The sequence below is a fragment of the Streptomyces sp. NPDC050423 genome, assembly GCF_040655445.1.
Lineage (GTDB): Bacteria > Actinomycetota > Actinomycetes > Streptomycetales > Streptomycetaceae > Streptomyces.
Map to the genome: position 1 here is coordinate 1 of NZ_JBFAJY010000018.1, position 113736 is coordinate 113736.

A 113736-nucleotide genomic window follows, 5' to 3' on the forward strand; every position below is an offset into this window, starting at 1 on the left:
CGCCACTCCCGGTCCTGCCCCGGGCCCGGGGCAGGACCGGGAGTGGCGGCCCCGAGCCAGGGCCTGTACCCATACCCAGCTCCCAGACCCGGCCTGCCCCGCCCCTCAGGGATCAGCGGGACTGCGCTCGTCCCACCAGTTCCCGGAGCACGTCCTCCATCGTCACCATTCCCGCCAGCCGGTCGTCCTCGTCGACGACCGCCGCAAGGTGCGTACGGCTGCGCCGCAGCGCGGTCAGTACGTCGTCGAGAGGCGTGGACGCCCGCACCCGGGCGATCGGCCGCATCGCCGTCACCGGGAACGGCACATCGCGGGGTGTGACATCAAGGGCGTCCTTCACATGGAGATAGCCCAGGATCCGCTGTTCGCTGTCCATCACCGGGAAACGTGAGAACCCGGTCTCGGACGAGAGCCGCTCCAACTCCTCGGGGGTCGTACCGACCCTCGTGTACATCACCCGGTCCACCGGCAGCACCACATCGCGTACTGGGCGGCGGCCCAGCTCCAGCGCGTGGTGCAGGCGCTCCGCCGCCCGGTCGTCGACCAGTCCCGCATCCCCGGCATCCTTGACCAGGCGGGCCAGCTCGTCGTCCGAGAAGGTGGCCGAGACCTCGTCCTTCGTCTCCACCCGCAGGAGTTTCAGCAGCGCGTTGGCGAAGGCGTTGATCGCGAAGATCACCGGACGCAGTGCTCGGGCCAGTGCCACCAGCGGCGGACCCAGCAGCAGCGCGGTCCGCACGGGCTCGGCGAGCGCGATGTTCTTGGGCACCATCTCGCCCAGCAGCATGTGCAGATACGTCGCCACGGACAGTGCGATCACGAACGAGATCGGATGGACCAGTCCGTGCGGCATGCCCACGGCATCGAAGACCGGCTCCAGCAGATGGGCGATGGCGGGTTCCGCGACGATACCGAGGATCAGGGTGCAGAGGGTGATGCCCAGCTGCGCCGCGGCGAGCAGCGCGGAGACGTGCTCCAGGCCCCAGATGACACTGCGGGCGCGCCGGTTCCCCTCCTCCGCCTGCGGCTCGATCTGACTGCGCCGTACGGAGATGAGGGCGAACTCCGCACCGACGAAGAAGGCGTTCACGACCAGCGTCATGAGGCCGATGAAGAGCTGTACGGCGGTCATCGTTCGTCCTCCGACGGCTCGTCGGAGCCGGGCAGCGGCGCGTGCAGCAGCGCCCGCGCGGCGCGGCGCCCGGAGGCGTCCACGACGTCGAGCCGCCAGCCGGCGAGCTCGACCGAATCACCCACGGCGGGGATCCGGCCCACTTCCGAGGCGATCAGCCCGGCAAGGGTCTCGTACGGTCCGTCCGGCACTCTCAGTCCGATCCTCTCCAACTGGTCGGTCCGGGCAGCACCGTCGGCCGACCACAGGGTGCGTCCGTCGGCGTCCTCGCCGGCCGGTGCGAGGTCCGGCGTCTCGTGCGGGTCGTGCTCGTCCCGCACCTCGCCCACCACCTCCTCGACGATGTCCTCCAGTGTCACGACCCCGGCCGTGCCGCCGTACTCATCGATGACGACCGCCATGGCGAGCTTGCCGGAGAGCCGGTCCAGCAACCGGTCCACGGTCAGCGTCTCCGGTACGAGCAGTGGCTCGCGCAGCATGTCGGCGACCCGCTTACGGGGCCGCTGCTCGGCGGGGATCGCCAGCACGTCCTTGATGTGGGCGACGCCGACCACGGTGTCGAGGCTGCCCCGGTACACGGGGAACCGGGACAGTCCGGTCGCCCGGGTGGCGTTGGCGACGTCCTCCGCCGTGGCCCGCACATCCAGTGCGGTGACCTGGACCCGCGGAGTCATCACGTTCTCCGCGGTGAGCGCCGACAGATTGAGGGTTCGGACGAAGAGTTCGGCGGTGTCCGCCTCCAGGGCACCGGCTTTTGCGGAGTGCCGGGCCAGTGCCACCAGCTCCTGAGGGCTGCGAGCCGTCGCCAGCTCCTCGGCGGGTTCGAGCCCGAAACGGCGCACGATCCGGTTGGCCGTGTTGTTGAGGTGGCTGATGAAGGGCCGGAAGAGGGCGGTGAAGACGCGCTGCGGAGTGGCCACGGCCTTCGCGACCGCCAGCGGCGAGGAGATCGCCCAGTTCTTCGGGACGAGCTCGCCGACGACCATCAGGAACACGGTGGACAGGGCCGTACCGATGACGAGTGCCACGGACGACGACACGCCGGCCGACAGCCCGACGGCCTCGATCGGTCCACGGATCAGTTTCGCGATCGAGGATTCGGAGAGCATGCCGACCACCAGATTGGTGACGGTGATGCCCAGCTGGGCCCCGGAGAGCTGGAAGGTGAGGCTGCGTACCGCCTTCATGGCGCTCGATGCGCCACGTTCACCCTGCTCCACGGCCTGTTCGAGCTGGCCGCGTTCGACCGTGGTCAGGGAGAACTCCGCCGCGACGAAGGCGCCGCAGGCAAGGGAGAGCAGTACCGCCACGAGCAGCAGAAGCACTTCGATCATCGGTTCACCTCCGTCCCATGATCGGGCAGGGACAGGGGGATCGCTCGGTATCGGCGATGTCGGCTGCTGGGAGGCTCGCCCATGGGCGGACGCTCACACCTTTCGTAAGGATCGACAGAGGAGCACCCATAGTAAAGGATCGGCAAAGTTGCTTGTGGAAGCTGGAGTCGCGCCGACGGATCCCGCGCGTGAGCAGCCCTCGGCCCTCATCCCCGCAGGCGTTTCACCCAGCGTCGCCAGTGGTCCTCGCGGTGGTAGCCGGCCGCGCCCCAGGCACGGTGCGCGCGCTCGTTGGCCTCCAGGACCATGGCGTCGACGCGTCGGCCGCCGAGTGCGGCGAACCGCTGTTCCGCCGCTTCCATCAGAGTGGTGGCGATGCCTTGCCGACGGTAGTCGGGGGCCACGGCCAGCCGGTAGGCGGAGCACCGCCACCCGTCGAAACCGGCGATGACGGTTCCGACCAGCACTCCGTCACGCTCCGCGAGGAGCAGGGCTTCGGGGTCGCGTGCGACGAGTCGTCCCACCCCGTCGCGGTCGTCGCTGATGCTCGTGCCTTCTGCCGCCGCACGCCAGAAGCGCAGCACGGCGTCGATGTCCGTGGCGGCGGCGCAACGTATGTGGAGATCACTCATCGGGTGAGCCAAGCAGAACGCCGCTCCGCACGTCGAACGAATTCCCACCCGATCACGCGCCGCGGGCGGGCCCCGCACCGGCCTCAGCGCAGGTGCACCGGCAGCGACTCGATGCCGTACACGATCGACAGCTTGCGGAACGCGAGATCCTCCGGTGGCGCGGCGAGCCGCATACCGGGAAACCGCCGGGCCATAGCCGGATACGCCGAGCGCAGTTCCATCCGTGCCAGTTCGGCGCCGATACAGCGGTGGATGCCGTGGCCGAAGGCGAGATGCCCCGCGGGGGTGGCGCGGTGCGGGTCGAACCCGCCGTCGTCCAGGACGTACGACTCGTCCCGGTTGGCGCCGCTCAGGGAGCAGAGCACCATGTCCCCGCGCGGAATGACGACCCCGGCTATCTCGATGTCCTGCCGGGCGAACCGGGGGAAGGCGATCTGTACGGCGGAGAGGTAGCGCAGCACCTCTTCGACGAACGGCACGGTCATGGTGTCGTCCGTACGCAGCCGGGTAAGGACATCCTCGTTCTGGAGCAGTACGAGGGAGCCGAGCGCGATCGTGCTGGCCGTCGTCTCGAACCCGCCGGTGAGTACGCCGTCGGCGAGGCCGGCGAGTTCCTCGTCGTCGACGCTGTCGCCGTGCTCCCGCACGATCATGCCGAGCAGGCCGTCGCCAGGCTTCGCCCGTTGCGCCCTGACGACCTCCCTGAAGTAGTCCAGTGATGCGGACATGGCGCCGAAGGGGGCGGTCGTTCCTTCGAAGAGGTCGAAGCGGTCCATGGCCAGCTGCTGGAAGTCGTCGCGGTCCTTGTACGGCACGCCGAGCAGTTCGCAGATGGTGAGGGAGGGGATGGGCAGCGCGAACTCGTGCACCAGGTCGACCGGGCCCCGCACGGCCTCCATCGCGTCGAGGCGCTCCTCGACGATGGCGTCGATCCTGGGAGCCAGGCGGCGGAGGCGGCGCATCGTGAACTCAGGGGTGAGGATGCGGCGCAGCCGCGTGTGCACGGGCGGATCGCTGAACCCGAGTCCGCCAGGGCTCTGCGCGGCGGCGATTCCGGCATTCGTTGCCAGGTGGGCGAAGTCCGTGCTGAATCCTTCGGCAGATCCCAATACTGCCTTCGATTCCTCGTACCCGGTGACCACCCAGGCGTCCATGCCGAACGGCAGCGAGACCTTGGACACCGGAGCGTCCGCCCGGGTACCGGCCAGTTGCCGGACCGGATCCAGGCCGTCCCTGCGCAGCAACATCAGCAGATCCTCGGGCAGCAGCCTGATCGTGGAGGACCCGATTCCGTGCTTCTGAATCCTGGCCAGGTAGCTGCGACCGAACCTGGCGGTGATACGAGAACGGAACGTCGTACTCAATGTGCACTCCATGAGTCGTCGCGGGATCTGGACGGTTGGCACGCATTCGACGCCGGACTTGTCCGACCGCGCTGACGTGCCTGCCTGACCCGGAATTATGACTACTTGTTCGGACGAGGGGGTGATCGGGTGGGGTATCCGTCGGTCATCTTTCGACCGTAGGCGCGCGAGGGCGTCGACGCCTGCGCCCGGCGGGCCTGCGGGGATGGGTCCGCGCCGGCCGGCGTTGACGAGTCCGGCAGCCTGCGGAGATGCGCCTGGCGGGCCGGGACACGCCCCCTGGGCCGGGCCCCGCCGAGGGCGATCCGGCTTCGGTCCGGGGGACGGGGCGTCTGCGCCGGCTCCCCTTGCCGATGCTAGCGATCCCGCGCTAGCGTGATGGGGTGCCCAAGACCCAGCTGAACGTTCGAGTGGACGAGGCGACCGCCGAGGCCGCGCGGCAGCGCGCGCTCCAGAGGGGGATGAGCGTGAACCGTTACATAGAGGAGCTCGTCAAACAGGATGCCGGCGAGGTCGGACACACCTTCGTCGAAGCAGCCGCCGACTTCATGAAGCAGTACGAATCGGTGTTCGCCGAGGAGTTCGGCCCGGAGCGCAAAGGCACCCGTTGAACCTCCGGATCCAGCTTTCCTGGCTGCTCATGGTCGCGGAGCACAAGACGCCCGGCGACCCCCAGGTCACCGACTGGGGCGCACTCGTCGCCGCCGTCGCCCGGCACGAGGCGGAGATCTTCGGCAGCGCCGTCTACAGCGACCCGCACTCCCGGGCCGCGTCGCTGCTGCAGTTGCTGTTGCACGTACCCGCGCTGGAACGGTCCAACGCGATGTTCGCCTCAGCCGTGGCCTACGGCTATCTCGTCGCGTCGGGGCTCAAGGTCATCACCTCCCCCGAGCAGGTGCGCGACCTGGCGCTGCTGGTCAAGGAGGGCAAGGCGGACGTCCGCGCCATCGCCGACGAACTCCGCCAGTGGAGCCTGTGAGCAGGTGACCGCACCTCCCGACCGCGCCTCCCGTGACCCGGTACGGACGCGGCGCCGGTCGACCGTGCGCGGTCAGCGGGCCACGCTCGGCCCCGGCTCCTCCGGCTGCGCCCCGGGCCGCCGCGCCACGCCCAGCACACAGGCGGACGTGGGAAGCCGGACACCGCCCTCGGGAACGCGGATGCCCCGATGCGTCCCCACCACGAATCCGGCCGCCTCGATCGCGGCCAGCGCGTCACGTGACGTGTGACAGCCACCGGTGAGCACCGGCCACAAGGTCGCGTCCAGCACTCGCTGCGTGGCGGCCATGGCCCTGTCGTCGGCCCGCACGTGTTCGAAGAAGCGCAGCTCACCGCCCGGTCGCAGGACCCGCCGGACCTCCGCGAGCGACCGCCGCACATCCCGTACTGTGCACAGCACCAAGGAGAGGACGGCGGCGTCGAACGTCTCGTCCCCCACCGGCAGGGCCTCCGCCGTACCCGGCACGACATCCACCGGAATTCCGGCGCCGAGCGCGGACCGTACCGCCAGCTGCCGCAGCGTGCGCTCCGGTTCGACCGCCACCACCTCGGAGACCGTCGACGGGTAGTGGGTGAAGTTGAGACCGTTGCCCGCACCGATCTCGATGACCCGCCCCGTGAGCCCGGACAGCAGCTCCGCCCGTACCCCGGCGAGGCCCGCGGTGGTCTCCGCGGCCACACTCATCCGGGCGTAGCAGCGGGCGAAGACGGGATGGTGCACCGCGTCCTCGGGACTCCTCGTGCTCCGCAACCGCATGACGGACCTCCTCCATGACAGAACTCTCGGCATGACGCGGCCTGACGCGCTCTCGGCCCGGCCTCTCAGCCCAACGTGTCATACCGGCCTCTCAGCCCAACGTGTCATACCGGCCTCTCGGCTCAGCGTGTCAGCCCGGCGGACGGACCCCGCCCAACGGTGCGGCCAGCCAGCTCCCGGCGCGCGCACGGAACTCCGCGGGCCGCAGCGATCCCGCACCCGCCGGGACCACGCCCAGCAGCGGCGCTCCCGCGGCCACCGGGAGGTCCGTCAGATTACAGCGCTCCGCCAGATCCGGTTCGGCGGGCATGCTGCCGACCACCACCCCGAGACAGTCGAGTCCGCGGGCGCGCAGGGCCTCCGTGGTCAGGGCCGTGGAGTTGAGCGTGCCGAGACCGGCGGGCGCCACCACCAGGACCGGTGCCGAAAGCAGCCGGGCCGCGTCCGCCAGGGTGCTCCCGTCGTTGTCGAACCGTACGAGCAGCCCGCCCGCGCCCTCGACCAGGACGAGATCGTGCTCGGCCGCCAGCTTCTCGGCCGCCTCTGCCACCTCGTACGGGCGCACCGGCGCGAGGCCGGCCAGTCTGGCGGCCGTGGCGGGCGCCAACGGCTCGGGGAAACGGGCCAGTTCGACGGCCGTCACATGGCCGCCGGCCAGCCGCACGACCTCGGCGGCGTCGCCCGGTTCGCCGGGTGCCAGACCCGTCTGGGCCGGTTTGAGCACGGCCACCCGGCGGCCCGCCGAGGCCGCCGCCACGGCCGCGGTCACGATCGTCTTGCCGATCTCCGTACCCGTACCCGTCACTACCAGAACGCTCATCTCAGCCCTCCCGCGCCGCCGCGCACACCGCGCGGCAGATCCGCGCCACGTCGTCGTCGCCGGTCACGTAGGGCGGCATGGTGTAGACGAGATCGCGGAACGGCCGCAGCCACACGCCCTCGCGCACCGCCGCCCGGGTCGCGGCCGCCATGTCCACCTCGTGATCGAGCTGTACGACGCCGATGGCGCCGAGCACCCGCACGTCCCGGACCCCGGGCAGTCCGGCCGCGGCGGACAGTCCGTCGCGCAGACCCGCTTCGATCCGCTTGACCTCCTGTTCCCAGTCCTGGCCGAGGAGCAGGTCGATGGAGGCGCAGGCGACCGCCGAGGCGAGCGGATTGCCCATGAAGGTGGGGCCGTGGGCGAGCACCGGGACCTCGCCGCGCGAGATGCCCTCGGCCACCTCGGTCGTGCACAGCGTCGCGGCCATCGTGAGATAGCCGCCGGTGAGGGCCTTGCCCACACACATCACATCGGGTGAGACCCCGGCGTGTTCCGCGGCGAAGAGCTTTCCCGTACGGCCGAATCCGGTGGCGATCTCGTCGAACACCAGCAGCACGCCGTGCGCGTCGCACGCCTCGCGCAGCACGCGCAGGTAGCCCGGCGAGTGGAACCGCATCCCGCCGGCCCCCTGCACCACCGGCTCCACGATCACCGCGGCAAGCTCGTCGGCGTGGTGGGCGATCAGTTCCCGCAGATGTGTCGCGTACGCGGCATCCGGCTCCGCGCCGAAACCGGCCGGGGGCTCGTCCGCGAAGACCTGTCGCGGCAGCGCCCCCGACCACAGCTCGTGCATGCCGCCCTCGGGGTCGCACACCGACATGGGCTGCCAGGTGTCCCCGTGGTACCCGCCGCGCCAGGTCAGCAGCCGCTGCTTGGCGGGCCGGCCGGCCGAACGCCAGTACTGCAGGCACATCTTCACGGCGACCTCGACCGAGACCGAGCCGGAGTCGGAGAGGAAGACGTGCTGCAACGGTTCCGGGGTGATCTCGACCAGCCGGGCCGCCAGCCGTACGGCGGGCTCATGGGTGAGCCCGCCGAACATCACATGGCTCATCCGGTCCAGCTGGCCGCGGGCCGCCTCGTTGAGCACCGGATGGTTGTAGCCATGCACGGCCGACCACCAGGACGACATGCCGTCGACCAGTTCGTCCTGCCCATGGGCCGGTTCGGCGAGCCGGAGCCGTACCCCGGACGCGGACTCCACGACCAGCGGCTCCTGCCGGCCCGGCATCGGGCCGTACGGGTGCCAGACGTGGGCCCGGTCCAGGGCGCGCAGATCCGCGGGGGAGAGCGGCTCAGGCATTGGGTGCGAGATCCGTCCCCGCGCCGCGACGGCGGACCGCCACCAGATCCGTGCGTGCCGCCGAGGCCTCCACGGGTTCCGCGGGAGCGGCCTCCGCCTCCGGACCGTCGCCGCAGGGTGCACAGCCGCCGGAGTGCGAACCGCACCCGTCCGCGTGCGAACCGCAGCCGCCTCCCGCATCCGCGCGGTGCCGTGGGAGCGTGGTCGTACCCGCTCCCTCGACCTCGAAACCGGCGTCCGCGATCATGTCGAGGTCGGTCTGCCCGGCCTGGCCCTCGCTCGTCAGATAGTCGCCCAGGAAGATCGAGTTGACCAGGTGCAGGGCGAGCGGCTGCATCGAGCGCAGATGCACCTCACGCCCGCCCGCGAGCCGTACTTCCACATCCGGGCAGACGAACCGCACCATCGCCAGGATTCGCAGGCAGCGCTGCGGAGTCAGGTTCCACTCCTTGGCGAGCGGGGTCCCCTCGAACGGGATCAGGAAGTTGACCGGCACCGAGTCGGGGTCCAGCTCGCGCAGCGCGAACACGACGTCGACCAGATCGGAGTCGCTCTCACCCATTCCGGCGATCAGCCCCGAGCACGCGGAGAGACCTGCCGCCTGTGCCTGGTGGACCGTCTCCACCCGGTCCGCATAGGTGTGGGTGGTGGTGATCTCCCCGTACGTCCCCTCGGACGTGTTGAGGTTGTGGTTGTACGCGTCGGCCCCGGCCGACCGCAGCCGGCCGGCCTGCCCGTCGGAGAGCAGACCGAGGCAGGCGCAGACCTCGACGCCCTCGTTCTGTTCCTTGATCGCCTCGATGGTCCGGGACACCCGGTCGACGTCCCGGTCGGTCGGACCCCGGCCGCTGGCCACCAGGCAGACGCGCTTGGCGCCGCCCGCCACCCCGGCGGCGGCAGCCTTCGACGCCTCGTCGGGCTTCAGCCAGGTGTACTTGAGGATCTCGGCCTTGGAACCGAGCCGCTGCGAACAGTACGAGCAGTCCTCGGGGCAGAGCCCCGACTTCAGATTGACCAGATAGTTCAGCTTCACGCGCCGCCCGAACCACTGGCGGCGTACCTTTCCGGCCGCGGCCACCACGTCGAGCAGATCGTCGTCCGGGGTCGCCAGTACGGCGAGCGCTTCTTCACGGGTCGGCAGCTCGCGCCGCAGTCCCTTGTCCGCCAGCGTGTTCAGGAGGTCCATGGCAACGATCCTGACGCACGGCACGCCTTCGAGCCAAGGAAGAACCGGACAACACAGAGGCGTGAGGGTGTGTGCATGGCCACACCCTGCCCGGCTTCGGCCCCGGTTAAGGTCTGTGAGTTGCCTACAAAAGGGACCGCCCATGCCGTTCGCCCCGTTCGACTGGATCGACGACGAGGCGCGCCGCCGTGCGGACACCGGACTCGTCCGGACGCTCCGGCCCAGGCCCGCCGAGACGGAACTGCTGGATCTCGCGAGCAACGACTACCTCGGCCTGACCAGGCACCCGGAGGTGACCGCGGCAGCGGCCGACGCGGCGCACCGCTGGGGTGCGGGGGCCACCGGATCCCGCCTGGTCACCGGTTCCACGGTGCTGCACGCCGAGCTCGAACGGGAACTGGCCGATTTCTGCGGTTTCGAGGCGGCCCTCGTGCTGTCCTCCGGCTACGCGGCCAACCTCGCCGCCCTCACCGCCCTCACCGGACGGGGTTCCCTGATCGTGTCGGACGCGGGCAATCACGCCTCGATCGTCGACGGCTGCCGGCTCTCCCGGGCCGAGACCGCCGTCGTGCCGCACGCCGACCCCGACGCCGTGCGCAAGTCCCTGCACGCGCACGACGGCAGGGCGCTGGCGGTCACCGACTCGGTCTTCTCCGTCGACGGCGACGCCGCGCCGCTGGCCGCCCTGGCGGAGGTCTGCCGTGACGAGGGCGCCGCACTGCTCGTCGACGACGCGCACGGTCTGGGGGTGCTCGGGGAAGGCGGTCGCGGCGCGCTCGCGGCCGCCGGCCTCGCGGGCGGCGACGGCGTCGTCGCCACGCTCACCCTCTCCAAGTCCCTGGGCAGCCAGGGCGGCGCGGTCCTCGGCCCCGCCCGTGTCATCGACCACCTGGTCAACACCGCGCGTACGTTCATCTTCGACACCGGACTCGCCCCCGCCGCCGCCGGCGCTGCACTCGGCAGCCTGCGGCTGCTGCGCCGCGAACCGGAACGGGCGGGCCGGGCCCGTGCGGTGGCCACCGCGCTGTACGGACAGCTGACCGCGGCCGGTCTGACCGCCGTGCGGCCCGACGCGGCCGTGGTCTCGGTACGCGCGCCGTCGGCCGACGCCGCGGTCCGCTGGGCGGCCGACTGCCGTACGGCCGGTATGGCGGTCGGGTGCTTCCGGCCGCCCTCGGTGCCGGACGGTATCTCCCGGCTGCGGCTGACGGCACGCGCCGACCTGACGGACGAGCAGATCGCGACCGCGGTCGCGACCGTACGGCGGACCGCTCCGGACGCCTGAGACGGCACGGCCGTCGTCCGGCGCCGTGACCGGTCCGCCGCCCCGTCAGCGGACCGAGCCGAGGCTCAGACCGGAGACGAAGGAGGCCCAGGCCGTGGCCGAGAACTGGAGCGGTGGCCTGGACACGTCCTTTGAGTCGCGCACGGCCAGCCGCCTGCCGCCGAACGGCGCGGCTTCCACGCAATTGTTCATTCCCGTGCTGCGGCTGCTGCGCCGCCAACGTAACGCGTGCTGTGCGAGGCAATCCGACATGACGCCCCCCTCGGGCAGTCCGTAGTTACTGACCGGCGCGGTCGATCGCGGCGATCAGGTCCAACGAGTGCTCCGGCGACAGCGCGTGCGCCTGCAGAGTGCGGAAGGCCGAGCTGTACGCCTCAAGGTCTTCTTTCCGCTCCAGGTAGAGGCTACTCGTCAAATGGTCAAGAACGACCACATCCAGATCAGAAGTGCTCGGAAATGAGAAGATAACGAAAGGTCCGGTGAGGCCGACATAGCCGCCGACCGTGAAGGGCAGCAACTGAAGTTGCACATGGGGAAGTTGGGCCAGCCGGATGAGATGGCGCAATTGCTCCCTCATCACCCGGCGGCCGCCGACCGCGCGCCTCAGCACCGCCTCGTCGAGCACCGCGCTCAGCCTCAGCGGCGGATCGCTCCGGAGTACCCCCTGCCGGGCGAGCCGCACCTCCACCAGTGAGTCCAGCTGGCCGGCCGGCAGCCCGTCCAGCGAGGCCCGGGTCACCGCCCGTGCGTAGTCGGCGGTCTGCAACAGGCCCGGCACCACCGAGGTCTCCAGCGTGCGGGCGGTGCGCGCCTGTGACTCCAGGCTGATGAAGTCGCGGTACTGGGACGGGATGAGGCCGCGGTAGGCATGCCACCAGCCCGCGCCGCCACCGCCCGCCGAACCGGCGAGCGCCTTCAGAACCTCCCGCAACTGCCGGTCGTCCACGGCGTACGCGTCCAGCAGCCGGGTGACGTCCGCCGGCCGCACCCCACTGACACCCGTCTCGATCCGGCTCACCTTCGACTGGTGCCAGCCGAGCAGTTGCGCGGCTTCCCGGCTGGTGAGTCCGGACGTATGGCGCAGACTCCGCAGCTCCTCCCCGAGCTTGCGGCGTCGCACCGCAGGGCCGTGCTGCATGTGGTGCCTCCCTCCCACTCGCTGCCGAGCGGACAGTGTGCCGCTCCCGCACGGCATCCAGCGAAGAGTTCACCGCTTTGAGCGACAGATATATGCATATCTTGGTGGATCGTCGTCACAGAGGGCAGCATCAATGGCAATCTGGCGCGAAGCACAGCACGGACCGATCGCGGGTCGGTTCCGGGTGGGAAAGGGGCGGCCGGCCATGGCGGACCATCAAGAGGCAAGCGTCACTCTGCCGAGCGAGCCGGTCTCGGTCTCCGCGGCCCGGAGGTATGTGGCCCGGGTGCTGGCCGAATGGGGACTGCCCGACGGGTACGAGGCCGCGGACACCATCCGGCTGATCGTCTCGGAGCTCGCGACCAACGCGGTCCAGCACACGTTCGGCCAGTCGCCCACCTTCACCGTGGACCTACGGCTGGAGCGCGAGGAGCAGCTGTATCTCGGGGTGACGGACAGTCACCCCCGCTGGCCCCAGCGGCTGCCCGCCGCCGTCCAGCAGGACAACGGGCGCGGCATGGTGATCATCCGCTCCTTGGCCAAGGAGTACGGCGGCCGGCTGACCGTCACACCCACCGCCGACGGCGGCAAGACCGTCTGGATCACCCTCCCCTGGAACGTCCCCGTCCAGGGCTGACCGGACCAGTGCCCCGCGGCCCGGGTCACTGCGGCGCGGCGGCCCGGCCGAATCCGCTGCGCAACAGGGCCCGCAGGGTCGCCGCCGCGGCGCTCGACCGGTCACCGCGGTGCACCACCGAGATCGTCCGGCGGAACGCGGCGGGCTCCAGCCTCCGCACGGACAGTGGCGTCGGTGACATTGCCGCGACCATCTCGGGAACCACCGCGATCCCGATGCCCGCGCTGACCAGGGCGCACACCAGCGCGTAGCCCGGCGACTCGCAGACCACCGCGGGCAGAGCGCCCGCCTCGGCCAGCGCGTTCTCCACCCCGCGCCGCGGCGGATGCGTGGGCGCGCTGCTGATCAGCGGCCGGCCCGCCAGGTCCGTCACAGGAAGCCGCCCGCTGCCGTCGGCCAGGACCTGCCCGACGGCGGTGATCAGCACCAGTTCCTCGACCAGCAGGGGCTCGGCACTGACGCCCGTGGGCAGAGGCGTCGCGGCGGCCGGTTCGTACGCGTGCGTCAGCGCGAGATCGACCTCGCCCGCCGCCACCGCGGCAACCCCGCCCGGCGGCTCGTACTCCGTGACGACCAGTTCCACATCCGGGTGCGCCCGGCGGAAGGCGCTCAGCACGGGAGGCAGCAGATGGATGCCGGCCGTGGTGAAGGTGCCGACCCGCAGGCGCCCGCCGGAGAGCCCGGCCAGGCGGGCCAGCTCGTGTCGGGCCTGGTCCATCTCGTCCAGGACCCGCCGGGCCCGGCCGGCGAGCAGCTCGCCCGCGGCGGTGAGACGGGCGCCCCGGTGGTGCCGGACCAGCAGCGCGGCACCGGCCTCCCGCTCCAGCTTGGCGAGCTGCTGGGAGAGCGCGGGGGCGGTATAGCCCAGGCGGGCGGCGGCCCTGGTGATGGAGCCGGCCTCGGAGACCGCCACCAGCGCCGCGAGCCGCGTCGGGTCGTACATTAAGCATTCCTTTTGGCAGACCCACGAGATTGCAAGTACATGCTAAAGGCCATTCGGGTCCAGTGTGGAGCCATGGACGCCCAACTGACCGCCTTCCTCGGAGTCGCCGCCGCCATGGTCGCGCTGCCCGGAGCGGATTTCACCGTCGTCGTACGCAACGCCCTCGCCTCGCGGTCGGCGGGGGTGGCGACCGCGCTCGGTGTTGCCGGGGGCCTGCTCGTCCACACCGCGCTCGCCGTCGCCGGACTGGCCGCCGTGCTGGTGGCGGTGCCGGTGCTGTTCCGTACGGTTCAGCTCCTCGGCGGGGCGTACGTGCTCTACCTGGGCGTCAGCGCGCTGCGCTCCGCCCGGCGCCGCGACGACGGGCGGGCGCACGCCGCCGAAACCGCGGTGGACCGGCCGGATGACGGGCAGGCCGACATCGGGACCCGACGCGCACTGCGCCAGGGCTTTCTGACCAACGCCCTGAACCCCAAGGCGCCGGTGCTCTTCCTCAGCCTGCTTCCGCAGTTCGTCCCCGCCGGGGCCGAGCCGCTGCCCAGGACACTGCTGCTCGCCGCGATCGTCGTGCTGCTCGCACTGATCTGGTTTCCGGCCGTGGCGCTCCTGGTGGACCGCCTGGGCCGGTGGCTGCGCCGGCCGCGCACCGCCCGTGCGATCGAGGGCGGCAGCGGCGCGGCACTCACCGCGCTCGGGGCGGTGCTGGTGACCGGCACCCTGCTGCACTGATCTCAGGTGCGGATCCGGTGGCAGGGCGGCGGCGTCAGCTGACCCGCCCGTAGTAGACACTCTTCGTCCAGATCTTCTCCAGCCGCACCACTGCGCCGGTCTTCGGCGAGTGCCAGATCTTGCCGCTGCCCGCGTAGATGCCCACGTGGAAGACGCTGCGGCCGGAGTGGAAGAAGACCAGATCGCCGCGTTGCCGCTTCGAGGCAGAGATGTGGCGGGTCTTGTTGTACTGCTGCTGGGCCGTGCGCGGGAGCTTCTTGCCCGCCTTCTTGAACGAGTACAGCGTCAGCCCCGAACAGTCGAAACGGCTGGGGCCGGTGGCGCCCCACCGGTACGGCGATCCCTTCTTCGACGCGGCGATGTTGAGCGCCTTCATCGAATGAGTCGCGGCCTCGGCGTCGGTCACGGCGCCTGGGACGAACAGCGTGCCGCCGACGGCGGCGAGAGTCATGACCGAGGCCGTGGCGGCCCGGCCGAGCAGAGACGGGACATGAACCTGCGCACTCATGCGCAACCCTTCGTCAGCCGCCTGTGAAGGATGACCTGTCGGGTTCGGGCTGGCGAAGTTGCCCGGCCGCACAAGGCGGCTTCACCCCGAGGGGCAACCGGAGGTCCGGTCGGCCCGTTGTGCTCGGGTCCTCCACTCCTGCCGATCCACTCCTGTCGACCAGGCATCCGGACAGCGGCAGGACTCGGCGTCCGCCCGGACCGCCCCGCCGCGGTGGCGGGGGCTTGTCGTCCCAGGGATCTTGACTCACCGAACGCCGGATTTCCGAGGTGAAACGGTGATATGTGAGGCTCGTCACGACTGGCCTGTTCGGGTGGACAGTGGGCCATTCGTGGAGTCGGTGGACCTCCACCGCCGTTGCCGTACCAGCGGCGGAAGGGGAGATTTCACCCATAGTCCACCTCGAAAGCGCAAGTTGAGCTGTCCCTCGTGCGAGGTATCACCTACGCCGAACGAGCGAGATAATTCGGTCCACCCGTCGGGCGTGTCGGCGCAAGGGAGTTGATCAACTCGTCTGGGCCGGCGGCACGGTGACCCGCCCGGCGCGACGCTCGCCGTCCAGTACCCGTAGTGCCCGCGCCAACGTGGCGGAGTGGATCCGGGCTTCGCCCCGCTCATGCATCAACGCGAGCGCGTCCCGCAGTGCCGCGGCGTGCGAGGCGAGCGCCTGCGCGGCGCGCAGGGCCCGGTAGGTGTCGTCGGCGCGGGCCGGATTGATCCGCCCCACCTGGTCGATGACTTGCAGATAACGGTCGATGAACTCGCCCTCCGCGCGGGTCAGGGCGGGCAGCGGCGGGAACTCCGGTGGCTGCATCGGCGATTCACCGCGCGACGGGCGGCGGCAGCGCGGGCCCCCGGCTCTGCACGATGTGGTCGATCAGCCCGTATGCCTTGGCGCCCTCGGCATCGAGGATGAGATCGCGCTCGGTGTCGGCGGTGACCTGCTCGGCGGGGCGGCCGGTGTGGCGGACCAGCATGCCCGTCAGCGTCTCGCGCATCCTGGCCAGTTCCCGGGCCTCGATCTCCAGGTCGGACGGCTGCCCCTGTACCGGTTCGGCGAGCTCGGGCTGCTGCAGTACGACCCGTGCGCCGGGCAGCGCGTGCCGCCGGCCGGGGGCTCCCGCGGCCAGCAGTACGGCCGCGGCGGCACCCGCCTGGCCGAGGCAGAAGGTCTCCACCTCGCAGGTGAGGAACGCCATCGTGTCGTAGACGGCGGTCATGGCTCCGAACGAGCCGCCGGGGGAGTTGATGTAGAGCTGGATGGGCCGGTCGGGATCGTTGTGCTCCAGGTACATGAACTGGGCGACCAGGTCGTTGGCCGCGACGTCGTCGACCGGAGTGCCCAGGAACACGACCCGTTCGGCCAGCAGCTTGGAGTACGGGTCGAGCGTGCGGGTCCCCTGTGACGTGCGCTCGGTGAACTCGGGTAGTACGTAGCGGGCGGCGGGGCGGTGCATGGCGAAGACCTCTCCTCCGGGGCGCGCGGGTGCAGTGTGGGCGTCCACGCACGCTTCTGTAAAAAATGTACAGGACGTACAGAAGGTTATGATGGGGAGCATGGCCTACGAGATTCCGGTGACGCAAGCACGAGCTGAGCTCGCCGAACTGATCAACCGTGTCGTCTACGGCGGTGAGCGAGTGGTGGTGACGCGGCACGGTAAGCCGCTCGTGGCGTTCGTCTCGGCCGCTGACCTGGAGCGACTTGAGGACGAGGAGGCGGCGGAGCGGGAGCAGGTGATCAGCTCGGTCTCCTCGATCGGCTCTTCGCCGTCCGCTCCCGGCGAACGGCACCGCTTCGGAATCGCCGCGGAACACCGGCGACAGCGGGATCCGGGGAACTGACACGGAAAGGCCGTGCGCCCCGGCCCGTGGAGGCGGCGGTGCGCGGGGTGTCAGCCGGACAGTGCGGGGTGGCGCTCGGGTTCGACGGGGAGCCTCTGGTCGAGGGCTTGCGGCGGTCGCCGATGTGCCGGACGGACGGGTCGACCGCACGCTGATCGCCACCGCCCAGGGGTTAATCGTCCAGATGGCCATGTTCGGTGACCCCGGCCCCGAGGCCCCGGAGGACGGGCTGCGCGGGCTCATGTCCATGGACGTGCAAAAGATCAGTTAACGCGTCGGAAAAACTTCGGCTCTAACGTGCAATACCTCGCCGTGTGACACCGGTTCGACCTTCAACAGTCTGTTGAAGGCGGATGGTGTCGCGCTGCGCCCAGGGCCGGTACTGGGCGGACGACTGTGAGGTGGACACGTGCAACTGACCCCGCACGAGCAGGAACGTCTGCTCATTCACGTAGCCGCTGATGTGGCGGAGAAGCGCCGCGCCCGCGGACTGCGGCTCAACCACCCGGAAGCGGTGGCCCTCATCACCTCCCATCTGATGGAGGGTGCCCGCGACGGCCGCACGGTCACGGAACTGATGGCATCCGGGCGCAAGGTGCTCAGCCGTGACGACGTCATGGACGGCATAGCCGGGATGATCCATGACGTGCAGGTCGAGGCGACCTTCCCGGACGGCACCAAGCTCGTCACCGTCCACGACCCGATCGTCTGACGGGCCTCCGATGACTCCGGGCGAGATCCTGTACGCGCACGGGCCGGTTCCGCTCAACGCGGGCCGGACCGTCACGCGCCTCACCGTGCTCAACGCAGCCGACCGGCCGGTCCAGGTCGGCTCGCACTACCACTTCGCCGAGGCCAACCCCGGCCTGGAGTTCGACCGGACGGCAGCCCGCGGTCTGCGGCTGAACATCGCCGCCGGAACCGCCGTCCGCTTCGAGCCCGGCATACCCGTCGACATCGAACTCGTCCCCCTGGCCGGACGGCGGATCGTCCCGGGCCTGCGCGGCGGGACCGGAGGTGCTCTCGATGGCTGAACTCCATCGCGCCGTGTACGCGGACCTGTTCGGTCCCACCACCGGCGACCGGATCCGTCTCGCCGACACCGATCTGCTCGTGGAGATCGAGGAGGACCGCTGCGGCGGACCCGGACTCGCGGGCGACGAGGCGGTGTTCGGTGGTGGCAAGGTGATCCGTGAGTCCATGGGCCAGGCGCGTACCACCCGCGCCGAGGGCGCCCCCGACACGGTCATCACCGGCGCCGTCATCATTGACCACTGGGGCGTCGTCAAGGCGGACATCGGCATCCGTGACGGCCGGATCACCGGCATCGGCAAGGCCGGCAACCCGGACACCATGGACGGCGTCCATCCGGAGCTGGTCATCGGCCCGGAGACCGAAATCATCGCGGGCAACGGGAAGTTCATCACCGCGGGCGCCATCGACGCTCATGTGCACTTCATCTCGCCGACCCTCATGGACCAGGCACTCTCCGCCGGCGTCACCACGCTCGTCGGCGGCGGCACGGGACCGGCCGAGGGCACCAAGGCCACCACCGTCACCCCGGGCCCCTGGCACCTCGCCCGGATGTTCGCGGCGCTGGAGGCGTACCCCCTCAACATCGGTCTGCTCGGCAAGGGCAGCACGATGTCCCGCGACGCCATGCACTCCCAACTGCGGGCAGGCGCGCTCGGGTTCAAGATCCACGAGGACTGGGGGGCGACGCCGGCCGTCATCGACGCCTGCCTCGGCGTCTGCGAGGAGACCGGCGCCCAGCTGGCCATCCACACGGACACGCTCAACGAGGCCGGGTTCGTCGCCGACACCCTGGCCGCCATCGCCGGGCGCTCCATCCACGCGTACCACACCGAGGGGGCGGGCGGCGGGCACGCTCCCGACATCATCGGTGTCGTCTCGGAGCCGTACGTCCTGCCCAGCTCCACCAACCCGACCCGGCCGCACACCGTCAACACCATCGAGGAACACCTCGACATGCTGATGGTCTGCCATCACCTCAAGCCGGCCGTACCGGAGGACCTGGCCTTCGCCGAATCCCGGATCCGGCCCTCCACCATCGCGGCGGAGGACATCCTCCACGACCTCGGCGCCATCTCGATCATCTCGTCCGACTCGCAGGCCATGGGCCGCATCGGGGAGGTCGTCCTGCGCACCTGGCAGACCGCGCACGTCATGAAGAGGCGTCGCGGGGCGCTGCCGGGCGACGGGCGTGCCGACAACCGACGAGTCCGTCGCTATGTCGCCAAATACACCATCAACCCCGCGGTGGCCCAGGGCCTCGATCAGGAGATCGGCTCCGTCGAGACGGGCAAGCTCGCCGATCTGGTGCTGTGGGAACCGGCGTTCTTCGGGGTGAAACCACAGACCGTCATCAAGGGCGGCCAGATCGCATACGCGCAGATGGGCGACGCCAACGCCTCCATACCCACCCCGCAGCCCGTCCTGCCCCGGCCCATGTTCGGCGCCGTCGGCCGCGCACCGGCCGCCAACTCGTTCAACTTCGTGGCGGCGGCGGCGATCGAGGACGGGCTTCCCGAGCGGCTCGCACTCGGGAAGCGGTTCGTCCCGATCACCAGCACCCGCGGGGTCGGCAAGGCCGACATGCGCGAGAACGACGCGCTGCCGCGGGTCGACATCGACCCCGACAGCTTCGCCGTGACCATCGACGGCGAACGGGTCGAACCGGACCCCGCCGCCGAACTCCCCATGGCCCAACGCTACTTCCTCTTCTGAGAACGGTCCCCTGATGAGCCGTGCAGCCCTGCTCGTCCTGGCCGACGGCCGGTTCCCCGCCGGCGGCCACGCGCACTCCGGAGGCGCCGAACCGGCCGTCGGAGCAGGACGCGTCCGCAACGCGGAGGACCTCGCCGACTTCTGCCGGGGCCGCCTCCACACCACCGGGCTGACCGCCGCGGCGCTCGCCGCGGCGGCCGCCCACGGGCACGACCCGCTCGCCCTCGACGAAGCCGCCGACGCCCGCACCCCCTCACCGGCGCTGCGCGCGGTCGCGCGCAGGCTCGGCCGCCAGCTGATGCGGGCAGCCCGCGCGACCTGGCCCAGCGGCGAACTCGACGCGCTCGCGCGGACCCGCCCGCGCGGCGTCCATCAGCCCGTCGTGCTGGGCCTCACCGCCCGCTCGGCAGGGCTCGGCCCCGAGGACGCCGCGTACTGCGTCGCCTACGAAGCGGTGAGCGGGCCGGCCACGGCGGTCGTCCGGCTGCTCTCCCTCAACCCGTTCGACGCCACCGCGGTTCTCGCCCGGCTCGCCCCCGACCTCGACCACGTCGCCGGGCTGGCGGCCGCCGCCGCCCGCGGCAGCATCGACGAACTGCCCGCGGCATCGGCCCCGCTGCTCGACATCACCGCCGAGGCCCACGCCGGCAGGCCGGGCCGGCTGTTCGCCTCGTAGCCCCGCCCGCAGAGCCCGCCGGACTCGCCGGCAGCCCAGCCCGTTGCCCCGACACAGCACAGGAGCCGCACCTTGCACCTCGACCACTCCCACCCCGGCCCGGCTGCGGTCGGTGCCGACGCCGCACGCCCCGACGGCACCCGGCGCGCCCTGCGCATCGGGCTCGGCGGGCCGGTCGGCTCCGGCAAGACCGCGACCGTGGCCGCACTCTGCCGCACCCTGCGCGACGAGCTGTCCCTCGCGGTCGTCACCAACGACATCTACACCCGTGAGGACGCCGCGTTCCTGCTGCGCAACGCGGTACTGCCGCCCGAGCGGATCCAGGCCGTGGAGACCGGAGCCTGCCCGCACACCGCCATCCGCGACGACATATCCGCCAACCTCGAAGCCGTCGAGGACCTGGAGGACGCGGTGGGGCCGCTCGACCTCATCCTCGTCGAGTCCGGCGGCGACAACCTCACGGCCACCTTCTCCAAGGGGCTCGTCGACGCCCAGATCTTCATCATCGACGTGGCCGGCGGTGACGACATCCCGCGCAAGGGCGGTCCCGGTGTCACCACCTCCGACCTGCTCGGGGCGGACCGCCGTGCTCACCCGCCTCGCCGGCCCCGCCGTGCTGGTGACCGCGGTGGCCGCCGACGCGAGGGAACTGCGGGCCGTGCTGGACCAGGCGCACGACGAGCTGACGGCCGGGGCCGGCTGAACACCCCGCTCACCCCGTCCGGTCGTACCGCTCCAGCCAGGCGTCCTCCGCCGTGTAGTCGAAGAGCCCCGTGCCGTACGCCCGCACCATGGCGGGATAGGCGTCCGTCCAGTCGCGTCCCGCCAGGTGCGCGGTGATCCACTCGACGGACTCCGGGAGCGACTCGGCATAGCCCGTCACCGGCCGGTAGCCGAGCTCGCGTTCGGCGGCCGTCATGTCGTACACGATGGGATGCGGGGCGCCCCAGGGCGACAGGCCGACGCCGTCGGTCGCGGCGGGGCCCGGCATCAGTACGGTCTCGGTCTCCCGCCCCAGCACCGCGTCGACCGCCTCGCCGATCTCCGCGACGGTCGGCGCCTGCGGATCGGCGGCGTTGAGCACCCGGGAGCCGGGCCGCAGGGCGGCCAGCCGGATCAGTTCGGCGGCGTTGGCGGCATGAAGCGGATGGAAGCGCGACTTTCCCCCGTACGCCAGCACGCGGCGGGCGCGGCCGTCCAGAGCGCGTTTCACGAAGTAGAGCTCGCGCGGTGAGCGGCAGTACGGACCGTGAACGGCACCCGCTCGCAACAGCGTGACGGGCAGCGTGTCCCCCGCCGCGAGGAGATCCTGTTCCAGCCGGATCTTCCGCGTCCCGTACGTGGCCTCGCCCGGCGGGACGGTGGGCTGCGACTCCGGGAGCGGCACCGGGTAGCACGGCGACCCGTCGGGTTCGCCCTGCGTATCGAAACTGCGGCCGCGGTCGTCCTCGTACACCGCACCGCTGGAGACGACCACGGCCGACCCGATCCGGTCCGCGAGGTCCGTCAGCTGCCGGGCGTGCTGCCCCCCGTACGCCACCATGTCGACCAGTACGTCGCAGCCGTCGCCGAGCGCCGCCGCGAGCGCGCCCTCCTCGTCGCGGTCCAGTGCCGCCGTGCGTACCCCCTCGTCCCAGCGGTCGTCACGGCCGCCACCGCGCGAGGCCGCGGTCACCGTCCAGCCGTCCTCGACGAGCGAGCGCACCGCGGCCCGCCCGATCTGGCCCGTCGCTCCGAGCACCCATGCCTGTCCTTTGCCCATGCACCGCACGCTAGGGCGAGTACGGAGCCCGGACCAGTGGGGTTCACGGACCGCGAATCCGCCCTCAGCGTCGCAGTTTCGGGAACTTTCCCGGGCGTTCCGCCTGTTCGGCGGCCTTCACCTTGGCCGCGTACTCGTCGACGTACTCCTGGCCGGAGAGGCCCAGGATCGCGTACATGATCTCGTCGGTGACCGCCCGGACCGCCGCCTTCTCGTTCTCCAGACCGGCGTAGCGGGAGAAGTCCAGCGGCCGGCCGAAGCGGATGGTGACCTGTTTGATGCGCGGCAGGACCTTGCCGGGAGGCTGGATCTCGAACGTGCCGACTATGGCGCACGGCACCACCGGCACCTGTGCCCTGATCGCCATGACCGCGACCCCGACCTTGCCCTTGTAGAGCCGCCCGTCGTGCGAACGGGTGCCCTCCGGATAGATGCCCAGCAGCTCACCCCTGCTCAGCACCCCGAGCCCCTCGCGGATCGCCGCCTGCCCGGCCTCCTTGCCGGACCGGTCCACCGGGATCTGGCCGGCACTGCGGAAGAACGCGGCGGTCAGCCGGCCCTTCACACCGGGACCGGTGAAGTACTCCGCCTTCGCGAGGAAGGTGATGCGCCGTTTGATGATCGCGGGCATCAGGAAGTGGTCGGAGAACGACAGATGATTGCCGGCGACGATCGCCGCACCGTCCACCGGAATGTGCTCCGTGCCCTCGATGACCGGGCGGAAGAACAACCGCAGCAGCGGCCCCAGGACGACGTACTTGAGCAGGTAATAGAACACGGGGCGGCTCCCAGTTCGGCCGGATCGGCTCCACAGCTGCGTTCTGCCAGGTCGGTGGAGACCTCAGCAGAGGCCACCTTATGTGCAGCCGCCGTCCCGTCCCCCCCCGTCATCGGGCGGGTCGATGCCGCCCCTGTGCCGCCTCTCCCCGGCCGGCGTAGTCGCGGTCGTGACCCCGGACAGCGGGCTCACCGACGCGCTCCCCTCCGTACCGGGGGTCAGACGGCGCGGCGCTGTTCGTGGACGGCCTTCATGAGGTCCTCGATGGCGGACCGGGCCTCCACGTCCCGCTCCTCGTCGATCGCTTCGAGCGCGGCGGCCGCGGCCTCGCGGATGTGGTGCGGGAGGTCGTCTGCGGCGGTGAGCCGGTAGGCGGCCTGGCGGCGCGCCGTGCGCTCGGCGGGGTGCACCGCGTCGGGGCCGGAGAGCGGGAACACGGAGACTCCGTAGGCGGATATCCCCAGCACCACCATCTCCCCGATCCCGTCGGCGTACCCGAGCGCGACGGCCTTCCCCCGGTCCTCCTGGATGGTCGTGATCATCCGGCGGCGTGAGAGGACCGTGCCCAGGGCCGCGCCGCCTCCCAGCGAGAGGCCGCAGGTGACGGCGAGGAACGGTCCGTCCCAGACCAAGCCGGTGAATGCTCCGAGTACCGCGAGGGCTACGGTCCATGCGGCCGCCCCCCGATGGCCTGTCGTCTCCGGTGCGGTGTCCATGGGGGGAGTGTGCCATTCGGCGGCGACGGAACCGCAGCCGGGTGCGGGGCGTTGGGGCGCCGTGCCGGTGCTTCACCGGCCCCGGTCGTTCGTATCGCGGGCGCGGCACCGCCCCCTGCCGGATGTCCGGCAGGGGGCGGTGCCAGGGGATGACCGGTCGGTTTCCCGGGCGGTCGGGAAGGTCAGGGCGCGGTGCCCCAGGCGAGCGCGCCGGTCACGTAGACGCCGATCTTCGACGCGTCGGCGTAGCTCGTGGCCGTCGAACGGCTGTAGTCGTCCGTCTCGTCGAAGTTGGACCAGTCGCTCTTGTTCAGCCGCAGCTGCATCTCACCCGTGGAGGCGCCCGCGGCGAGCGTGCCGCTGCCGAAGCCGACCTCCAGGTAGTGGCTGGCACCGGCCGCGGAGCTGCCGGAGGACTGCACACCGTGGGTCAGGTTTCCGCAGCCGATCACCGCGTAGTCGCACGCGGTGCCGAAGGTGGACGCGCCGGCCTCGGGGGTGAACCAGTACCGCACCTTCACCGTGGACAGGTCCACCGAGGTGCTGCCGGTGTTGACCAGTTGCAGACCCATCCGGATCTGGTTGTCGGTGGCGGAGGAGTCGGTGTTCTTGTACTGGACCTTCAGCGTGCCCGTCCCGGTGCCGCCGCCCGCCGACGTGGTGGCGGAGACCGCGGCGGAGGCCGCCGACACATTGCCGGCCGCGTCCTTGGCCTTGACCGTGTAGCTGTAGGCGGTCTCGGCGGTCAGACCGGTGTCCGTGTACGAGGTCGTGGTGGTGGAGCCCGCCTTCACCCCGCCGCGGAACACGTCGTAGCCGGTCACGCCGGTGTTGTCGGTCGACGCGGTCCAGGACAGCGAGACACTGCCGCTGGTCTTCGCCGTGACGGTCACTCCGGTGGGCGCGGTCGGCGCCTGGGTGTCATTGCCACCGCCGCTGCTGCCGTCGAGCGCCGGGTAGGCGTTGCGGATGAGCTCCTGGAACTGCGCGGAGAACCAGTGACCCGCGAGCGGGGAGTTCGGCAGGGCACCGGTCAGGCTGTTGCCGTTGCGGCCGTTACCGGTGTACGTGGGGTCGCACATCCGGTCGAAGCCCTTGCCCTCGTCGTTGTCGACGGGGGCGCTGTTGCCGTCCGACTCGCCCGGGGGCTTGGCCCAGACGTACGCGTCGATGCCGGGCTCGGGGGCGGTGGTGGGACGCTCGCCGATGCCGGCACCGGTCTGGTTGCACCAGTTGCCCGCGTGGATGCGCCGGTCGACCCGGCCGCCGTTGACATAGGCGTCCACACTGGTCTGCGGCCCGGGGCCGGCGGGCCGGTCGCTGCCGCCCCAGCCGTTGCGGGCCGTGTCGATCAGCATGCCGATGTTCGAGGCGAAGCCCTGGCTCACCAGCTCGGTGCGCAGCGCCTGGGCGAACGACAGCTCATCGACGTAGTAGTTCCAGTCGATCCACTTGGACTGGCGGACCTGGGTGCCGTTCACCGTGTCGGTGACCTTGAAGTTCGGCTCCTTGAGAGCCGAGTAGTTGGCCGTGTTCACGATGAAGCCCGTGACGTCGGCGACCGTGGCGCCCTCCGACGTGGCGGCCTTCTTGAACTCCTGGGCCGCCGGGACGAAGTTGGAGTCCCAGCCCAGCCAGCCGTGGTGGGCGGCGTCGACGTAGTTGTAGACGTTGGGAATGGCACCGAGGGTGTGCAGGGCGTAGCCGACACCCTTCTCGTAGTTGCCGTTCGCCTTCATGGTCGCGCAGGCGTCGGTGGAGCCTTCGGATCCGCCGGCGTTGGTGACCAGGTTGGGCAGCGAGTCGGGCTCGATGATGGTGACGATGCGCAGGTTCGCGTACGCCGGGTCGGCGAGGATCTCGGAGATCGGGTCGATGTACTCGTCCTTGTACCGGTCCAGCTCGGTGGGCCCGAGCTCACCGTTGGACGCCAGCGCGGCGCAGTCCCGTCCCGGCAGGTCGTAGATGACGACCTGGAACAGGTTGGCGCCCTGGTCCAGTGCCGTGTCGAGGTGCTCGCGCAGGCTCTTCGCCCCGGCCGTGCCCTCGATGGCCGCGATGCGGTCCATCCAGACGAATCCCGGTTCGTCGGCGATGGAGCTGCCGCCCGGTTCGGCCGCAGCCTTGGCGGACCAGTCGGGGTTCACGTATGCCGTGGCGCCCACATAGGGGTTGTCCACCCGTGCCGCCGCCGAGGCGGGGGTGGGGATGGCGACCGCCAGTGCCGCGCCCATGGCCAGGGCGGAGAGTGCGGCCAGTCTTCGGCGTAGCCCGTGCATGATGGTGCCTCTGGTTCTCATTGCGGCTCCGTGCTCCTCTCGTACGTCTGCGGAAGCTCCCCGCAGACGGGTTCGTGGGGGTGTTGCCGGGGGTGGGCCCGGTCGGGGCCCGCCCCGTCGGCCGCCGTCGGCGGGGACGGCGGTCGTCGGTGAGGTCGTCGGTGGTGCCCCGATGGCGGGTACAGCGGGGCGGATGGGCGACCCGCCATCGGGAGTGCGGTGGGGTGGCCGGGTTCAGCGGCCGGTCACGGTGCGGTGCCCGAGACCAGGGCGCCGTCGACGTACACGGCGACCTTCGAGGTGTCGGCGAAGGCCGTGCCGGCGGTCCTGCTGTAGTCGTCGGACTCGTCGAAGGCCGACCAGTCGGCCTTGTTGAGCCGCAGCTGGATCTCACCGGTGGCCGCGCCCGCGGCCAGGCTGCCGCCGGTGAAGCCGACCTCCAGGTAGTGGTCCGCGCCCGGTCCGGGGGATTCGGCCGGCTGCACCCGGTGGGTGACGGTGCCGCAGCCGATCACCGCGTAGTCGCACGCGGTGCCGTACGAGGCCGCACCGGACTCACCGCTGAACCAGTAGCGCAGGGAGACCTTGCTCAGATCGACGGGCGTGGTGCCGGTGTTCACCAGTTGGAGGCCGGGCCTGATCTGGTTGTCGCCGGGCGACGCGTCGTTGTTCTTGTACTGCGCCTTGAGCGTGCCGGCCGTCCCGCCGCTCTCCGGCTCCGTGCTCGCGGCGAAGGAGAACTCGTTCATCCCCAGGCCCTGGCCGCCCTGCCAGATCTCGAACCCGGCCTCCGCGTCGATCAGGTAGTGGGCCGGGCTGATCGAGCCGCGGCCGACACCGTCGTCGATGAGGCCCTTCACACTGAAGTCGGTGAGTTCGGTGGCGCCGTCCTGAAGCACGTACGAGATCACCTTCCAGCCCGAGGCGCCCGGCCCGGTCCACACGTCCCAGGTCCGGCCGTCGAGCTGGACGGTGGCGGTGCGCGACCCGATGGGCTGGACTCCGCCGCGACGGTTCATCCAGATCATCAGCTCGGTGCCGTCCGGCTGGTCGTCGGTTACCGGCGCCGAGTTGAACCAGAGGTCCATCGACACGTTGTACGCGCCGGAGCCGACCTGGGTGGTCGACCAGTCGGTACGTACGCTGCCCAGCTCGTCGACCCGCAGCGGCAGCCCGCTGTCCGCCGTGCACAGACCCCAGTGGCAGCCCTTGTAACTGGAGGGATACGTGGCCGGCGCACCGTTCGTCGGCAGCGAGAACGAGGACGTGGTGACGCTCCAGGCTCCCGTGTCCGGGTCCACATCGACGCACTGCTCGGTCTCGGAGTTCCACTCGTTCTGCTGGTACAGGTACTCACCGCCCCGGAGTTCGGTGGTCCCCCACGGAGTGCAGTCGGTGACCGGGGCCGCCGAGGCCGGGGAGGCGCCGGTGAGCGTCGCTGCCGCGGCGAGGAGGAAGGCTGCCAATGCCCCGGTCAGAGCCGGGAACCGGGGACCGGTGCGTCCGGCCGCCGTGCTTGTGACGCGGTGGCCGCTCATGGCTCGATCCCCCAGGCAAGCGTCCCGCCCACGTACGCCGCGACCTTCGACGCGTCGCCGTACACGGTGTTGGTGGCGCGGCTGTAGTCGTCGCTCTCGTCGAAGTTCGACCAGTCGCTCTTGTTGAGGCGCAGCTGGAGCTCGCCCGTCGAGGCGCCCCCGGCCAGGGTGCCCGCGCCACCGGTGAAGCCGACCTCCAGATACCGGTCGGCGCCGGTCCCCGGGCCGGCCGCGGCGACCACCTGGTGGGTGATGTTCGCCGAGCCGAGCGCGGCGTAGTCGCAGTACGTGCCGAAGGTGCTCGCGCCGCCGTCGGAGGAGAACCAGTACCGGACCGTCACCGTGGACAGGTCGACCGGGGTGCTGCCCGTGTTCAGGACCTGGAGGCCCATCCGGATCTGGTTGTCGGTGGCGGAGGAGTCGGCGTTCTTGTACTGGACCTTCACCGCACCGGTGCCGGAGGAACCGCCGGACTCCGTGGTGGCGGTGACCGAGGCCGACAGCGCCGAGGTGTTGCCGCCCGCGTCCCGGGCAGCGACGGCGTAGCTGTACTCGGTGGCCGGGGCGAGATCCGTGTCGGTGAACGTACGCGTGGCCGCGTTGCCCGCCAGCACCCCGTTGCGGTACACGTCGTAGCCGGTCACCGCGACGTTGTCGGTGGCGGCCGACCAGGACAGCGACACGCTGCTGCTGCTCGTCGCTGTCACGGTGAGCCCGCCCGGCACCGTCGGCGCCTCGGTGTCCCCGCCGGTCCCGCCGCCCTCCACCAGCAGCTCCGCGTAGATCGCGAAGGCCAGTGCGAGTGCCGCCTGTGCCCAGAAGCGGTGGTACGTGAAGGAGGGGGCGGCGCCGCCGTCCAGGTAGGCCTGTACCTTCGGCCAGTCCGGGTCGTCCCGGTACCAGCTGCGGATGTCGATGAAGGTCGCGCCCGGCTCGACGGTGTCGCCGTTCGGCATCGTGCCCGACCACCCGGCCGGGATGTACACCTCGTCGTTGAACCGGTTGTAGTCCTTCCTGGTCTCCGGCACCGAGATGCCCTTGTCGGTGGTGTTCAGCGCCATCGCGTCCAGCAGCGCCTTGGCCAGCGCCGCGGCGTCCTCGTCACCCGACTTGGCGGCGTAGTAGGTGAGCGTCTTCACGTACGCGGCGCCCACGCCGACGTCGTTGGCGTAGTCCACGACCGAGACGTGCAGGCCGGCGTTGTCCCCGGGGGACGCCGCGTCCCAGGTGTCGGGCTGTCCCGTCCAGCTCAGGGTGGAGGGGAACCGGAACGTGCCGTCGGCGCCCACCGTCGTCTCACCGGAGGCCCAGGCGACCCACTTGGCGAGCACCGCCTGCGCGGACGCGTTGCCGGTGACGTAGTAGTACGCGGCGACACGCTCCATGCCCCACGCCTGGAAGCCGAACCAGTTGTTGCTCGGCGGGTCGTGGTAGACCGGCTGCCAGTCGTAGGCCATGCCGTAGAACGTGGGCGTCCCGGCCGGCGGCTCGCCGTACGCGCCCTCCCAGCTGTTGGTGCAGCCGCCGGCGAAGGCGCCCTCGCTGGACTGCAGCCAGGTCAGGAACTCCAGCTGCCGGGTCAGGCTCTTGGACCAGTCGCCCCTGGCCGTCGCCGACCTGGGCGTCAGCGCCGGTACGTTGGACAGCGCCCAGGCGGAGAGCGGGTTCTGGTATCCCTGGTGGGAGGCGCCGTCACCGATGCGCCACGCCCAGCCGCCGCCGCTGCCCGCGGCGGCGCCGCCCCAGGCGTAGTACCAGGACAGCAGGTAGTGCTGGGAGTCCCGGCCCGATGCGGCGGGACAGGAGCCCGGGTCGGTGCAGTCACCGATCCGCTTGAAGTACTTGTCGAACATGGCGTAGCGCAGGTAGTCGCCCATCTTGGCGGCCTTCGCCACCGAGGCGGCGACCTCGCTCTCCTTGCCCTGGTCCGAGGCCCAGCGCAGCGCCCAGTAGGCGGCCTGCACCGCGCGGGCGTCGGCGTCCGGCGCGTTGGTGTACTTCCACTGCTCGGCGTAGCTCGCGTCACCGACGAAGAGATCCAGGTACCCGTTGGGGCCGCCGTAGCCGAAGAGGTCGGTGGTGGGCTGCGGGACCGTCTCCCACACCGACTCCTGCGCACCGCGCTGGTAGGTGTTGATGTAGGAGGCGCCGGCGCCCGGACCGGACTCGCCGCCGGTGCCCGGCTTGTTGCCGTAGCCGTAGATGTTGTCCAGGTCCATCAGCCAGTGCATGCCGTAGACGTCCATCGTCCCGTAGGACGCGGCGAGTTCGGTGGCGAGCGGATCCGTGCCGACCGGGACCGTGCCGTCGAGGGCGGAGGGGTAGTCGTCCGGCAGCGGGTGCTCGGGTGCGTAGGTCGCGGGGGCCCCGGGGTTGTACGCGTCGCTGGTCGGCTGGTCGGCGTGCTGCGGGATGATCGTCTTCTCCGCCACCGCCCAGGCCGCGTTGAACGGCGCCCAGTCACCGGTCACCCGCCCGTACGCCGCCTCCAGCCACATCCAGAAGCTGACGGCCTCCGACGTGGTCTCGTGGCCGTGGTCCGGCGCCTCGACCATCAGGGTCTCGACCGAGTGGTACGGGAGACCCTCCGGGCTGAAGTAGCCGTTCGCCGCCGCCTTGATCTTCCCGTACTGGGTCAGGAAAGCCTGGGTATAGGGGTCGTCGGCCACCGTGGCGCGGGCACCGCCGGCGGCCGCCGGGGTGGCGGTCCCGGCGACGGCGGTGCCCTGTGCCAGGCCCATGGCGAGCAGGCTGCCGCCCAGGGCGCTGCTGAATGTTCTACGTGATATCGACACAAATCCTCCAGTGGCGGGTGTCGTTGGGGAGGGAGGGGACGGAGGGGAGGGACGTGAAGTGGGGACGGGGGAGGAGCGGAGAGGCGGACGCGGTGTGCGCCGGCGGTCAGGGCTCGATGCCCCGGGCGAGCTCGCCGTCGACGTAAGCGGCGATCTTCGCGGCGTCCGCGTACGAGGTGGCGTCGTCGTGGCTGTAGTCGTCCGACTCGTCGAAGTCCGACCAGTCCGCCTTGTTCAGGCGCAGCTGGATCTCGCCCGTGGAGGCGCCCGGCGCCAGAGTGCCGCCGGTGAAGCCCACTTCGAGGTAGTGGTCGGCGCCTGCCACCGGGGTGGCAGCGGCGACGACGCGGTGGGTCACGGTGGAGCAGTCGATCGGGGACCAGTCGCACCAACTGTTGTACGCGGAAGCCCCGTTGTCGCCCGTGAACCAGTACCGGACCGTCACAGGCGCGAGGCTGACCGCCGTGCCACCGGTGTTCACGAGTTGGAGGCCCGGCTTGATCTGGTTGTCGGTGGCCGAGCCGTCGCTGTTGCGGTAGAGCACCTTCAGCGCGCCCGGGTCGCCGCCCTCCCCGCCGCCGTCGTCCCCGCCGCCCAGTGCGGCCCGTACCGCCTCGTAAGCCGGCTTCGGCGCGAGGTTCTCGTCGTAGAGATTCGCCGCACCCTCACCGGGGAACGTGCCCGGGACCCAGGAGTACTTGTCCGTGTAGTCCCACACGGTGATGCCCACACAGCGCTCGACCGCCAGGCAGGCCTCGACGACCTGCTGGTAGTAGGAGGACTGGGTGGCCGTCCTGGCCGCTTCGGCGGGCAGTTGCATCCGCACGTCGAGCTCGGTGACGGCGACATCGAGACCGAGGCCGGCGAACCTCCGCATGTTCTCCCGCATTTTGTACGGGAAGCCGTACTGCACGGCCAGGTGCGCCTGCATCCCGACGCCGTCCAGCGGTACGCCCTCGTCGATCAGCTCGCTCACCAGGTCGTACATCGCATCGCTCTTCGCGCCGAGCCCCTCGATGTTGTAGTCGTTGAGGTAGAGCCGGGCGTCCGGGTCCGCGGCGTGCGCGGCACGCAGGGCGGTGGCGATGTAGTCGCTGCCCATGGCGGTGTGGAAGGGACTCGTGCGGAAGGTCCCGTCCTCGTTGAACGGTTCGTTCACCACGTCCCAGGCGGTGACCGCACCGCGGTAGTGCGTGACCTCCTCGGTGATGTGGTTCGTCATCGCCGCCTCCACCTGCGCCGACGGCAGCGCGCCGACCCAGCCGGGCAGTTGGCTGTGCCGGACGAGGGTGTGGCCGCGTACGGTCTGGCCGTGCTGCCGCGCGAAGTCGGTGACCACGTCCCCCTCGGCGAAGTCGAACCGGCCCTGGGCGGGCTCGGTGGTGTCCCACTTCATGGAGTTGCCCGGGGTGATCTGCCCGAACTCGGAGCCCAGGGTGGCCGCGTACGCGGCATCGGGCAGTTCGGGATTGTCGGTGGCGGAGCCGAAGTACTTGCCCTGGGCGGCGGCGAGTTCATGCAAAGTGCCCTGTTGGGCCGCGGCCGCAGGCCCGCCCACCAGGGTGGTGGCGAGGGCGAGGGCGCCGGCCGGAAGAGCCGGGAGCCCTCCGGTGCGGCTGTGCCTGCAGCGCTTCACCAAGCTCATGACAAACGCCTTCCTCTGCCGGGCAGCGCGGAACGGGCCGGGGAGCGCGGCTGCGCCCCGAACCGCCCGTCTCGTCACCCGGCATTGGGGGAGAGGGGAGGGGAGTGGAGTGTGCAAGTCTTGATTGTGGGAGCGCTCCCAAAGTGGCGTGGTGATAGGCACCTGTCAAGACTTAAATCACAACTGCCTTAAGAGCGCGTTAACTCGGCCACACGTCGAACGGGCCCTGTATGGCGCTTGGTTGACGGTTCCCGGACGAGGCTGTCGAACCCGGCGGCCGGCGTTCGCATTCGCGTCCGGGCGGCTGTGCGGAGCCTTCGACGGGGGCGAGTGGTGACGCTCTGGATAGATGCGTTCGGTGACCGAGGGTGTGCCTCTCGACGGGGGCGCGTCGGCGCCGGACTGCCCCGGAGGCCGCCGCGGTACGCCTGCGGACCGGGGGAGGGCGGTGCCGTGAGGTGAGCGGTAAACGGGGGAGACGCGCCTGCCAGGAGACGTGGCGACGCACGGCGACGGAGGGGCGACGCACGGCGAGGGAGAGTGTTTGTGTCGGGGGGCCGACACCTCATACACGTCCACCGCGTGCTCGGCTGCTGCGACGGAGAGTGACAGACGGCTGGCTTCGGCGCATGAGGGGCGAGAGGCCCGCGAGGCACCTCCGGGCGGGCCGTTCCCCGTACGCGAAGGTGTACGCGAAGGCCCACGCGACGTGTACGGGCGGTGCGGGCGGGCGGAGGCCGGTCATCCGTACTCCGGCCGGGCCCACCCGGTCGCCGGGAGGCGGTGCGTGCGGCGCGGCGGCTTGTCACGGCAGCGGCGCCGGGATGATCTGGCCGGGTCCGCAAGCCGCGGTCACCCCCTCACGCTCACCCCAGGAGCCCCGCCATGCGTGTGCGCGCCGTCCTCGCCATCGCCGCCCTGCTGCCCCTCGGCGCGGCCGTGCCCGCTGTGGCAGCCCCGGCACCGGACCGGGGAATCCTCCTGACCGTCTCCGGCGGCGAGAACACCTGGATCCGCGGGCTCGTCCTGAACTGCCCGCCCGGTCCCGAGGGCCGGCACCCCGACGCGGCCGGCGCCTGCGCGGCCCTCGACGAGGCGGACGGTGACTTCGACGCCCTCGCCGGTGATCCGCATCCGTGCACCTACGCGTACGACCCGGTGACCGTCACCGCCCGGGGCGGCGCCGTCGACTGGAAGCACACGTTCCGCAACGCGTGCGTGCTGGACGCGGCCACCGGCCCGGTGTTCCGCTTCTGAGCCCGCCGGGCCGGCCTGGGCCGGAGCCTCACCCGGCTCAGGTCTCGCGGGTGGCCACCATTCCGATCGTTATCAGCCCCAGCACCACCCAGCCGAACCAGAGCCAGCCGTTGCTCCCCAGCGCCACCGTGTAGCCGGTGACCGTCACCAGCGCTCCTACGGTGAGCACTCCCATGGTCTTCGTGGATCCGGACATGCGCGCACGCTCCTCGTCGGCCGCGCGGCCGTGACTGCCATCGTCACCCCGAAGGCATGTCCACCGCTACTGTCCGCGCGCCTGCAACGAGGCGAGATAGGCGTTGTACGCGTGAAGCTCCTGGTCCCCGTCGCGGTCCGCGGCGCGGTCCGAGCGCTTCGCGGTCCGCTGATCCGAGCGGTACCACTGGAAAACCAGGGCGAGCAGCACCAGCACCGACGGGATCTCGCTGAACGCCCAGGCGATCCCGCCCGCCGCGTTCTGGTCGGACAGGGCGTCGATGCCGAGGGAGGCCGACGGGTTCTTGTAGACCTCGACCATGGGCTGGGAGGCCATCATGAGCGCGATGCCGAAGAACGCGTGGAACGGCATCCCGGCGAACAGCTCCAGCATCCGCAGCAGATAACCCGGGCGGTGCGGCCCCGGATCGATGCCCATGATCGGCCAGAAGAAGACCAGGCCGACCGCGAGGAAGTGCAGCATCATCGCGAGGTGCCCGGCCGTCGAGCCCATCAGGTAGTCGAAGATCGGGGTGAAGTACAGGCCGTACAGGCTGGCGATGAAGAGCGGGATCGTGAACACCGGATGCGTGATGACCTTCATGTACCGGCTGTGCAGCAGCATCAGCAGCAGTTCACGCGGCCCCTTCCGGCCACGCGCCGCGACCGGCAGCGCACGCAGCGCGAGCGTCATGGGTGCGCCCAGCAGCAGCAGGATCGGTGACAGCATGCTGATCACCATGTGCTGCACCATGTGCACGCTGAACATGACCATGCCGTAGTCGTTGAGCTTGGTACACATCACCAGGGCGATGCTCAGCACACCGATGACGAAGAAGACGATCCGGTTGACCGGCCATCCGTCCCCGCGCCTGCGCAGCCGCAGCACCGCGTACCCGTAAAGGACCACGGCGAGCACGCAGCCGATCAGGAAGATCGGGTCCGCGGAGAACTGGAGCCCGCGTCCCAGCGTGAACGGCGGCAGATCCATGTTCATGCCGTGCCCGCTGTGATCCATCTGTTCACTCCTGATGGGGGCGCCGGGACGTCCCCGTTTCGTGCCGGTTGTCCCGACCAGAGTAGAACTGCCCCCGGCCGCGGTTGCGGCCGGGGGCAGTCCTCAGGTGGTGGTGCCGCTCAGAGCACACACTCGGCCTCGGCGTACCGCTCGGCCGGGACCGTCTTCAGGGTCTCCACCGCGTCCGCGAGCGGGACCATGGTGATGTCCGTGCCGCGCAGCGCCGTCATCATGCCGAACTCGCCGCGGTGCGCCGCCTCCACCGCGTGCCAGCCGAAGCGGGTCGCCAGGACCCGGTCGTACGCGGTCGGCGTCCCACCGCGCTGCACATGGCCGAGGATCACCGGGCGGGCCTCCTTGCCGAGGCGCTGCTCCAGCTCGATGGAGAGCTGGGTGGCCACGCCCGCGAAGCGCTCGTGACCGTAGACGTCCTTGACGCCCGACTCGAACTCCATGGAGCCCGCCCGCGGCTTCGCGCCCTCGGCGACCACGACGATCGCGAACTTCTTGCCGGCCGAGAAGCGCCGGCCGACCAGCTCGGTCAGCTCGTCGATGTCGAAGGGCCGCTCGGGGACGACGATGGCGTGCGCGCCGGCCGCCATGCCCGAGTGCAGGGCGATCCAGCCGGTGTGACGGCCCATGACCTCGACGATCATGACCCGCTGGTGGGACTCGGCGGTGGTCTTCAGCCGGTCGAGGGCCTCGGTGGCCACGCCCACTGCGGTGTCGAAGCCGAAGGTCACGTCGGTGGAGGCGATGTCGTTGTCGATGGTCTTCGGTACGCCGACGATCGGCAGCCCCGCCTCGGACAGGAGGCTGGCCGCCTTGAGGGTGCCCTCGCCGCCGATCGGGATGATCGCGTCGAGGCCGAGGTCGGCCACGTGGCCCCTGGCCTGTTCCACGCCACCGCGCAGGTGCGCGGGCTGGACCCGGGAGGATCCGAGGATCGTGCCGCCGCGGGCGAGGATGCCGCCGACCGCGTCGAGGTCGAGCTTGCGGTAGTCGCACTCCAGGAGGCCCCGCCACCCGTCGTGGAAGCCGATGACCTCGTCACCGTGGTCGACCACCGCGCGGTGGACGACGGAACGGATGACCGCATTGAGGCCGGGGCAGTCGCCGCCGGAGGTGAGCACACCAATTCGCATTGCCCGGGAAACCTTTGCAACGTGGACCGACGGCCGGACCACGTCGTCCGGCTGGAATCCCGCCACCCTACCGGCGCAGGGTGGCGGGACCGAACCCGGCGTCCGCCTGCTGGACTCCGCTCAGCTGAGCGGATTTCGCCTCATCAGACGGGCTGTGTCGCCGACGCGATCCGCTCGGCGCGCAGCGCCTCGTACCAGCGGTCGTCGGTCGGCGGCAGCGCGTTCACATCGAGCGCCAGCTTCAGCAGCAGGTCGGCGATCAGCGGGTTGCGCGCCATCACGGGCCCGTGCATGTACGTACCGAAGACGGTGTCGTTGTACGCGCCCTCCGTGCCGTCCCCGGTGCCGTTGCCCCGGCCGAACTGCACCCGGGCGAACGGGCGTGCCGTCGGACCGAGATGGGTGACGCCCTGGTGGTTCTCGAAACCGGTCAGCGGCGGCAGCCCGAGGTGTGGGTCGATGTCCCCGAGCACGTCGCCGACGCAGCGGTCGCCCTCGCCGCGGGTGGAGACCACGTCGAGCAGTCCGAGGCCCTGCTCGCGCTCGCCCAGGTCGTTGACGAACTCGTGGCCGAGGATCTGGTAGCCGGCGCAGACCGAGAAGATGATCGCGCCGTTGGACGCGGCCCGGCTCAGACCGCCGTCGCGGCGCAGCCGCTCCGCGGCGAGCCGCTGCGGACGGTCCTCACCGCCGCCGATCAGGTAGATGTCGCCCGACGTGGGAACCGGCTGGTCGCTGCGTACGTCGACGCGCGACACGTCGAGACCGCGCTGACGGGCCCTGCGCTCCACCACCAGAGCGTTGCCCTGGTCGCCGTAGGTGCTCAGCAGGTCCGGGTAGACCCACACCAGCCGCAGGCTGTTGTTGCTCATGCTTCGTCCTCTCCGGAGGGGGCCGGGGCCGGGGTCAGTTGCCGACACGACGGCGCAGATCCTGGAAGGCGGTGTAGTTGGCGATGACCTCGATGCGGCCGGGAGGTGCCTGCTGCACGGCCTCGTCGAGGTTCTCGCAGACCCGGAAGTCGAGACCGGCCACTTCGAGCCGGACCGCGAGGTCCAGCTTGCGGTCGCCGAGCACGAAGATCGGGTGACCCGCGAGCTGGGTGTAGTCGACGTCCCACAGCCAGGAGGTGTCCGTGCCGTCGGCGCCGCGGGCGTTGACGGAGAGGATCACCGGGGTGGGCGGCGGATCGATCAGCGAGAAGGTCTCCAGCCAGCCCGCCGGGTTCTTCGCCAGCAGGAGACGCAGCTCACGGTTGAGGAAGGTGACCACGTCGTAGCGGCCGGCGACGGCCTGCACGTGGTACATCCGCTCCAGGGCGACCTGGGGCGGCACTCCGAAGACGGCTGCCACGGCGGCCGAACTGGTGGCGTTGGCCTTGTTGGCGCGGCCGGGAAGCTGGAGGTGGATCGGCCAGGCCGAGCCGTGCGGGTCCAGCACGTAGTCACCGTGCAGCACCCAGCTGGGGGGCGGGCGGCGGAAACCGCACTCGCCGCAGAACCAGTCGTCGCCGGGGCGCTGCATCACACCGCCGCAGGACGGGCAGGACCAGGCGTCGTCCTTCCACGCCTGTCCGGCCGCGACCCACACCACGTTGGGGGAGGAGGAAGCGGCCCAGACGATCAGCGGGTCGTCGGCGTTGGCGATGATCACGGCCTTCGAGCCGGACAGCCCCTCGCGCCACTTCTCGGCGAGCATCCGGGTCTCCGCGGCCCGGTCCAACTGGTCGCGGGAGAGGTTGAGCAGCGCGATCACCTTGGGCGTCGTGTCGCGGGCGACCCCGGCGAGGTACTTCTCGTCCACCTCGATCACGCCGTACTGCGCGTCCGAGCCGCCGGCCAGGGCCGAGGTGATGCCCGCGGGCATGTTGGCGCCGAGCGCGTTCGACACGACCGGGCCGGCGGCCCGCAGTGCCTCGGCGATCAGCCGGGTCGTGGTCGTCTTGCCGTTCGTCGCCGACACCAGGATCACGTCCAGGTGCTGTGCCAGCCGCCCGAGCAGGTCGGGGTCGAGCTTGAGCGCCACCCGGCCGCCGATCACCGATCCGCTGCCCCGCCCGGCTGCCCGCGACACCGCCGCAGCGGCCTTGCCCGCCGTCACGGCCAGCTTGGCCCGCGGCGACAACGGCTCCGTGTTGCCTGCCATCGTCCTAGATCCTCCTTGCATCGGTCCGCGCCCAGCCTATCGATGTCCGGCGCGGCGGAGGCACGGCGGCACCGCTCGGGACGTGGAGTTCCGGTGGAATGTGGGGTGGGTGAAGTGACACCATGCCGAAAAACCCGCGGTCACGCAGCTCAAGAGGGGCGTGGTTCCTCGCGGGCGGGACCTCGGCCGTGTCCGGTCCGGTGTGATGCCGGACGGAGCCGGGAGGGTCTGACTCCTCATCATGCTCTCACTGCCCGCGCCCGCTCCCCGCGGCGCGGGGGTGCCCGTGGGGCTCGTCCGTCGCCCGCCGGGCGGGGAAATGAGCAGGGCGGCAGCTCTGCACCGATGCCGGCGTGACCGAGGTCACGCCGTCCCCGGCCGCGGGTGCCGGCGGTCCCACCTCGGTGCAGCCGTCCCGCGGGCGGCGGCCGTGTGTTCGACGTTCCCGCGGACCGTACGATGACCGCCATGCGAAACCGCCCGATCCCCGGCAGTTCCGGACGTGTCCGGGCCATGAGTCTGCTCGGCGACCCCGTGCTGCACGGCGCCTGCGAACCGGTCACGGACTTCGGTCCCTCGCTCGCCCGGCTGGTCGAGGACATGTACGCCACGATGTACGCGGCGCAGGGTGTCGGGCTGGCGGCCAATCAGGTCGGCGTGCCGCTGCGGGTGTTCGTCTACGACTGCCCCGACGACGAGGACGTCCGGCACCTGGGGCACCTCGTCAACCCGACGCTCGTCGAGGCCGACGGCATCACGGTACGGGGCCCGGAGGGCTGTCTCTCGCTGCCGGGCATCGAGGCCGGCACGCCCCGCTTCGACCACGCCGTCGTCGAGGGGGTCACGGTCGAGGGGGAGCCGGTCCGGGTCAGCGGCACCGGCTTCTTCGCCCGCTGCCTCCAGCACGAGTGCGACCACCTCGACGGCACCGTCTACACCGACCGGCTGACCGGGCTGCGCCGGACACGCGCCCTGCGCGCGGCCCGCCGGGCGCCCTGGGGGCGTTCCGGCTGACCGGGCGGCGTCCGGGGGCTCAGAACTCGGAGGCTCGGAACCCGGGGGCTCAGAACCCGGGGCCGCCGGGGCGGTCGTCCACCGCGGACAGCCGGCCCCACAGCAGATCGGCCAGGCTGCTCACCAACTGGGCCCGTGTGCAGGGCCGTTCACCCAGCCACCAGTCGCCCGCCGCGTGCATCATGCCGACGATTCCGTGGCCCCAGATCCGGGCCATGACCTGGCTGTCCGGCCCGAGGTCCACCCGCTCGGCGATGACCGCGGCGAGCTCCTCGCCGAGGCGGCGCAGCAGCGGGGCCGAGTGGCGTCCCACGTCGAAGCCCTGCTCGGGCGAGGGCGCCGCGTCGTCGGACGGATGCATCAGGAACCGGTAGACCTGCGGACGGGCCTCGATCGCGGCGAGGTAGGTGTCGAGTGTCGCCTCGACCCGGGCGCGGCGGTCGGCGGGGGCGTCGAGCGCCGCCCGCAGTGCGCTGAGCAGCGCGTCGGTGTGCCGCTTGGCCAGGGCGCGGTAGAGACCGCCCTTGTCGCCGAAGTGCCGGTAGAGAATGGGCTTGGTGATCCCGGCCTCCGCCGCGATGGCGTTCATCGAGGCCCCCGGGCCGTCCCTGAGCACCACGCGGTCGGCGGCCTCGAGCAGCTCACGGCGGCGGCGCTCGGCCGCGGTCCGCTGTCGCTCGGCCTGTCGTGTGGTCTCCATGCTGTTTCTCCCACCCCTGGCCGTGCATGTCCGTCCTGCCTGCGCAACGTAACACCCTGTCCAGCGGTGCGCGGATCTGCGGCTGACCGGTTGACAGAGGCTACTTGCCGGTAACAGACTGTTGTTACCGCAAGTAACGAATGGTTTTTCACGGCAGTACGTGGAGGGAAAAATGGCCGAGTTCACGCTCGAGCTCAACGACGACCAGAAGCAGGTCCGTGACTGGCTTCACGGCTTCGCCGCGGATGTGATCCGTCCGGCCGCTTCGGAGTGGGACGAGCGTGAGGAAACGCCCTGGCCCGTCATTCAGGAGGCGGCCAAGGTCGGCATCTACTCCCTGGACTTCTACGCCCAGCAGTTCTTCGACCCGACCGGGCTCGGCATCCCGATGGCGATGGAGGAGCTGTTCTGGGGCGACGCGGGCATCGCCCTGTCGATCGTCGGCACGGGTCTGGCGGCCGTCGGGGTCCTCGCCAACGGCACCGAGGAGCAGATCGGCACCTGGATCCCGCAGATGTACGGCGACGCCAGTGATGTGAAGGTCGCCGCCTTCTGCTCCTCCGAGCCCGACGCCGGCTCCGACGTCGCCTCGATGCGCACCCGCGCCGTGTACGACCAGGCCAAGGACGAGTGGGTACTCAACGGCACCAAGACCTGGGCGACCAACGGCGGCATCGCCAACGTCCACGTCGTGGTCGCGGTCGTCGACGCCGAGGTCGGTTCGAAGGGGCACGCCTCCTTCATCGTGCCGCCGGGCACCCCCGGGCTCTCCCAGGGCCAGAAGTTCAAGAAACACGGCATCCGGGCCTCGCACACCGCCGAGGTCGTCCTGGAGGACGTGCGCGTCCCGGGTCACTGCCTGCTCGGCGGCAAGGAGAAGCTCGACCAGCGCCTCGCGCGGGCCCACGAGCGCGCCGCCTCCGGCGGTGGCGAGCGGGTGAAGAACGCCGCGATGGCCACGTTCGAGGCGTCCCGTCCGGCCGTCGGCGCGATGGCGGTGGGCACCGCCCGTGCCGCGTACGAGGTCGCGCTCGACTACGCGAAGACCCGGACCCAGTTCGGCCGCCCGATCATCGACAACCAGGGCATCGCCTTCCAGCTCGCCGACATGCGCACCCGGATCGACGCGGCCCGGCTGCTGGTCTGGCGCGCGTCCTGGATGGCGGCCGCCGGCAAGCCGTTCGAGTCCGCCGAGGGGTCCATGTCCAAGCTGTACGCGAGCGAGACCGCCAAGGAGGTCACCGCGCAGGCCATCCAGATCCTCGGCGGCAACGGCTTCACCCGTGAGTACCCGGTGGAGCGGATGCACCGGGACGCCGCGATCTACACGATCTTCGAGGGCACGAGCGAGATCCAGCGCCTGGTGATCGCCCGCACGCTGTCCGGGATGCCCATCCGCTGACATCCGGGCCCGGCCCGCACGTCCCGGCCCCCGCTCCTGCCGCACCGGCGGGAGCGGGGGCCGGCCGGTGTCATGGGCGGATGGTGTGCACCTGCCATTCGGCTGTAGATTCCCCGTGAAGATCGTGCCCGGTCGATGGAGGGGAACCACCCATGCTGAAGTTCACCGCAGGGCGCGTCCTGGCCGCTGCCGCCGCGTTCGGGCTCGTCGTCGCCGCACAGGGCACGGCGTCCGCCGCGCCGAAGACGATCGAGGCGACCTTCGGCGGGTACGGCGCGTGGAACCCCGACCCCTACAGCGGCATCCCCGGCGACTCGATCCGCGCCTGCGACACGGCCGCGGACGGCTGGGGCATAGAGGTCAAGCTCGACATCGGCCGTGACGGGACCTGGGACCGGACCGTGAGCACGCGCGGTCACAACTCCCCCTACTGCAGCCCGTGGAAGAGCGGCAACATCAAGGAAGGCACCCCCGTGAGCATTCAGGTGGCCAATGTGGACGGCGGGGTCACCTACCCCAAGGGCTCGCTCCTGCTCAGCCACGCATGAGCGCCGTCGGGCGACCGGCGACGGTCCGGTCGCGGGTCACCCGACAGCTTCCGCTCAGGCGGGGAGCTGGGCCTCGATCGCGGCGACGAGCTCCGGGGACTCCGGCTCGGTGGCGGGACGGAGCCGGGCGACCGGCTCGCCCGCCGGGGAGACCAGGAACTTCTCGAAGTTCCACTTGACGTCACCGGCTTCGCCGTCCGCGTCCGCGAGCTGGGTCAGTTCCGCGTAGAGCGGGTGCCGGCCCGCGCCGTTGACGTCCGTCTTCTCCAGTAGCGGGAAACTCACCCCGTACGTCGCCGAGCAGAACGCCTGGATCTCCTCCGAACTCCCGGGCTCCTGGCCGGCGAACTGGTTGCACGGCACGCCGAGGACGGTGAACCCCCGGTCCCCGTAAGTCTTCTGGAGCCTCTCCAGGCCGGCGTACTGCGGGGTCAGTCCGCACTTGGAGGCAACGTTCACCAGCAGGACGGCCTGGCCCCGGTAGGCGCCCAGGGTGGTCGGCTCACCGGTCAGGGTGTGGAGCGGGATGTCGTACAGCGTCATGAGGGTCTCCTCGTAAGTGGCTTGCACAATCATTCTTACGCCCACAGGTCCCCACTTATGCCCACAGGTTCATCGGGACGAAGCCGACCGCACGGCCGTCCGGATCCAGCAGCCGGTTCAGCCGGCGGCTCGCGGTGTTCACCGAGACGGGCTCGCCGCCCCAGCCGGCGCGGGTCCGGCCGGGCCGACCGCCTTGTAGTAGAAGGTGGTCGGCTTCAGGACCCCCGCCGGGTCGCCGGCGTAGCCCGGGACGGAGCCGCACTCGGTCCAGCCCGCGGAGCGGTAGAGCCGCTCCGCGGGGCTGCCGCTCTCGGTGTCCAGGACGAGCAGCGTGACGCCGTTCCCGGCCGCCGAGCGTTCGACCGCGTCCAGCAGCGACCGGCCCAGACCCCGGCCCTGCGCCGACGGACGGACCATCAGCTTGGCGACCTCCGCGCGGTGGCGGGCGTTCGGCAGCGGTGCCCGCACCAGAGTGATGGTCCCGGCGATCCGCTCACCGTCCCGGGCGATCCAGATCTGCTGGTGCCCGGCCGCCACGGACGCGGCGCGCTCCCGCCACCAGTCGGCGGCCGTGCCCCGGTCCATCGGCGCGAGGAACCCCACAGAGGCTCCCGCGTCCACGGTCTCCACCAGGAGCGCGGCCAGCTCATCGGCGTACGTGACCAGTTCGGGTCCGGACACCGGGACGATCTCGGTCATGCGGGAGGTCCTTTCACGGCAGAACGATCATCAGTGCGTAACGGACCCTCGCCGGGCCCGGACAGTGGAATCGCGAAGGGCCGCGCAGCCGGAACCGCAGGCAGTCGCCGGTGCGGACGGTGTGCACGGTGTCGTCCAAGGTGATCTCGACCGTTCCCTCCAGGACCCAGATGTGCTGCTCCAGGCCGGGGACGGGCGGGTTCTCGTACGCGATCGCGGCACCCGCGCCGAGCACCCCCTCGACGACCTCCGCGCGCAGTCCGGCATGAGGCGGCGAGACCGAACGGCGCACGAAGCCGGACTCCTCGTCCCGCCACACCGGCTGGCGCCCGGCGGGCACCAGCCGCGGTGGCTCCGCCTCCACCTCCAGCAGCAGCCGCGACATGGTCCGCCCGTGGACGGTGCACAGCCGGCCGAGCAGGGCGGCGGTCGGGCTCAGCTCGCCGCGTTCCAGCCGCGAGAGCGTCGAGCGGCTCACCCCCGTACGGTGCGCCAGCTCCTCCAGCGACCAGCCGCGCTCGGCGCGGAGTTCGCCCAGCCGTGCCGCGAGCCTGGCGTCGACGGTGCCCGGCTCGGCGTTCTCCATCTCTCTCACAGGAGAGATGATATCTCTGCACCGAGAGAATCCGGCCCAGGCTTCCGTCCGCGGATCCGCCGTGCTGCCGGTCGGGTGCTGTCGTGCCACGCTGGGGACCGGGGGAGGCCCGGCCGGGCCAGTCGGGCCCCGCCGGGTGGCTCTGCTACCCGAGGAGGCCGATATGGCCGGCACGGGCAGCCAACCGCGAGCGGCACACAGCACCGCCACGGCACCACCCCTTCCTGGCGGGCTGGACCGTCTTCGCCGCGGTTCTGATGCTCTTCGGCGGGATCATGGCGATCTTCCAGGGGATCGCGGCCATCGCCAAGGACGACGTCTTCGTCTCCACCCGCAACTACGTCTTCCAGTTCAACCTGACCAGCTGGGGCTGGATCCACCTCGTCCTGGGCATCGTCCTCGCCGGCCTCGCGCTGTTCACCGGATCCGCATGGGCGCGCGCCGTCGGCATCGTGCTGGCCGGACTCGGGGCGCTCACCAACTTCATGTGGCTGCCCCACTATCCGCTGTGGTCCATCGTGCTCATCGCCATCGATGTCTTCATCATCTGGGCGCTGTGCGCGGGACCCCGGAGGGTGGAGGACTTCTGACGGCGCGCGATTCAGCGCGAGCACCGGGATCCTGGGAGGATCGCGGGGTGGAGTCCTTCGAAGCGCTGCCCGCGGCCGACGCCGAACCGCTGCCCGGTACCACCGCGGCCACCGGCCGCCGCCAGGTGCGGTGTCGGCTGTGCGGGCGCCCGCTCACCGGTACGGCCTCGCGTCGCACCGGCCTCGGCCCCGCCTGCGACGCCAAGCTGCACCCGGCGCCGCCCGACATCCGCACCCGCCGACGCGTGGCCGAGCAGGACCCGCTGCCCGGCACCTGAGCCGTCAGGCGGCTTCGGCACCCGAGCTGTCAGGAAGGCTGCTCGCCCAGCCGCCGGAACAGTCCCTCCTGCACCACCGAGACCAGCAGATTCCCGCCGCGGTCGTAGATCCGGCCGCGCGCCAGACCGCGCCCGCCCGTCGCCACCGGCGACTCCTGGTCGTACAGGAACCACTCGTCGGCCCGGAACGGACGGTGAAACCACATCGCATGATCCAGGGAGGCGAGGTCGAAGCCCCGCGGCCCCCACAGCGGCTCCACCGGGATCCGTACCGCGTCCAGCAGCGTCATGTCGCTCGCGTACGTCAGCGCACAGGTATGGATGAGCGGGTCGTCGCCGAGCGGGCCGACCGCTCGCATCCAGACCGCGCTGCGCGGGTCCGCGTCCCTGATCTCCTCCTGCGTCCAGCGCAGCCGGTCGACATAGCGGATGTCGAACGGCTGGCGCCGCGCCATCCGCTCCAGCGCCTCGGGAAGCGCGCCGAGATGGTCGCGGACCTCCTCGGCCACCGTCGGCAGCTCCTCCGGGTCCGGGACCACGCGCGGCGGCGGCTGCTGGTGCTCGATGCCCGCCGCCTCGGGGCGGTGGAAGGACGCCGTCAGATTGAAGATGGTGCGCCCCTGCTGGACGGCCGTCACCCGGCGGGTGGTGAAGGACCGGCCGTCCCTGACCCGCTCGACGTCATAGACGATCGGCACCCCGGGACGGCCCGGACGCAGGAAGTAGGCGTGCAGCGAATGGACCGGCCGGTCCCCGTCGGTGGTGCGGCCGGCCGCCACCAGTGCCTGCCCGGCCACCTGCCCGCCGAAGACCCGCTGGAGGGACTCGTGCGGGCTGCGGCCGCGGAAGATGTTGACCTCGATCCGTTCCAGGTCGAGCAGGTCGACCAGGCGCTCGGCGGGGTTCGTCATGCTGTTCGTCTCCACTCTCGCGGCGCCGTCGGTACGGACGCGCTCACAACTGACCCACGGAGGTGACGCGGACCACCGCCCGGCCCTCCTCGTCGGACGCGGCGAGATCGACCTCGGCGCTGATGCCCCAGTCGTGGTCGCCGTTCGGGTCGGCGAACGTCTGCCTGACCCGCCACAGACCGTGCTCGGCGTCCTCGTCGATCTTCAGCAGCTTCGGCCCGCGGGCGTCCGGACCGGTGCCCAGCTCCTCGTACTCGTCCCAGTACTTGTCCATCGCCTCGCCCCACGCGTCCTCGTCCCAGCCCGCGCCGCCGTCCAGCTCGCCGAGATCGCGGACCCGGTCCAGCGCGGCCAGCTCGACCCGGCGGAACATCGCGTTGCGGACCAGCACCCGGAAGGCGCGGGCGTTGGCCGTGACCGGCTTGACCTCGTCGGCCCGCTCCTGCGCCTGTTCGGCCGTCTCCACCTCGGGATTGGCGAGCTGCTCCCACTCGTCGAGCAGGCTGGAGTCGACCTGGCGGACCATCTCGCCGAGCCAGGCGATGAGGTCCTCCAGGTCCTCGGACTTGATGTCGTCCGGGATGGTGTGTTCCAGCGCCTTGTACGCGCCCGCGAGATACCGCAGCACGATGCCCTCGGTCCGGGCCAGCTCGTAGTTCGAGGTGAACTCCGTGAAGGTCATGGCGCGTTCGTACATGTCGCGGACCACCGTCTTGGGCGATACCGGGTGGTCACCCACCCACGGGTGGCTCTGGCGGTAGACGTCGTACGCGTGCCACAGCAGCTCGCTCAGCGGTTTCGGGTACGTGACGTCCTGGAGGAGCTCCATCCGCTCCTCGTACTCGATGCCGTCGGCCTTCATCTGCCCGACCGCCTCACCGCGCGCCTTGTTCTGCTGGGCGGCGAGGATCTGACGCGGGTCGTCGAGCGTCGACTCCACCACCGAGACCATGTCCAGCGCGTACGAGGGCGAGTCGGCGTCCAGCAGCTCGAACGCGGCGAGCGCGAACGTGGACAGTGGCTGGTTCAGCGCGAAGTTCTGCTGGAGGTCGACGGTGAGCCGCACGATGCGGCCCTCCGCGTCCGGGGTTTCGAGCCGCTCCACCACGCCGCCGTCCAGCAGCGAGCGGTAGATGGCGATCGCCTGGCGGATGTGGCGCAGCTGCGCCCTGCGCGGCTCGTGGTTGTCCTCCAGCAGGTGGCGCATCGCCTCGAAGGCGTTGCCGGGACGTGCGATGACCGACAGCAGCATGGTGTGCGTGACCCGGAAACGCGAGGTCAGCGGCTCCGGATCGGACTGGATCAGCTTGTCGAACGTCGTCTCCGACCAGGACACGAAGCCTTCGGGCGCCTTCTTGCGGACGACCTTGCGCTTCTTCTTGGGGTCGTCGCCGGCTTTCTTGACCAGCTTCTCGTTCTCGACGACGTGCTCGGGGGCCTGGGCGACGACGAAGCCCGCCGTGTCGAAGCCCGCCCGCCCGGCCCGGCCGGCGATCTGGTGGAACTCACGGGCCCGCAGCGTACGCACCCGGGTGCCGTCGTACTTGGTGAGTGCGGTGAACAGCACCGTGCGGATGGGGACGTTGACGCCCACGCCGAGCGTGTCCGTACCGCAGATCACCTTCAGCAGCCCCGCCTGCGCGAGCTTCTCCACGAGCCGGCGGTACTTCGGCAGCATCCCGGCGTGGTGCACACCGATGCCGTGCCGTACGTAACGCGAGAGGTTCTGGCCGAACTTGGTGGTGAAGCGGAAGCCGCCGATGAGATCGGCGATCTTCTCCTTCTCCTCCTTGGTGCACATGTTGATGCTCATCAGCGACTGCGCCCGCTCGACGGCCGACGCCTGCGTGAAGTGCACGATGTAGACGGGCGACTGCCGGGTGTCCAGGAGCTCGGTGATCGTCTCGGTGATCGGCGTCAGCCGGTACTCGTAACTGAGCGGGACCGGACGCGTCGCCGAGCGCACCACGGAGGTGGGCCGGCCGGTGCGGCGGGTCAGGTCCTCCTCGAACATCCTGACGTCGCCGAGGGTGGCCGACATCAGGATGAACTGGGCCTGCGGCAGTTCCAGGATCGGGATCTGCCAGGCCCAGCCGCGGTCCTGCTCCGCGTAGAAGTGGAACTCGTCCATCACGACCTGGCCGATGTCCGCGTACTTCCCGTCACGCAGCGCGATGGAGGCCAGCACCTCGGCGGTGCAGCAGATCACCGGGGCGTCGGCGTTGACCGAGGCGTCGCCGGTGAGCATGCCGACGTTCTCCGTGCCGAACATCTTGCACAGGTCGAAGAACTTCTCGGAGACCAGCGCCTTGATCGGCGCGGTGTAGAAGGTGACCTTGTCCTGGGCCAGGGCCGTGAAGTGCGCACCGGCCGCGACCAGGCTCTTTCCGGAGCCGGTGGGGGTGGAAAGGATCACATTGGCCCCGGAGACCACCTCGATCAGCGCCTCTTCCTGAGCGGGATAGAGGGTGATGCCCTGTGTCTCGGTCCATGACGAGAATGCCTCGAAGAGGGCGTCGGGGTCGTCGGTCGGGGGCAGCTGATCGATTAGGGTCACGCCCCCATCTTGCCTGCCTTCCGCCCGGATGAGGGAACCGGAGGACCGCACGAAGATCACGGACGATACGCTGCCCTCTCAACTCGGCCACGCCACAACGACGGTGGCCCGAGCCCGGACACGGCGACACCTGTCAACTCTTTGTCAATAACTGGTCAATACCTACGGGGGCGGAAACAGCCATGATGGGACCGGCACACTCTCTGTCAGGGGCGGCGGCCTGGCTGGGGGTGGGCGCGGCTGCGGCAGCCGCGGGCCACACCATGCCGTGGCCCGTCCTGGTCGTCGGCGCACTGATCTCCGCGGGCGCCGCGCTGGCGCCCGACCTGGACCACAAGTCGGCGACGATCTCGCGCGCCTTCGGGCCGGTCTCCCGAGGCCTCTGCGACATAGTCGACACGCTCTCGCACGCCGTCTACAAGGCGACCAAGATGCGGGGCGACTCGAACCGCAACGGCGGCCACCGGACCCTGACCCACACCTGGCTGTGGGCGGTCCTGATCGGTGCCGGGGCCTCCGCCGCGGCGTTCACCGGCGGCCGGTGGGCGGTGCTGGGCATCCTCTTCGTCCACCTGGTGCTGGCCGTCGAGGGGCTGCTGTGGCGGGCCGCCCGGATGTCCAGTGACGTCCTGGTGTGGCTGCTCGGCGCGACCAGCGCGTGGATCCTGGCGGGCGTCCTGGACAAGCCGGGCAACGGTTCGGACTGGCTCTTCAACGCCCCCGGCCAGGAGTACCTCTGGCTGGGGCTGCCGATCGTGCTGGGCGCTCTCGTCCACGACATCGGCGATGCGCTGACCGTCTCCGGCTGCCCGATCCTCTGGCCGATCCCGGTGGGCCGCAAGCGCTGGTACCCGATCGGCCCGCCGAAGGCCATGCGCTTCCGGGCCGGCAGCTGGGTGGAACTCAAGGTGCTGATGCCGGTGTTCATGGTGCTCGGGGGAGTCGGCGGCGCGGCTGCGATGAACCTCATCTGAGGTGCCCCGCACCCGGCTCCCGCGCTACCCGGGTGCCGGATGCACCAGCCGGCCGTGGGAGATCAGGGAGGCGGCCTGCTTGAGGCGGCGGACCCGGATGCTGACCCCGTAGGAGTCGATGCCGGGCACGGCCGCGAGGCGGGTGGTCAGATAGCGGTAGAAGTCCTCGCTGTCGCGGCAGGTGACGATGGCCATCACGTTGTGGTCGCCGCTGGTGGCACCGGCGAACGCGACCTCCTCGTGCCGGGCGATCTCGTGCCCGGCCCGTTCCAGGTGGGCGGGTGCGACGCGCAGCCGGAGCGTCGCGTTGAGGTGGTGGCCGAGGCGTTCGGGCAGCAGGTCGATGTCGTACGAGAGCGTGCCGGACGACTCCAGGGACTCCAGACGGCGGGCGACGCGGCCCTTGGACCAGCCGGTGAGCCCGGCGAGCTGCGTGTGCGAGGTACGGCCGTCCTCGGCGAGGGCGTCGAGGAGCGGGCCGTCCTCGGCGGTCGGGGACAGCAGAGGGCCGGCCGGGGCGGGGGACGGGCCGCCGGTCAGCTCCTGTTCCTGCTCGGGGGTGAGGTGTCCGCCGTAGCCGGTCCACCCGGCCGCGCCCGGACTCTCGAAGGCGTGGATGAGCAGATCGATGCTCATGTCGAGCACGGCGGCGGACCTGGGCAGCTGCTGGAGCAGCATGTCCTCGCGCGGGGCGTCGAGCGGTGAGCGGATGACGCAGATGATCTCCGAGCCGCCGGAGGCGATGCTCGCGTAGGCGATGTCGGGGCGCCGGGTGAGGGCGTCGGCGAGCGGGCCGACCCGGTCGGGGCGGCAGCGGATGCGCGCGACCCACTGCGCCTCCCCGTGCACGGCGGGATCGACCAGGCCCACCACGCGCATCACACCACTGCGGCGCAGCGCGTGATAGCGGCGGGCCGCGGTCTGCTCCGACACCCCGTTCACTTCGCCGATGAGCCGGAACGGGGCACGCGGCGCGCACTGGAGTGTGCGGAGGATTTGCGTGTCCAGGGAGTCGATCACGGTGGAAGTGTGCCATGCGTTCGGAGTCCGCAGAGGTTTTTGATCAATTCGAGCAGCGTCCTCGTTGGTTCCGCCCGGGGTCGCTGATGCTGGCGTGCGGGTCCGTCCCCGCCCCGCCTTCCACCTGCGCATCGGTGCTCGGCGCCGTACGGGACACCGGCGCCCGGAGCGGACCGAACCCCCTGCTGGACATCGATCGCGGCGCGCTGCGCCGCAAAGGAGTGCATCCGTGAACGTCACATCCTCGGCGAGCGGGCCGGCCGACCGGCGGGCTGCCACGCTCGCCATGGCCTGCCTGGGCGTATTCGTCGCCTACTTGCCGGTGACCACCGTCTCCGTGAGCCTGCCGGCCATCCAGGCGGCACTGGGCGCGTCGACGGCCCAGCTGTCGTGGGTCCAGGACGCGTTCGTCCTGCCCATGGCCGCGTTCATCCTGACCACCGGCGTGTTCGGCGAGGTCCACGGACGCAAGAAGGTGTTCCTGGCGGGCCTGCTGTTCTCCGCCGTCGGTGCCGCCGTCGCGCTGACCGCCCAGTCGATCCAGATGCTGTGGGCCGGCCAGGCCGTCGCCGGACTCGGTGCGGCCGCGCTGCTGCCCACCACACTGGCCCTGATCAGCCACGCCGTGCCCGACCACCGGGAGCGCGGCAAGTTCATCGGCCTCTGGGCCACCTCGCTCCTGCTGGCGCTCGCCGTCGGTCCGCTGATCGCCGGAGTCATCCTGGAACACGCCGCCTGGCGGTGGATCTACCTCCTGGTCATCCCCGTCTCGCTGGTCGCGACCGGGGTCGCCGCCCGGCTGCTGACCGACTCGCGTGCCCCGCACGGGCGGCGGCTGGACTGGCCGGGCCAGATCACCGCCGCGTCGGCGATCACCGCCCTGGTGTACGGCGTGATCGAGGGCGGCGCCGGTTCGTTCACCGACGCCCCGGTTCTGGTGGCGCTGCTCATCGCCGTGGCCGGCGCCGTCGCCTTCGTCCTGGCCGAGCGGCGCAGCGACAGCCCGATGCTGGACCTGACGCTGTTCCGCAGCCCGGCGTTCACCGCCACCACGCTCGTCGCGATGATCACCTTCCTGGCCCTGATCGGCTTCTTCTTCCTCCTGAGTCTCTACTTCGGCCTGGTGCAGCAGCTCGACACCCTCCAGGCGGGCCGGCGTCTGCTCATGGTCACCGGGGCCGCCATCGTCGCCGGCGCTCCCGTCGGGCGGCTGATGCACCGCGTGTCCGCCCGCGTCCTGATCACTGCCGGACTGCTCGTCGTCTCCGGCTCACTGCTCGCGCTGACCACCATCGACGCGGACACGTCGTTCGCCTCCATCGCCTGGCGGCTGGCGCTGCTGGGCCTGGGGATGGGCGGAGTCCTGACACCCATGACAGCCACCGCGGTCGCCGCCGTGCCTCCCCACCTGGCCGGTATGGCCGCGGCCGGGAACAACGCCTTCCGGCAGGTCGGCGGGGCACTCGGCCCGGCCGTCCTGGGGGCCCTCCTCACCGCCCGTGCCCTGGACACCTTCCCCGCGCACCTCGCCGACGCCGGGATCACGGGAGCGGCCGGGCAGAGCATCGCCGAGACCGCCCGAGCGGGTGGTCTCGGCGCGGTCGCCCAGCTGAACCTGGGCGCCGGCACCGGTCAGGCCCTGGGCGCGGTGGGCGACGCCTTCCTCGACGGCCTGCGCCTGTGTCTGGTCATCGCCGCCGCTCTCACGCTGCTCGCCGCCCTGGTCTCCGTGACACTCCTGCGCCGCCCGCGCAGGACGTCCACCGTCGCGGCCTCCTCCACCGGCGCGCCGGCCGCCGCGCAGGCCCACGCGGGCTGAAGGACGGTTGTGTCCCGGCAGCGCCCCCGCGTGCCGCCGGGACACAGCCCCCGCGCACCGCCGGGACACAGCCCCCGCGCACCGCCGGGACACAGCCCCCGCGCACCGCCGGGACACAGCCCCCGCGTGCCGCCGGGGGACCCCCGCGCCCTGATCCCGCCCCCTACCGGCAAACTGTGGTCAAGGGAGAACCACACGGACAAGGAACACCATGGATTCGCTCTCCACGGCCTCTGCCTCAGCCGTCGCCGCGCTGCTGGAAGACTTCTCCCTGGAGATGACGGGCAAGGACGTCCCCCGGCTCGAAGAGGCCCGCGACCGCATCCCGGCCGGCACCCGGATCAACATCACCTTCCTCGGCAACGAGGACCTGGGCCTGCGGCTGGCCGCGGCCCGCGCCGTCCGGCGGCTCGGGTACACCCCGGTCCCGCACATATCGGCGCGCCGGCTGCGCTCCCGCTCGGAACTGGAGGAACTCCTCGCCGCGCTCCGCTCCGACGGCACGGCCGACAACGTCCTCGTCATCGGCGGAGACCCCACCACACCCCACGGCCCCTACGACGACGCCCTCGCGCTCATCCGGTCCGGGCTCCTCCAGTCGTACGGCGTCCGGCACGTCGGCATCGGCGGCTACCCCGAGGGGCACCCCGCCATCGCCGGCCCGGCGCTCTGGTCGGCGATCGAGGACAAGACCACCGCCCTTGCCCGGCTGGGACTGTCCGGCGACGTCATCACCCAGTTCGGCTTCGACGCGGACCCGGTCCTCGCCTGGGTCGAGTCCGTACGGAAACGGGGCATCGACGCACCGGTGCGCGTCGGGGTCCCCGGCCCCGCCGGGATCAAGCGGCTGATGACGTACGCCGCGCGCTTCGGCGTCGGCACGAGCGCGTCCATCGCGAAGAAGTACGGGTTCTCGCTCACCAACCTGATGGGCACGGCCGGCCCCGACCGCTTCATCCGGGCCCTCGCCGAGGGCTACGACGCCCGCCGCCACGGGGCCCTCAAGCTGCACTTCTACACCTTCGGCGGGATCGGGGCCACGTCGCGGTGGGTCACCGAATTCCGTACCGGGCAAGGTAATTGACGCCCCGTACGCTGAGGCGCTGACGCGTTCAGGGGGAGAGCGGCCGCTCGCCGTGCCACGAGCGCCAGAGCGCGGCGTAGGCGCCGTCGGCCGCCACGAGCTCGTCGTGGGTGCCGAGCTCGATGAGCTCGCCCTCCTCCATCACGGCCACCCGGTCGGCATCGTGGGCCGTCTGCAGCCGGTGCGCGATGGCGATGACGGTCCGGCCCTCCAGTACGGCGGCCAGCGCGCGCTCCGTGTGCCGCGCGGTCCTCGGGTCGAGGAGTGCGGTGGCCTCGTCGAGTATCAGCGTGTGCGGGTCGGCCAGTACCACGCGTGCCAGGGCGAGTTGCTGCGCCTGGGCTCCGTCCGGACGGTACCCCTCGTGGCCCAGATCGGTGTCCAGACCGTCCGGCAGCCCATCGGCCCACTCGGCGCCGACGGCGGTGAGTGCCCCGTGCAGTTCGGCATCGGTGGCGCGGGCCGAGGCGATCCGCAGGTTGTCCCGGACCGTGCCCTGGAACACATGGTGCTCCTGGGTGACGAGGACGACGTGCCGGCGCAGCTGGTCGGGGTCCAGGCCGTGGACCGGGACCCGGCCCACCGTCACCGAGCCGGTGTGCGGTGGGTCCATGCCCGCCAGCAGTCTGCCCAGGGTGGTCTTGCCCGCGCCGGAGGGACCCACGATCGCCAGCCGCTCGCCGGGCCGGACCGTCAGGTCGACACCGTGCAGGACGTCGGGCCCGTCGTCGTAGGCGTAGTGCACGCCGGACACGTCGATCCGGTCGCCGTCAGGCGTGACGGAGGCGGGCGACGGAGCCTGCACCGCCGGGACTTCGCGGACACGGCCCAGGCCCTCCACCCTCGCGAAGGAGGCCCTGCTGCTCTGGAGTTGCTCCATCCGCTGCAGGATGGTGTCCAGGGGCTGGGACAGCTGCCGCAGGTACAGGGCCGAGGCGACGACCGCGCCGAGGCTCATCGCGCCGTGGCCGTGCAGCACGCCGCCGATCAGCAGGACGCCGGCCACCGGGATGACGTAGGAGATGTCCACCGCCGGGAAGAGCACACTGCGCAGGAAAAGGGTCCGGTTCCGGGTGCGTCGGCACCGCCCGATCGCCTCGTGGCAAGCGGCGATGCGGCGCTGCCCCAGCCCCAGGGCCTCGACGGTACGGGCGCCGGCGGCCGTGGCCGCGAGCTGTTCGGCGAGAGCCGAGTTGGCGGCTCCCTCGTCGAGGTACGCGGTGAGGGCCCGGCGCAGATACCAGCGGGCGGCGAACCAGATGCCGAGCAGGCCCAGCACGCCGCAGGCGCCGAGCAGCGGATCGAGCGCGAAGACCGCTCCGAGGATGAACAACGCCTGGACCCCGGCGATGAGGACGTCGGGCCCGGCATCCCGGAGCGTGGCGCCGACCGAGGCGACATCGGTGGTGCCCCGGGCCATCAGGTCGCCCGTGCCGGCCCGCTCGACGACCGCGGCGGGCAGCGCGAGTGCCCGCTCGGCGAACTGCTCCCGGATACGCGCCAGAGTCCGCTCGCCGAAGCGGTGTCCGACGTACCCGGCGTACCGGGCCAGCAGCAGCTGCGCCAGTGCGAAGGCGAGGATGGTGAGCGCGAGGCGGTCCACCGCGGCCACCCCCGCACCGGCCCCGACCTCGTCGATGATGCGGCCGAGCAGCCACGGGCCGACGAGTCCGGCCCCGGCGGCGAGCGCGTTGAGGGCGATCATGGCGGCGAAGGCACGGCCGTCCAGCCGGATCAGCCGCAGCGCCGCCCGGCGTACCCGTGACGGTTCGGCGACGGGCAGGGCCCGGTCCGACGCGGTCATCGCACGGCCTCCCGGGACGGCGGAACAGCGCCCTCGTCCGGGTGGCCGGGGCCGTCCCCGTCCTTCCCGCGGGACACCAGCCGGCGGTACCCGGGCAGCCCGTCCAGGAGTTCACGATGGCTGCCGACGGCCGCGACGGAGCCGTCGACCAGGTAGTACACGGTGTCCGCCCGGTCCAGCAGGAGCGGTGACGTACTGGTGACGACCGTGGTGCGGCCGGACCGTGCGGCGGGCAGCCGGGCCGCGACGGCCGCCTCGGTGTGTGCGTCGACCGCCGAGGTGGGCTCGACCGCGAGGAGCACCTCGGGATCGGCCAGCAGGGCCCGGACCAGACGGACGCGCTGCCGCTGGCCCCCGGAGAGGTTGCGGCCCTGCGCGTCGACCGGCGAGTCGAGCCCGCCCGGCAGACCGCGGACGATGTCCTGCGCCACGGCCGCGTGGATGCCCCGGCCGATGGTCTCCTCGTCCCGTTCCCGCGCTCCGCAGATCACCTCGCGCAGCGGTCCGGCGAACAGGTCGGCCTCGTTGTCCGCGACCAGGATCCGCCGGCGGACCCGCGTCAGGTCGATCTCGTCCAGGCGTATCCCGCCCCAGGTCGCGGCCGACTCCACGAACCGGCCGAGACGCTCGACCACCGCCGCGGAGTCCGCCGGCCGGGCGCTGACGAGTGCGGTCAGCCCTCCGGGCACCACCTCGACGCCGGACTCCGGATCACGGAGCGTGGACGGCGCACCGGGCCCGTCCGAAGTCGCCTCCCCGCCCGCGGAATCGGGCTCCAGGGCCAGGAACCGGATGACCCTGCGGGCGGCGACCAGCCCGCGGCTGAGGTCGTAGCCGCCCTCGATGAAGAACTCGACCGGCACCACCAGCACCGCCGTGTACCCGTAGACCGCGACCAACTCGCCGACGGTGATGGTCCCCTGAGCCGCCATCCGGGCCGCCAGCCACGTCACGGCACCGAGGAACAGGGTGGGCAGGCCGACACCGAGGGCCTGGATCCAGCTGGTCACCGCACCGACGCGGTACCCCTCCGCCCGCAAGGCCCGCGAACCGTGCCGGTAGCGCTCGGCGTACACCTCCTTGCCGCCGATGCCGTTGAGGACACGCAGGCCCCTGGCCATGTCCTCGAAACGGGCGGCGAGCCCGCCCTGCTGTTCCCGGTACGCTGCCTCGACGCCCTGCAACCGCCACAACAGGGGGCCGACCAGCACCACGAGCAGCGGCACACCCAGCAGCACCACCACGGCGAGCAGCGGTGAAACGCTCAGCAGCAGCACGGCCACCACGACATACGCGAGGACCGCACCGACCCCGGGGCCGGTGATGGTCAGTGTCTCGGCGATCATGGCGACATCGCGGAACCCGATCGTGACGATCTCCCCGGCCGTGACCCGGCGCGGCAGCGCCCCGCCCAGCCCGGTCGCCTGCCTGACCACGACCGCCACGGAACGGAAGACGGCGTCCAGCCGCACCCTGGTCATCGTGCGGTGCCGCATGATGGCCAGCCACGCGTTCAGCACGCCCACACCCAGCAGCGCCGCGACCCAGCCGGCCAGCGCGGACCACCGGCCCGGCTCCAGCCCGTCGTCGATGGCGCGCGACAGCAGGTACGGCGGCAGCGTCAGACAGACCATCCAGGCGCTGCCGAGCAGTGCACCGGCGGCGATCCGGCGGCGCTGGCTGGTGATCAGCCACCACAGGTACCGCAGCGCACTGCGACAGTCAGGGGTCCCCGGATCCACATAGGAATCTGCCATGTACCCGACCCTAACGATCCCCGGAGAGCCGGTGGATCCGGGGACCGCCCCGCCCTGGTCAGCCGTGCCAGGACCGCCACAGCGCCGCGTACGCGCCGTCCGCCGCCACCAGTTCGTCATGGCTGCCCAGCTCGCTGATCCGGCCCTGCTCGACGACCGCGATCACATCCGCGTCGTGCGCCGTGTGCAGCCGGTGCGCGATGGCCACGACCGTACGGCCGTCCAGTACCCGGGCCAGCGAGCGCTCCAGATGGCGGGCCGCACGCGGGTCCAGCAGCGACGTCGCCTCGTCCAGCACCAGCGTGTGCGGATCGGCCAGCACCAGCCGGGCCAGCGCGATCTGCTGGGCCTGCGCGGGAGTGAGCACCACACCGCCCGAGCCGACCTCGCAGTCCAGCCCCTCGTCCAGCGCCCTGGCCCAGCCGTCCGCGTCGACCGCGGCCAGCGAAGCCCACAGCTCGGCGTCCCCGGCACCGGCACGGGCCAGCAACAGGTTGTCCCGCAGCGAACCCACGAACACATGGTGCTCCTGGTTGACCAGCGCCACATGCGTACGCACCCGCTCCGCGGTCATTTTCGACAACTGCGCACCGCCCAGCGACACTTCACCGGTACGCGGGGCGTAGATCCCGGCCAGCAGCCGGCCCAGCGTGGACTTGCCCGCACCGGACGGGCCGACCAGCGCCAGCCTGGTCCCCGGAGCGACGTCGAGCGACACCTTGTGCAGCACGTCGAGACCGGCCCGGTAGCCGAAGTGCACCTCGTCGGCGCGCACGTCCCGGCCGTCCGGGGCCACGGCCGCGTCGCCCGCGTCCGGCTCGATCTCGCGGACACCCACGAGACGTGCCAGCGACACCTGGGCGACCTGCAACTCGTCGTACCAGCGCAGGATCAGGCCGATCGGGTCGACCATCATCTGCGCGAGCAGCGCACCCGTCGTCAGCTGCCCGACGGTGAGCCAGCCCTCGATCACGAACCAGCCCCCGAGCATCAGGACCGCGCCGAGGATCGTCACGTACGTGGCGTTGATGACGGGGAAGAGCACGGACCGCAGGAACAGCGTGTACCGCTCCCAAGCCGTCCACTCCTTGACCCGCTGGTCCGACAGCGCGACCCGGCGCGCACCCAGCCGGTGCGCCTCCACGGTCCGTCCGGCGTCCACCGTCTCCGCGAGCATGGCCGCGACCGCCGCGTAACCGGCGGCCTCCGAGCGGTACGCGGACGGCGCCCGGCGGAAGTACCAGCGGCAGCCGACGATCAGCACCGGCAGCGCGATGAGCACCGAGAGCGCCAGCGGGGGCGCGGTGACGGTGAGCGCGGCGATCAGCAGACCCGCCCACACCACACCGATGGCCAGCTGCGGCACGGCCTCGCGCATGGCGTTGGCGAGCCGGTCGATGTCCGTGGTGATACGGGAGAGCAGATCACCCGTACCGGCCCGCTCCAGCACGCCCGGCGGCAGCCGGACCGACCGCACGAGGAAGTCCTCGCGCAGATCGGCCAGCATCTCCTCACCGAGCATCGCGCTGCGCAGCCGCATCATCCGGGTGACCACGGTCTGCACGATCAGCGCGACGGCGAACACCGCCGCGGTGCGCTCCAGATGGAGGTCGGTGACCCCGTTGGACAGATCCTCGACGAGCCCTCCCAACAGATACGGTCCGGCGATCGAGGCGACCACCGCGACCGTGTTGAGCAGCGTGACCACGGTGAACGGCCGCCGGTGGCGCCGGATCAGCTCCCTGGCGTACGTCCGCACGGTCGTGGGGGTGCCGACCGGCAGGGTGGTGGCCGACTCGGGCGCGGCCGGGTCGTAGGCCGGTGGTGCGACGCCGGTCATGCGCGCTCCTCGATTTCCTCGATGGTGTCGATCGCGCGGATCGCTTCGTCCTTGCCCGGCTGAACCGGGACCTCGTCGTCGGTCTCGCGGGTGACGACGGCCCGGTAACGCGGTTCGCCGCGCAGCAGTTCACGGTGGGTGCCGACGGCCACCACGGTGCCCCGGTGGACCAGCGCCACCCGGTCCGCCAGGTCGAGCAGCAGCGGGGACGAGGCGAAGGCCACCGTCGTACGGTCCTTGCGCAGCGCCTTGATACCCGCGGCGACCCGCGCCTCGGTGTGCGAGTCGACGGCGGACGTCGGCTCGTCGAGCACCAGCGCCTCCGGGTCGGTGACCAGCGACCGGGCCAGGGCCAGGCGTTGGCGCTGGCCGCCGGAGAGCGACCGGCCGCGTTCGGTGATCCGGGTGTTCATCGGATCGCCGCCCGAGTCCACGGACGCCTGTGCCAGCGCGTTCAGGACGTCGTCGCACTGCGCGGCGGACAGCGCGTCCCCGGCGGTCACCCGGCCGGACGACGGCACGTCCAGCAGTTCACGCAGGGTGCCGGAGAGCAGCACCGGGTCCTTGTCCTGGACCAGAACGGCGCTCCGAGCCGCGTCCAGGTCCAGTTCGTCCAGGGGGACGCCGCCGAGCAGCACGGACGGCACCCCGTGGTCCGCCGCCACGTCCTTGACGGCACCGTCCTTCGTCACCTCCGGCTGGGCGTGGCCGCCGAGCCGGTCCGCGAGCCGTCCGGCCTCGTCCGGATCGCCGCAGACCACCGCGGTGAACAGGCCCTCGGGCGCCATCAGTCCGGTGACCGGGTCGTACAGATCCCCGGCCGGTGAGGCCTCGACCGTCGACGGCCGGGCGACCCGGCTCAGCGAGAGCACCCGGACCGCACGCTGCGCTGACGGCCGTGAGAAGGAGTACGCCATGGCGATCTCCTCGAAGTGGTGCAGCGGGAACAGCAGCAGCGTCGCCGCGCTGTACACGGTCACCAGCTGACCGACGTCGATCTTCCCGTCGCGGGCCAGCGAGGCCCCGTACGTGACCAGGGAGATCAGCAGGATGCCCGGCAGCAGGACCTGGATCGCGGAGATCAGCGACCACATCCGCGCACTGCGCACGGCGGCCTTGCGGACCTCCTGCGACGCACGCCGGTAGCGGCCCAGGAACAGTTCCTCGCCGCCGATGCCGCGCAGGACGCGCAGTCCGGCCACGGTGTCCGAGGCCAGTTCGGTGGCCTTGCCGGCCTTCTCGCGCTGGAAGTCGGCGCGGCGGGTGGCGCGGGGGAGCAGCGGCAGGACGCCCAGGGCGAGCAGCGGCATGGCGAGCGCCACGAGCACGCCCAGCGAGGGCAGATAGAGGACGAGCCCGACACAGACGATGACGAGGGCGGCAGCGGCGGCGGCGAAGCGGGAGAGCGCCTCGACGAACCAGCCGATCTTCTCCACATCACCCGTTGACACCGCGACGACCTCGCCCGCGGCGACCCGGCGGGTCAGCGCCGAGCCGAGCTCCGCGGTCTTGCGGGCCAGCAGTTGCTGGATCCGGGCCGCGGCGGTGATCCAGTTGGTGACGGCGGTCCGGTGCAGCATGGTGTCGCCCACGGCGATCAGTACGCCGAGAACCGCGATCAGTCCGCCGGCCAGCGCGAGCCGCCCGCCGGACCGGTCGACGACCGCCTGGACGGCGAACCCGACGGCGAGCGGCAGCCCGGCGATCGAGCACTGGTGCAGCAGGCCCCATGACATGGCCTTGAGCTGTCCGCGGATCTGGTTGCGGCCGAGCCAGATCAGAAAGCGAGGGCCCGACCGGACGTCGGGATCGCCGGGATCCGAGTACGGAAGATCGCGAATTTGCATGACGTCCCAAAGATCGGAAGGAGCTGAGGTCCGCGAGGGACCTCCAGAATCACGTGGGGAGAAGCATGTGGGGGACCAAACCGTCCAATCCTCGCGTCCCGCCGGGGACGCGGCAAACCCTTTTACGTGCCGGGAGACCCGGCCGCCGCACGGACCCGGGCCGGCACCGGCGGGTGCGGGAGTAAAGATTCGGCACGCATTCGCCGCGGCCCGCACGGGCCGACGGGGCCGGACGCCATGGGGTGCGACCATGGGCGGATGCATATAGCCGGTACGGTACGAGTGGTGGTCTTGGCGGCCGCCTGCGGTGTCCTGCTCACGACTCTGACGTCATGCGGCGGTGGACCCGACGCGCAGAAGAGCGACGCGCGATCGGCCGATGCCGGGACACCGAAGGACAAGGCGCGGACGGTCGACCTGAAGCGCATTCCGGATGTCGGCGACCGGTTGCAGTCGAAGATCCCGGACAACTCCCGTCAGGTCGTCACCGTTTACGGCGAGGGCAGGAACTCCGCGGACTCCACGGTCGTGCTCTACACCAGAACCGGCTCCACCTGGGACAGGACCGCGGGATGGAAGGCCCACAACGGCAAGAAGGGCTGGGCCGCCGACCACCACGAGGACGACAAGCGCAGCCCGGTCGGCGTCTTCAGCCTCACCGACGCGGGCGGTGTGCTGCCCGACCCCGGAGCCCTGCTCCCCTACACGGAGACGGCGTCCATCCAGGCACCGCACTACTGGGCCAAGTCCCACTGGCGCGACTTCGACTATGTCATCGCCATCGACTACAACCGCGTCAAGGGCACCGCTCCCAACGACCCCACACGGCCCGAGGGCCAGTCCAAGGGCGGCAGTATCTGGCTGCACATGGACCACGGCAGCGGAACATCGGCCTGCGTGAGCCTGCCGAAGGCCGCCATGGAGAAGCTGCTGCGCACCCTTGACCCCAAGCAGCACCCGGTCGTCGTCATGGGCGACCGCGCCAGTCTTCAGACCTGACCGGGACCCGGCCGGGTCGCCCGCTCCAGCTCCATCAGCACCGAGTAGTACGAACGGCCCGTCGCCCGGTCCATGCCGATCTCGCACATCCGGTTGGCCGAGAGATACCTGTCGTACTCCCGGGTGTTCACCTCGGCGGCCTCCTTCGCGGTCGCCGAGGCTGTCAGCTCCTCGTGCAGCATCCCGCGGTCGCCCGCGAATCCGCAGCACGCGGCGTCGTCCGGGATCACGACCTCCTTGGCGCAGGCCTCGGCGAGCGTACGCATATGCTCCACATCGCCCAGATGCTCCATCGAGCAGGTCGGATGCAGGACCGCGGAGCCGGCGCGGCGCAGCACCGTCAGCTCCGGCAGGAGTTCGTCGGCGGCCCAGACCAGGGAGTCGACGACGGTCAGCTCGCGGTGCAACGCCCGGTTGTCCTCGGTCAGATACGGCACCACCTCATGGGCGATGCCCAGCGTGCACGAGGAGGCGTCGACGACCAACGGCAGCTTTCCGCCCGCTGTCCAGCCCCAGGCCGCCGCCACGATCCGGTTGGCCATCACGGCGTTCGCGGTGTCGTACCCCTTCGAGTGCCAGATCGTCGCGCAGCAGGTCCCAGCGGTGTCCGGCGGGATCCAGACCGGCTTTCCGGCGCGCGCCGACACGGCGACCACGGCCTGCGGCAGGGACGGTACGTGCTGCCCCCCGGGGCCGGCGAAGATGCGGTTGACACAGGCCGGGTAGTAGACGGCGCTCGCTCCCGCCCTGTTGGTGCGCGGCAGCTTCCGGGTGGCGGCCCCGGGGATCTCCGGCAGCCAGGCGGGCATCAGATCGGAGCGCACGGCCCGGCGGGCGAGACCGGTGACGCCTTCCAGCAGCCGGTCGTCGATCCGGCTCGCCGCGGCGACCGCGAGCCGGGCCGCCGCCTCCACGGCGCGGAAGTTCTTCGCCGTGAGCGCGGCGATCCGCTCCTCGCGCGGGGAGTGCCGCTGGTGGCGGAATCCCTTCATCATGGCGCCCGTGTCGATACCGACCGGACAGGCGAGTTTGCAGGTGGAGTCGCCCGCGCAGGTGTCGACGGCGTCGTAGCCGTACGCGTCGAGCAGCCCGGTCTCCACCGGCGAACCGCCAGGCTGCCGCATCATCTCCCGGCGCAGCACGATGCGTTGGCGCGGTGACGTCGTCAGGTCGTGGCTGGGGCAGGTCGGTTCGCAGAACCCGCACTCGATGCACGGGTCGGCCACCGGCTCGACCCGGGGGATGGTCTTCAGGCCGCGCAGATGGGCCTTGGGGTCGCGGTCCAGGACGATCCGGGGCGCCAGCACCCCGTCGGGGTCGATGAGGCGCTTGGTCCGCCACATCAGTTCGGTCGCCCGCGGTCCCCACTCCAGCTCCAGGAAGGGCGCGATATTGCGGCCGGTGGCGTGTTCCGCCTTGAGCGATCCGTCGAACCGTTCCACGGTCAGCTTGCAGAAGTCCGCCATGAAGGCGGCGTACCGGTCGACGTCGGAGGGCTCCGCCGCGTCGAAGGCGAGCAGGAAGTGCAGGTTCCCGTGGGCGGCGTGGCCCGCGACGGCGGCGTCGAAACCGTGCTCGGCCTGGAGCGCCAGCAGCGCCTCGCACGCGTCGGCCAGCCGCGAGGGCGGGACGGCGAAATCCTCCGTGATCAGTGTCGTACCGGACGGCCGGGAGCCGCCGACCGCGGTGACGAAGGCCTTGCGGGCCTTCCAGTAGCCGGAGATCGTTCCGGCGTCCCGGGTGAACTCGTTGGTCACCGAGGTGACGGGCCGGACCAGCTCCAGCCGGCGTACGACACCGGCCGCCGCCCGCTCGCAGGCCTCCTGGCCCGCCTCGTCCGGGGCACGGAACTCCACCAGCAGCGCCGCGGTCCCCTTCGGCAGCCCGGCCCAGTCGGCGGGCACCCCCTGGACGCTGACGGAGGCCCGCAGGGTGTTGCCGTCCATCAGCTCGACGGCGATGGCGCCCGCTTCGTTGAACAGCGGCACGGCGGCCGCCGCCGCGGTCAGGGACGGGAAGAAGAGCAGCGCGGTGGAGACGCGGCGGTCCAGCGGCAGAGTGTCGAAGACGACCTCGGAGATGAAGCCGAAGGTGCCCTCGGAGCCGACCATGAGCCCGCGCAGGATCTCCACGGGTGTCGTGCCGTCCAGGAAGGCGTCGAGCCGGTACCCGTTGGTGTTCTTGATCTCGTACTTGGCCCTGATCCGGGCGGTGAGTGCGGCATCGGCCTCGATCTCCGCCTTCAGCGCCAGCAGCCCCGCGCAGAGCTGCGGCTCCGCGTGCGCCAGGTCCTCGTCCGCCGAGGGATCGCCGGTGTCCACCACTGTGCCGCCGGGCAGCACGAAGGTGAGCGACGAGACGGTCCGGTACGAATTGCGGCTGGTGCCCGCGGTCATCCCGGAGGCGTTGTTGGCGACGACCCCGCCGATCGTGCAGGCGATCGCGCTGGCCGGGTCGGGGCCGAGCAGCCGGCCGTACCGGGCGAGGGTGGCGTTGGCCCGCATGATCGTCGTCCCCGGCCGGATGCGGGCCCGCGCGCCGCCGTCCAGGACCTCGATACCGGCCCAGTGGTGCCGTACGTCGACGAGGATGTCCTCGCCCTGCGCCTGGCCGTTCAGGCTGGTGCCCGCGGCCCGGAAGACGACGTTGCGGCCCTTGCCGTGCGCGTACGACAGGATCGCCGAGATGTCGTCGATGTCCTCGGGGACGACGACGACCTGCGGCACGAACCGGTAGGGGCTGGCATCGGAGGCGTACCGCACCAGGTCGGAGACCTTCCACAGCACCTTCCGCGGCCCCAGCAGGGCGGTCAGCTCACTCCGCAGCGGCTCAGGTGTGCCCGGCGCCCGCTCGTCGGGCACCCGGTCGTGGGTGGGGCTGCGCATCGCGCCGGGGCTCAGGGCTTCCGGCTTCGGCTCCAGCAGCGGCATTCGAGGTCCCCTCGGCGGCTCGGCGCGGTGCTTCGCACCCGGTCAGCAGCGGCGCTCCGGCATTCCGTTGACCAGAGCGGTCAGCAGTCCGCCGAGCACTTCGCGCTGCTCGGCGGTCAATGGAGCCAGGATCTCCTCTGCGGCCGCGCGGCGCCCGTTGCGCAGCGACCGGAGGGTGGCGATGCCCTCGTCGGTGATCTCGATCCGGACCACCCGGCGGCTGTCCGGGTCGGGGGCCCGGCGTACCCGGCCGCTCGCCTCCAGGCCGTCCACCAGCGTGGTCACGGCACGCGGGACCACGTCGAGGCGCTGCGCGAGATCCGCCATCCGTGGCGGACCGTCGTAGTGGGCGACGGTGCGCAGCAGCCGGAACTGCGCGGGGGTGATGCCGACCGGCTCCAGCTGGCGGCTCTGAATGCGCTGGAGCCTGCGGGTCAGCCGCAGCAGCTGTTCGGCGAGCAGGCCGTCGGGGTCGGGGGAATCCATACGGGGAACAATATCAGGATGTGGTTCATTGTGAGTACAGGTAACAATGAGCTATACTCCTTTCTGCTCGACTGTCACGGACCGTGGATCCCGACGGGACGTCGGTCCGCACCCGGAGCGACGGTCCGGACTGTCGCTCCGGACCGACGATCCGCACCGTCACGGACTGCTGACGCGCATACCGGCGCAGGTGGTCGCAGCCCTCCCTCCCTGTTGTCGCACGCCTGACGAAGGAGCCCATGAAACCCGACGAACCCACGTGGACGCCCCCGCCCAGGGATGCCGAGCAGCCGCCCGCCGAGCTGCGCCGCATCCTCCGCCTCTTCCATCCGTACCGTGGCCGCCTCGCGGTGGTCGGACTGCTCGTCGGCGCCTCGTCGCTGGTGTCGGTCGCCTCCCCGTTCCTGCTGCGCGAAATCCTCGACACCGCCATCCCGCAGGGACGGACCGGGCTCCTCTCGCTGCTCGCTCTCGGCATGATCCTCACCGCCGTGATGAACAGCGTCTTCGGCGTGCTGCAGACCCTCATCTCCACCACCGTCGGCCAGCGCGTGATGCACGACCTGCGCACCGCGGTCTACACCCAGCTCCAGCGGATGCCGCTCGCCTTCTTCACCAGAACCCGCACGGGCGAGGTCCAGTCCCGGATCGCCAACGACATCGGGGGCATGCAGGCCACCGTCACCTCGACGGCGACCTCGCTGGTCTCCAACCTCACCGCGGTCATCGCCACCGTGGTCGCGATGCTCGCGCTCGACTGGCGGCTCACCGTCGTCTCGCTGCTCCTGCTGCCGGTCTTCGTCTGGATCAGCCGCCGGGTCGGCCGGGAGCGCAAGAAGATCACCACCCAGCGGCAGAAGCAGATGGCCGCCATGGCGGCCACGGTCACCGAATCGCTCTCCGTCAGCGGCATCCTGCTCGGCCGCACCATGGGCCGGTCGGACTCGCTCACCAAGGGCTTCACCGAGGAGTCCGAGCGGCTGGTCGACCTCGAAGTGCGCTCCAGCATGGCCGGACGCTGGCGGATGTCGACGATCGGCATCGTCATGGCCGCCATGCCGGCCGTCATCTACTGGGCCGCGGGCATCACCCTGCAGTCCAGCGGACCCGCCGTCTCCATCGGTACGCTCGTCGCCTTCGTCTCGCTCCAGCAGGGTCTCTTCCGGCCCGCCGTGAGCCTGCTCTCCACCGGGGTGCAGATGCAGACGTCCCTCGCGCTCTTCCAGCGGATCTTCGAATACCTCGACCTCACGGTGGACATCACCGAGCCGGAGAACCCGGTCCGGCTGGAGAAGATCCGCGGCGAGATCCGCTTCGAGAACGTCGACTTCAGCTACGACGAGAAGAGCGGCCCCACTCTCAGCGGCGTCGACGTGGCCGTGCCCGCCGGTGGCAGCCTGGCCGTCGTGGGCCCCACCGGCTCCGGAAAGTCCACCCTCAGCTACCTGGTGCCGCGGCTGTACGACGTCTCGGGCGGCCGGGTCACGCTCGACGGCGTCGATGTGCGCGACCTGGACTTCGACACCCTCGCCAGGGCCATCGGGGTGGTCTCCCAGGAGACGTACCTCTTCCATGCCTCCGTCGCCGAGAACCTGCGCTTCGCCAAGCCGGAGGCCACCGACGAGGAGATCGAGGCGGCGGCCCGCGCGGCACAGATCCACGATCACATCGCCTCGCTGCCCGACGGCTACGACACCCTGGTCGGTGAGCGCGGCTACCGCTTCTCGGGCGGTGAGAAACAGCGCCTGGCCATCGCCCGCACTATCCTGCGCGACCCGCCGGTGCTGATCCTGGACGAGGCGACCAGCGCCCTCGACACCCGTACCGAGTTCGCCGTGCAGGAAGCGATCGACGCGCTCTCCGCCGGACGTACCACGCTCACCATCGCTCACCGGCTCTCCACCGTGCGTGACGCGGATCAGATCGTCGTCCTGGACGGCGGGCGGACCGCGGAGCGCGGCAGTCACGAGGAACTACTCGACCAGGGCGGGCGCTATGCGGCCCTGGTCCGCAGGGACACCGAGCTGGCCCCCGCAGCAGGCTGAGCAGCCGGACCGGACGTACTCCATCCGCGGGAACGAACTTGTTCGCTACGAACGTGTTCGTCAGTGTGGGTGTGTGCCCCTCGCCTTTCCGTTGCCGCCGAGGGGGACCGGCTCGCGGTGCACCGGACTGCGCGGCCGGTAATCCCGCACGAGCTGGAGGTACCACCATGAGCACCACGCACCATCACCCGATCGCGATCATCGGCGCCGGTCTCGGCGGCCTCACGCTCGCCCGCGTACTGCACGTCAACGGGATCGAGGCGGCCGTCTTCGATCTGGAGCCCGACCGGAACGCCCGAACCCAGGGCGGCATGCTCGACATCCACGAGGAGACCGGCCAGGCCGCCCTGCGCGCCGCCGAATTGCACGAGAGGTTCCGGGAGAAGGTCCACCCCGGCGGCGAAGCCATGCGGATCCTGGACAAGCAGGCCCGGGTACTGCTCGATCAGGCGGACGACGGTGCGGGCGGCCGGCCCGAGATCGACCGCGGAGACCTGCGCGACCTGCTGCTCGACTCACTGCCCGAGGGCACCGTGCGCTGGGGCAGCAAGATCACCGGTGCCGGTCCGGCCGGCGCCGGACAGCACCGGGTCACGCTCGCCGACGGCACCGCCTTCACGGCCGGACTGCTCGTCGGGGCTGATGGCGCCTGGTCCCGTATCCGTCCGCTGCTCTCCGACGCAGTCCCCGTCTATACCGGCATCTCCTTCGTCGAACTGGACCTCTTCGAAGCCGACACCCGGCACCCCGAGTGCGCCGAACTCATCGGCGGCGGAATGTTCTTCGCCCTCGGCGACAACCGGGGATTCCTCGCGCACCGCGAATCGGACGGCAGCCTCCACGTCTACGCCGCGTTGCGCGCAGCCGAGGACTGGCTGTCCACGATCGACTTCACCGACGCCGAGGCCTCCAGGACCGCGCTGACCGAGCACTTCGCGGACTGGGCGCCCGGCCTCCGTCGACTGGTCACCGACTGCGACGGCCTGCCGGTGCCGCGCCGCATTCACGCGCTGCCCGTCGGGCAGGAGTGGAAGCGCACCCCGGGCGTCACCCTGCTCGGCGATGCGGCCCACCTGATGTCCCCCTTCGCGGGCGAAGGCGCCAACCTCGCCATGATCGACGGCGCGGACCTGGGCCGGGCGCTCGCCGCTCACCCGGGTGATGTCGAAGCCGCCCTGGCCGCCTACGAGGCACCCCTCTTCGCGCGGAGCCGGAAGAGCGCCGAGGAGTCCGCGGAGGGCCTGGAGACGATCTTCAGCCACCGGGCGCCGCAGCCGCTCGTCGAAATGTTCTCCGCTTTCGCGGCACAGTGAACCCCCGAAGGCGGTGAACCCCGCACGGGCGCGCACGGCACACACGACGGCGCCGCCGCTCCCGTGGGACGGGGAGCGACGGCGCCGGATCGGACAACGGTCAGATGAGCCAACCCATGAAGTGGACGACGCCGGCGAGCAGGTTGGTGAGGATGTTCATCTGGGTTTCTCCTTGTGCGTGGTGCATCTCTGGGACAGCACAGTCGCGGTCTGCAGCCCGTCGCTTGCGCTCTGTAATCATCATGTACCGCACAGCGGCTGAGCAACGAATACCGATACGACCACACGTTCCAGCGAACATCCGGTCCCCTGTTCGTGTGTTCGCCTTCTGTGGTGCGGGAGTGGCGTGTTGGGCGCGTGTCGCCGGAGGCGGGATGGCGGACGGGAGGAGGGTGCGGGATAGCGTGCCCGCATGGTGAACGAGTCCCCGGACACCCCGCCCCGTCGCAGGCTCCGCCCGTCCCGGCGCGGCCGGCTGGCGCTGTTCGTCGGCGCCGTCCTCGTCCTCGTGGTGGCCGCCGCCGTCCTCGTACCGCTGCTGACGAGGGAGCGGACGACCGAGCGGACCCGGTCCCTCGTGATCCCCGAGGGGTGGCGGGCCTCCCAGGTGTACGAGGCCGTGGACAAGGTTCTCGACGAGCCCTCCGGCACGGCGGAGAAGGCCGTCGCCGCGGCGGACCTGCCCCTGCCGGCCGCGGCGAAGGGCAACCCCGAGGGCTACCTCTTCCCGGCGACGTATCCCGTCAGCTCAGGTACGACCCCGGCGAGCCTGCTGCGCTACATGGTGGACACGGCGGTCAAGCGGTTCGGCGCGGACCACATCACGGCAGGAGCGCGGCGCAACGGCGTCACGGTCTACCAGACGGTGACGATCGCCGCCATCGTGCAGGCCGAGGCGGACACCGCGCCGGACATGGGCAAGGTGTCCCGGGTCGTCCACAACCGGCTCGCGCGCGACATGCCGCTCCAGATGGACTCCACGCTCAACTACGCGTTGAACCGCAGCACCCTGGACACCACCACGGGCGACACGAAGATCGACAGTCCGTACAACAGCTATGAGCGCAAGGGCCTGCCGCCCACACCCATCGGCAATCCGGGGGAGCAGGCGATGGCGGCCGCGATCAGCCCCACCCCCGGCCCCTGGCTCTACTTCGTCACCGTCGCGCCCGGCGACACCCGTTTCACCGCCGACTACGCCGAGCAGCAGCGCAACGTCGCGGAGTTCAACCGCAACCGCCGCAGCGCCGCCAACGGCTGAGCCGAGCGGCGCCCGCCCTCGGCGTGCCGCGGCGACGCCGCATTCAAGACCCCGGCAGCCGCCAGCCCCGCAACACGACGCAGTCAAACCCCGGCAACCGCCCGCCCCACGCCCCGGCCTGCTCAGGCCGCGGCAGCCGTACGTTCCGCACCGGGCTCGGCCCGGTCCAGCAGCCGGCCGATCGCCCGTGCGGCGGCCCGCCCCGCCCGGTTGGCGCCGATCGTGCTGGCGGACGGTCCGTAGCCGACGAGCTGGACGCGCTCGTCGCGTACCGCCTGTGTCCCCTCCACCCGGATGCCGCCACCGGGTTCGCGCAGTCGCAGCGGGGTGAGGTGGTCGACGGCGGGCCGGAAGCCGGTCGCCCAGAGGATGACATCCGCCTCGACGGTGCGACCGTCGTCCCAGGCCACTCCGGCCGGTGTGATCCGGTCGAACATCGGCAGACGGTCGAGCACCCCCGACGCGCGGGCGCGCCGGACGGCATCGGTGACCGGCAGCCCGGTCACGCTCACCACGCTCTGCGGCGGCAGCCCGCGCCGCACCCGGTCCGCCACCATGGCGACGGCCGCGCGTCCCTCGTCCGCGCCGAACGGGCCCTCCCGGAAGACCGGCGGCCGGCGCGTCACCCAGTGGGTGTCCGCGGCCACCTCCGCGATCTCCATCAGATGCTGGGTACCGGAGGCCCCGCCGCCCACCACGACCACCCGCTGTCCGGCGAACCCGGCGGGCCCCGGATAGTTCGCCGTGTGCAGCTGGCGGCCCCGGAAGCTGTCCTGGCCCGGGTAGCGGGGCCAGAACGGCCGGTCCCAGGTTCCTGTCGCGTTGATCAGGGCCCGCGTCGCGTACGTACCCTCGGAGGTCTCCACGAGCAGCCGCCCGCCGTCGCCCTCGCGCACCGCGCTCACCTCGACCGGCCGGTGCACCCGCAGGCCGAAGGTGCGCTCGTACGAGTCGAAGTACTCGCCGATCACCTCGGAGGAGGGCCTGCTGTCATCGGCACCGGTCAGCTCCATGCCGGGCAGTGCGTGCATACCGTGCACCTTGCCGTACGTCAGCGACGGCCAGCGGAACTGCCAGGCGCCACCGGGGCGCGGGGCGTGGTCGAGCACCACGAAGTCGCGGTCCGGCTCCAGGCCGGTACGGCGCAGATGGTAGGCGCCGGACAGACCCGCCTGTCCGGCACCGATCACCACGACATCCACTGAGTGCACCCCGATGTTGTTCACGCTTCTACTAACTGTGCCGGAGCCGTGGATCTTCCCGTACCCCGCCGAGGGGCTCAGTGTCCCCCGGCGAACAGCAGCGGCGCTCCGCCCGGCGCGGAGGCCGGGCGGCCGTTCGCCGCGGGCACCGCCGGCAGCGGGGACGCCGGGACCGTCGACAGCAGTCCCCGGGCCGCGAGCTCCGGAGTGACGCCCTCACCGAACCAGTACGCCTCCTCCAGATGCGGGTACCCGGACAGCACGAAGTGCTCCACACCCAGGGAGTGGTACTCCTCGATCCGGTCCGCGACCTCCGCATGGCTGCCCACCAGCGCGGTGCCCGCACCACCGCGCACCAGACCGACGCCCGCCCACAGGTTCGGCGCGATCTCCAGCTTGTCGCGGGAGCCGCCGTGCAGCGCCAGCATCCGCTGCTGCCCCACCGACTCGCTCCTTCCCAGCGCCTGCTGGGCCGCGGCGACCGTGTCGGCGTCGAGGTCGCCGAGCAGCCGGTCGGCGGTCGCCCACGCCTCGCGGGACGAATCGCGCGAGATGGTGTGCAGCCGGATGCCGAAGCGGACGGTACGCCCCTGCTCCTCGGCGAGCCCCCGGATCCAGTCGATCTTCTTCTTCACATCAGCCGGCGGCTCACCCCAGGTCAGATAGACATCGGCGTGCTCCGCCGCGACCGGCCCGGCCGCGGCCGAGGAGCCGCCGAAGAAGACCTCCGGCAGCGGGTCCGGCGGCAGCGCCGTCAGCCCGCCCTCCACCTGGTAGTGCTCACCGTCGAAGTCGAACGGCTGCCCGCTCCACGCACCCCGCACCACCGACAGGAACTCCGCGGTCCTGGCATAGCGCCGGTCGTGGTCCAGATGGTCGCCGAACCTCCGCTGCTCCGTCGAGTCACCGCCCGTCACGACATTGAGCAGCAGCCGCCCCCGGGTGATCCGCTGATACGTCGCGGCCATCTGCGCGGCGAGTACCGGCGAGATCACGCCCGGCCGGAACGCCACCAGGAACTTCAGCCGTTCGGTGTGCTGGGCCAGCGCCACCGTCGTCAGCCAGGCGTCCTCGCACCAGGTCCCGGTCGGCGTCAGCACGGCCTCGAACCCCAACTGCTCGGCGGCCTTGGCGATCTGCGCCAGATACTCGATGTCGGGCGCGCGCACCCCGCTGACCGGAGTGATCCGGTCCCGCTTGATCCCGCCGTCGGTGTACGCGTGCCGGTCGACGAGTGTGCGTCCGTCGCCACCCGTGGGCAGGAACCAGTGCAGGTGGACATTCATGAGGAGGCCTTTCCGTACGAGCGGGGAGTTGCCGAGGACGCGGGGAGGTCGCGGTTGAAGCGGGTGTCGACGTAGTCCTTGAAGACGAATCGGTGCGGGATGAGCTTCAGATCGGCGAAGGTGTCCGCGATCTCCTGCTCGGAGGCGATCGCGGCCGGATCGATGGCGACGGGGACCCGGGTGCCGTACGTCAGCTTCACCGCGTCCAGCGCCACCTCGTAGGGCAGCCCGGTCTCCTTCGCCCACACCTTCGCCCACTCCTCGGGGTGCTTGAACACCCAGTTCTGCGCCCGGTCGAGCCGGACCAGCAGATCGCCGATGGCCTTGGACTTGCCGGACTCCTTGAGCGCGGCGGGCGAGGCGACCTGGAACCCGAGGCCGTTGACGACCCCTTCACCCGTGGTCAGTACCCGCGCCTTGCCGCCGCGCAGCACCTGCGAGGTGTACGGGTCCCAGATCGCCCAGGCATCGACCTTGCCCCGGCTGAACGCGGCCAGCGCGTCGGCCGGCTGAAGGTATTTCAGCCTGACGTCGGAGATGTTGAGACCCGCCTTCTTCAGCGAGCTGATCAGCTGGAAATGGGCGGAGCTGCCCTGGGCGACAGCGATCGACGCGCCCTTGAGCCGGGCCGGGTCCCGCAGCGGCGAGTCCTCGGGGACCACGATCGCCTCACCGGCCGACGAACCGTGTGTGGCACCCACCACCACGACCTTGGAACCGGCGCCGGCGGCGAACACCGGAGGCGTGTTGCCGACCCCGCCGATGTCCACGGCTCCGGCGTTGACCGCCTCAAGAAGAGGTGGGCCGGACGTGAAGGTGGACCATTTGATGCGGTAGTCGAGGTCGTCCAGCTCACCGGAGGCGCGCAGGATGGCTTCGTAACCACCCTTCTGGTCACCGATGTTGAGCGTGACGCTGCCCTTGCCGTCGGTGCTGCTCGCCGTGGAGGCGGAGGTCGCGCCGCCGCAGGCGGTGAGCAGCAGGGCGAAGGGCAGCAGCAGCGCGGGCAGGGTACGGCGATTCATATCGTCTCTCTCCGGTCCGGACAGGGGAGGTTCAGGAGCTTCAGGATGTTCAGGAGGTCTCGACGGGCGCGGGCGCTGTGTCCACGCCGAGTTCTGTGAGCAGGCGGGTGCGCAGCGCGGCGAACTCCCGGGTGCCGGGGCTGCGGGGCCGGTCCAGGGCGACCGGGGTCTCGTACGCGATGGCGCCGTCCCGCATCACCAGCGCACGGTCGGCCAGGAGCAGCGCCTCGTCCACATCGTGCGTGACGAGCAGCACGGCGCAGCCGCGGCGCTGCCAGAGCTCGGCCACCAGCTGCTGGGCCTTGATCCTGGTCAGCGCGTCGAGCGCGCCGAACGGCTCGTCGAGCAGCAGCAGATCGGGCTCGCGCACGAGCGCTCGCGCCAGCGAGGCACGCTGCGCCTCACCACCCGAGAGCGTCCTGGGCCAGGCCCCGGACCGCTCAGCGAGCCCCACCTCCGCCAACGCCCTCTCGGCCACGGCACGTTCGGGCTTCCCGGGCAGTCCGAGCAGTACGTTGCGCCAGACCCGCTTCCACGGCATCAGCCGCGGCGCCTGGAACGCGACCGCCCGGCGCCGGGGAACCAGTACCGTCCCCCGGATCTCCCGGTCGAGGCCGGCGAGCACCCGCAGCAGGGTCGACTTCCCGCATCCGCTGCGCCCGAGCAGCACGGTGAACTCCCCGGCACGCAGGGTCAGATCGAGACCGTTGACGACGGCCCGGCCGTCGAAGGAGCGGGTCAGCCCCTCGACACGTACGGCGGCCTGGGGCAGTGCGTCGGCCGGGGCGGGAGAGCGGGTGATCACTGGCCCGTGAAGGTCGGTCGCCATTGCAGCAGCAGCCTTTCGAGAATGCGGACGATGACATCGGCGGTGAGACCGAGGAAGGCGTAGACCACCAGGCAGACGACGATGACGTCGGTGCGGAAGAACTCCCGGGCCTGGTTCATCAGGAAGCCGATTCCGGCATCGGCATTGACCGATTCGCCGAACACCAGCGCCAGCCAGGCGGTCGCCAGCGAGTAGCGCAGCCCCGTCATGGCCCCGGGCAGCGCCCCCGGCAGCACCACATGCCGTACCAGACCCCAGCGTCCGAGCCCCAACGACTCACCTGCTTCGATGAGTTGGGGATCCACGCCGCGAATGCCCGCGTAGACGTTGAGATACAGATGAAAGGCCACCCCGAGCGCGATCAGCGCCACCTTCGGGGCCTCGCCGATTCCCAGCCAGATGATGAACAGGGGGATCAGCCCGACCCAGGGAACGGTGCGCAGCATCTGGACGCTCGCGTCGACCAGGTCCTCACCCAGCCGGGAGAGCCCCGAGACCAGCGCGAGCGCGGTCCCGACGGCGCCCCCGAGCACCAGCCCCACGGCCACCCGCTGGAGCGAGATGGCCATCGCCGAGGTCAGGGTCCCGTCGGCGATCAGGTCCGATCCCGCGCGGGCGATGGTGCCGGGCGAGGCCAGTACGTCCGGACGCAGCACACCGGTGGCGCTGAACACCTGCCACAGGGCGAGCAGCAGCAGCGGTCCGACGGTGCGCCGGAGCCACCGAGGCACGTTCCGCAGCCGCGTTCCGCGGGCGGCGGCCGGAGTCAGGGTCTCCAGGTCGAGCGGACGCCGGCCGACCGAACCCTCCGGCGGACCGGATTTCGGTGTTTGAGGAGATATACCAGGTGGGGCGAGAGCATGGTCGAGAGTCATGAGGGCTCCACGAGCGGTTCATGGGGAAGGACGTGCCCCGGCACCCGGGCACGCGACAGCCGCGCCGCACCGGCGTAGGTCGCGGAGGACCCGGCGCGGGCGCCGGGCAGGGCCGAGCGTCACGGGAGAGGTGGGGCAGGACGCGTACGACGTCAGGAGCGTGCGGGCGTCTCGCGCCCGGTCACTGACGGGAAATGCACTGAGAGAACGTCAGCAGCCGCGACAACACGCGGCGGAGGCCACTCGCAGCAGGTCGATGTGACCGCGCGAAGTGAGCAGAGCTGATCGGAACATGGCGCTGAAGGTAGCGATCCCTTGAGGAAACGGTCAATGGTGTCTCGGCACGTGGACGCGCGATCCTGCCGTACGGGCAGGAGAATGAAGCCATGCCCACCGCCTTCACCACCAGCGTCCTGCACATCACCACGGGAACCACGGAGACCGTCACGGATCTGACATCCGACTGCGAACAGTTCCTCACCCGGGCCGCCGCGGGCCGGGACGGCCTGCTCAACATCTTCGTACCGCACGCGACAGCGGGGATCGCGGTCATGGAGACCGGCGCGGGCAGCGACGACGACCTCCTCTCCGCCCTGCACGCACTGCTCCCCGCCGACGACCGCTGGCAACACCGCCACGGCAGCCCCGGCCACGGCCGCGACCACGTACTCCCGGCCTTCGTACCGCCGCACGCGACGCTGCCGGTGATCGCGGGGCGGCTGGAGCTGGGGACGTGGCAGTCGGTGTGCCTGGTGGACACGAACGTGGACAACGCCGACCGTCAAGTGCGGCTGAGCTTCCTGGGTTGACCAAGATCGCTCCTAGAGGCCGTGCCGCCGATGCTCCGTACCGTGCGTGCGCGAACGGAGGGGGACTTGCGCGGTAGGGACCTGCATGCGGTCGAGCGTCCCTATGAGGATGCGGTAAATGCCTGCTGGAGTGCGGCGGCTGTCCCGCGTGAAGCCGGCGACGTGCCCTTCGCCTGTCCTCGGCACCCGTCCTCCTATCCGATCTGTCCGAGGGTGAGCATCGCCTCTGCGACCTCGTCGGCCGCCGCGTCGGGGATCGCGGTGGCGGCCTCGTCGAGGACGAGCAGCCGTGCGCCGGGGATCTCGCGTGCGATGGCCTCGCCGTTGCCGACGGGGAAGAACGGGTCGCGGCGGCCGTGGACGACGAGTGCGGGGACCGCGATCTCGGACAGACGCTCGCGCCAACGGGGTGTGCAGTCGAGCCTGGAGAACACCATGCCCAGCTGGTTGGCCAGGTGGACCGGTGGCGTGGAGCCGGGTGTGCGGTCCCAGACGCGCCCGGCGACCGCGCGTGCGGCAGCGGGGTCGTCGCCGCGGATCTCCGCGCCGTCGGCGGCGAACTCCGCCACCGCCTCGCGGTCGGTCCAGTCGGGCATCGGGCGCGCGAACAGCCGGCTCATCGTCGCCCGGTCATGGTCGGGGAGGTCCTCATCGGGCGGGCCGGGGGCGACCGCGCGGGTGCCGGCCAGGGTGAGCGCCGAGAACGTGCCCGGGTGGTCGAGCACGGCCACCTGGGCGACCATCCCGCCGACGCCGATGCCCGCGAGGTGCGCGGGCCGCCCGCCGAGCGCGTCGGCAAGGGCCGCCGCGTCGGCGGCGAGGTCGCGCAGAGTGTAGGCGGGCGCCTGCGGGTCCGCCCTCGTCGACTCCCCGCTGTCGCGCAGGTCGTAGCGCACCACACGGCGCTCGCCCCCGGCGAGGCGCTCGCACAGCGCGTCGGGCCAGGAGAGCATGGTGGTCCCGCCCGCGAGCAGGATGAGTGGCGCGTCGTCGTCACCGAACGACTCGATGCCCAAGGCGATCTCATGGGCGTCGACAGGGTGGTCGGGCCGCCCCGTGACGGAGTTGTCGGGAGAGACGGAGGCGGAGGTGCCGATGCTGATGCGAGTCATACAGGGCAGACTCGATCCGTTCCCCGAACTCATCGCTCACGCCGAAGCGCACCCTGTTCGCTGCATTCATCCAACGTCCGTTGAGCCGCTCACCGTGCAATCGAACGACGGTTCGATCAACGATTGCAGAGTGAATCGGTGGCCATTCCTCGCCTCGCCGGCCGACAGCGTGAAACCCCATGTCCGGCCAAGGCCCTTGACCGGCGCGGACCCGGCTGATCAGGCGGAGGGCTGAGCCCGTTGTCACAGGGGGCGCTTAGAGTCTCTCCCACTCGTCACGGTGCGTTGCCCCTGACGGGTTTCATCAGCGTGCCGCCGGTTCGGCGGCCGTGCGGAACAATGGGGAGAACAGCGCATGGGGTGGGTTCCGGCGGGCGACTACGAAGTAGCCCTGGAGGCGGGCACGGTGGTCTGCCGCAATGGAAAGGGCCGGCGGCTGAAGTCCGTCCCGGCCAGATTGAAGGACGACCCGGCGGTCGTCGGACTCCGGCAGTTGACCGAGTGGCTGGAGCAGCACGCACACCAGTGCCTGACCGAGATCGAGCAGTGGATGGTGCGTTCGCTGCCCGTCCCCACTGCCGTGCTCACCCGGGTCTGGCCCGACCCCGCGTGGCAGACGGCCCTGCGGGACGTGGTGGTCACCGGCGTGGACGGTGGAGTCGCCGGGTTCCTGCGTGATGTCGACCCCCACCGCGGCCTCGGCCTCGTCGACCTGGACGGCGACACGGTCCGCATCACCCCGGACGTCGTCAGCGTGCCCCACCCCGTCCTCCTTGACGATCTCGACGAGCTGCGGGAGTTCGCGGTCGAACTGGGGGTGCGCCAGAACGTGGACCAGTTGTTCCGCGAGGTGTGGCGCCGCCCGCCCGGCCTCGCCCCGGACACCACGTCCGTGGACACCTACGCCGGCGGCGTATTCAAGGAACTGCGCTTCCTGCACGGCCGCGTCACCCAACTCGGGTACCGGTCGCGCGGCGGATACGCGGTTTGCCCGGTCGTCGAGGACGGCGCCACCACCGAGGCCCGCATCTGGATCGGTGAGCACGACGGATACGACGAGTACGGCACCGAGACGGGCCCCCTGGGCTGGACCGACCCCGCGGGGCGCGCGCTGACGGCCGCCGAGGTCGGCCCCGTCGCGTGGTCCGAGGGCATGCGCATGGCGGCGGCGCTCCACGCCGGCCGCGACGTGGCGGACGAGGAGCGGGCGGCATGAGCACCACGACGACGGACACCCACACGAACACGACGGCAGCGGGCACGGCATCTTTCCCCGCCCAGGCCCGCGGCGGGAGTACCTCCACCCCCGTGGCCGAGGCCCGCGCGGCGGCCCTGCTGGACGCGGGCGCGATCCTCCCGGCCGGCACCACAGAGCGGGACGACGCCGACGCGCTGACCGCCCGCACCTACACGCACACCGCCCTCGGCGACCGCCCCGTGGTCCGGCTCGTGCCCGGCACCCTCGGTGAAGCCGAGGACCTGGCCCTGGAGTTCCTCGGGCTGGCCCGGTCCGCAGAGGCCCCAGTCGTGGGCCAGGTGCGCCGCGAGGCGCTGGGCTTCCCTGCCTGGGCGCTGGTCAACGACCCGGCCAACGGGCACCACGCCCTGGCCCTGGTGAAGGACATCGAGCGGTTGGGCCGGCAGGCCAGGACCCGCGCCGGAGCGGCCAAGGACGGCTTCGACGCACTGGGCAGCCGGCTCGGCCGGGCCGTACCCCACTTCCTCCCCACCTACTACGAGCAGGTTGCGCGCCTCTTCCTCCAGGCCGAGAACACCACCTACGCCGCCTCCTTCTTCGGCAAGGCCCGCGAGGCCGAGCGGGTGCACCGGCTGGTCGTGGACGAGGACCGGCAGCGGGCCGTCTTCCTGGAGTTCGCCTTCGCCGGCGCGCTGACCGTCAAGGCACTGCGGCAGTACGTACGGGACCTGGTGGCCCGGCTCGCACCGGCGGACGCCTGGGCGCAGTTCCGCCGTCTGCTGGTCGAGCGCTGCGCGGCCGGCATGCCCCCGTACGCGGCGCTGCCGCAGGACGTGCGCGCGCTGGTCAAGGCCGCCGGGCTGGACCGGGAGGCGGCCGAACGCGAGCTGGTGGCCGATCTGATCGGCTCCCCGGGAGTCGTCCGCGCCCCCGCCTCGTTCTGGGCTGCCTACCGCTCCGCGATCGTCGCCCTCGCTCGACGGGACGAGTCCGTGCGGGCCCGGCTCCTCGGCTTCTTCCCGGAGACCTTCAGCGAGAGCGGCCGGGAGAAGGCCGGCGAATCCGACTGGCTCGCGTTGCTGGCCGAGTCCGGCGCCGAGGACCTGCTGACAGGCCTCCCGGACACGGCAGGGAACGCCCCCTCCGTCTCCCCGGCGGACTGGCTCGCCCGCTGGGAGGCACACCGCCGGCGCGACCGGGCCACCGCAGGCCGCAGCCCCCGGACCCTCGACCTGGCCGTCCGGATGGCGGACCGGCTGCGCGCCGACGGGCGCCCCATCGAGCTGTTCCAGGGCCGCTGGCAGCGCAACGCCGACCTGGACCTCCTCGACTTCTGCCTGGCCTCCGACATCCCCGTCGCCGAACCGGACGAGCAGGACACGGGCACCGCGCAGGGCCCCGGCCTCCCGCTCGGCTCCTGGCTCACCGACACCGCGCTCGGCGCGCGGGACCTCACCGCCGTCTCCGGACAGCCGGCTTTCCGCGCCCTTCTGCGCCGGACCGTCGGCGCCCTCGGCGACGGGCACGGTCAGCGGCTGAGCGACGCCGGCCTGGCGAAGCTGGCGGCGCACCCCGTGCTCTCCGGCATCCTGCGGGAGTGGCTGACCGCCTGCGCCGAGGAGTACACGGCCGCGCGAGGGCTCCCCGGGCTGCAAGCCGCTCTCAACAGGCTCTCGCTGTTCCGCACCGTGGTCGCGGACGTCGCCCCGGGGGCCGTGCGGCTCCTCAAGGGCCACGATGTCGTGCCGCTGCTCGCTGCGACCCTGCGCACCGGCGTCCTCGACGAACTGGGCTGGCCCGCGCTCGACGCGACCTACGCCGAACTGGCCGCCGAATCCACCGCTGTGCAGCAGCGGCGGCGCCGGTCGGAGAGCGTCGGTGTCACCGGCGCCTGGCCCGCGCTGATCCTGAACACGCTCGAACGGGCCGTCGTCGTCGGCCCGGAAGGCGTTCTGCTGCGGCACACCCTGCGGCTGCCCGCCACCGTCGACCACTGGCGGTCACCCGCCTTCCGTTACGTCGACGGCGAGTTGCTGGTCATCTGGTGGGAGGACGGCAAGCAGCGCGGCTACTGGTCGCACCGCCCCGCCGAGCTGTTCACCGTCGGCGGCGAGCAGATACCCCGCTGGGGTGGCTCCGGCCCCTCGGACGAGGTCTGCCTGCCGTTGCCCGACGGCGGACGCGCCACCGGCGGCAAGGCCCTGCACGCGGGTGACACCTCCCTCCCGCCCCAGCGCGCCGTCATCTCCGACGGCACCGGTCACTGGCGGGAAGGCCACCAGGGCACGCAGCGGGTGTGGCTGGAATACGACCCGGCCGGCGGCACGCACGGCCGCGCATCCCTGCCCGCCTTCCTCCGCTCCGGGGTGCGGGACGGCACCCGGCTGCTCACCGAGCACTGCCAGGTGCTGCCCCTCCAACCCGGTCTGGAGAGCACCCCGTTCGGCACGGACGGCACGGTCCTCGGCCGCTGGGTCCGCAGCACGGCCACCGAGCCCGGCACGGCCGCCCCCGCCGACGGGCACCGGATCGTCGCAGGCACCCCCGACGGCCAGACGGTCACCCTGCCGCACCCGCTGCCCGGCGGCGGGTTCCCGGTGCCGCTCGGCGCACTCACCCTGCCCGGCGGGTCACGGCCTCTCGTGGCCCTGTACCACCGCTCCGTCGCGGCGTACCCGGCGGACACGGACGGCGTCGGTGGCTGCCTGTGGTCGGTCACCACCGACTCCTCCGGTGGGAACGACGCGGCGGGCACCCCCTACGTGCCTCCCGTCGCCTACTGGCACGCGCTGCGCCCGAGGGACGAACGGGGCTCCGCCGCCCTGCGGAGCCTGACGGACTCCCGGGCGGGGGAGCTGTTCGAGGAGGTCGCCGCCGCGGTCGCCCGGCACCTGGAGGCGTTCCGGGCCGTCAAGGAGTACACCGGGCCCTCGTCGCGGCAGGTGAGCGAGGAGGCCGTCGCCCGGGTGCTGCCCGAGGTGTCCGACGCACGGCTCCTCGCGGGCGTCACCGCTGTCCTCCGGGACGCGGTGGACCGCGCTGCCGCAGCCGCCCGGTACCTGGAACCGCCCAGGCCCGCGCAGCCGGCCACGCCCCGCGACACCGCGCGCGTCCAGGGCATGTTCTTCGAACACGAGCCGGAGCACGGCGACGACACGACCCTGCAGACCGCCTCAGCCTGGAGCTCCGAGCGGATGCGCGGCGGCTGGTGGGGAGCCGGGAAGCGGTGGACCGTGATCCGGCAGATCCTCGCCGTCAACCATGTCCTCGGCGGCGAGCCGGCGTTCGGCCCGCCCATCACGTCCAAGGTCCCGTTCACCCCTGCCGACGGCTGGCAGCGGGACGAGTACACCGTGCCCAGCGAGGCCCTGACCTGGACCTCGCTCCTCGACAACCTCCCCGAACTGGCCTACCGGGCCGCCTCCGCGACCACCTCCCCCGAGCACCGCAGCGGGCTCCTCGTGTTCCTGGAGACCCTCGCCGCAGGCCCGCTGGCCGACCCGGCGGGCACGGTCCGGCGGGTGGAGCTGGTCGAGCCGTTCGGTGCGGGGACAGCCGGACCCGGACGCCCCGAGACCGTGGACCGCCTCGGCCAGGTGCTGCGCAGGGGCGCCCGCACCGTCGTGGTCCTCGCCAACCGCGGCCGGAACTTCCGGAGCGAAGCGGAACGCTGGCTCGCCCTGGACCATGACCCGACCGGCGCCTTCGGTCCCGTCCCCGGCTTCACCCTGGACCACGAGCACGTACACCGGCACGGCATCGCCCGCGACCGGCTCACCCGGCTCACCGCCCTGGTACGGGAGCAGGGCCCGGCACCCTGGCGTCCGGAGGCCGCCGAGGCGTTCGACACGGCCACCGGAATCGGCCCGCTCCAGTCCGTCGCCCTGCTCTCCGCGGCCGTCGATGAGCCCGGCGCCGACGCGCTCGCGCTCCTCGGGGTGAAGACGCGTGCCTTTGAGGCGGCCCAGGGCAGGCTGGACGCCCTGCCTCACGACGACCGGCACGCCCTGCTCCAGGCACTGCTGCCCGCGGACCCGGCCGCGCTGTGGTCCACGGGCCCCGATGTCGCGGCCGCCGCCGAGGTCTGGCAGAAGCGTCTGGCCTCCCTCGTCCGCGTCCCCGAGGCACTGGACCTCGACCTCTCGGGCACCACCCCGGGCGCCGTCGACCTGCTCCTCAACCCGGGCTCCCGGACCTGGCTCGCCCACGGCACCGATGTCGAGGACGGCACCGGCCGCCCGGCCCTGCGCCGGGTGGGCGCACGCGGTGCGGTCTCCGCAGCCCTCACCGCCCTGCGCACCCTCGCCTACACGCTGCCGTACGGGCATCCTCTGCGGGCGCACCTGCCCACGGGGCTCGCGGCCCTGCGTGGCCGCCTCGCCGACCCGGGCCTGGTGCTGGACCTCGGCCTGGACCGGACCGAGTCGGGAGGCTCGATCGGCCCCGTGATCCGCGCTGCCCACGGGCTCCCCGAGTCCGGCGGCGCCGGCCCCGACGGGCTGGTCCGGGCCGGCACGGCACTGCTCCTCGCCCCCAGCCACGGCGACAGCGAGAAGCTGCTGATCCGCCCGGCCGGCCTGGCAGGCCCCGACGACCCCGCGTACGGCCTCGTCGAGGGCACCGTCGGCGGCTACGGCACCGTCGATCTGCTCGCCCTGCGCGCACTGCTGGGCGAGGAGACGGACGCGTTGGCCTCGGCGGGCGCCCCCGACGGCTCCCCGCACCACCCGGCCCAGGACCCGACGCGTGCGGTGCCGGACCTGGTGGCCGAGGCCGTGGACGCCCTCGGCCTGAGCGCGGACGCCGCCGCCCTCTACCTGATGTTGCTCGCCCTGCCCGACCCGACGGACCGCAACTGCGTCCGCTGGACCGAGTGGAAGCCGGCCCGGGTCAAGAAGGCCAGGGCGGAACTCGCCGCCACCGGCCTCGTCGTGGAGGCGAAGCGCTCCCGCGCCGGCCGCACCCTGTTCCTCCCCTGCGGCTGGCTCGAACGCGGCGCCCCCGGGCTGCCGTTGGAGACCTGGAAGGAACGCCTGTACCCCGTGGCCGGGTCGGCCCGGACCCTGCCGCACCTCCCCGTGCCCGCGCTGTTCGCAGCCGCCTGGGCGCGGGTCCGCGGCGGCGACGCCCCGGCCTTCGAAGAACTGGACACCCGCGCACCCCGGAAGGGCCGCCGCCGATGACGAACGACACCACGATTACGACCGTGGACAGCACCACAACGGGCGGCGTCCCGGACCGGGCGACGGAGCCGGGCGCGGGACACCGCCAGGTCACGTTGCCCGAGGACCGGTACGCCACCGAGCTGGCCTTCCTCGCCGCCCACGACTCCGGGCCCCGCCCACCGGGCTGGCTGCTCACTCCGCGCGCCGTCGTCGCCTTCGTCATGGGCAGCGCGGGCGAGGCACTGAGCCTGCCGAAGGGCGCCCGGCCCGGCGCCGGGGTGCCGCGCCGCCTGGTGATCGAGCAGAAGTTCGTCGGCGAGCGCGCCCTGGTCGAACGGTGCGTGGTCACCCTTGCCGGAGAGCGCGGACTCCTCCTCGTGGGCGAACCCGGTACCGCCAAGTCCATGCTCTCCGAGCTGCTGTCGGCGGCCGTCTGCGGGACCAGCGCGCTCACCGTGCAGGGCACCGCGGGCACCACCGAGGACCAGCTCAAGTACGGCTGGAACTACGCGCTGCTGCTCGCCCAGGGCCCCACCGAGCAGGCCCTGGTGCCCTCCCCGGTACTCGCCGCGATGACCAGGGGGGCCGTCGCCCGCGTCGAGGAGGTCACCCGCTGCCTGCCGGAGGTCCAGGACGCCCTGGTGTCCCTGCTCTCCGAGCGGCGGATCGCGGTCCCCGAACTCGCGGGCGGCGAGGGCGCCCAGGTGCACGCCGCCCCCGGGTTCACCCTCATCGCCACCGCCAACCTGCGGGACAAGGGCGTCTCGGAGATGTCCGCCGCCCTGAAGCGGCGTTTCAACTTCGAGACCGTGGGCCCCATCGGGGACGTGGACGCCGAGACCGCGCTCGTCCGGCGCCAGTCGCGGGCGGCCGTCGAACGAGTGGGCGCCGGCTTCCAGGTGGACGACGCGGTCCTCGAAGCCCTGGTCACCGCCTTCCGGGACCTGCGCGAGGGCCGCTCCGTGGAGGGCTGGGAGGTCGAGCGCCCCTCCACGGTGATGAGCACGGCGGAGGCGGTCTCCGTGGCGGGCGCCCTGGGCCTGGCCGCCGCCTACTTCCCCGGCGACCGGGACGTGCTGTCCCTCCTGCCCGGCCATCTGCTCGGTGTCGTCCGCAAGGACGACCCCGCCGACGCCGCACGGCTGCTCGGGTACTGGGACGGGCCGGTGCGCAGGCGCGCGGAGCAGGGGGCGGCCACCTGGCGTGCCCTGTGGGACCTGCGCGCGGTGCTGGAGAACTGAACGATGAGCGAGTCGACCATCCCCGGGACGCGGTCCGCCATGGAGGCGTCGTCCACCACCGGGACACGGCCCACCGCCGAGGCGCCGCCCGCCACCCCGGAGGCCGCGGTGGCGGCGCTCGCGGCGACCGGGCCCGGGTTGCCGTTCCTGATCGGGGTGCGCCACCACGCGCCCTCGCTGGCGGCCGCCCTCCCGGCTCTGCTGGACGCGGCGGCCCCCGACGTCCTCCTCGTCGAACTGCCCGCCGAGTTCCAGCCCTGGCTTGGCTGGCTCGCCCACGAGGAGACCGACGCTCCGGTGGCGCTGGCCGCCGTGCCCGCCGACGGGCCCGCGGCCGGCTCGGCAGGCGAACGGGGCCCGGCCTTCTACCCGTTCGCGGACTTCTCGCCCGAACTGGCCGCGCTGCGCTGGGCGGCGAGAAACGGGGTCCCGGCGGTGGCCTGCGACCTGCCGCTGGCCGACCGGGCGTGGGCGGTGGGCGGTCCGGACACCTCCGCCCCCGCCCCGGTCCCGGGCGCCGACTCCGCGCCCGTGCCGGGGGACGGGCACGGGCTGTCCGGCGCGCTCCGGTCCCGGCTCACCGGCCGGGAGGGGGACGACCTGTGGGACCGGCTGGTCGAGGCCCTCGCGCCCGGCTCGACACCCGAGGCGCTCCGCCGTGCGGCCCTGCTCACCGGCTGGGCGCTGCGCCACGAGGCCGAGGCGCGGGACGGGGTGCACGGCACGGACCTGGTGCGCGAGGCGTGTATGCGCGGGCATGTCGCGCAGGCCCTGGCGAGCGGGCAACGGCCCGCCGTGGTGGTGGGCGCCTTCCACGCCCCGGCGCTGCTGCCGTCCGCCGCCGGGGCCACCGGGGGTCCCGTACCGGAGTCCGCGCCGGAAGCGTCCGGCGCGGACGGCCGTGCGAGCGGCGCCGCCGGGACGGCGGCCTGCACGGTCTCCCTGATCCCGTACACGTACCCGCTGCTCGACTCACGGTCCGGCTACCCGGCCGGAATCCGCGACCCGGAGTGGCAGCACACCGTCCTGGACGCCGCCGGGGACCCGGCCGCGCTGCACGAAGCGCTGATCCGCACCGCGGTCCGTATCTGCGCCGCCCTGCGCGAACAGGGCCACCCCTACGGCCCGGCGGACGGCCGGGAGGTCGTCCGGGTCGCAGGTGACCTGGCCCGTCTGCGCGACCTGCCCGCCCCCGGCCGCGGTGAACTCCTGGAAGCCGTGCAGACGGTGCTGGGGCGCGGCGAGATCTACGGCACGGGCCGCGCCGTCGCCCTGGCCCTCGAACGCGTACTCGTCGGAGCCCGCACCGGACGCCCCGCGCCCGCCGCTCCGCGCAGCGGACTGGGCCCCGCGGTCGAGGCCGAGACCGCGGCGCTCGCCCTCCCCGGCCCCGAGGACGCGCACGAGAAGACACCGCGCGACCTCCGGCTCGACCCGGCGCGATCCGCCCTGGACCGGCGCCGCGAACTGCTGCTGCGCAGGCTGACGGTGTGCGGCATCCCGTACGCGCAGGAGCAGCAGGTGACCGGCGCGGCGGGCACCGAAGGACTCACGACGCGCTGGCAGGTGCGGTGGACCCCGGCGACGGCCGCGATGCTCACCGCGGCCGGGGCCCGCGGCGTCACCCCGGTCCAGGCGGCCGAGGGCGTTCTGCGGCAGCGGCATGCGGCGGAGTGCGAGGCGGACGGTCCGACGGCCGCCCAGGTCGTCCGCGGGCTCACGGAGGCCGCCGAGTGCGGGCTCCCCGCCCTGGCCGACGAACGGCTGACGGAACTGGCGGCCGTACTCCCAGCGAGCGGCACCCTTCCCGAACTCCTGGGAGGGCTCGACCTGCTGGACCGCATCGACGCGGGCCACCTGTCGGGCCCGACCGCACCCGACGACCACTCGGCCCCGGACACCACCGCCTCCGCCCGTGCGGCCCGCACCGCGCACGCGGCCGAACTCCTGACCTCGGCCGCGGTCCGCCAGGTCGACGGCCTGACCGGCTCCGAGGAGACCGAGGACGCCCGAGCGCTGCTCGAACTGTCCCAGCGGGCCGACCGGTTGGGCGGCATCCGGCTCACCGACGCCCTCGCCCGGCTGGCCGCCGACGGGACGCCGTTGATCGCCGCGGCCGCCGGAGCGGTCAGGGTGCTCACGGGCCACGAAGAGGCCACGAGCTTCGGGGGGCGCGTCGCCTCCTGGGTGGACGGAGCCGTGGACAGCACCTCCCGGGCCGCGCTCACCGCCCGCCTCACCGGCGTACTGACGGTGGCGGGCCCCCTCCTGACCGTCGGCTCCGGCGCCCTGGACCCGTTGCTGCACCGGGTCGTCGAGCTGGACGACACCGCGTTCCTGGCCCGGCTGCCGGCCCTGCGCGGTGGCTTCGACACCCTGAGCCCGGCCGCCCGGGACCGGCTGCTGGACACCGTCGAGGAGCGGCTGGGCAAACGGGTGGACGACCTCGACGCGGACGATCCGGCCGAACTGGCCCGCCGAACGGCCGCCGACCTCGCGGCCCGCGAGCTCCTGACCGGCCTCGGCCTGCCCGTCCCGCCACCCGCGCACGACGACCGCCTCCCACCGCTGTCCGCCGGCCGCCCCACCACCGGAGCCTCCACCGAGGCCGCCCGCGTGCGGACCCTCGCGCCCGCCGACCGGTGGCGGCTCGTACTCGGCCGGCGCTCCGACCGACTGCCGTCCGGCGCCGCCCGCCTGGCGACCGCTCTGGACGAGCTCTACGGCGCGGGACACGGCGAGGGATCCCGCGGCGGCCTGCCCGGCCCCGGTCACGGGGGCGGCTCGCGCGGCGGCCGGGAACCGTCGTTCCCCGGTGTCCGCGAGTGGTCCGAGGAACTGGCCGCGCTGTTCGGCCCCGGCATCCGCGAGGAGGTCCTCGCCACCGCGGCCGGGACAGGCCGGCAGGACGTCCTCGCCGAACTGGACCCGGAGGCCGCCGCCCCCTCCGTGGAACTGCTCCGGACCATCCTGCGGTACGCCGGCGGCCTCCCCGAGGCCCGCCTCGCCGCGCTCCGGCCCCTGGTCCGCCGCCTGGTCGACGAACTGACCCGGCAGCTCGCCACCCGGCTGCGCCCCGCCCTCACCGGCGCGATGACGGCCCGGCCCACCCGCCGCCCCGGTGGCAGGCTCGACCTGCCGCGCACGCTGCGCGCCAACCTGGCCACCGCCCGCCGGGCGGCCGACGGAACGGTCCGGGTGATCCCGGAGAAGCCGGTGTTCCGCAGCCGCGTCCGCCGGTCGGCCGACTGGCGCCTGATCCTGGTCACCGATGTTTCCGGATCCATGGAGGCGTCCACGATCTGGTCCGCGCTGACCGCCTCCGTGCTCGCCGGGGTGCCGACCCTGAGCACTCATTTCCTGGCCTTTTCCACAGAGGTCGTCGACCTCACCGGCCATGTGCACGATCCCCTCTCCCTCCTGCTGGAGGTGAGCGTGGGCGGGGGCACGCACATCGCCGCCGGGCTGCGGCACGCCCGCAGCCTGATCGAGGTGCCCTCCCGCACCCTCGTCGTCGTGATCAGCGACTTCGAGGAGGGCGCCCCGCTCGGCGGACTGCTGGCCGAGGTGCGGGCCCTGGTGACCACCGGCTGCCACGTCCTCGGGTGCGCCAGCCTCGACGACGCCGGCCGGCCCCGCTACTCGACGGGCGTCGCCGGGCAGCTCGTGGCCGCCGGCATGCCCGTGGCGGCCCTCAGCCCACTCGAACTGGCCCGCTGGATAGGGGAGAAGACCGCATGACCGCCGTTCAGTTGCCACCCGTCGCGCCGGAGGTCACGGCTACGCTGGTGGAGGACCTCTCGCCCCGGCTGCGCAAGCGGCTGGATGCGGCGGTCACCAAACTCGGCGCCCGCCCGACGCGCCGCGACGGGGGCACGGTGACGATCGCGGTCGACGACGAGACCGAGTTGCGCCTGCACGCCCCGGGCGGTGTGGTGGCGACGGCGGACGCCATCACCTGCGGCTGCCTCCTCGCCCCGGCATGCGTCCACCGCGCGGCCGCCGCCTGCGCCGCCCCCATGGCGGACCCGGTGCCGGAGACCGCCGGCCGCCCCACGCGGGCGACCCCCGAACTGGCCTCCGCTACGGCCCCCGTCCCGACCGCCGACTCTGCCCCCGCCACGGACCCCACGCCGGCCCCCGACCCCACCTCCGACTCCGCCTCCTCGCCCGAGGTGGCGAGCCCGGCCCAGCGCGCTGCGGCCGACGCCCTGTGGTCGGCGGGCGCCGCCGTGCTGGAGGCCGGCGCCGACGGGGCCGGCGCCGTCACCCAGGCGGCCCTCCTCCGCGCCGCGCACACCGCACGGCTCCGGCAACTGCCACGCGCCGCAGGCGCCGCGCTGGCCGTCGTCACGCTGCTGCGCGCGGCCCGCGCCGGGGACCCGTCCTACCGCACCGCAGAGCTCGTCACCGCCCTGGCCGAACTCCTGGGCACCGCACACCGGGTGGGGACGGCGTCCGGTGCGGAGCTGGCCGCAGTCAGAGGCCGCGTGCGCCGCCCGTACAGCCCGGGTGGCGCGCTGCGCCTGTACGGCCTGTTCACCGAACCCGTGGTCACGGACTCGGGGCACGGCGGCGTCCGCACCTGGGTCGCCGGATCCGACGGCCGCCTCTGCACGGTCGGCGACGTGGCACCCGGCGGCGTCGGGCGCGCTCTGGGCGTGGCCGACCGGGCGGTGCGCCTGGGGGACAGCGCGCTCACCCACCGGGAGCTGGGCCGGGCCGGTCTGGCGGTCTCGGGGGCTACGGTCTCGCCGGACGGCAGACTGGGCGCCGGGCAGGGTGTCAAGGCCGTTACCGCCCGGGGCGCGGCGTGGACGCAGGCGCCGCTCGCCGCTCTGTGGGAGACGCCGCCGTCCGAACAGGCCGCCCGCGCCCTGCGGTCCATCTCCCGCTACGGGGACCCGGACGGCGGTGGCAGCGACCTGCTCTTCCTGGACGTCGAACTCATCGGCGCCGTGAGGGAGTCCGGCGGCACCTGCCTGCTCGCGCTGTGCGAGGGAGGCGTTGCCGTCCGGCTCACCGTCGCCGACGACGATCCGGCGCTGGCCCACCGCGACAACCTGATGCTGCTGGCCACGGCGCCGGGGACCCGGCTGAGGATCATCGGCCGCCTGGTGCCCGCCCTTCACCCCCGGCTCACTCTCCTCGCCTGCTCGCACCCCACCGGCGAGGGCACGATCGACCTCGGCTTCGACCGCCTGCGCCGCGCCGACCTCCCGGACCCGGCCGCCACCGTCCACCTCGCCCCGCCACAGCCCGGAGGGTCCGGCGCGCACTCGCCCCTGTTCCTGCTGGAGCGCCGGGTCGAACAGACGGTTCCGGCGGGCCGGGCCGCCCTCGGCATGCTCGGTGACGTCACCGCCGAGACCCGCCGCATCAGCCGCGCGGGCCTCCACACGGCCGCCGGGCTCCTGACCGCGCTGTGCGCCTCTGCGGCCCAACGCGATCGCGACCTCTTCGGCCGCCTCCTCCCCGCCGACACCGACGGCTTCGCCATGTACTGGCTCACCGCCGCCCGTTACACGGCTGCCGTGGCCGAGTCCCTGTGCGCGGCCTCCTGGGAAGACCCACGGCCCGCCCGGTCATCGCCCTCCGATCCGCCGAGCGGTCAGGACGGCACGGTGGGGCAGCTGGTGCCCCGTGCCGGGACCGTCAGGTCGGTGAGGTAGCCGTCGCCCGTGTGGTGCCCCGGTCAGGGGCTTCTCCGGCCGGGTCAGGGACCGCTCAGGGGCGATCGGGGCGCAGGGGCGAGGAGGAGGGCGCCGTGCGGTACCCGTAAGCTGCTCACGCCCCACGGGGGAAGTCCGGTCGAATTCCGGCGCTGACCCGCAACGGTAGGCGGAGCCCTCCTCATGGCTCCGCGAGCCCGATTACCCGCGGCGGTGAAAGCTCCTGTCAATTCGCCGTGGACTGCGAGAGGCGCTGCACAGGGCGCTTCGCGTCCGGGCCGCTCCTTCGATCGTGCAGGTGCACGGCCTGAGGTGAAAGCGATCCGATCGTGGTCACTCCCCTCGAACGCATACCTGCCCCGCCCTCGCGCGCGGCGCGTGCCGGTGGCGGGCCCGCCCCTCCCCGGCGCGTACCCCTGTCCCTGCTGGTGATCACTCTGTGTGTCCTGCTGCCTCTCTCCCTTGTCTGCGGCGCCGGAATCGGTGCCTCAGGGATCTCCTGGGGAGAGGCGTCGCGCTACCTCTGGGCCGGTCTGACGGGACAGCAGATCGCTCCTGGCGACGTCCCCGGGTACACCATCGTGTGGGAGCTGCGCTTTCCACGAGCCGTGCTGGCCGCGGTCGTCGGGGCCGGCCTGTCCGCGATCGGCGTCGCGGTGCAGGCCATGGTCCGCAACGCCCTGGCCGACCCGTTCGTCCTCGGTATCTCCTCCGGCGCGGCCGTCGGTGCCAACGCCGTACTCATCTTCGGAGTCTTCGGTGCGCTCGGCATCTGGGCCCTGTCCACGGCAGCCTTCCTCTCCGCACTCCTCGCGATGATGCTCGTATACGCGGTCGCCCGCACCGCTCGCGGACTGACTCCGCTGCGACTGGTCCTGACGGGCACGGCCATGTACTACGGTTTCTCGGCCATCACGACGTTCATGGTGTTCGCCGCGGAGCGGGGCGAGGCCGCCCGCTCCGCGATGATGTGGATGCTGGGCAGTCTCGGGGGTGCCACCTGGTCCTCCGTACCGATTGCCGCGGGCGCCACGATCGGCGGCCTCGCCCACCTCGGGTGGTCGGCGCGCCGGCTCAATGCCCTGGCGATGGGCGACGAGACAGCCGCCGCGCTGGGAGTGGACGCGGGGAGGCTGCGCAAGGAGCTGTTCCTGGTCTCCGCCGCGGTCACAGGGGCCCTGGTCGCGGTGAGTGGCGCGATCGGCTTCGTCGGCCTGATGATCCCGCACGCCGCACGCATGCTGGTCGGCGCGGATCACCGCCGTCTGCTGGCCGTCGCACCGCTCGCGGGGGCCGTCCTGCTGATCTGGGTGGACATCCTCTCGCGCGTGCTGCTCGCCCCGGCCGAACTGCCGGTCGGCGTGCTGACCGCGATGATCGGCGTGCCGTGCTTCGTCCTGCTGATGCGCCGCCGCTCCTACACCTTCGGGGGCGCGTGATGCGGATCGATATCGACGCACTGACGGTCGAGATCGCCGGCGCGCGTCTGGTGGAGGAGATCACGCTGCGGGCGGGCGACGCTCAGCTCGTCGGCCTGGTGGGGCCCAACGGCAGTGGGAAGTCAACCCTGTTGCGCTGTGTCTACCGGGCCCTGAGCCCCGTTGCCGGAACCGTCCGGATCGGCGGTGAGGACCTGTACGCCCTGAGTCCGCGTGAGAGTGCCCGCCGGCTGGCCGCGCTTCCCCAGGAGTCGACCTACGAGTTCGACTTCACCGTCGCTGAGATCGTGGCGATGGGAAGGATGCCCCACCAGGGGCCGACGACGCGTGCGTCCGAGGAGGACCGGCGTACGTGCGAGGCGGCGCTGGCGGAGGTAGGGGCCGGCCACCTGGCCGACCGAGGCTTCCTGACCCTGTCCGGAGGCGAGAAGCAGCGGGTCCTGATTGCCCGCGCCATGGCGCAGCAGCCACGGGCGCTGGTGCTCGACGAGCCCACCAACCACCTGGACATCGCCCAGCAGCTGGAAGTGCTGGCCCTGGTGCGTGCCAGCGGACTGACCGTGCTCACGGCGTTGCACGACCTCAATCTCGCCGCCGTCCATTGCGACGTTCTCCATGTCATCGACAGGGGCCGGATCGTCGCGTCAGGCGCCCCGTACGACGTACTCACCCCTGAGCTCCTGGCTGAGGTATTCGGCGTCCGGGCGCATCGAGTACCGCACCCGGAGACCGGCGCCGTACAGCTGATCTTCGACCGCCTCCTCCCCGTCACCCCTTCCTAAGGAAGCACTGCCACCATGCCCAGCCTGATACGTCCTGCCGCACTCTGCCTCGCCCTCACCGCTGCCACGGCCCTCAGCGGCTGCGGCGCCGAGATCACCCCACAGGGCGGAAACGACGACAAGAGCGCACCTGCGGCCGGGGGCCACTACCCGGTGACCGTCGAGAACTGCGGTGAGAAGAAGACCTACGACAAGGCCCCGCAGCGCGTGGTCACCAACGACGTCGGTATCACCGAGATCATGTTCGCCCTGGAACTCGATGACCACATGGCGGGCTACGTGATGCCCGACGACAAGGGCGATCCGACGTCCGTCCCCTGGAAGGACGGCTACGAGAAGACCGCCTGGCTGTCCAAGGAGACGATCAACAAGGAACTCGTCCTCGACGCACGCGCCGATCTGGTCTTCGCGGGCTGGAACTACGGCTTCAACGAGGGGGACGGATTCACCCCGGCAGCCCTGAAGAAGGTGGGCATCGACTCCTACCTGTTGAGCGAGTCGTGCCGCAACGGGCAGGGGAAGGCGCGAGGAGTGATGCCGCCACTCGACGCGCTCTACACCGATCTCCGGAACCTGGGGAAGATCTTCGACGTCGAGAAGCGTGCCGAATCCCTGGTCGCACGGTTCCGGAAGGAGGTGGCCCAGGCGCAGGCGACTGCCCTGAAGGGCGCCGACCGGCCGAGGGTGTTCCTCTACGACGACGGCCGGGACAAGCCTCTGACCTCGGGTGCCTACGCCGGACCGCACGACATCATCACCAGGGCCGGCGGCGATCACGTCATGAAGGACCTCAAGGACACGTGGACAACAGTGGGATGGGAAACGGTCGTCGAGCGGGATCCCGAGGTGATCGTCATCAACAACTACGGGGACACCAGCGCAGACCGGAAGCGGAAGTTCCTGAAGTCCTACCCGCCGCTGGCCAATGTGTCGGCGATCAAGAACGACCGCATCGTCGTCCTCGACTACGTGGACCTCGTCGAGAGTCCGCGCAATCCCGCAGCCGTCGCCTCACTTGCGGCAGCTCTGCGGAAGGCCCCACGCTGACCTGCGGCAGCGCCTGCCCGCCGGCCTCGCTACCAGGGGGCCGACCGGGCCTTGACCGTGAGCCGGTACCCGAGCTGGTGGGGTCGGTACATGCGAGGCTCTGACCACTGGAGACCGTCCATCCTATAGACGATTCAGTCGAGTTGAGATTTCATGATTCCATGACGAACAGAGAGCGATGGATCTTGGCTCTCTGGCTGACGGGGGTCGGAGCGGTCGTCTGGGCGGTGGTCCAGTTCGGCTTCGAGCCGGTGACGGCGGCTCTGGGGATCGGCGGGACGATCCTGGTCGCCTCCCCGGCCAAAGCCATCATCGGACGTACCTGGGCGTGGAACGCCGTACCCAGCGAGGGCGCTCAACTTGACGCCGCCGCCGTGGCGTTGAACCACGCGGTGGAGCGCCACTGGACCACTGAGGCAGGTCGGCGCAAGCAGTATCTCGTGGTCGACCGCATCCCCGTCCGCTGGGACACCGTCCATGATCCGCGCTCCCGTGCTGCTCTCGCAGGGGACACCAGTCCCCTGACGCGACACGGCACACTCGACACCTTGATCGACGACTACCTTGCCCAACCCTCCCGCCTGGTCATCGTGGGCGACGTGGGCTCCGGAAAAACTGGGCTGTGCGTCGCCCTTACGCTGGCGCTGTGCGGTAGAGCCGACCCGCAGCGTGTGCCGGTGCTGCTCCAGCTGTCCACCTGGGACCCGGCGGTGAGCTTTCAGGACTGGATGGTGCGGCGCGTCACGGAGGACTACCGGTTCCTCAACGACACGACCAAGTACGGCCAGGGCTCGGCCATGGAACTGTTCCTCCACCGCCGGCTGCTGCCGATTCTCGACGGACTCGATGAGCTGCCGCCCGAGACACGCGCCCAGGTGATCAGGACGCTACGCGACAACACCCACCTGCCGGCGGACACCGTCCTGACCTGTTGCTCGGCTGAGTTCCAGGCGACGACTGCCGAGGAACCCTTCCTGGACAGTCGGACGGTGCGTCTGCTGCCGCTGCTGCCCGAGGACACGGTCACGTACCTGGAGTCCCACTTCCCCGACGCCGACGATCTGGACCGCTGGCAGCCCGTCCTGCGCAGCCTGCGTGAGGATGCCGCAGGCCCGTTGGCCACCACCCTGTCCCGGCCACTGATGCTCTTCCTGGCTCGCGCCACGTACCAGCCCCGGGGCAGTGCCCCGGAAGAGCTCCTCGATGGGGCCCGGTTCGAAGCGAGCGAGCAGATCGAGGAGCATCTCCTCGACATGTTCGTCCCGGTCGTATTCGAGTCGCCGCCGGTGGGCGCCTACGAAGGCAATCCGGCCCGCCCCTCCCGCGACTGGCCGGCACCCGAGGCGAAGAGATACCTGTCGTTCCTCGCAGGCTGCCTTGACTCCCGACGCCGCGGCGGCGAACACGGCGCAGCCGATCTCAACTGGTGGGCGCTGCGTGCGCTCGCCGGGGTGCCCCGCTACGCGTTTGTCGTAGTCCCCGCGGTGATCGGCACGGCGAGCTGTTGTCTGCTCGGCCTGCTGGTCTTCGGCCTCTTCGGACGCCCGGCGTTCGGAGCCCTGTTCGGCGCCGCGGTCGGCATGGTGTTCAGTCCCCTGCTCGGCCTGGTGAGAGCGCAACCACCACGGCGCTTCGCACCGCGCCGCGTCCGACAGCAGAACCAACTGCTGGTGCGTCCACTGCTCATCGATCTCGGCTTCGGTCTGATCGGCCTCGTCACCGGCGGGCTCATCGCGACGCTGCTGTACTCACCCACGTTCGGGTTGACCGCAGGCCTCGCCTTCGGCCTCGTCTTCTCCACGGCCCGCCGATTCACCCGGCCCACGGAGCCGAAGCACGAAATCACGCCGCGTCGCTCCCTGCTGGACGATCGCAACGCGGTGCTGTACGTCTGGCTGCTCGGATCGGTGGCGGGTCTGGTCGTGGGTGGCTTCCTCGCCACGGCCGGGAGCGACGAGGCGCGCTATGACCTGGTCTTCTCGGTGTCCCCGTTGGTGCAGGGCGTCATGGGGGCCCTTGTTGGCGCGTTGCTGTCCGGGGGCGGTCTCGGCATGGTCGTGCTGGCGACGAGCGCATGGGGCCGCTTCCTCACGGCCCGCTGGTGGCTGGCCTGGCGCGCCCACACTCCTTGGCATCTGGTCGCGTTTCTCGACGACGCTCACAAGCTCGGCGTCCTGCGCTCGACGGGTGCGCACTACCAGTTCCGGCACGCTACCCTGCAGCACCGCCTGGCGGCAGGCCGTACCGCTCCCTCTCCGGCGTCGCCGGGCTCACCGGGCGCCGACTGACGAGTCGGCCTGCGTGGCGGATGCGGTGTCGGGAGCGGCCATGGAGAGCACAGGTACGCCGAGCACCCAGAAAGTGCTGCGACTCGGTCGAGCTCTGTCGCGCCGCCCGTGGGGTGCCGCGGCGTGGTAGGCGGCGTGCGGGAAGCGAACGCCTCCGGAGCGCGAGCGTCGCCCGGTGACGACCGTCTCAATCCCTGCCAGATCCGCATGCGCAAGGGCCAGGGCCGCGTACTGGCACTCGGGCAGGGGGAACGTGAACTCGATGGTGACTTTTGAGGACGGGCCTGCCCCCCGCTCGGACTCTTGGCGGGCCAGGAGTTCACGTACATCATGGGAGCAGGTCAGTTCGTACTTCGACTCGTCCCAGCGGTCGAGGTCTGGACCGTACCGACGATGGGCCGTGAACCGCACGACCTCGAACCAGGTGTCCCGCAGGACCGCAGTCTGCGCTGCCAACCACTGCTGCTCGTAGAGGCGTTGACGCTGCTCGATCCTGCTCAATGTGTACACACGGGTCAGCAGCCACAGCAACAGCACCACCAGCGTCCAGCCCAGGTAGGAACGTGCCGAGGGCGCAACCACGAACTGCCCCGCCCAGAGCAGCGCCAGAACCAGCAGGCCCCAGCGGTTCGCAGCCTGCGCCTCGGCGAATCGGGGAGTTCGCAGCCGCACCAGGGTCATTCTGGCCAACCCAGCGAACCGCGAGCCCGCCGGGTACAGGGGCACTTGCAGGTCGGGGCGCGGCGTCCCGAACTGCCGGTCCGACGGTTCGGACGATGTGGCTGCCCCGGCTGAAGTGTTCACGTCCGCCCGCCCATCCCGGCCCCCGTGCTCCTCCAATAGAACGTACCCGAATGCCACGCCGTGTCACCCCGAACACCCCATGCTGTGGATGCGCAGCCGGCGATGGACTATGCCGGGCGGAGTGCGGTAAGCCTTCTTGAATGGGGGACGCGAAACGTGAGGTACAACGTGATGCGGTGGCGGTCTTACGGTGCGCCGTCTCAGCGAGGGGGTGGGGTTCGCTTCTGAGGTTCGTCCGCACTGACTCTCGGCGAGTGCTGCGCGCCTTCGACCGCAGCGTGCTTCCGCTTGTCGAGCGTACGGTCAGCGACGCGACCCTGCGGCACACGATCCAGAGGTCCTTCATGGGCACGAGTGTGAAGGTGGGGCTCGCCATGTGGGGGTACGCGACCATGGCGCGCGTGCCGTTCGATGCCGAGCTGACGGTCCTGGGCAGCTCGTTCACACGTTTGTACGACGATCTCATCGACCATTGCGAACGTGAGGGCCTGGACAGCGACTTGACCGCCCTGTTCGCCGGCGGGACCTTCCGCCCCCGCAGTCCGTTGGAAGCCCTGCTGCTGCTCCTGCACTCCACGATCGCTGCACGGCTGCCGCACTCAGCCGGCGACCCGATCCACTCGCTCATCCGGGAACTCCACACATTCCAACTGCGCTCCCGTGCCCAGCGGGGCTCCCACATCTCAGCAGCCGAAGTGCTGGACATCACCCGGGGGAAGGGCGGGCTGGGGATGGCTGCCCTGTTCGCTCTGCTCCGCCCGGGAATGTCTGAAGCAGAGCGCGACATTCTCGTCGAGTTGGGCGAGGTCTTCCAATTGCTGGATGACTTCCACGACCTCCCACTCGACCGGGTAAATGGCATTACCACCAGCGCGACCCTCGGCGTCCTCTCCCTCAGCGACCTGGCAACCCGCATCGCCCGCCTGCAGACCTGCTGCGCCGAGTACTACGGAAGCGCCGCACCCCTGTCCGCCCAACTGGCCTTGACGCTCATCGGCGCACCTGTCGCGGCCCGCGACCGCAGACGCCGGGACTCGCCCAACCCCAAGACCGACCCGCTGCACCTGCTGCTCTCGCGCGCCGGCAACATCAGGCCCTGAGGAGCCGTTGTCGTTCCGGATGTGATCGCTGAGTTGCGCTGTGGCCGGATCCTTTCCCGAGGAGAACGATGACCCTGAGACAGCCCGAATCAAGAAGAAACCCCGGTCAAGCCGGGCTCGCTCAGGCGGGCCCGCCCACGACCGTGAGCAGGTCCACGACGAAGATCAACGTCGAGCCCGCCGGGAGCAGTGCAGAGGGTGACTGCCTGCCGTAACCGAGACGAGGCGGAACGATGATCTCGCGTCGGCCGCCGACCTTCATTCCCCTCACTCCCCGGTCCCAGCCCTTGATGACCTTGCCACCGCCCACGGCGAACTTGAACGGCCGGTCCCGCTCCCAGGAGGAGTCGAACTCCCTTCCGGACGCGAACGTGACCCCTACATAGTGAACCTGGACGACCCTGCCCGGCTGTGCCTCGGGTCCGTCCCCAACCATGAGGTCCCGGATCGTCAGCTCGGTGGGCGGGTCACCCTCCAGAACCTCAATTCTGGGCTTCGTCAGTTCGCTCACGCGCTCGCTCCTTCTTCTCCGGTACGTCAGCCCGGGTCAGCGGCCCTTGCGTACCCGGGCCGCCGCGCGTGCTTCCGCCGTCTTGCGGGCGTCGGCCGTTCTGCGGGACTCCTTGGGGCGGCCCGGACGAGTGCCCATGCCACGGAAGGGGGCGTTGCCGCTGCCCTTCCCTTCGATCGGCGGGCGCTTCGCCCCGGTGATGGCGGTCAGCTTCTCCTCGCCGGAGCGCACCTGGGTGACAGTCGGCCGGATCCGGGCGTCGGTCATGATCCGGTTCACGTCTCGCCGCTGGTTCGGGGTGACCAGCGTGACCACGTTGCCGGATTCCCCGGCACGGGCCGTACGCCCACCACGGTGCAGGTAGTCCTTCGCGTCGGCCGGCGGATCGACGTTGACGACGAGGTCGAGCGCCTCGATGTGAATGCCGCGCGCCGCGACATTGGTGGCTACCAGCACGGTGATCTCGCCGTTCTTGAACTGCGCGAGCGTGTGTGTGCGCTGCGGCTGCGACTTCCCGCTGTGCAGGGCGCCGGCCCGTACGCCGCTGGCCCGTAGGTGCCGGGTGAACTGGTCCACGCCGGCCTTGGTGTCCAGGAACATCAGGACTCGGCCGTCCCGCGAGGCGATCTCGGTCGCGGTCGCGTACTTGTCGGCGGGGTGGATGTTCAGCACATGGTGTTCCATCGTGGCGACCGAGCCCGCCACCCGGTCGAGCGAGGCGACTACCGGCTCGTGCAGGTGGTTGCGCACCAACTGGTCGACATTGCGGTCGAGCGTGGCCGAGAACAGCAGCCGCTGCCCGTCGGGGCGGACCTGGTCCAGGATTTCCGAGACCTGTGGCAGGAACCCCAGGTCGCACATCTGGTCCGCCTCGTCCAGCACGGTGATCCGCACCTGCCGCAGATCGCAGAACCGACGCGATACCAGGTCGGCGAGCCGCCCCGGCGTCGCGACGACCACTTCGGCGCCGGTCCGCAGCAGCGCCGCCTGCCGGTTGATCGCCAGCCCGCCGACCACCGTCGCCAGCCGTACGTTCAGCGCCTGCGCGTACGGGGCCAGCGCCTCGCTCACCTGCTGCGCGAGCTCCCGGGTCGGGACCAGGACCAGTGCGAGCGGCCGCTTCGGCTCCGCATGCATACCTGCGGTCCGAGCCAGCAACGCGAGTCCGAAGGCGAGCGTCTTGCCGGAGCCGGTTCGCGCGCGGCCGAGGACATCACGGCCGGCCAGCGCGTTGGGCAGGGTCGCCGCCTGGATCGGGAAGGGCTCTGTCACGCCGAGTCCGGTCATCGTCGCCGTAAGTTCCGGCGGCAGTCCGAGTGCGTCGAAGGACTCAACCGGCGGCAGGCCAGGGGCAGCCGTCTGCGGCGTTGTGAGTTCGCCCTTCGGGGCCGGCGGCTTCGCGTTCATCGGGCACCTTCCTCGGTCTGGCGCCCGGAACGCGCCGGGGCCCGTACCCCACGGGCACGGGCCCCAACAGTTTCGAAGCGTGTCCTCAGTTTACCAGCGAGGGCCCCGGCACACTCCGGTCCCGTCGGCGCGCCCGCTGCCGTCGCCGCCCGGCGGAACGGGTGCCCCAGTCGGCGCCTGCGGTCAGGGCGACGGTCGAGCGGGGGTTACTGCTCTGGCTGATTGGTTCCTTGGGTGAGATCGGGCGTCCTGGGTGGCCGGCCGGCAGGCAGGTGCGGCCACCCAGGGGGTGACGGTTCAGCGGTAGGTTCCGGACTCGCCCTCGACGGGCGGAGTTTTCAGGGTCGGCCAGCAGCGGTCATGCGTCGTACCCGGAGGATCAGCCGCTCGGTTCGGTACTCGCCGCACCTGGCGACCTCGTTGTTCTTCGGGCCGCCGGACTCCGACTGGGAGGCTCCGGGATGTGGCCCTCAGCGCTGTGGGTCCAGCCACTTCTTCGCGTAGTCACACGGACGCCCTATGGTTGTCCTCATGAGTCGCTGGACGGATTTGGCCGGGAAAGCGTCCGGGGAGGACTACGCCGCGCGATTCGCGACCCTGGCCCGTAGTGGCAAGAACGTGCATGGTGAGGCGCGGTTCTGTGCAGCTCTCGTGCCTGTCGGAGCGCGGGTGCTCGACGCCGGGTGTGGTACCGGACGCGTCATGATCCGGCTCGCGGAACTCGGATACGACTGTGTGGGGGTGGATCTTGATGCGTCGATGCTGGCAGTGGCGCGCAAGCAGTCGCCTGGACTGCCCTGGTTCCAGCTCGATCTGGCCGAGTTCGAGCCCGCCCTCCTCGGGATTGCAGGCGGCTTCGACCTTGTCGTTGCTGCGGGCAATATTTTCCCGTTGCTCGCCCCCGGCACCGAGAGCACGGTGGTTGAGCACCTGTCCGCGGCGCTGCGTCCGGGGGGCCTGCTGGTCGCCGGCTTCGGCCTGGACGCAGCCCACCTGCCGGTGCCGCCCAACCTCACACTGTCGGACTACGACGCCTGCTGCGCCGCGGCCGGCCTCACCCTCGTCGACCGGTTCGCCACCTGGGATGCCGACCCTTACGACGGCGGCGGTTATGCCGTCAGTGTCCACCGTCGGTGAGCGTGTACTGGACGTCTTGATCGCTGCGTCCACCACCACCGGGCGGGGCCGGGACCACTCAGCACCGGCGGTCGAGGCCGCCCACGCGGCAGTTCTGCGCCACGAGGACCGGGGCAGGTGCATGGGAGTACTCCTCCACGGCTGGTACGAGGTCGCCTGCCCCCGCTGCCCTGGACACCGGGGCGGCGGGGGAGCGGGCTCTTCCGCGTCCCCGCCGACGGAGCCTGTCGGCCAGTTCATTGCGATGGCGGACGAGGAAATCGCCGGGGAGCTTGGCCATCCTTCCCGTGGGCGACGGCCTGGTCACCCCCTGATGTCGCCCGCCGCTGCGCGCGGCGGGCCGACGCCACCTGTCGGCGAGTCAACCCCGCTTCCGCACACCGACGTTCACCGCGCGCGCTGCGGTGTGACCTCCACAGAGAGGTCGTTGTCGAACGTGTAGTACGGACGCGCCGATACCCCGCCGAGCACGGTAGCCGGGTAGACGAAGACCGCCTTGCGGTCCGCGATGTCGTCGAGCAGCCGGGCCACCCGGATCCGCGGCGCGCCGGTGGCCGGGTGGACGTACACGTCCCAGATCACCGGTGCCTTCCCCGCTCCCGGACCTCCGCCTTCCGCCACGAGTTCCTCGTAGTCGACGGTGAACGACAAGTCCTGGTCGCCCTCGGCCCGGAGTGCGATCCGCCGTACGGCGGTGTCCTGCCCCCGTCGGTTCAGCGACGCCGCCGCGCCCTTGCCCAGCCGGGCGCCGAACAGCCGCGCCGTCACGGTCATCGAATCACCCGCGAGGACGATCCGGCCGGCCTCCGCGTGCATGGCCCGCCACCAGGCCCGTACGGCGAGCCGGCCGTCCTTGGTGGCGTACGGGATCCGGACCGCCACCGGCGTTGGCCGGCCGTCGCTCCCGCCGGACACCAGCGCGCGCAGATCACGCAGACCGGGCAGCAGCGGTGTGCGCTCCTCACCCGGAGCGCCCACGACGTAGGCGTCCCAGCGGCCCTCCTCAAGAGCCGGGGCCGCCTCCAGAACGGCCCGCCACTGGTCCTGCCCCGCGGGCTCCAGCTCGACGTGGCGGCCGGTCCCCTCCGGCTCCCCCTTCTTCGGGCGCAGCTGAAGCAGCAGTTGGGGACGTGCCGAGGTGGGCAGGGGCAACCGTACGCGTACGACCAACCGCCCTTCCTTCTCCACCGTCACCTCCCCGCGGGGCTTCTCCACCGGTCCACTCGGGCCCACGCGCTCAACTCCACTCATCGCCGCGCCTTCCGTGCGACCCTCACGGCATTGCCGGCCGCGACGAGCATGGTGTCCCTGGCCGCGTAACCGCCGCTCACCAGGGCATGGTCCGTCCCTCGTGCCGGCCGGCCGTCACTCCGGGCCGCCAGCAGTTCCTCGAACAACCGCTCGGCCTGGGCGACGACGGGGGCGGGGGCGTAACGCCGGGAGTTCTCCAGCGCGGTGCGCCCCATGCGCCGGCGCAGTTCGTCGTCGCCCACGAGGTCCAGCAGGGCGCCGGCCAGCGCGTCCCGGTCCCCGACGGGAACCAGCCGGCCGTCCTCACCGGGGGCGATGATCTCGCCGGGGCCGTACGCACAGTCGGTGCTCACGACCGGCAGCCCGCAGCGCATCGCTTCGACGATGGTCATGCCGAAGGGCTCGAAATCGGACGTCGCCGCCCCGATCGAGCCCTTGACCCACTCGGCTTCCATCGGGGTCACCGGGCCCATCAGGAAGACGTTGTTGTACAGCCCCAACCGGTCGATGAGCCCACGCAGCCGCGCCTGTTCCTCGCCCTTGCCATAAATGCGCAACTTCCAGTCGGGATACGCTGCGGCGACCGCGGCGAAGGCCTCGATCAGCAGGTCGAACCGCTTCACCGGCGCCAGTCGTCCGGCGGCGACCACGACGCGCTCGCGGCCGTCCGCCGGCGGGAGGGCCGGGGCCGGGACGCTGTTGGGCAGCGCCTGCACCCGTACGCCCGGCAGCCGCATCTTGCGTCGGTAGGCGGCGGCGTCGGCCTCCGTGACGGGGGTGATCGCGTCCAGGCGCGGATAGACGCGGCGCAGCGCCTGGCGCAGCCGCGGCGGGTGGTTGTCGAGCGTGAGGTGTTCCTGTCCGACCCGCACAGTCCGCGTGGGGGCCTGGAGGGCCAGGTGGACGTTGAGGCCGGGGCGGGTACCCACGACGATGTCGGCGTCGAGCGACGCCAGCGCCTCGCTGATGCGCTCATCAGTGAGCGCGCTGTACTCCCGGTAGCGGTACTCGGACGAGGGAAAGATCTTCGCCGGTGTCAGATGCCGCGGGTCGTTCTGCTCGTGCCGCAGGTCCACCAGGGGCCGCAGCCGCACGCGCGGGTCGGGTGTGAGGCTGGGCCGTTCCCGGTTCCGGAGAGCCGAGATGACCTCCACATCGTGCCGATCGGCCAGCGCTCGGGCCAAGTTGAACGTAGTAGCGATCGTCCCTCCTATCCCATATGCGTTGTGTAAAAGAAATGAGATCTTCATGCCGTACATGACAGCCGGCAGCTACGGAAGGTTGCCTGTGCCCCGCGTCCGCAGGGATGGGCCCGCGGAGGCGGAGGCGAGCGGGGTACTGCTCCGTGCCGGGCCACTCGTACACGGTCGACTCCACCGACAGGTCCCGTACGCCCTTGAGGCGGACAGCCGTCGGGGGTTCGACCTCGAAGCGGTGCACGGGGTCGTTCACCAGGCGGAGGGTCGGCTTGCCGGCCCACTTCTCCGGGGGATCGCCCGGGTACGTCTTGGCGTAGCCCGGGTCATAGGCCTCGTGCACCGGCGTGAGCCGGGGAGCGTCCCCGGGTCATAGGCCTCGTGCACCGGCGTGAGCCGGGTAGCGTCCGCTTCGCCCGGGCGTTGTCCTCCGCGCAGGCGGGATGAGGGTCCATGACCGCGCCCAGTACGTCCGTAGCTGCGTCCGGACCCTCCAGAAGTGTGTGTACCGCCGTGAGAGGATCCACGTCCGTATCCCTGCCTATTGGTGCCTCGTGATATCGGCAAGCCTGGAGCCGGAACGCCCGGAACGCCCGGAACGCTGCGGGCGACGCGAGTCGACCCTGTCGCGCGCGGTCATTTTGCTCTGGTCGCGCTGTCCCGGACTGTGTCCTGCGTGGCCGCTCGGTGATTCTGCTGGGCATGGGAAGTGTGGCCGATGGCCTTGTCGGTTGCCGCTTCCATGGGCGGTTGTGTGTGCTGTGCGGCATCCGGGGCGAGGGAGGCCGGCGGCGTTCCAGCGCGCCAGGTCGCTGTGGCGCCCGCTGAGATGATCAATCCCATGCCGACGAGCACCGGTGCGGAGAGGCCCTCGGCGAGGGCTACGGCGCCGACGAGTGCGCCCATCACGGGGTCGAGGGAGAACAGTGTCGCGACCACTTTGGTGGTGGCCAGCTTCACGGCTTGGAAGTCCAGGGTGAAGGCGAGGGCGACCCCGACGGCGCCGGAGGCGGCGACCGGGCCCCAGTCGGATCCGTCCATGCCCGGAGTGGCGGGGATGGAGAAGGGGAGCAGCAGCGTCGCCGATACGCAGACCGACAGGGTCAGTCCCTCCAGTCCGGAGGAGGTCCGGCCCACGCGCTGCGCGAAGACCGTGTAGCAGGCGAGGGCCAGCGCGGAAAGCAGGCCGAAGGCGACTCCGGCCCATTCGGCCGTCCCGCCGGGCCCCGTGACCAGGACTACGCCCGCCAGACCGGCTGCGGGGAAGAGGGCTTCCCGCCAGGCGCGCGCCGAGGCGACCGCCACGACGAATGGCCCGAGGAACAGCAGCGTCGCCGCCACGCCGAGCGGGAGGCGGCCCACCGCGCAGTAGTAGGCCACGTTCATCGCGGCCATCGCCGCGCCGTAGACGGCCATGCCGGCCCACTCGCGCCGCGTGTGCCCGCGGACCCTCGGGCGTACCAGCACCAGCAGGATGAGGGCAGCGCAGAGCTGCCTGAGCCCGGCGACGGCGGGAGCGCCCAGCCGATCGAAGAGAGTCGAGGCGAGTGCTGCTGAGGCTTGCACGCTCAGACAGCTGACGAGGACCAGGCCCGCGCCGATGAACGCTCGGGTACGGGCAGGTCTCGTGCAGGCCGGTACGGACACGTGCGCACCTCCGGTCGGAACAATCGGCGGTTCACACTCTCATCCCACTGAAACGATCGTTTCAGTGTAACGCTGGTTATTGTGGAAGCCATGGACCAGGACACCGGCGAAGCGGCGGTCAGCGCGTCCCCCAGAGACCGATTGCTCGACGCCGCCGACGAACTCTTCTCCCGGGACGGCATCGCCCGCACCAGCGTCGATCAGGTGCTGCACCACGCCCATGTCGCGCCCGGCACGCTGTACGCGCACTTCAGTGGGAAGGACGGTCTGATCGCCGCCGCGCTGCGCCGGCGCATGGACCGCTGGGATCAGACATGGCAGGAAGCCATTGACGCTGCGGCCACACCCGCCGAGAAGCTCCTGGCCCTTTTCGACGCGGTCTCCACCTATCGGGGCCGGTACACCCCGGGCCGCGGATGTGCCTTCCTCGCGACCAGCACCGAGCTGCCCGACCTCGACCACCCCGTCCGGGCCGTGATCACGGCAGAGTCCACACTCCTCCTCACCCGGCTGAACCAGCTGGCTGGGACCGTCACCACCGACGATCCCGGCACCCTGGCAGGTGACGTACTGCTCGTGTACGACGGAGCCATGGCCGGCCTGCAGCGAGGACGGACCCCAGATCCCCTCGGCCGTGGCCGGGCGCTGGCGAGTCGCCTGATCCAGAACGCGATCGAGACCGCATAGGACCGTGTCCGGCGGGTCAGTTTGTGTAGCTGTTTGTAGCAGCAGACCGGGGCAGGAGGCGGCGTAGTCGCGTTCGGTGGTGCCCAGGCCGCTCATCGCCGTAGTAGTTCTCGCCAGGCCGGGAGAAGTAGGCGAGCAGGATTTTGCCGCGAGGTGGGCAGGTGGACCTGGCTGCCGGCGATGTTGTGGTCCGGCCGGACCTCTGCCGGTCGGGGTCGGATGTGCAGGCCGTGAGCGCGGTGGTCATGGCGGCAGCTCCGGTCAGCAGCGCGGCACGCACCAGTGTGCGCCGCGCCGGCAGACGGTCGGTTCGGGTCACGGGCCAGTCCCCGGGGGGACGAACGGTCGGGCAGGAAGCAGGGGTGGGCGGCAGGCCGACGGGCCTCCGCCCATCCCTTGCAGTCGTCGCGTTGCGTTTCGGATCAGGCGTCGAGGCGGCGCTTGGCGAGCCAGGTGACGATCTCGGGGTCGTGGTGGTCGACGAACAGGGAGCTTCCGGTGTCGAGGGTGGCGATCTCGGCCATCTGCTCGTCGGTGAGCTCGAAGTCGAAGACGTCGAAGTTCTCGCCATGCGCTCGGCGAAGACGCGGCCGGGGGGCGATGGCGCCGTCCAGGACGTCGGGCAGGAGCTGCTCGGTGTAGGCGCGCACAGGCCGACCGCGCCATCCCCGACGACAAGCACGGTGTCGCCGCGGCCGACGCCGGCCGTGACGGCGCCATGGTGGCCGGTGATCATGACCTCGGAGAGGGCCAGCAGGACGGTAGCAACGCGGAGTCTGCGGCGACGGGGAGCTTGACCAGGGTGCCGGCTGCCTGCGGGACACGGACGGCCTCGCCCTGTCCGCCATCCACGCCGTCGAAGCCGTACCGGCCGCCATGGCGACAGGAGATGTGCAGGCCCTTGGTGCAGTAGTCGCAGGTGTTGTCGCTGTAGGTGAACGGGGCCACGACCAGATCGCCCGGCGTCAGGCCGGTCGCCTCCGCACCAGCCTCTTCGACGACGCCGAGGAACTCGTGCCCCATCGGGCGTCCGGTGTCGGTGGCGGGCATGGAGGCGGAGGGCCACAGGTCGCTCCCGCACGCGCACGAGGCGATCACACGGACGACGGCGTCGGTCGGCTGGACGATCTTCGGGTCGGGCCGGCTCTCGACGCGGACGTCGTGTCGTGTCCGCTTGTCTCGGCTGGCGCGTGTTGCCCTGTCAGCACGACGAGGAGGCAGCACTCCAGCATGATCGATCAGCAGCCCGAGAACGCAGTCTTCGCCGGAGTCGACACCCACACCGACACCCACCACGCCGCCGTCGTGGACCCGCTGGGACGTCCTGCCGCCGACCAAGAGTTTCCCACCACCACCCAGGGGTAACGCGCTCTGTTGACGTGGCTCATCACGTTCGGGCAGGTACAAGCGGTCGGGGTGGAGTGCACCGGCTCGTACGGGGCCGGCTTGACGACGGTGCTCAGCGCGGCCGGCCTGATGGTGGTCGAGGTCAACACCCCTGACCGTGGCACCCGCCACGCCCGCGCGACATCCCGCGCCCAGCACCATGACATGCCCCGGCACAAGGTGAGAGGGACCAGCGCCCGGTGACGGGCGGTCATGACGTGCTGCGACGCTTCGACCGCCGGTGGAGGACGGCGGCTGCGGCAATGGCGGCGAGGGCTGCGGCGATTGCGGCGGTGATCAGGCCGACGCCCGCGGGGTGGGCGGTTTGTGACAGCGGGACGGCGGATGCCGGCGGTGGAGGGGCTTGCGGGGTGACTGTGGCGGCGGCCGGGGTTGCGACGGCGGAGGCGTCCGTTCCCGGCGGGGTGGTGGCAGGGCTTGCAGAGGATGAGGCCGGGGCGGTGGGGGACGGGGTGGGGGAGGTGTTCGCAGGGGTGACGTCAAAGGGGGCGACGGTCATGTCCTGGCTGGCGTTCAGGGTGCAGGGGACGTCGACCCGGCCAGGCCCGGCCAGGTTGCCGTCGGCGTCCTTGGGCACGAGGTGGAGGGTGAAGCTGCCGGCGGTCACGCGTCCGGTGCCGGGGCGGGTGAAGGAAAGCCGGGGCGCGTTGCCGGTGGCGGAGATCTCGAAGGAGCCGGAAGCGGGGACGGCGGTGCGGGTGATGGTGAGATGGACGAGGACGGCGGTCTCGCTCTGCGGGGCGAGGACGCGGGTCTCGGCGTCGACCGAGCCTTCGATGGTGCGCACCCCGAGGACGTAGCGCAGGCCGAGGGTGAAGGATGCCTCGACGGTGGCGGCCGCCTGGATGGCGAAGGCCGAGCTGGACTCGCCGGCCGGCAGGGTGGCCGGGATGTCCGCGGAGATCCTGGCAGTGATGGCCTGTCCGCCGATGGTCGGGAAGACGCAGGTGTAGTGCAGGGTGGGGGCGGGCCGGGCGGCTGCGGGGGCGGTGGCGAGAGCGCCGACAAGAGCGGTGGCGGTCGCGGCAACGGCCGCGCGCCGGGTGCGCCCGCTCGGGCGGTGCATACGGGATTCGGCGCTCATCGTGCCCCTTTTTTCGAGTGGTCGCGTCGGCGCTGTCCGCGGCCGTGGCGCTGCTGGTGGCTGCGGCTCAGGTGGCTCTGGATCCAGGCATGGCGGAACTGGTAAACCGCGCCGACCTGGCGGAGCACGCCGCGCTGGTGGGCGTCGTCCAGGAAGGCAATCAGCGCCCAGGGCAGTTGGCCCGTGAGCGGCAGCCAGATGCGGGCCAGTGCCACCCACTGACCCCAGGCGGTCAGGCTCAGTCCGTAGCCGAGCCCGGCGCCGAACGCGCCCTCCAGCCCGAAGACCAGGCCGACCTCGAAGCCGCGCAGCGGCCCATACACGATGCCGTTGACCAGACCGACGCCGATACCGAGGACGAGAGTCCAGGTGAGCAGGTGGTAGGCGACGTTGCGGCGGTCGATGTGCAGCAGGTCTGCGGGACTGACCACAGTTTCGGTGCGGACCGGGGCCTCGAACAGGGCGATCAGGCCGAAGACCAGCCCGATCGAGAGGGCGATCGGTACAACGAACACAAGCCCGGCGGCGATGCTCGCACTCTGTCCGTCAGCGAGGCCGAGCGGGGCCACCAGGCCTTCGTCGACCAGGATGAGCAGCGCCATGCCGGCCGCTCCGCCCAACAGACCGATCAGGAACCGGATGCAGGCATTGCGGCGGGTTGTCGGGGTGCCGATGCCGAGCCGCATACGGACCGGCGAGGGTCTGAGGGCGGCGCGGGCGGAGGCGTGCCAGTAGACGAGTCCGAAGAGTGTGCCGGCGGTGAGGCCGTGCAGGACGCCGACCAGCAGGCCGCGGACGACGGCGAACCGGAGGCTGTGCGAAGTGGCGACCAGGTCGACGGGGACGTTGCCGATCGCGGTGGTGACGCCGAAGGCGAGGCCGGCCAGGACGGCGATGATCACAGTGCGGGAGAGGCGACTCATGCCGGTGCCGACCTCCCACCAGGTGAGGTCCTGCCGTTCGCGGCCGAGTCGGGTCAGGTGGTCGGCGAGGTGGCCGAGCCAGCGTTCGGCGCGTTCCGCGTCCCACGATCCGGGTCGGCGGTGGGCGGTGTCGAGCCGTTCAGTGGGACGGGGGCGGTAGACGGCGGGGACGAACCCGGCCAGCAGGTGCTCCTCGATCGCATCGGGGTCGGGGAAACGGGCGGTGTCCAGGAGTTCGCCCGGCCGCCGATCCGGGTGGTCGCTGTACATGGTGCGGGCGAGGGCGATCATCAGCGGGGTGCGCAGCGCGGCAGCGAGGTTAGCGCGGCCGGCGCTCTCCGCCGTCCGGGCGGGGTCGAGGACGGCCTCCCAGGTCGCGCCCTGCCCGTCGGTGTCGGCGGGCCCGGGGAAGGCCGGGTCGGTCCGGGGCAGGTAGCCGCGCAGGTCGTCGAGGTCGAGGTCGCGCAGTTCCAGGACAACGGCGGCGGCCAGCGGAGCGTGCGCCTCTCGGACGGCGGGGGTGAACTCGGCGTGCCGGCTGGTCAGGACGAGCGGCAACTGGGAGAGGTTGAGTGCTTCGAGGGCCGGGGCGCGCAGGTCTTCGGCGAGTTCGTCGAACCCGTCCAGGACGGGGAGGACGAGATCGTCGTCGAGCAGGTCCGCAGCCAGTGTCTTGCCGCTGGGCACCCGCCGGGCCAGGTGCGGGTAGTCGCGCAGCAGCCGGGCAATCAGCCAGTCGCGCAGGGCCACGGTGGTCGGGTTCCAGGCGCCGAGGCTGAAGATCACCGGCACCCGTTCGTTGCGGGTTCGGGCGTCCAGCAGGTCGAGGGCGAACCGCACCGCCAGGATCGACTTGCCCGATCCGGCCCGGCCGAGTACCACCAGCCGGCCCGACGGCACGCGCCGGTAGATCTCGGCGACCCGCCGCAGGTCGCCGCTGAGGTCCGGTTCGGTGCGGGCCTCGCCGGGGGCCAGCAGGTGGGCGTTCGCAGACTGGTCGGCCACCCCCGCCGACACCTGCTGCCAGCGCACCGGAAGTGCGAACGGGTGGTGCACCCGGTGCTGGGCCTCCTCGCGGCGCCAGCGCTGCCGGCTCTCGCGGGCCAGTTCCTCGGCGGCGTCGGCGAGCGGGCCGTGGTCCCGGGGCGGCGGCGCTGGTTCCGGTGGTGGGGGCACCGGGGCTTCCGGGACGGTGCCCCCGCTGAGGGCACTCAGCCGGCGGCGGTCCTCGGGGCCGGCGTCGAGCGCGTCCGCGATGCGGTTGATGGTGCCGAGCCGGTGGTCGAAGGGCCGGTCGGTCTCGATCCGGCGGACAGTGCTCTCGCCGAGCCCAGCCCGCTCGGCGAGCTGGAACTGCGTCAGACCGGCCTGCTTCCGTAACTGCCGCACCAGTGCTCCGAGCGTCTCCGCCACGCCCCGCCCTTCCCCCGAAGATTCAAAAGAACAGACGCGAGCCTACCGCTGACGACCGGTCACATATGACCGGTGCTGTGACCTGTGCGTTTGCCTGATGCGACGCCAGCATCGGTGGTGCGGACAGCGGTTCCGCGGCCCCCGGCGCACCTCGTTGCGCGGCGGGCCGCCCCGTCCGCGACACCAGTTGCATGAACTTGAGAAAGGCGGTGTTTGCAATGGCGGAGGCGAAGGGCGTCCTGCTGCCGGCCTACGTGGTGGCCGACGAGTCGGGCTCGATGGCCCCGTACCAGCGGGAGCTGGGGGACGGGGTGGCGTCGCTGTGCGAGAAGCTGCGGGCGGAGCCGATGGTCGCGGCCAAGCTCCGGCTGGCCGTGCTGGGCTTCTCCGACGACGTCCAGGTCCGGCTCGCGGTGGCCGACATGCGCACCGAGACCACGGTGCCCCGGTTGGTGATCCGCGGGGTGACCAACTACCAGGCCGTCTTCGAGGACCTGCTGCAGCGGATCCCCGGCGACGTGAAGTGGCTGCGCGGCGAGGGCTACCGGGTGCACCGCCCGGTGGTCTTCCTGCTCAGCGACGGCCAGCCCACCGACGGCTCGTCCTGGCACGCGCCGCACGCGGAGCTGACCGACCGGGACCGCACGCCGACCGCGCCGAACATCATCGCCTGCGGTCTCGGCGACGCCTGGGCGCAGACCATGGTCAAGGTCGCGACCCGCCCCGAGTTCGCCTTCCTTGCCAAGTCCGGAACCGACGTCGGCCGGGCGATCTCGGAGTTCTTCCACTCGCTCACCATGAGCCTGGTGGCCTCCGGACACGCCCTGAACTCGGCCAACCCGCAGCTGGTGGTAAACCGGCCCGACCAGTTCACCATGGCCATCGACGAGGTCGGCCGGTGACGCCCGCCCGCCGGGGCGACCCGGACCCCGTGCCGCCGGCGGCGCCCCCGAGGCCCGCCGGGCCGCCCCCGGCGACCGGACCGGACCTGGTGCCGTGGCAGCGGATCATCGTGGACGTGCCGGGCCTGGAGTTCGAGGCCCGGCCGCCCAGCCAGTACGCCTTCGACTTCCCCGACAGCGAGTGCGAGGGCTGGTCCACCGACCGGCTCACCCTGCGGTTCGCCTCCGTCCGCGGCGCCAAGCACCGCTACTACCGGCAACCACGCCAGGACGCGGCGCGCGCCGCCGTGCACGAGGCCACCGGCAGCATCGTCTTCGCGGTCGCCGACGGCGTGTCCAGCGCCGCAGAGTCCCACCAAGGCGCCGTCGAGGCGTGCCGGGCCGCCGTCGAACGCATCCTGCACCTGCTCGACCGGAGCGCGGAGCGGCTGGACGGCGCCGACGTCGCGGCCCACGCCGCGGAACGGCTGCACGAACTGGCGCGGTGGCGGCTCGGCGTCGCCGCGCCGCAGGCGGCCGAGGTGGCCCGGCTGTACGCGACCACCCTGGTGGCGGGGGTGGTCCGTGCCGCGGGCGACGTCCTGGAGGCCGAAGTGTTCCGGATCGGCGACTCCGGGGCGTGGCTCCTCGACCGGGCCGGCGGCGGATATCACCCGCTGTTCGGCGGCAAGGCCGTACCGGGCACGCCGCTGGTCAGTAACGAGGTCTCCCCGCTTCCACTGGTCCCCGACCGGCCGGAGACCGCCATCGAACGGCTGGCCGAGCCGTGGACGCTGCTGGTCGGCACCGACGGGTTCGGCGACCCGCTCGGCGAGGGCGACGGCCGGGTCGGGGAGCTGTTTGCCCGTCACCTCGCCGCGCCACCACATCCGTTGTGGCTCGGCCACGTCCTGGACTTCACCCGGGAGACCTTCGACGACGACCGCACCCTGCTGGCGATCTGGCCCCGGGCCGAGGGAGCGAGGTGAGCGCGCGGCCGCTCGGCCCGGTCGAGTTCGCCACGCTGGCCCTGGACGGGGAACTCGGCCGAGGAGGCCAGGGATCGGTCCACCGGGTGCGCAACAAGCACATCAACGAGTCAGCGGCCGACGGCGGTTGGGAGGTCGTCTACAAGGAGTACGCCCCGGCGGTGCTGCCGCAGGTGGACGCCGCCGCGCTGGCCGCCGCGGTCGCACTGCCCGGGCGGCTGACCGGAGAACAGGGACGCTGGCTGTGCGAGAAGACCGCCTGGCCTGCCGCCGTGGTCCGGCGCGGCGGACAGACGTGCGGGTTCCTGATGCGGGCCGTCCCCGACCGCTTCCGCTTCACGCTCCGGACCCTGGCGGCCGGCAACCAGGGCTCGCCCCGGCTCGCCACCCTGGAGTACCTCCTCAACGAGGACGCCTACGTCGCCGGGATCGGACTGACCGTCACCGACCGGGACCGCCTGCTGCTGCTCGCCGACCTCGCGACCACCCTCGACCGGCTGCACCGCCTCGGCGTCGCCGTCGGCGACCTCTCGCCGAAGAACCTGCTCTTCGCCCCCGCGCAGCAGCCCGAGTGCTTCCTCATCGACTGTGACGCGGCCCGCACCGACCTTGCGACAGTACTGCCGCAGGCCGAGACCCCGGACTGGCACGTCCCCGCGGGCGAGGAACGGGCGACCCGGCACAGCGACACCTACAAGCTCGCCCTGCTCGCCGTCCGCCTCTTCGCCCGCGACCAGAGCACCACCGACCCGGCCGCGCTGGCAGCGATCGACCCGGCCCTCGGCGCCCTGGCCCGTGCCTCGCTCGGCACGGACCCGGCCACCCGGCCGACGCCCGCCGCCTGGTCCGAGCAACTGGCCTCGGCTTCCGGCAAGTTGAAACCAGGCCGCGGGCCGAAAGTAGCCGGGGGAGCGAAGCCGAAGCCGCCGACCGGGCTGGCTGCCCCGCGACCACACGTCAACAGCGGAGCAGGTTCGACGGGTTCCGCAGCAGGCGGCACGGGAGTGGGCAGCACAGCGGCCCGGATCGGCAAGGTACTCGCCGCCGTGGTCGCCGTCGTGGCAATGCTGCTGATTGTGGCCCACCGTGACGACTCCCACCCGGCCGACACCCGCACGGCCGCCGACAACGACACGCCGATGGCCACTCACCCGTCACGCTCCGCCGGCAGTTCGTACCGGACCCCGCAGCCCGATCCGACCCTCAGCAGCACCCGACCGAGAACCCCGACACCGACACCCACGCCCACCCCGAGCCCGAGTCCGACCGACCCGGTCGCCACCGCGGGCGTCGGCGACTGCTTCTTCGACACCGGGACCAGCGGTCACGCCGACCTCACCCCGACCACCTGCACCACCGGGACGTTCAAGGTCGTCCGAATCAACGAGGGCAGCACCGACCTGGACGGCTGCGCCAAAGTGCCCCGAAACGACGAAAGCGTCAGCTCCAGGCGCTACTCGCGCGTCCTGTGCCTCAGTTACCAGAGTTCCGGCGGGGACTCCTACCACGCCCGGCAGGGCGACTGCGTCTTCGGGCCGAATGGCGCGGGTCCATGGTCGCTGCTGTCCTGCCGGACCGGCGCCTTCAAGGTCCTCGCCGTCTACCACGGCACCAGCGACCACTCCAAGTGCGACAGCTGGCCCCACTACAACCAGTGGCGGACCGTCTCCGGCCCCAAGGGCGCGGGCCAAGACGTCTTGCAGTGCCTGTCCATGGTGTTCCCCGATGACGCGGGATACGCCACCGTCCGCGAATGCCTGTCCAAGTCGGGCTCCACCTTCACCAACGTCGGCAGCTGCGACCGCTCCAACGTCTACGTCACCGGACGCACCAGCACGCCGAGCCACTCCGCATTCTGCGGCCAGGACGGCTCCACCTACTGGCGCTCCAACGAGTTCCACAACCTCGGCTACACCGTCTGCTGGCGCTGGCGCTGACCCCGCCGCGCGGCAACCGACCCACCATCCCACCGACAAAGATTTAAGGATCCGACATGGCATACCGCTACCGGTGCGGCGAGTGCAGCTTCAAGACCTCCTGGGGCACCGAATCCCAGGGCGAGCAGGCGCAGATCACGCACTACACCGACCGCCACCCCGGCCTGTGCCCCGGCGGAACGGTCGAGGCCAACACCAAGAACCCGGAGGGCAGCATCGGCTGCCTCGGCGTCCTCGCCGTGCTGTTCCTGCTGTTCGTCCTCGCCGCCTCGTGCAACCGATGAACGGCGCTGACCCGAACACCGCAACCAGGAAGGACGTCATGACGAAGCATTACTGGAACCAGGACCCGGCCGCACCGGCGCCGCCCACCTGGCAGCAGACGCCACGCGCGGTGCCGCCCCAGCTCGGCCCCGGCGGCGGCGCGGCGCCGCCCGCGCCCGTGCAACCGGCTGCCGGGCCGGGCGCGCAGCCGCCGGCCGCGTCGGTGACGCCGGCCGCACTCCCCGCTCGCCGTGACCCCGTCGGAATGCGCCATCGCCGCCGGACCGACGACGCAGTCGGTCTACGGGCAGGCGTGGAAGGCGTTCCTGTCGGCGACCTACCAGGACGCCGCAGGCTCGGGCAGCTACACCGTGAACCAGGTGATCGGCGTGATCCCGGAAGGAACGTGGGAGGTCTGATGACCAGCAAGGAAGTCCCGGACAGCACGTGGTCCGCTGCGGCCCAACCGGGGGCCGAGGCCCGGGCCCGCCGATTGCGCGTGGTTGTCCCGCTCGCGGCCGTCCTGGCCGCGCTCGTCGCGGGGCTGGTGTGGTGGCAGTGGCCCTCGGACGCGGACGGCGGGCCGGCCCCGGTGGCGGGGACGATCCAGGCGACCGTGCTCTCCTCGAAGGAGGTCAGTCGCGCCGTCGGGGACACGCTGAACAGCGAGACCCGTGCGAGCAGGCCCGCGGGCCCGCTGCAGGCCGACCCGCCAGGGTGCTCCGTGGCGGTGGGCCCTGCGACCACGGTCGTATACGAGGGGGGCTGGACTGCTTTCCTGACGGTGGTTCAGCAAGATTCCG

97 protein-coding genes, 7 pseudogenes and 2 riboswitches (1 of these 106 only partly in view) are annotated in these 113736 nt (G+C 71.5%); of the genes and pseudogenes, 47 read left to right on the plus strand and 57 right to left on the minus strand.

Annotated features, from left to right (window positions below; translation table 11 throughout):
- Nucleotides 1-112: 112 nt before the first annotated feature.
- From AB0I52_RS15580 to AB0I52_RS15595, 4 genes are all read right to left on the minus strand, one after another.
- A complete protein-coding gene (locus AB0I52_RS15580) occupies nucleotides 113-1132 on the minus strand; it encodes a hemolysin family protein (RefSeq protein WP_363072755.1) in 1020 nt (339 codons plus the stop codon).
- A complete protein-coding gene (locus tag AB0I52_RS15585; RefSeq protein WP_363072757.1) occupies nucleotides 1129-2466 on the minus strand; it encodes a hemolysin family protein in 1338 nt (445 codons plus the stop codon). Before AB0I52_RS15585 ends, AB0I52_RS15580 begins: the two co-directional genes overlap by 4 nt.
- A gap of 206 nt (nucleotides 2467-2672) precedes the next feature.
- On the minus strand, nucleotides 2673-3098 hold the full coding sequence (locus AB0I52_RS15590) for a GNAT family N-acetyltransferase (protein ID WP_363072759.1): 426 nt from the start codon (nucleotides 3096-3098) through the stop codon (nucleotides 2673-2675).
- Between the two features lie 83 nt (nucleotides 3099-3181).
- A complete protein-coding gene (locus AB0I52_RS15595; protein WP_363072761.1) occupies nucleotides 3182-4462 on the minus strand; it encodes a cytochrome P450 in 1281 nt (426 codons plus the stop codon).
- Nucleotides 4463-4845: 383 nt separating this feature from the next.
- Here AB0I52_RS15595 and AB0I52_RS15600 point away from each other — a divergent pair, with 383 nt between their 5' ends.
- Both AB0I52_RS15600 and AB0I52_RS15605 read left to right on the plus strand, forming a co-directional pair.
- A complete protein-coding gene (locus tag AB0I52_RS15600; RefSeq protein WP_030921856.1) occupies nucleotides 4846-5073 on the plus strand; it encodes a hypothetical protein in 228 nt (75 codons plus the stop codon).
- Nucleotides 5070-5441: a fic family toxin-antitoxin system, toxin component gene (locus AB0I52_RS15605; protein WP_363072763.1), complete on the plus strand. Its 372-nt coding sequence runs from the start codon at nucleotides 5070-5072 to the stop codon at nucleotides 5439-5441. Before AB0I52_RS15600 ends, AB0I52_RS15605 begins: the two co-directional genes overlap by 4 nt.
- 72 nt (nucleotides 5442-5513) lie before the next feature.
- Here the strand turns inward: AB0I52_RS15605 and AB0I52_RS15610 are convergent, their stop codons facing one another.
- From AB0I52_RS15610 to bioB, 4 genes are all read right to left on the minus strand, one after another.
- On the minus strand, nucleotides 5514-6218 hold the full coding sequence (locus tag AB0I52_RS15610; protein WP_363072765.1) for a class I SAM-dependent methyltransferase: 705 nt from the start codon (nucleotides 6216-6218) through the stop codon (nucleotides 5514-5516).
- A 130-nt stretch (nucleotides 6219-6348) separates the two neighbouring features.
- Nucleotides 6349-7038, minus strand: a complete 690-nt coding sequence (gene bioD / locus AB0I52_RS15615; RefSeq protein WP_363072767.1) for a dethiobiotin synthase — start codon at nucleotides 7036-7038, stop codon at nucleotides 6349-6351.
- Between the two features lies 1 nt (nucleotide 7039).
- Nucleotides 7040-8344, minus strand: a complete 1305-nt coding sequence (locus AB0I52_RS15620; RefSeq protein ID WP_363072769.1) for an adenosylmethionine--8-amino-7-oxononanoate transaminase — start codon at nucleotides 8342-8344, stop codon at nucleotides 7040-7042.
- The gene (gene bioB, locus AB0I52_RS15625) at nucleotides 8337-9530 is read right to left on the minus strand and encodes a biotin synthase BioB (protein WP_363072771.1); all 1194 of its coding nucleotides are present in this window, start codon (nucleotides 9528-9530) and stop codon (nucleotides 8337-8339) included. Before bioB ends, AB0I52_RS15620 begins: the two co-directional genes overlap by 8 nt.
- Before the next feature lie 142 nt (nucleotides 9531-9672).
- Between bioB and AB0I52_RS15630 the strand changes: the two genes are divergently transcribed.
- The gene (locus tag AB0I52_RS15630; RefSeq protein WP_363072773.1) at nucleotides 9673-10815 is read left to right on the plus strand and encodes an 8-amino-7-oxononanoate synthase; all 1143 of its coding nucleotides are present in this window, start codon (nucleotides 9673-9675) and stop codon (nucleotides 10813-10815) included.
- A 45-nt stretch (nucleotides 10816-10860) separates the two neighbouring features.
- On the opposite strand, the gene AB0I52_RS15635 is transcribed toward AB0I52_RS15630, so the two are convergent.
- Entirely contained in the window at nucleotides 10861-11067 is a 207-nt protein-coding gene (locus AB0I52_RS15635; protein ID WP_363072775.1) for a DUF397 domain-containing protein, read from the minus strand.
- A gap of 25 nt (nucleotides 11068-11092) precedes the next feature.
- Nucleotides 11093-11953 carry a helix-turn-helix transcriptional regulator gene (locus AB0I52_RS15640; RefSeq protein WP_363072777.1) on the minus strand — a complete coding sequence of 287 codons (861 nt, stop codon included), beginning with the start codon at nucleotides 11951-11953 and terminating at the stop codon, nucleotides 11093-11095.
- Between the two features lie 205 nt (nucleotides 11954-12158).
- On the opposite strand from AB0I52_RS15640, the gene AB0I52_RS15645 reads away from it, so the two are divergent.
- Entirely contained in the window at nucleotides 12159-12590 is a 432-nt protein-coding gene (locus AB0I52_RS15645) for an ATP-binding protein (RefSeq protein ID WP_363072779.1), read from the plus strand.
- A 25-nt stretch (nucleotides 12591-12615) separates the two neighbouring features.
- Here AB0I52_RS15645 and AB0I52_RS15650 read toward each other — a convergent pair whose 3' ends face one another.
- Entirely contained in the window at nucleotides 12616-13533 is a 918-nt protein-coding gene (locus tag AB0I52_RS15650) for a LysR family transcriptional regulator (RefSeq protein WP_363072781.1), read from the minus strand.
- Nucleotides 13534-13605: 72 nt separating this feature from the next.
- Between AB0I52_RS15650 and AB0I52_RS15655 the strand changes: the two genes are divergently transcribed.
- Complete coding sequence (locus tag AB0I52_RS15655; protein WP_363072783.1) at nucleotides 13606-14262, plus strand: LysE family translocator; 657 nt, start codon at nucleotides 13606-13608, stop codon at nucleotides 14260-14262.
- 34 nt (nucleotides 14263-14296) lie between these two features.
- Here AB0I52_RS15655 and AB0I52_RS15660 read toward each other — a convergent pair whose 3' ends face one another.
- The 3 genes from AB0I52_RS15660 to AB0I52_RS15670 all read right to left on the minus strand — a co-directional run bounded on the left by AB0I52_RS15660 (nucleotide 14297) and on the right by AB0I52_RS15670 (nucleotide 16227).
- Nucleotides 14297-14770, minus strand: coding sequence for a C40 family peptidase (locus tag AB0I52_RS15660; RefSeq protein ID WP_363072785.1), 474 nt, complete (start codon nucleotides 14768-14770; stop codon nucleotides 14297-14299).
- 3 nt (nucleotides 14771-14773) lie between these two features.
- Nucleotides 14774-14970, minus strand: a riboswitch (cyclic di-AMP (ydaO/yuaA leader).
- 305 nt (nucleotides 14971-15275) lie between these two features.
- The gene (locus AB0I52_RS15665; protein ID WP_363072787.1) at nucleotides 15276-15584 is read right to left on the minus strand and encodes a hypothetical protein; all 309 of its coding nucleotides are present in this window, start codon (nucleotides 15582-15584) and stop codon (nucleotides 15276-15278) included.
- Between the two features lie 7 nt (nucleotides 15585-15591).
- Nucleotides 15592-16227: an ATP-dependent Clp protease proteolytic subunit gene (locus tag AB0I52_RS15670; protein WP_363072967.1), complete on the minus strand. Its 636-nt coding sequence runs from the start codon at nucleotides 16225-16227 to the stop codon at nucleotides 15592-15594.
- A 100-nt stretch (nucleotides 16228-16327) separates the two neighbouring features.
- On the opposite strand from AB0I52_RS15670, the gene AB0I52_RS15675 reads away from it, so the two are divergent.
- The 8 genes and pseudogenes from AB0I52_RS15675 (at nucleotide 16328) to AB0I52_RS15710 (ending at nucleotide 20739) form a co-directional block, all read left to right on the plus strand.
- Complete coding sequence (locus AB0I52_RS15675; protein WP_363072789.1) at nucleotides 16328-16612, plus strand: type II toxin-antitoxin system Phd/YefM family antitoxin; 285 nt, start codon at nucleotides 16328-16330, stop codon at nucleotides 16610-16612.
- Between the two features lie 118 nt (nucleotides 16613-16730).
- Nucleotides 16731-16883, plus strand: a pseudogene (locus AB0I52_RS15680) (TetR/AcrR family transcriptional regulator); the annotation flags it as partial.
- 138 nt (nucleotides 16884-17021) lie between these two features.
- On the plus strand, nucleotides 17022-17324 hold the full coding sequence (locus tag AB0I52_RS15685; protein ID WP_363072791.1) for an urease subunit gamma: 303 nt from the start codon (nucleotides 17022-17024) through the stop codon (nucleotides 17322-17324).
- A 10-nt stretch (nucleotides 17325-17334) separates the two neighbouring features.
- A complete protein-coding gene (locus AB0I52_RS15690; RefSeq protein ID WP_363072793.1) occupies nucleotides 17335-17646 on the plus strand; it encodes an urease subunit beta in 312 nt (103 codons plus the stop codon).
- Entirely contained in the window at nucleotides 17639-19360 is a 1722-nt protein-coding gene (locus AB0I52_RS15695; protein WP_363072795.1) for an urease subunit alpha, read from the plus strand. The genes AB0I52_RS15690 and AB0I52_RS15695 overlap by 8 nt, the downstream gene beginning before the upstream one ends.
- 13 nt (nucleotides 19361-19373) lie before the next feature.
- On the plus strand, nucleotides 19374-20036 hold the full coding sequence (locus AB0I52_RS15700; protein ID WP_363072797.1) for an urease accessory UreF family protein: 663 nt from the start codon (nucleotides 19374-19376) through the stop codon (nucleotides 20034-20036).
- 72 nt (nucleotides 20037-20108) lie between these two features.
- A pseudogene (gene ureG / locus AB0I52_RS15705) lies at nucleotides 20109-20609 on the plus strand (urease accessory protein UreG); the annotation flags it as partial.
- Entirely contained in the window at nucleotides 20587-20739 is a 153-nt protein-coding gene (locus AB0I52_RS15710) for a hypothetical protein (protein ID WP_363072983.1), read from the plus strand. The pseudogene ureG and the gene AB0I52_RS15710, both read left to right, overlap by 23 nt.
- 9 nt (nucleotides 20740-20748) lie before the next feature.
- On the opposite strand, the gene AB0I52_RS15715 is transcribed toward AB0I52_RS15710, so the two are convergent.
- From AB0I52_RS15715 to AB0I52_RS15750, 8 genes and pseudogenes are all read right to left on the minus strand, one after another.
- Complete coding sequence (locus AB0I52_RS15715; protein ID WP_363072799.1) at nucleotides 20749-21798, minus strand: NAD-dependent epimerase/dehydratase family protein; 1050 nt, start codon at nucleotides 21796-21798, stop codon at nucleotides 20749-20751.
- A 64-nt stretch (nucleotides 21799-21862) separates the two neighbouring features.
- Complete coding sequence (locus AB0I52_RS15720) at nucleotides 21863-22576, minus strand: lysophospholipid acyltransferase family protein (protein WP_363072801.1); 714 nt, start codon at nucleotides 22574-22576, stop codon at nucleotides 21863-21865.
- Between the two features lie 218 nt (nucleotides 22577-22794).
- On the minus strand, nucleotides 22795-23292 hold the full coding sequence (locus AB0I52_RS15725) for a hypothetical protein (RefSeq protein WP_363072803.1): 498 nt from the start codon (nucleotides 23290-23292) through the stop codon (nucleotides 22795-22797).
- A gap of 182 nt (nucleotides 23293-23474) precedes the next feature.
- Nucleotides 23475-25592 (minus strand): glycoside hydrolase family 6 protein, encoded by a 2118-nt coding sequence (locus tag AB0I52_RS15730; protein WP_363072805.1) that lies wholly within the window; start codon nucleotides 25590-25592, stop codon nucleotides 23475-23477.
- Nucleotides 25593-25816: 224 nt separating this feature from the next.
- Nucleotides 25817-26281: pseudogene (locus AB0I52_RS15735) on the minus strand (cellulose binding domain-containing protein); the annotation flags it as partial.
- Nucleotides 26282-26365: 84 nt separating this feature from the next.
- Nucleotides 26366-27109, minus strand: a pseudogene (locus AB0I52_RS15740) (hypothetical protein); the annotation flags it as partial.
- Complete coding sequence (locus tag AB0I52_RS15745) at nucleotides 27106-29859, minus strand: glycoside hydrolase family 48 protein (protein ID WP_363072969.1); 2754 nt, start codon at nucleotides 29857-29859, stop codon at nucleotides 27106-27108. The gene AB0I52_RS15745 and the pseudogene AB0I52_RS15740, both read right to left, overlap by 4 nt.
- Nucleotides 29860-30010: 151 nt before the next feature.
- A complete protein-coding gene (locus tag AB0I52_RS15750) occupies nucleotides 30011-31549 on the minus strand; it encodes an endo-1,4-beta-xylanase (protein WP_363072807.1) in 1539 nt (512 codons plus the stop codon).
- 885 nt (nucleotides 31550-32434) lie between these two features.
- Here AB0I52_RS15750 and AB0I52_RS15755 point away from each other — a divergent pair.
- Nucleotides 32435-32806: an SSI family serine proteinase inhibitor gene (locus AB0I52_RS15755; protein ID WP_363072809.1), complete on the plus strand. Its 372-nt coding sequence runs from the start codon at nucleotides 32435-32437 to the stop codon at nucleotides 32804-32806.
- Between the two features lie 37 nt (nucleotides 32807-32843).
- Here the strand turns inward: AB0I52_RS15755 and AB0I52_RS15760 are convergent, their stop codons facing one another.
- The 5 genes from AB0I52_RS15760 to AB0I52_RS15780 form a co-directional block, all read right to left on the minus strand.
- Complete coding sequence (locus AB0I52_RS15760; RefSeq protein WP_037778359.1) at nucleotides 32844-33002, minus strand: hypothetical protein; 159 nt, start codon at nucleotides 33000-33002, stop codon at nucleotides 32844-32846.
- 66 nt (nucleotides 33003-33068) lie between these two features.
- Nucleotides 33069-34019 (minus strand): cytochrome c oxidase assembly protein, encoded by a 951-nt coding sequence (locus AB0I52_RS15765; protein WP_363072812.1) that lies wholly within the window; start codon nucleotides 34017-34019, stop codon nucleotides 33069-33071.
- 119 nt (nucleotides 34020-34138) lie between these two features.
- Nucleotides 34139-35164, minus strand: coding sequence for a 6-phosphofructokinase (locus tag AB0I52_RS15770; RefSeq protein WP_123467798.1), 1026 nt, complete (start codon nucleotides 35162-35164; stop codon nucleotides 34139-34141).
- 143 nt (nucleotides 35165-35307) lie between these two features.
- Nucleotides 35308-36036 (minus strand): glutamine amidotransferase, encoded by a 729-nt coding sequence (locus tag AB0I52_RS15775; protein WP_024493336.1) that lies wholly within the window; start codon nucleotides 36034-36036, stop codon nucleotides 35308-35310.
- Between the two features lie 34 nt (nucleotides 36037-36070).
- Nucleotides 36071-37309, minus strand: coding sequence for a MurT ligase domain-containing protein (locus AB0I52_RS15780; RefSeq protein ID WP_073736190.1), 1239 nt, complete (start codon nucleotides 37307-37309; stop codon nucleotides 36071-36073).
- Nucleotides 37310-37768: 459 nt separating this feature from the next.
- On the opposite strand from AB0I52_RS15780, the gene def reads away from it, so the two are divergent.
- A complete protein-coding gene (def, locus tag AB0I52_RS15785; protein WP_363072815.1) occupies nucleotides 37769-38323 on the plus strand; it encodes a peptide deformylase in 555 nt (184 codons plus the stop codon).
- Nucleotides 38324-38372: 49 nt separating this feature from the next.
- On the opposite strand, the gene AB0I52_RS15790 is transcribed toward def, so the two are convergent.
- The gene (locus AB0I52_RS15790) at nucleotides 38373-39023 is read right to left on the minus strand and encodes a TetR family transcriptional regulator (protein WP_363072817.1); all 651 of its coding nucleotides are present in this window, start codon (nucleotides 39021-39023) and stop codon (nucleotides 38373-38375) included.
- A 172-nt stretch (nucleotides 39024-39195) separates the two neighbouring features.
- On the opposite strand from AB0I52_RS15790, the gene AB0I52_RS15795 reads away from it, so the two are divergent.
- Both AB0I52_RS15795 and AB0I52_RS15800 read left to right on the plus strand, forming a co-directional pair.
- The gene (locus AB0I52_RS15795; RefSeq protein ID WP_363072819.1) at nucleotides 39196-40425 is read left to right on the plus strand and encodes an acyl-CoA dehydrogenase family protein; all 1230 of its coding nucleotides are present in this window, start codon (nucleotides 39196-39198) and stop codon (nucleotides 40423-40425) included.
- Between the two features lie 152 nt (nucleotides 40426-40577).
- Nucleotides 40578-40973 carry a hypothetical protein gene (locus tag AB0I52_RS15800; protein ID WP_363072821.1) on the plus strand — a complete coding sequence of 132 codons (396 nt, stop codon included), beginning with the start codon at nucleotides 40578-40580 and terminating at the stop codon, nucleotides 40971-40973.
- 54 nt (nucleotides 40974-41027) lie between these two features.
- On the opposite strand, the gene AB0I52_RS15805 is transcribed toward AB0I52_RS15800, so the two are convergent.
- From AB0I52_RS15805 to AB0I52_RS15815, 3 genes are all read right to left on the minus strand, one after another.
- Entirely contained in the window at nucleotides 41028-41516 is a 489-nt protein-coding gene (locus AB0I52_RS15805) for a glutathione peroxidase (protein ID WP_363072823.1), read from the minus strand.
- A gap of 138 nt (nucleotides 41517-41654) precedes the next feature.
- On the minus strand, nucleotides 41655-42215 hold the full coding sequence (locus AB0I52_RS15810) for a GNAT family N-acetyltransferase (RefSeq protein ID WP_363072825.1): 561 nt from the start codon (nucleotides 42213-42215) through the stop codon (nucleotides 41655-41657).
- A 13-nt stretch (nucleotides 42216-42228) separates the two neighbouring features.
- Complete coding sequence (locus AB0I52_RS15815) at nucleotides 42229-42801, minus strand: XRE family transcriptional regulator (RefSeq protein WP_363072971.1); 573 nt, start codon at nucleotides 42799-42801, stop codon at nucleotides 42229-42231.
- A gap of 266 nt (nucleotides 42802-43067) precedes the next feature.
- Between AB0I52_RS15815 and AB0I52_RS15820 the strand changes: the two genes are divergently transcribed.
- Both AB0I52_RS15820 and AB0I52_RS15825 read left to right on the plus strand, forming a co-directional pair.
- The gene (locus AB0I52_RS15820) at nucleotides 43068-43400 is read left to right on the plus strand and encodes a hypothetical protein (RefSeq protein WP_363072973.1); all 333 of its coding nucleotides are present in this window, start codon (nucleotides 43068-43070) and stop codon (nucleotides 43398-43400) included.
- Nucleotides 43401-43465: 65 nt separating this feature from the next.
- The gene (locus AB0I52_RS15825) at nucleotides 43466-43678 is read left to right on the plus strand and encodes a DUF6011 domain-containing protein (RefSeq protein ID WP_363072975.1); all 213 of its coding nucleotides are present in this window, start codon (nucleotides 43466-43468) and stop codon (nucleotides 43676-43678) included.
- A gap of 29 nt (nucleotides 43679-43707) precedes the next feature.
- Here the strand turns inward: AB0I52_RS15825 and AB0I52_RS15830 are convergent, their stop codons facing one another.
- Both AB0I52_RS15830 and AB0I52_RS15835 read right to left on the minus strand, forming a co-directional pair.
- Nucleotides 43708-44589 carry an acyl-CoA thioesterase II gene (locus AB0I52_RS15830; RefSeq protein WP_363072827.1) on the minus strand — a complete coding sequence of 294 codons (882 nt, stop codon included), beginning with the start codon at nucleotides 44587-44589 and terminating at the stop codon, nucleotides 43708-43710.
- Between the two features lie 43 nt (nucleotides 44590-44632).
- Nucleotides 44633-47146, minus strand: a complete 2514-nt coding sequence (locus AB0I52_RS15835) for a DUF3516 domain-containing protein (protein WP_363072829.1) — start codon at nucleotides 47144-47146, stop codon at nucleotides 44633-44635.
- Between the two features lie 182 nt (nucleotides 47147-47328).
- Here AB0I52_RS15835 and AB0I52_RS15840 point away from each other — a divergent pair, with 182 nt between their 5' ends.
- A complete protein-coding gene (locus tag AB0I52_RS15840; RefSeq protein WP_363072831.1) occupies nucleotides 47329-48120 on the plus strand; it encodes a metal-dependent hydrolase in 792 nt (263 codons plus the stop codon).
- A 24-nt stretch (nucleotides 48121-48144) separates the two neighbouring features.
- On the opposite strand, the gene AB0I52_RS15845 is transcribed toward AB0I52_RS15840, so the two are convergent.
- Nucleotides 48145-49140: an AsnC family transcriptional regulator gene (locus AB0I52_RS15845; protein ID WP_363072833.1), complete on the minus strand. Its 996-nt coding sequence runs from the start codon at nucleotides 49138-49140 to the stop codon at nucleotides 48145-48147.
- Between the two features lie 229 nt (nucleotides 49141-49369).
- On the opposite strand from AB0I52_RS15845, the gene AB0I52_RS15850 reads away from it, so the two are divergent.
- Together AB0I52_RS15850 and AB0I52_RS15855 are read left to right on the plus strand one after the other, a co-directional pair.
- Nucleotides 49370-50959 (plus strand): DHA2 family efflux MFS transporter permease subunit, encoded by a 1590-nt coding sequence (locus tag AB0I52_RS15850; RefSeq protein WP_363072835.1) that lies wholly within the window; start codon nucleotides 49370-49372, stop codon nucleotides 50957-50959.
- 211 nt (nucleotides 50960-51170) lie between these two features.
- On the plus strand, nucleotides 51171-52043 hold the full coding sequence (locus AB0I52_RS15855; RefSeq protein ID WP_363072837.1) for a methylenetetrahydrofolate reductase: 873 nt from the start codon (nucleotides 51171-51173) through the stop codon (nucleotides 52041-52043).
- Nucleotides 52044-52071: 28 nt separating this feature from the next.
- Here the strand turns inward: AB0I52_RS15855 and AB0I52_RS15860 are convergent, their stop codons facing one another.
- From AB0I52_RS15860 to AB0I52_RS15875, 4 genes are read right to left on the minus strand one after another with little or no spacing between them, the layout of a single operon-like run.
- Nucleotides 52072-53847 carry an ABC transporter ATP-binding protein gene (locus AB0I52_RS15860; protein ID WP_363072839.1) on the minus strand — a complete coding sequence of 592 codons (1776 nt, stop codon included), beginning with the start codon at nucleotides 53845-53847 and terminating at the stop codon, nucleotides 52072-52074.
- A complete protein-coding gene (locus AB0I52_RS15865) occupies nucleotides 53844-55604 on the minus strand; it encodes an ABC transporter ATP-binding protein (RefSeq protein ID WP_363072841.1) in 1761 nt (586 codons plus the stop codon). The genes AB0I52_RS15860 and AB0I52_RS15865 overlap by 4 nt, the downstream gene beginning before the upstream one ends.
- A 58-nt stretch (nucleotides 55605-55662) precedes the next feature.
- Nucleotides 55663-57444 carry an ABC transporter ATP-binding protein gene (locus tag AB0I52_RS15870; RefSeq protein ID WP_363072843.1) on the minus strand — a complete coding sequence of 594 codons (1782 nt, stop codon included), beginning with the start codon at nucleotides 57442-57444 and terminating at the stop codon, nucleotides 55663-55665.
- Nucleotides 57441-59291 (minus strand): ABC transporter ATP-binding protein, encoded by a 1851-nt coding sequence (locus AB0I52_RS15875; protein ID WP_363072845.1) that lies wholly within the window; start codon nucleotides 59289-59291, stop codon nucleotides 57441-57443. The genes AB0I52_RS15870 and AB0I52_RS15875 overlap by 4 nt, the downstream gene beginning before the upstream one ends.
- A 282-nt stretch (nucleotides 59292-59573) precedes the next feature.
- Between AB0I52_RS15875 and AB0I52_RS15880 the strand changes: the two genes are divergently transcribed.
- Nucleotides 59574-60290 (plus strand): hypothetical protein, encoded by a 717-nt coding sequence (locus AB0I52_RS15880; protein WP_363072847.1) that lies wholly within the window; start codon nucleotides 59574-59576, stop codon nucleotides 60288-60290.
- Here the strand turns inward: AB0I52_RS15880 and AB0I52_RS15885 are convergent.
- A complete protein-coding gene (locus AB0I52_RS15885) occupies nucleotides 60281-63220 on the minus strand; it encodes an FAD-binding and (Fe-S)-binding domain-containing protein (RefSeq protein WP_363072849.1) in 2940 nt (979 codons plus the stop codon). The two genes, AB0I52_RS15880 and AB0I52_RS15885, sit on opposite strands and share 10 nt — an antisense overlap.
- A gap of 42 nt (nucleotides 63221-63262) precedes the next feature.
- Nucleotides 63263-63706, minus strand: a complete 444-nt coding sequence (locus tag AB0I52_RS15890; protein WP_363072851.1) for a MarR family transcriptional regulator — start codon at nucleotides 63704-63706, stop codon at nucleotides 63263-63265.
- A 239-nt stretch (nucleotides 63707-63945) separates the two neighbouring features.
- Here AB0I52_RS15890 and AB0I52_RS15895 point away from each other — a divergent pair, with 239 nt between their 5' ends.
- From AB0I52_RS15895 to mltG, 3 genes are all read left to right on the plus strand, one after another.
- Nucleotides 63946-65751: an ABC transporter ATP-binding protein gene (locus tag AB0I52_RS15895; protein WP_363072853.1), complete on the plus strand. Its 1806-nt coding sequence runs from the start codon at nucleotides 63946-63948 to the stop codon at nucleotides 65749-65751.
- Nucleotides 65752-65918: 167 nt separating this feature from the next.
- A complete protein-coding gene (locus tag AB0I52_RS15900) occupies nucleotides 65919-67064 on the plus strand; it encodes an NAD(P)/FAD-dependent oxidoreductase (protein WP_363072855.1) in 1146 nt (381 codons plus the stop codon).
- Between the two features lie 412 nt (nucleotides 67065-67476).
- Nucleotides 67477-68325, plus strand: a complete 849-nt coding sequence (gene mltG / locus AB0I52_RS15905; protein WP_363072857.1) for an endolytic transglycosylase MltG — start codon at nucleotides 67477-67479, stop codon at nucleotides 68323-68325.
- Nucleotides 68326-68447: 122 nt separating this feature from the next.
- Here the strand turns inward: mltG and AB0I52_RS15910 are convergent, their stop codons facing one another.
- The 6 genes from AB0I52_RS15910 to AB0I52_RS15935 all read right to left on the minus strand — a co-directional run bounded on the left by AB0I52_RS15910 (nucleotide 68448) and on the right by AB0I52_RS15935 (nucleotide 73836).
- A complete protein-coding gene (locus AB0I52_RS15910; RefSeq protein WP_363072977.1) occupies nucleotides 68448-69536 on the minus strand; it encodes an NAD(P)-binding domain-containing protein in 1089 nt (362 codons plus the stop codon).
- A 68-nt stretch (nucleotides 69537-69604) separates the two neighbouring features.
- Entirely contained in the window at nucleotides 69605-70813 is a 1209-nt protein-coding gene (locus tag AB0I52_RS15915) for an LLM class flavin-dependent oxidoreductase (protein ID WP_363072859.1), read from the minus strand.
- The gene (locus AB0I52_RS15920) at nucleotides 70810-71838 is read right to left on the minus strand and encodes an ABC transporter substrate-binding protein (protein ID WP_363072861.1); all 1029 of its coding nucleotides are present in this window, start codon (nucleotides 71836-71838) and stop codon (nucleotides 70810-70812) included. Before AB0I52_RS15920 ends, AB0I52_RS15915 begins: the two co-directional genes overlap by 4 nt.
- A gap of 49 nt (nucleotides 71839-71887) precedes the next feature.
- A complete protein-coding gene (locus AB0I52_RS15925; protein ID WP_363072863.1) occupies nucleotides 71888-72667 on the minus strand; it encodes an ABC transporter ATP-binding protein in 780 nt (259 codons plus the stop codon).
- Complete coding sequence (locus tag AB0I52_RS15930) at nucleotides 72640-73542, minus strand: ABC transporter permease (protein ID WP_363072865.1); 903 nt, start codon at nucleotides 73540-73542, stop codon at nucleotides 72640-72642. The genes AB0I52_RS15925 and AB0I52_RS15930 overlap by 28 nt, the downstream gene beginning before the upstream one ends.
- A 210-nt stretch (nucleotides 73543-73752) precedes the next feature.
- Nucleotides 73753-73836 (minus strand): putative leader peptide, encoded by an 84-nt coding sequence (locus AB0I52_RS15935; RefSeq protein WP_311307964.1) that lies wholly within the window; start codon nucleotides 73834-73836, stop codon nucleotides 73753-73755.
- Nucleotides 73837-73928: 92 nt separating this feature from the next.
- Here AB0I52_RS15935 and AB0I52_RS15940 point away from each other — a divergent pair, with 92 nt between their 5' ends.
- The gene (locus tag AB0I52_RS15940; RefSeq protein ID WP_363072867.1) at nucleotides 73929-74351 is read left to right on the plus strand and encodes a YjbQ family protein; all 423 of its coding nucleotides are present in this window, start codon (nucleotides 73929-73931) and stop codon (nucleotides 74349-74351) included.
- A 194-nt stretch (nucleotides 74352-74545) separates the two neighbouring features.
- On the opposite strand, the gene AB0I52_RS15945 is transcribed toward AB0I52_RS15940, so the two are convergent.
- Nucleotides 74546-75463 carry an alpha/beta hydrolase gene (locus AB0I52_RS15945; RefSeq protein WP_363072869.1) on the minus strand — a complete coding sequence of 306 codons (918 nt, stop codon included), beginning with the start codon at nucleotides 75461-75463 and terminating at the stop codon, nucleotides 74546-74548.
- Between the two features lie 355 nt (nucleotides 75464-75818).
- Here AB0I52_RS15945 and AB0I52_RS15950 point away from each other — a divergent pair, with 355 nt between their 5' ends.
- The 9 genes from AB0I52_RS15950 (at nucleotide 75819) to AB0I52_RS15990 (ending at nucleotide 94295) form a co-directional block, all read left to right on the plus strand.
- Nucleotides 75819-76679: a DUF4132 domain-containing protein gene (locus AB0I52_RS15950; protein WP_363072870.1), complete on the plus strand. Its 861-nt coding sequence runs from the start codon at nucleotides 75819-75821 to the stop codon at nucleotides 76677-76679.
- Nucleotides 76676-81844, plus strand: a complete 5169-nt coding sequence (locus AB0I52_RS15955) for a hypothetical protein (RefSeq protein WP_363072872.1) — start codon at nucleotides 76676-76678, stop codon at nucleotides 81842-81844. Before AB0I52_RS15950 ends, AB0I52_RS15955 begins: the two co-directional genes overlap by 4 nt.
- Entirely contained in the window at nucleotides 81841-83067 is a 1227-nt protein-coding gene (locus AB0I52_RS15960; protein ID WP_363072874.1) for an AAA family ATPase, read from the plus strand. The genes AB0I52_RS15955 and AB0I52_RS15960 overlap by 4 nt, the downstream gene beginning before the upstream one ends.
- 39 nt (nucleotides 83068-83106) lie before the next feature.
- Nucleotides 83107-86808, plus strand: coding sequence for a DUF5682 family protein (locus AB0I52_RS15965; RefSeq protein ID WP_363072979.1), 3702 nt, complete (start codon nucleotides 83107-83109; stop codon nucleotides 86806-86808).
- Nucleotides 86805-88739 (plus strand): hypothetical protein, encoded by a 1935-nt coding sequence (locus tag AB0I52_RS15970; protein ID WP_363072876.1) that lies wholly within the window; start codon nucleotides 86805-86807, stop codon nucleotides 88737-88739. Before AB0I52_RS15965 ends, AB0I52_RS15970 begins: the two co-directional genes overlap by 4 nt.
- 76 nt (nucleotides 88740-88815) lie before the next feature.
- A riboswitch (cobalamin riboswitch) is annotated at nucleotides 88816-88967 on the plus strand.
- Between the two features lie 101 nt (nucleotides 88968-89068).
- Entirely contained in the window at nucleotides 89069-90178 is a 1110-nt protein-coding gene (locus AB0I52_RS15975; RefSeq protein WP_363072878.1) for an iron ABC transporter permease, read from the plus strand.
- The gene (locus tag AB0I52_RS15980) at nucleotides 90178-90960 is read left to right on the plus strand and encodes an ABC transporter ATP-binding protein (RefSeq protein WP_363072880.1); all 783 of its coding nucleotides are present in this window, start codon (nucleotides 90178-90180) and stop codon (nucleotides 90958-90960) included. The genes AB0I52_RS15975 and AB0I52_RS15980 overlap by 1 nt, the downstream gene beginning before the upstream one ends.
- Before the next feature lie 15 nt (nucleotides 90961-90975).
- The gene (locus AB0I52_RS15985) at nucleotides 90976-92007 is read left to right on the plus strand and encodes an ABC transporter substrate-binding protein (RefSeq protein WP_363072882.1); all 1032 of its coding nucleotides are present in this window, start codon (nucleotides 90976-90978) and stop codon (nucleotides 92005-92007) included.
- A 161-nt stretch (nucleotides 92008-92168) separates the two neighbouring features.
- Nucleotides 92169-94295, plus strand: a complete 2127-nt coding sequence (locus tag AB0I52_RS15990) for an NACHT domain-containing protein (protein ID WP_363072884.1) — start codon at nucleotides 92169-92171, stop codon at nucleotides 94293-94295.
- On the opposite strand, the gene AB0I52_RS15995 is transcribed toward AB0I52_RS15990, so the two are convergent.
- Nucleotides 94278-94976, minus strand: a complete 699-nt coding sequence (locus tag AB0I52_RS15995; RefSeq protein ID WP_363072886.1) for a hypothetical protein — start codon at nucleotides 94974-94976, stop codon at nucleotides 94278-94280. The two genes, AB0I52_RS15990 and AB0I52_RS15995, sit on opposite strands and share 18 nt — an antisense overlap.
- A 377-nt stretch (nucleotides 94977-95353) precedes the next feature.
- On the opposite strand from AB0I52_RS15995, the gene AB0I52_RS16000 reads away from it, so the two are divergent.
- Nucleotides 95354-96199: a class 1 isoprenoid biosynthesis enzyme gene (locus AB0I52_RS16000; protein WP_363072888.1), complete on the plus strand. Its 846-nt coding sequence runs from the start codon at nucleotides 95354-95356 to the stop codon at nucleotides 96197-96199.
- Between the two features lie 121 nt (nucleotides 96200-96320).
- Here the strand turns inward: AB0I52_RS16000 and AB0I52_RS16005 are convergent, their stop codons facing one another.
- Both AB0I52_RS16005 and AB0I52_RS16010 read right to left on the minus strand, forming a co-directional pair.
- Nucleotides 96321-96710 carry an FKBP-type peptidyl-prolyl cis-trans isomerase gene (locus tag AB0I52_RS16005; RefSeq protein WP_363072890.1) on the minus strand — a complete coding sequence of 130 codons (390 nt, stop codon included), beginning with the start codon at nucleotides 96708-96710 and terminating at the stop codon, nucleotides 96321-96323.
- Between the two features lie 36 nt (nucleotides 96711-96746).
- On the minus strand, nucleotides 96747-98117 hold the full coding sequence (locus tag AB0I52_RS16010) for a DEAD/DEAH box helicase (protein WP_363072892.1): 1371 nt from the start codon (nucleotides 98115-98117) through the stop codon (nucleotides 96747-96749).
- Nucleotides 98118-98648: 531 nt separating this feature from the next.
- Between AB0I52_RS16010 and AB0I52_RS16015 the strand changes: the two genes are divergently transcribed.
- Nucleotides 98649-99254 (plus strand): class I SAM-dependent methyltransferase, encoded by a 606-nt coding sequence (locus AB0I52_RS16015; protein ID WP_363072894.1) that lies wholly within the window; start codon nucleotides 98649-98651, stop codon nucleotides 99252-99254.
- 387 nt (nucleotides 99255-99641) lie between these two features.
- On the opposite strand, the gene AB0I52_RS16020 is transcribed toward AB0I52_RS16015, so the two are convergent.
- From AB0I52_RS16020 to AB0I52_RS16030, 3 genes are all read right to left on the minus strand, one after another.
- Nucleotides 99642-100505: a hypothetical protein gene (locus AB0I52_RS16020; protein WP_363072896.1), complete on the minus strand. Its 864-nt coding sequence runs from the start codon at nucleotides 100503-100505 to the stop codon at nucleotides 99642-99644.
- A complete protein-coding gene (locus AB0I52_RS16025; RefSeq protein WP_363072898.1) occupies nucleotides 100502-101755 on the minus strand; it encodes a glycosyltransferase family 4 protein in 1254 nt (417 codons plus the stop codon). Before AB0I52_RS16025 ends, AB0I52_RS16020 begins: the two co-directional genes overlap by 4 nt.
- A 582-nt stretch (nucleotides 101756-102337) precedes the next feature.
- Nucleotides 102338-103267 carry an EamA family transporter gene (locus tag AB0I52_RS16030; protein ID WP_363072900.1) on the minus strand — a complete coding sequence of 310 codons (930 nt, stop codon included), beginning with the start codon at nucleotides 103265-103267 and terminating at the stop codon, nucleotides 102338-102340.
- Nucleotides 103268-103438: 171 nt separating this feature from the next.
- On the opposite strand from AB0I52_RS16030, the gene AB0I52_RS16035 reads away from it, so the two are divergent.
- Nucleotides 103439-104035 carry a TetR/AcrR family transcriptional regulator gene (locus AB0I52_RS16035; RefSeq protein ID WP_363072902.1) on the plus strand — a complete coding sequence of 199 codons (597 nt, stop codon included), beginning with the start codon at nucleotides 103439-103441 and terminating at the stop codon, nucleotides 104033-104035.
- Nucleotides 104036-104457: 422 nt separating this feature from the next.
- Here AB0I52_RS16035 and AB0I52_RS16040 read toward each other — a convergent pair.
- Both AB0I52_RS16040 and AB0I52_RS16045 read right to left on the minus strand, forming a co-directional pair.
- Nucleotides 104458-104601 (minus strand): annotated as a pseudogene (locus AB0I52_RS16040) (aldo/keto reductase); the annotation flags it as partial.
- Between the two features lie 77 nt (nucleotides 104602-104678).
- Nucleotides 104679-105256, minus strand: a pseudogene (locus AB0I52_RS16045) (alcohol dehydrogenase catalytic domain-containing protein); the annotation flags it as partial.
- Nucleotides 105257-105265: 9 nt separating this feature from the next.
- Between AB0I52_RS16045 and AB0I52_RS16050 the strand changes: the two are divergent.
- Together AB0I52_RS16050 and AB0I52_RS16055 are read left to right on the plus strand one after the other, a co-directional pair.
- On the plus strand, nucleotides 105266-105400 hold the full coding sequence (locus tag AB0I52_RS16050; protein WP_363072904.1) for a hypothetical protein: 135 nt from the start codon (nucleotides 105266-105268) through the stop codon (nucleotides 105398-105400).
- Between the two features lie 9 nt (nucleotides 105401-105409).
- Complete coding sequence (locus AB0I52_RS16055; protein ID WP_363072906.1) at nucleotides 105410-105625, plus strand: hypothetical protein; 216 nt, start codon at nucleotides 105410-105412, stop codon at nucleotides 105623-105625.
- Nucleotides 105626-105632: 7 nt separating this feature from the next.
- Here AB0I52_RS16055 and AB0I52_RS16060 read toward each other — a convergent pair whose 3' ends face one another.
- Together AB0I52_RS16060 and AB0I52_RS16065 are read right to left on the minus strand one after the other, a co-directional pair.
- Nucleotides 105633-106526, minus strand: coding sequence for a DUF6801 domain-containing protein (locus tag AB0I52_RS16060; protein WP_363072908.1), 894 nt, complete (start codon nucleotides 106524-106526; stop codon nucleotides 105633-105635).
- Entirely contained in the window at nucleotides 106523-108862 is a 2340-nt protein-coding gene (locus AB0I52_RS16065; protein WP_363072910.1) for a helix-turn-helix transcriptional regulator, read from the minus strand. The genes AB0I52_RS16060 and AB0I52_RS16065 overlap by 4 nt, the downstream gene beginning before the upstream one ends.
- A 191-nt stretch (nucleotides 108863-109053) precedes the next feature.
- Between AB0I52_RS16065 and AB0I52_RS16070 the strand changes: the two genes are divergently transcribed.
- From AB0I52_RS16070 to AB0I52_RS16095, 6 genes and pseudogenes are all read left to right on the plus strand, one after another.
- Nucleotides 109054-109764 (plus strand): hypothetical protein, encoded by a 711-nt coding sequence (locus AB0I52_RS16070; RefSeq protein ID WP_363072912.1) that lies wholly within the window; start codon nucleotides 109054-109056, stop codon nucleotides 109762-109764.
- Complete coding sequence (locus AB0I52_RS16075; protein ID WP_363072914.1) at nucleotides 109761-110732, plus strand: protein phosphatase 2C domain-containing protein; 972 nt, start codon at nucleotides 109761-109763, stop codon at nucleotides 110730-110732. Before AB0I52_RS16070 ends, AB0I52_RS16075 begins: the two co-directional genes overlap by 4 nt.
- Complete coding sequence (locus AB0I52_RS16080) at nucleotides 110729-112669, plus strand: hypothetical protein (protein WP_363072916.1); 1941 nt, start codon at nucleotides 110729-110731, stop codon at nucleotides 112667-112669. The genes AB0I52_RS16075 and AB0I52_RS16080 overlap by 4 nt, the downstream gene beginning before the upstream one ends.
- A 56-nt stretch (nucleotides 112670-112725) precedes the next feature.
- The gene (locus AB0I52_RS16085; protein ID WP_363072918.1) at nucleotides 112726-112953 is read left to right on the plus strand and encodes a hypothetical protein; all 228 of its coding nucleotides are present in this window, start codon (nucleotides 112726-112728) and stop codon (nucleotides 112951-112953) included.
- A 222-nt stretch (nucleotides 112954-113175) separates the two neighbouring features.
- Nucleotides 113176-113352: pseudogene (locus AB0I52_RS16090) on the plus strand (sensor domain-containing protein); the annotation flags it as partial.
- Nucleotides 113352-113736, plus strand: partial view of a sensor domain-containing protein gene (locus AB0I52_RS16095; protein WP_363072920.1) — the 5' portion only. It continues 347 nt past the right edge of the window; 385 of the gene's 732 nt are visible here — the first part of the coding sequence; it begins with the start codon at nucleotides 113352-113354; the stop codon falls past the right edge of the window. The pseudogene AB0I52_RS16090 and the gene AB0I52_RS16095, both read left to right, overlap by 1 nt.

Coding starts and splice junctions, on each gene's coding strand:
- AB0I52_RS15580 (WP_363072755.1), bottom strand. CDS start 1,132: ATGACCGCCGTACAGCTCTTCATCGGCCTCATGACGCTGGTCGTGAAC.
- AB0I52_RS15585 (WP_363072757.1), bottom strand. CDS start 2,466: ATGATCGAAGTGCTTCTGCTGCTCGTGGCGGTACTGCTCTCCCTTGCC.
- AB0I52_RS15590 (WP_363072759.1), bottom strand. CDS start 3,098: ATGAGTGATCTCCACATACGTTGCGCCGCCGCCACGGACATCGACGCC.
- AB0I52_RS15610 (WP_363072765.1), bottom strand. CDS start 6,218: ATGCGGTTGCGGAGCACGAGGAGTCCCGAGGACGCGGTGCACCATCCC.
- bioD (WP_363072767.1), bottom strand. CDS start 7,038: ATGAGCGTTCTGGTAGTGACGGGTACGGGTACGGAGATCGGCAAGACG.
- AB0I52_RS15620 (WP_363072769.1), bottom strand. CDS start 8,344: ATGCCTGAGCCGCTCTCCCCCGCGGATCTGCGCGCCCTGGACCGGGCC.
- bioB (WP_363072771.1), bottom strand. CDS start 9,530: ATGGACCTCCTGAACACGCTGGCGGACAAGGGACTGCGGCGCGAGCTG.
- AB0I52_RS15630 (WP_363072773.1), top strand. CDS start 9,673: ATGCCGTTCGCCCCGTTCGACTGGATCGACGACGAGGCGCGCCGCCGT.
- AB0I52_RS15635 (WP_363072775.1), bottom strand. CDS start 11,067: ATGTCGGATTGCCTCGCACAGCACGCGTTACGTTGGCGGCGCAGCAGC.
- AB0I52_RS15640 (WP_363072777.1), bottom strand. CDS start 11,953: ATGCAGCACGGCCCTGCGGTGCGACGCCGCAAGCTCGGGGAGGAGCTG.
- AB0I52_RS15645 (WP_363072779.1), top strand. CDS start 12,159: ATGGCGGACCATCAAGAGGCAAGCGTCACTCTGCCGAGCGAGCCGGTC.
- AB0I52_RS15650 (WP_363072781.1), bottom strand. CDS start 13,533: ATGTACGACCCGACGCGGCTCGCGGCGCTGGTGGCGGTCTCCGAGGCC.
- AB0I52_RS15655 (WP_363072783.1), top strand. CDS start 13,606: ATGGACGCCCAACTGACCGCCTTCCTCGGAGTCGCCGCCGCCATGGTC.
- AB0I52_RS15660 (WP_363072785.1), bottom strand. CDS start 14,770: ATGAGTGCGCAGGTTCATGTCCCGTCTCTGCTCGGCCGGGCCGCCACG.
- AB0I52_RS15665 (WP_363072787.1), bottom strand. CDS start 15,584: ATGCAGCCACCGGAGTTCCCGCCGCTGCCCGCCCTGACCCGCGCGGAG.
- AB0I52_RS15670 (WP_363072967.1), bottom strand. CDS start 16,227: ATGCACCGCCCCGCCGCCCGCTACGTACTACCCGAGTTCACCGAGCGC.
- AB0I52_RS15675 (WP_363072789.1), top strand. CDS start 16,328: ATGGCCTACGAGATTCCGGTGACGCAAGCACGAGCTGAGCTCGCCGAA.
- AB0I52_RS15690 (WP_363072793.1), top strand. CDS start 17,335: ATGACTCCGGGCGAGATCCTGTACGCGCACGGGCCGGTTCCGCTCAAC.
- AB0I52_RS15695 (WP_363072795.1), top strand. CDS start 17,639: ATGGCTGAACTCCATCGCGCCGTGTACGCGGACCTGTTCGGTCCCACC.
- AB0I52_RS15700 (WP_363072797.1), top strand. CDS start 19,374: ATGAGCCGTGCAGCCCTGCTCGTCCTGGCCGACGGCCGGTTCCCCGCC.
- AB0I52_RS15715 (WP_363072799.1), bottom strand. CDS start 21,798: ATGGGCAAAGGACAGGCATGGGTGCTCGGAGCGACGGGCCAGATCGGG.
- AB0I52_RS15725 (WP_363072803.1), bottom strand. CDS start 23,292: ATGGACACCGCACCGGAGACGACAGGCCATCGGGGGGCGGCCGCATGG.
- AB0I52_RS15730 (WP_363072805.1), bottom strand. CDS start 25,592: ATGAGAACCAGAGGCACCATCATGCACGGGCTACGCCGAAGACTGGCC.
- AB0I52_RS15750 (WP_363072807.1), bottom strand. CDS start 31,549: ATGAGCTTGGTGAAGCGCTGCAGGCACAGCCGCACCGGAGGGCTCCCG.
- AB0I52_RS15755 (WP_363072809.1), top strand. CDS start 32,435: ATGCGTGTGCGCGCCGTCCTCGCCATCGCCGCCCTGCTGCCCCTCGGC.
- AB0I52_RS15760 (WP_037778359.1), bottom strand. CDS start 33,002: ATGTCCGGATCCACGAAGACCATGGGAGTGCTCACCGTAGGAGCGCTG.
- AB0I52_RS15765 (WP_363072812.1), bottom strand. CDS start 34,019: ATGGATCACAGCGGGCACGGCATGAACATGGATCTGCCGCCGTTCACG.
- AB0I52_RS15770 (WP_123467798.1), bottom strand. CDS start 35,164: ATGCGAATTGGTGTGCTCACCTCCGGCGGCGACTGCCCCGGCCTCAAT.
- AB0I52_RS15775 (WP_024493336.1), bottom strand. CDS start 36,036: ATGAGCAACAACAGCCTGCGGCTGGTGTGGGTCTACCCGGACCTGCTG.
- AB0I52_RS15780 (WP_073736190.1), bottom strand. CDS start 37,309: ATGGCAGGCAACACGGAGCCGTTGTCGCCGCGGGCCAAGCTGGCCGTG.
- def (WP_363072815.1), top strand. CDS start 37,769: ATGACCGCCATGCGAAACCGCCCGATCCCCGGCAGTTCCGGACGTGTC.
- AB0I52_RS15790 (WP_363072817.1), bottom strand. CDS start 39,023: ATGGAGACCACACGACAGGCCGAGCGACAGCGGACCGCGGCCGAGCGC.
- AB0I52_RS15795 (WP_363072819.1), top strand. CDS start 39,196: ATGGCCGAGTTCACGCTCGAGCTCAACGACGACCAGAAGCAGGTCCGT.
- AB0I52_RS15800 (WP_363072821.1), top strand. CDS start 40,578: ATGCTGAAGTTCACCGCAGGGCGCGTCCTGGCCGCTGCCGCCGCGTTC.
- AB0I52_RS15805 (WP_363072823.1), bottom strand. CDS start 41,516: ATGACGCTGTACGACATCCCGCTCCACACCCTGACCGGTGAGCCGACC.
- AB0I52_RS15810 (WP_363072825.1), bottom strand. CDS start 42,215: ATGACCGAGATCGTCCCGGTGTCCGGACCCGAACTGGTCACGTACGCC.
- AB0I52_RS15815 (WP_363072971.1), bottom strand. CDS start 42,801: ATGGAGAACGCCGAGCCGGGCACCGTCGACGCCAGGCTCGCGGCACGG.
- AB0I52_RS15820 (WP_363072973.1), top strand. CDS start 43,068: ATGCTCTTCGGCGGGATCATGGCGATCTTCCAGGGGATCGCGGCCATC.
- AB0I52_RS15830 (WP_363072827.1), bottom strand. CDS start 44,589: ATGACGAACCCCGCCGAGCGCCTGGTCGACCTGCTCGACCTGGAACGG.
- AB0I52_RS15840 (WP_363072831.1), top strand. CDS start 47,329: ATGATGGGACCGGCACACTCTCTGTCAGGGGCGGCGGCCTGGCTGGGG.
- AB0I52_RS15855 (WP_363072837.1), top strand. CDS start 51,171: ATGGATTCGCTCTCCACGGCCTCTGCCTCAGCCGTCGCCGCGCTGCTG.
- AB0I52_RS15860 (WP_363072839.1), bottom strand. CDS start 53,847: ATGACCGCGTCGGACCGGGCCCTGCCCGTCGCCGAACCGTCACGGGTA.
- AB0I52_RS15865 (WP_363072841.1), bottom strand. CDS start 55,604: ATGGCAGATTCCTATGTGGATCCGGGGACCCCTGACTGTCGCAGTGCG.
- AB0I52_RS15870 (WP_363072843.1), bottom strand. CDS start 57,444: ATGACCGGCGTCGCACCACCGGCCTACGACCCGGCCGCGCCCGAGTCG.
- AB0I52_RS15875 (WP_363072845.1), bottom strand. CDS start 59,291: ATGCAAATTCGCGATCTTCCGTACTCGGATCCCGGCGATCCCGACGTC.
- AB0I52_RS15885 (WP_363072849.1), bottom strand. CDS start 63,220: ATGCCGCTGCTGGAGCCGAAGCCGGAAGCCCTGAGCCCCGGCGCGATG.
- AB0I52_RS15890 (WP_363072851.1), bottom strand. CDS start 63,706: ATGGATTCCCCCGACCCCGACGGCCTGCTCGCCGAACAGCTGCTGCGG.
- AB0I52_RS15895 (WP_363072853.1), top strand. CDS start 63,946: ATGAAACCCGACGAACCCACGTGGACGCCCCCGCCCAGGGATGCCGAG.
- AB0I52_RS15900 (WP_363072855.1), top strand. CDS start 65,919: ATGAGCACCACGCACCATCACCCGATCGCGATCATCGGCGCCGGTCTC.
- mltG (WP_363072857.1), top strand. CDS start 67,477: ATGGTGAACGAGTCCCCGGACACCCCGCCCCGTCGCAGGCTCCGCCCG.
- AB0I52_RS15915 (WP_363072859.1), bottom strand. CDS start 70,813: ATGAATGTCCACCTGCACTGGTTCCTGCCCACGGGTGGCGACGGACGC.
- AB0I52_RS15920 (WP_363072861.1), bottom strand. CDS start 71,838: ATGAATCGCCGTACCCTGCCCGCGCTGCTGCTGCCCTTCGCCCTGCTG.
- AB0I52_RS15925 (WP_363072863.1), bottom strand. CDS start 72,667: ATGGCGACCGACCTTCACGGGCCAGTGATCACCCGCTCTCCCGCCCCG.
- AB0I52_RS15930 (WP_363072865.1), bottom strand. CDS start 73,542: ATGACTCTCGACCATGCTCTCGCCCCACCTGGTATATCTCCTCAAACA.
- AB0I52_RS15935 (WP_311307964.1), bottom strand. CDS start 73,836: ATGTTCCGATCAGCTCTGCTCACTTCGCGCGGTCACATCGACCTGCTG.
- AB0I52_RS15940 (WP_363072867.1), top strand. CDS start 73,929: ATGCCCACCGCCTTCACCACCAGCGTCCTGCACATCACCACGGGAACC.
- AB0I52_RS15945 (WP_363072869.1), bottom strand. CDS start 75,463: ATGACTCGCATCAGCATCGGCACCTCCGCCTCCGTCTCTCCCGACAAC.
- AB0I52_RS15950 (WP_363072870.1), top strand. CDS start 75,819: ATGGGGTGGGTTCCGGCGGGCGACTACGAAGTAGCCCTGGAGGCGGGC.
- AB0I52_RS15955 (WP_363072872.1), top strand. CDS start 76,676: ATGAGCACCACGACGACGGACACCCACACGAACACGACGGCAGCGGGC.
- AB0I52_RS15960 (WP_363072874.1), top strand. CDS start 81,841: ATGACGAACGACACCACGATTACGACCGTGGACAGCACCACAACGGGC.
- AB0I52_RS15965 (WP_363072979.1), top strand. CDS start 83,107: ATGGAGGCGTCGTCCACCACCGGGACACGGCCCACCGCCGAGGCGCCG.
- AB0I52_RS15970 (WP_363072876.1), top strand. CDS start 86,805: ATGACCGCCGTTCAGTTGCCACCCGTCGCGCCGGAGGTCACGGCTACG.
- AB0I52_RS15980 (WP_363072880.1), top strand. CDS start 90,178: ATGCGGATCGATATCGACGCACTGACGGTCGAGATCGCCGGCGCGCGT.
- AB0I52_RS15985 (WP_363072882.1), top strand. CDS start 90,976: ATGCCCAGCCTGATACGTCCTGCCGCACTCTGCCTCGCCCTCACCGCT.
- AB0I52_RS15990 (WP_363072884.1), top strand. CDS start 92,169: ATGACGAACAGAGAGCGATGGATCTTGGCTCTCTGGCTGACGGGGGTC.
- AB0I52_RS15995 (WP_363072886.1), bottom strand. CDS start 94,976: ATGACCCTGGTGCGGCTGCGAACTCCCCGATTCGCCGAGGCGCAGGCT.
- AB0I52_RS16010 (WP_363072892.1), bottom strand. CDS start 98,117: ATGAACGCGAAGCCGCCGGCCCCGAAGGGCGAACTCACAACGCCGCAG.
- AB0I52_RS16015 (WP_363072894.1), top strand. CDS start 98,649: ATGAGTCGCTGGACGGATTTGGCCGGGAAAGCGTCCGGGGAGGACTAC.
- AB0I52_RS16020 (WP_363072896.1), bottom strand. CDS start 100,505: ATGAGTGGAGTTGAGCGCGTGGGCCCGAGTGGACCGGTGGAGAAGCCC.
- AB0I52_RS16025 (WP_363072898.1), bottom strand. CDS start 101,755: ATGAAGATCTCATTTCTTTTACACAACGCATATGGGATAGGAGGGACG.
- AB0I52_RS16035 (WP_363072902.1), top strand. CDS start 103,439: ATGGACCAGGACACCGGCGAAGCGGCGGTCAGCGCGTCCCCCAGAGAC.
- AB0I52_RS16050 (WP_363072904.1), top strand. CDS start 105,266: ATGATCGATCAGCAGCCCGAGAACGCAGTCTTCGCCGGAGTCGACACC.
- AB0I52_RS16060 (WP_363072908.1), bottom strand. CDS start 106,526: ATGAGCGCCGAATCCCGTATGCACCGCCCGAGCGGGCGCACCCGGCGC.
- AB0I52_RS16070 (WP_363072912.1), top strand. CDS start 109,054: ATGAACTTGAGAAAGGCGGTGTTTGCAATGGCGGAGGCGAAGGGCGTC.
- AB0I52_RS16085 (WP_363072918.1), top strand. CDS start 112,726: ATGGCATACCGCTACCGGTGCGGCGAGTGCAGCTTCAAGACCTCCTGG.